General features: G+C 47.4%; 62 protein-coding genes and 2 pseudogenes. 16 read left to right on the forward strand and 48 right to left on the reverse strand.

Going from position 1 to position 90,385, the window contains the following annotated elements; translation table 11 throughout:
• Positions 1-386, reverse strand: a 386-nt coding sequence (locus PHW04_07140; GenBank protein ID MDD2715651.1) for a branched-chain amino acid dehydrogenase, incomplete at its 3' end; no start/stop codon positions are given.
• A gap of 148 nt (positions 387-534) precedes the next feature.
• Between PHW04_07140 and murF the strand changes: the two genes are divergently transcribed.
• From murF to murD, 3 genes are read left to right on the forward strand one after another with little or no spacing between them, the layout of a single operon-like run.
• On the forward strand, positions 535-1,860 hold the full coding sequence (murF, locus tag PHW04_07145; GenBank protein MDD2715652.1) for a UDP-N-acetylmuramoyl-tripeptide--D-alanyl-D-alanine ligase: 1,326 nt from the start codon (positions 535-537) through the stop codon (positions 1,858-1,860).
• On the forward strand, positions 1,845-2,915 hold the full coding sequence (gene mraY, locus PHW04_07150) for a phospho-N-acetylmuramoyl-pentapeptide-transferase (GenBank protein ID MDD2715653.1): 1,071 nt from the start codon (positions 1,845-1,847) through the stop codon (positions 2,913-2,915). The genes murF and mraY overlap by 16 nt, the downstream gene beginning before the upstream one ends.
• The gene (gene murD / locus PHW04_07155) at positions 2,912-4,255 is read left to right on the forward strand and encodes a UDP-N-acetylmuramoyl-L-alanine--D-glutamate ligase (protein ID MDD2715654.1); all 1,344 of its coding nucleotides are present in this window, start codon (positions 2,912-2,914) and stop codon (positions 4,253-4,255) included. The genes mraY and murD overlap by 4 nt, the downstream gene beginning before the upstream one ends.
• A gap of 203 nt (positions 4,256-4,458) precedes the next feature.
• Here murD and PHW04_07160 read toward each other — a convergent pair whose 3' ends face one another.
• From PHW04_07160 to radC, 13 genes are all read right to left on the reverse strand, one after another.
• The gene (locus tag PHW04_07160) at positions 4,459-5,943 is read right to left on the reverse strand and encodes a putative DNA binding domain-containing protein (protein ID MDD2715655.1); all 1,485 of its coding nucleotides are present in this window, start codon (positions 5,941-5,943) and stop codon (positions 4,459-4,461) included.
• Positions 5,944-6,033: 90 nt separating this feature from the next.
• Positions 6,034-7,083, reverse strand: a complete 1,050-nt coding sequence (locus tag PHW04_07165) for a PDDEXK nuclease domain-containing protein (GenBank protein MDD2715656.1) — start codon at positions 7,081-7,083, stop codon at positions 6,034-6,036.
• A 52-nt stretch (positions 7,084-7,135) separates the two neighbouring features.
• Positions 7,136-7,501 (reverse strand): putative DNA binding domain-containing protein, encoded by a 366-nt coding sequence (locus PHW04_07170; GenBank protein ID MDD2715657.1) that lies wholly within the window; start codon positions 7,499-7,501, stop codon positions 7,136-7,138.
• A gap of 308 nt (positions 7,502-7,809) precedes the next feature.
• On the reverse strand, positions 7,810-8,862 hold the full coding sequence (locus tag PHW04_07175; GenBank protein MDD2715658.1) for a macro domain-containing protein: 1,053 nt from the start codon (positions 8,860-8,862) through the stop codon (positions 7,810-7,812).
• On the reverse strand, positions 8,859-9,476 hold the full coding sequence (locus PHW04_07180) for a DarT ssDNA thymidine ADP-ribosyltransferase family protein (GenBank protein ID MDD2715659.1): 618 nt from the start codon (positions 9,474-9,476) through the stop codon (positions 8,859-8,861). Before PHW04_07180 ends, PHW04_07175 begins: the two co-directional genes overlap by 4 nt.
• Before the next feature lie 264 nt (positions 9,477-9,740).
• Positions 9,741-10,538, reverse strand: a complete 798-nt coding sequence (locus tag PHW04_07185) for a hypothetical protein (GenBank protein ID MDD2715660.1) — start codon at positions 10,536-10,538, stop codon at positions 9,741-9,743.
• A gap of 3 nt (positions 10,539-10,541) precedes the next feature.
• Positions 10,542-10,739 carry a hypothetical protein gene (locus tag PHW04_07190; GenBank protein ID MDD2715661.1) on the reverse strand — a complete coding sequence of 66 codons (198 nt, stop codon included), beginning with the start codon at positions 10,737-10,739 and terminating at the stop codon, positions 10,542-10,544.
• Positions 10,732-13,782: a type I restriction endonuclease gene (locus tag PHW04_07195; protein ID MDD2715662.1), complete on the reverse strand. Its 3,051-nt coding sequence runs from the start codon at positions 13,780-13,782 to the stop codon at positions 10,732-10,734. Before PHW04_07195 ends, PHW04_07190 begins: the two co-directional genes overlap by 8 nt.
• A gap of 8 nt (positions 13,783-13,790) precedes the next feature.
• Positions 13,791-14,489: a TIGR02646 family protein gene (locus PHW04_07200; protein MDD2715663.1), complete on the reverse strand. Its 699-nt coding sequence runs from the start codon at positions 14,487-14,489 to the stop codon at positions 13,791-13,793.
• Positions 14,455-15,732 carry an AAA family ATPase gene (locus PHW04_07205; protein MDD2715664.1) on the reverse strand — a complete coding sequence of 426 codons (1,278 nt, stop codon included), beginning with the start codon at positions 15,730-15,732 and terminating at the stop codon, positions 14,455-14,457. Before PHW04_07205 ends, PHW04_07200 begins: the two co-directional genes overlap by 35 nt.
• Positions 15,729-16,985 (reverse strand): restriction endonuclease subunit S, encoded by a 1,257-nt coding sequence (locus PHW04_07210; protein ID MDD2715665.1) that lies wholly within the window; start codon positions 16,983-16,985, stop codon positions 15,729-15,731. The genes PHW04_07205 and PHW04_07210 overlap by 4 nt, the downstream gene beginning before the upstream one ends.
• Positions 16,982-18,973: a class I SAM-dependent DNA methyltransferase gene (locus PHW04_07215; GenBank protein ID MDD2715666.1), complete on the reverse strand. Its 1,992-nt coding sequence runs from the start codon at positions 18,971-18,973 to the stop codon at positions 16,982-16,984. Before PHW04_07215 ends, PHW04_07210 begins: the two co-directional genes overlap by 4 nt.
• 364 nt (positions 18,974-19,337) lie before the next feature.
• On the reverse strand, positions 19,338-19,991 hold the full coding sequence (gene radC / locus PHW04_07220; GenBank protein MDD2715667.1) for a DNA repair protein RadC: 654 nt from the start codon (positions 19,989-19,991) through the stop codon (positions 19,338-19,340).
• Positions 19,992-20,245: 254 nt separating this feature from the next.
• On the opposite strand from radC, the gene PHW04_07225 reads away from it, so the two are divergent.
• Complete coding sequence (locus PHW04_07225; protein MDD2715668.1) at positions 20,246-21,004, forward strand: MerR family transcriptional regulator; 759 nt, start codon at positions 20,246-20,248, stop codon at positions 21,002-21,004.
• Between the two features lie 33 nt (positions 21,005-21,037).
• On the opposite strand, the gene PHW04_07230 is transcribed toward PHW04_07225, so the two are convergent.
• The 3 genes from PHW04_07230 to add all read right to left on the reverse strand — a co-directional run bounded on the left by PHW04_07230 (position 21,038) and on the right by add (position 24,891).
• Positions 21,038-22,360: a hypothetical protein gene (locus tag PHW04_07230; protein MDD2715669.1), complete on the reverse strand. Its 1,323-nt coding sequence runs from the start codon at positions 22,358-22,360 to the stop codon at positions 21,038-21,040.
• Between the two features lie 72 nt (positions 22,361-22,432).
• Positions 22,433-23,824, reverse strand: a complete 1,392-nt coding sequence (locus tag PHW04_07235; protein ID MDD2715670.1) for a M20/M25/M40 family metallo-hydrolase — start codon at positions 23,822-23,824, stop codon at positions 22,433-22,435.
• On the reverse strand, positions 23,824-24,891 hold the full coding sequence (add, locus tag PHW04_07240) for an adenosine deaminase (GenBank protein ID MDD2715671.1): 1,068 nt from the start codon (positions 24,889-24,891) through the stop codon (positions 23,824-23,826). Before add ends, PHW04_07235 begins: the two co-directional genes overlap by 1 nt.
• A gap of 261 nt (positions 24,892-25,152) precedes the next feature.
• On the opposite strand from add, the gene PHW04_07245 reads away from it, so the two are divergent.
• Together PHW04_07245 and PHW04_07250 are read left to right on the forward strand one after the other, a co-directional pair.
• Positions 25,153-26,526 (forward strand): hypothetical protein, encoded by a 1,374-nt coding sequence (locus tag PHW04_07245; GenBank protein ID MDD2715672.1) that lies wholly within the window; start codon positions 25,153-25,155, stop codon positions 26,524-26,526.
• A 93-nt stretch (positions 26,527-26,619) separates the two neighbouring features.
• Positions 26,620-27,561, forward strand: a complete 942-nt coding sequence (locus PHW04_07250) for a carbamoyltransferase N-terminal domain-containing protein (GenBank protein MDD2715673.1) — start codon at positions 26,620-26,622, stop codon at positions 27,559-27,561.
• 13 nt (positions 27,562-27,574) lie between these two features.
• Here PHW04_07250 and PHW04_07255 read toward each other — a convergent pair whose 3' ends face one another.
• From PHW04_07255 to PHW04_07295, 9 genes and pseudogenes are all read right to left on the reverse strand, one after another.
• Positions 27,575-27,967 (reverse strand): cold shock domain-containing protein, encoded by a 393-nt coding sequence (locus PHW04_07255; protein ID MDD2715674.1) that lies wholly within the window; start codon positions 27,965-27,967, stop codon positions 27,575-27,577.
• A 69-nt stretch (positions 27,968-28,036) separates the two neighbouring features.
• Positions 28,037-28,246 (reverse strand): annotated as a pseudogene (locus PHW04_07260) (cold shock domain-containing protein).
• Positions 28,247-28,774: 528 nt separating this feature from the next.
• Positions 28,775-28,984, reverse strand: a pseudogene (locus PHW04_07265) (hypothetical protein).
• A 100-nt stretch (positions 28,985-29,084) separates the two neighbouring features.
• Complete coding sequence (locus tag PHW04_07270) at positions 29,085-29,867, reverse strand: HutP family protein (GenBank protein MDD2715675.1); 783 nt, start codon at positions 29,865-29,867, stop codon at positions 29,085-29,087.
• Positions 29,849-30,961, reverse strand: coding sequence for a hypothetical protein (locus PHW04_07275; GenBank protein MDD2715676.1), 1,113 nt, complete (start codon positions 30,959-30,961; stop codon positions 29,849-29,851). Before PHW04_07275 ends, PHW04_07270 begins: the two co-directional genes overlap by 19 nt.
• 57 nt (positions 30,962-31,018) lie before the next feature.
• Entirely contained in the window at positions 31,019-33,358 is a 2,340-nt protein-coding gene (locus PHW04_07280) for a hypothetical protein (GenBank protein ID MDD2715677.1), read from the reverse strand.
• Between the two features lie 50 nt (positions 33,359-33,408).
• Positions 33,409-34,794: a sigma-54 dependent transcriptional regulator gene (locus PHW04_07285; GenBank protein MDD2715678.1), complete on the reverse strand. Its 1,386-nt coding sequence runs from the start codon at positions 34,792-34,794 to the stop codon at positions 33,409-33,411.
• On the reverse strand, positions 34,791-36,404 hold the full coding sequence (locus tag PHW04_07290) for a response regulator (protein ID MDD2715679.1): 1,614 nt from the start codon (positions 36,402-36,404) through the stop codon (positions 34,791-34,793). The genes PHW04_07285 and PHW04_07290 overlap by 4 nt, the downstream gene beginning before the upstream one ends.
• Positions 36,401-38,254 carry a glycogen-binding domain-containing protein gene (locus PHW04_07295; GenBank protein MDD2715680.1) on the reverse strand — a complete coding sequence of 618 codons (1,854 nt, stop codon included), beginning with the start codon at positions 38,252-38,254 and terminating at the stop codon, positions 36,401-36,403. The genes PHW04_07290 and PHW04_07295 overlap by 4 nt, the downstream gene beginning before the upstream one ends.
• A gap of 186 nt (positions 38,255-38,440) precedes the next feature.
• Here PHW04_07295 and PHW04_07300 point away from each other — a divergent pair, with 186 nt between their 5' ends.
• Positions 38,441-39,505 (forward strand): type IV pilus twitching motility protein PilT, encoded by a 1,065-nt coding sequence (locus tag PHW04_07300; protein MDD2715681.1) that lies wholly within the window; start codon positions 38,441-38,443, stop codon positions 39,503-39,505.
• An 88-nt stretch (positions 39,506-39,593) separates the two neighbouring features.
• On the opposite strand, the gene PHW04_07305 is transcribed toward PHW04_07300, so the two are convergent.
• The 3 genes from PHW04_07305 to PHW04_07315 all read right to left on the reverse strand — a co-directional run bounded on the left by PHW04_07305 (position 39,594) and on the right by PHW04_07315 (position 44,468).
• Entirely contained in the window at positions 39,594-42,314 is a 2,721-nt protein-coding gene (locus tag PHW04_07305; protein ID MDD2715682.1) for a S8 family serine peptidase, read from the reverse strand.
• A gap of 39 nt (positions 42,315-42,353) precedes the next feature.
• Positions 42,354-43,046, reverse strand: coding sequence for a hypothetical protein (locus PHW04_07310; GenBank protein ID MDD2715683.1), 693 nt, complete (start codon positions 43,044-43,046; stop codon positions 42,354-42,356).
• A 339-nt stretch (positions 43,047-43,385) separates the two neighbouring features.
• On the reverse strand, positions 43,386-44,468 hold the full coding sequence (locus PHW04_07315) for a type IV pilus twitching motility protein PilT (protein ID MDD2715684.1): 1,083 nt from the start codon (positions 44,466-44,468) through the stop codon (positions 43,386-43,388).
• Positions 44,469-44,561: 93 nt separating this feature from the next.
• Here PHW04_07315 and PHW04_07320 point away from each other — a divergent pair, with 93 nt between their 5' ends.
• Complete coding sequence (locus tag PHW04_07320; GenBank protein MDD2715685.1) at positions 44,562-44,834, forward strand: GIY-YIG nuclease family protein; 273 nt, start codon at positions 44,562-44,564, stop codon at positions 44,832-44,834.
• Here PHW04_07320 and PHW04_07325 read toward each other — a convergent pair.
• The 7 genes from PHW04_07325 to PHW04_07355 all read right to left on the reverse strand — a co-directional run bounded on the left by PHW04_07325 (position 44,800) and on the right by PHW04_07355 (position 50,593).
• Complete coding sequence (locus PHW04_07325) at positions 44,800-45,447, reverse strand: DUF502 domain-containing protein (protein ID MDD2715686.1); 648 nt, start codon at positions 45,445-45,447, stop codon at positions 44,800-44,802. The genes PHW04_07320 and PHW04_07325 overlap by 35 nt on opposite strands.
• 103 nt (positions 45,448-45,550) lie before the next feature.
• Positions 45,551-46,774 (reverse strand): VanW family protein, encoded by a 1,224-nt coding sequence (locus PHW04_07330; GenBank protein MDD2715687.1) that lies wholly within the window; start codon positions 46,772-46,774, stop codon positions 45,551-45,553.
• The gene (gene nadA / locus PHW04_07335; GenBank protein ID MDD2715688.1) at positions 46,771-47,670 is read right to left on the reverse strand and encodes a quinolinate synthase NadA; all 900 of its coding nucleotides are present in this window, start codon (positions 47,668-47,670) and stop codon (positions 46,771-46,773) included. Before nadA ends, PHW04_07330 begins: the two co-directional genes overlap by 4 nt.
• Complete coding sequence (locus tag PHW04_07340; protein ID MDD2715689.1) at positions 47,667-48,383, reverse strand: CPBP family glutamic-type intramembrane protease; 717 nt, start codon at positions 48,381-48,383, stop codon at positions 47,667-47,669. Before PHW04_07340 ends, nadA begins: the two co-directional genes overlap by 4 nt.
• Positions 48,340-48,774 (reverse strand): DUF523 domain-containing protein, encoded by a 435-nt coding sequence (locus PHW04_07345; protein ID MDD2715690.1) that lies wholly within the window; start codon positions 48,772-48,774, stop codon positions 48,340-48,342. Before PHW04_07345 ends, PHW04_07340 begins: the two co-directional genes overlap by 44 nt.
• Positions 48,771-49,376 (reverse strand): nitroreductase family protein, encoded by a 606-nt coding sequence (locus PHW04_07350; GenBank protein MDD2715691.1) that lies wholly within the window; start codon positions 49,374-49,376, stop codon positions 48,771-48,773. The genes PHW04_07345 and PHW04_07350 overlap by 4 nt, the downstream gene beginning before the upstream one ends.
• Positions 49,358-50,593 carry a pyridoxal phosphate-dependent aminotransferase gene (locus PHW04_07355; protein ID MDD2715692.1) on the reverse strand — a complete coding sequence of 412 codons (1,236 nt, stop codon included), beginning with the start codon at positions 50,591-50,593 and terminating at the stop codon, positions 49,358-49,360. Before PHW04_07355 ends, PHW04_07350 begins: the two co-directional genes overlap by 19 nt.
• 184 nt (positions 50,594-50,777) lie before the next feature.
• On the opposite strand from PHW04_07355, the gene PHW04_07360 reads away from it, so the two are divergent.
• Positions 50,778-50,945 carry a hypothetical protein gene (locus PHW04_07360; protein ID MDD2715693.1) on the forward strand — a complete coding sequence of 56 codons (168 nt, stop codon included), beginning with the start codon at positions 50,778-50,780 and terminating at the stop codon, positions 50,943-50,945.
• Here PHW04_07360 and murJ read toward each other — a convergent pair.
• Together murJ and PHW04_07370 are read right to left on the reverse strand one after the other, a co-directional pair.
• A complete protein-coding gene (murJ, locus tag PHW04_07365; protein MDD2715694.1) occupies positions 50,942-52,474 on the reverse strand; it encodes a murein biosynthesis integral membrane protein MurJ in 1,533 nt (510 codons plus the stop codon). The two genes, PHW04_07360 and murJ, sit on opposite strands and share 4 nt — an antisense overlap.
• Before the next feature lie 46 nt (positions 52,475-52,520).
• Positions 52,521-53,765, reverse strand: coding sequence for a HEAT repeat domain-containing protein (locus tag PHW04_07370; protein ID MDD2715695.1), 1,245 nt, complete (start codon positions 53,763-53,765; stop codon positions 52,521-52,523).
• A 177-nt stretch (positions 53,766-53,942) separates the two neighbouring features.
• On the opposite strand from PHW04_07370, the gene PHW04_07375 reads away from it, so the two are divergent.
• Positions 53,943-54,359: a hypothetical protein gene (locus PHW04_07375; protein ID MDD2715696.1), complete on the forward strand. Its 417-nt coding sequence runs from the start codon at positions 53,943-53,945 to the stop codon at positions 54,357-54,359.
• A 2-nt stretch (positions 54,360-54,361) separates the two neighbouring features.
• On the opposite strand, the gene PHW04_07380 is transcribed toward PHW04_07375, so the two are convergent.
• On the reverse strand, positions 54,362-55,039 hold the full coding sequence (locus tag PHW04_07380; GenBank protein MDD2715697.1) for a hypothetical protein: 678 nt from the start codon (positions 55,037-55,039) through the stop codon (positions 54,362-54,364).
• Complete coding sequence (locus PHW04_07385) at positions 55,036-56,295, reverse strand: radical SAM protein (GenBank protein ID MDD2715698.1); 1,260 nt, start codon at positions 56,293-56,295, stop codon at positions 55,036-55,038. Before PHW04_07385 ends, PHW04_07380 begins: the two co-directional genes overlap by 4 nt.
• A 192-nt stretch (positions 56,296-56,487) precedes the next feature.
• Between PHW04_07385 and PHW04_07390 the strand changes: the two genes are divergently transcribed.
• On the forward strand, positions 56,488-56,676 hold the full coding sequence (locus tag PHW04_07390; protein ID MDD2715699.1) for a hypothetical protein: 189 nt from the start codon (positions 56,488-56,490) through the stop codon (positions 56,674-56,676).
• A 136-nt stretch (positions 56,677-56,812) separates the two neighbouring features.
• A complete protein-coding gene (locus tag PHW04_07395; protein MDD2715700.1) occupies positions 56,813-57,400 on the forward strand; it encodes an outer membrane beta-barrel protein in 588 nt (195 codons plus the stop codon).
• A gap of 22 nt (positions 57,401-57,422) precedes the next feature.
• Here PHW04_07395 and PHW04_07400 read toward each other — a convergent pair whose 3' ends face one another.
• The 7 genes from PHW04_07400 to rseP all read right to left on the reverse strand — a co-directional run bounded on the left by PHW04_07400 (position 57,423) and on the right by rseP (position 70,201).
• On the reverse strand, positions 57,423-61,055 hold the full coding sequence (locus tag PHW04_07400; GenBank protein ID MDD2715701.1) for a HEAT repeat domain-containing protein: 3,633 nt from the start codon (positions 61,053-61,055) through the stop codon (positions 57,423-57,425).
• 98 nt (positions 61,056-61,153) lie between these two features.
• Positions 61,154-62,671: a hypothetical protein gene (locus PHW04_07405; GenBank protein MDD2715702.1), complete on the reverse strand. Its 1,518-nt coding sequence runs from the start codon at positions 62,669-62,671 to the stop codon at positions 61,154-61,156.
• A complete protein-coding gene (locus PHW04_07410; GenBank protein ID MDD2715703.1) occupies positions 62,668-63,819 on the reverse strand; it encodes an aminotransferase class I/II-fold pyridoxal phosphate-dependent enzyme in 1,152 nt (383 codons plus the stop codon). The genes PHW04_07405 and PHW04_07410 overlap by 4 nt, the downstream gene beginning before the upstream one ends.
• Positions 63,816-64,397, reverse strand: coding sequence for a ribosome biogenesis GTP-binding protein YihA/YsxC (gene yihA / locus PHW04_07415; GenBank protein MDD2715704.1), 582 nt, complete (start codon positions 64,395-64,397; stop codon positions 63,816-63,818). The genes PHW04_07410 and yihA overlap by 4 nt, the downstream gene beginning before the upstream one ends.
• Positions 64,394-66,769 (reverse strand): endopeptidase La, encoded by a 2,376-nt coding sequence (gene lon, locus PHW04_07420; protein ID MDD2715705.1) that lies wholly within the window; start codon positions 66,767-66,769, stop codon positions 64,394-64,396. Before lon ends, yihA begins: the two co-directional genes overlap by 4 nt.
• Positions 66,769-68,823, reverse strand: a complete 2,055-nt coding sequence (gene glyS / locus PHW04_07425) for a glycine--tRNA ligase subunit beta (GenBank protein MDD2715706.1) — start codon at positions 68,821-68,823, stop codon at positions 66,769-66,771. Before glyS ends, lon begins: the two co-directional genes overlap by 1 nt.
• A 73-nt stretch (positions 68,824-68,896) precedes the next feature.
• A complete protein-coding gene (gene rseP / locus PHW04_07430) occupies positions 68,897-70,201 on the reverse strand; it encodes an RIP metalloprotease RseP (protein MDD2715707.1) in 1,305 nt (434 codons plus the stop codon).
• Between the two features lie 259 nt (positions 70,202-70,460).
• On the opposite strand from rseP, the gene PHW04_07435 reads away from it, so the two are divergent.
• From PHW04_07435 to PHW04_07445, 3 genes are all read left to right on the forward strand, one after another.
• The gene (locus PHW04_07435) at positions 70,461-81,794 is read left to right on the forward strand and encodes a right-handed parallel beta-helix repeat-containing protein (protein MDD2715708.1); all 11,334 of its coding nucleotides are present in this window, start codon (positions 70,461-70,463) and stop codon (positions 81,792-81,794) included.
• Positions 81,795-81,801: 7 nt separating this feature from the next.
• Positions 81,802-83,481 (forward strand): SUMF1/EgtB/PvdO family nonheme iron enzyme, encoded by a 1,680-nt coding sequence (locus PHW04_07440; protein ID MDD2715709.1) that lies wholly within the window; start codon positions 81,802-81,804, stop codon positions 83,479-83,481.
• Between the two features lie 215 nt (positions 83,482-83,696).
• The gene (locus PHW04_07445) at positions 83,697-84,446 is read left to right on the forward strand and encodes a hypothetical protein (GenBank protein MDD2715710.1); all 750 of its coding nucleotides are present in this window, start codon (positions 83,697-83,699) and stop codon (positions 84,444-84,446) included.
• A gap of 76 nt (positions 84,447-84,522) precedes the next feature.
• Here PHW04_07445 and PHW04_07450 read toward each other — a convergent pair whose 3' ends face one another.
• Positions 84,523-87,498 (reverse strand): tubulin-like doman-containing protein, encoded by a 2,976-nt coding sequence (locus tag PHW04_07450; protein ID MDD2715711.1) that lies wholly within the window; start codon positions 87,496-87,498, stop codon positions 84,523-84,525.
• A gap of 406 nt (positions 87,499-87,904) precedes the next feature.
• On the opposite strand from PHW04_07450, the gene PHW04_07455 reads away from it, so the two are divergent.
• Positions 87,905-90,385 (forward strand): DPP IV N-terminal domain-containing protein (locus PHW04_07455; protein ID MDD2715712.1); only part of this gene is annotated, 2,481 nt, incomplete at its 3' end.

Consider the following 90,385-nt stretch of genomic DNA (forward strand, 5'->3'; position numbering starts at 1 on the left):
CCCTCTTCAACCGCGGTGCCGCGCCCGGTTGGAGTAAGCACTCCGCCCAGGCCTGCTCCGTAGGCTCTGATGCGCTCGGCCAGGGTCCCCTGCGGATTGAGCTCCACGACAATTTCCTTGGCATTGAACTGGCGGCCTGTCTCCGGGTTGGTGCCGATATGCGAGGTAAGCACTTTCTTCACTTTCTTGGCTACGATCCACTTGCCGACACCTCTATCAGGGAAAGCGGTATCATTGCAGATGATGGTGAAATTCTTCTTGTCTGTAGTAAGAACGAGGTCAATCAGTTTCTCGGGCGTTCCCACGGCCAGGAATCCGCCCACCATGATGGTAGCGCCGTCAGGCACGAGTTTCAGGAACTGCTCCCTGCCGATGATGCTTTTCATGCTGGCTCCTAATGTAGTGATGATGGATTCATTATATAGAAGCAGCCTCATAAATAGCAACTGAGGGCATCCGTAACACTCCGAAAAATCTCCTTGACTCGAATCTCAAAAATCGATAAAATCAACCAAATTTCTCAGGATGGTTTTTTTGATACTGAGTACCGAAGAAATTCTGAATGCTGTTCCGGAGTGTTCGCTGATCAGAGGAAACCGGCATGGCACTTTCACAGGCATCACCACAGACAGCAGAAACGTGCGTGAAGGTGATATTTTCGTCTGTCTCACCGGCGAAAACCATGACGGATTCTCATTTGCAGAAGCAGCCTGCCGCTCCGGTGCCAAAGCACTTGTAGTATCAGGAACAAAGCAGTCTTATCCGCCCTGCTGCAACAGCGTTCTCTCTACACCTGACACCAGGACCTTTCTTTTAAAAATAGCCTCATTCATCCTGGAGAGGCAAAAAATGCCTGTAATCATGGTCACTGGAAGTTTCGGCAAGACCACGATCAAGGAATTTTTATCCGCACTGCTTTCCAGAAAGTACCGGATTCTGAAATCAACCGGGAATTTCAACAACAATGTCGGTCTACCCTTGAGCGTCTTCAGCATCAGGGATGAACACCAGCTGGCTGTACTTGAGATCGGCATGAATCACGCCGGTGAAATAGCCCAGATCGTCCGGCAGGTCAGGCCGGATTATGCGATCATCGGAAACATCGGGCCAGTGCATCTGGAATTTTTCCAGAATCTCTCAGGCATTGCAAAAGCCAAGCTGGAGTTGCTCTCCAATGCGAATCTCAACACTCTGGCCCTGATCAATGCGAGATTCCCCCTGTTGAGAAAAAACTTCCCCGCTGATTATCCAGGCAGCGTAATTTTCTACCGCTATGCTCTCCGGAAGAAGCTGTTGATTCCTGACATCGAGGAAACCTACGAATTCCCTGAGAATCTCCGTGAAACAATCTCAAACTATGTGCCGGCCATACTGCTTGCCAGAAAACTGGATGTACCGGAACAAGTCTGCCAGGAACTGCTCCTCTCCCCGCCGGTTATCCCTGGACGCTTTGAAATCAAGGATTTCAAAGGAGTCACAGTAATCAATGATTGCTACAACGCCAACCCGGTCAGCATGGAAACAGCCCTGAAACGGGCTGTACTCCTGAACGGGAGAAAGATCTTCATCCTGGGCGACATGCTCGAACTGGGATCAAGGGGAGCCGCATACCACTCCCGCCTTGGTGAACTGATCAGAAAAAAATATTCTCCTGAATTCCTGTTCACACTGGGAGAAAATGCCCAGCTGATCTGCAGAGAAGCAGGCAGAGGGAAAAAGTTTCAGTCCCTTCATTTCAACAATCTGACTGAACTTGCCGATAATTTAAGAGAGATTCTCAGGCCGGGCGATGTCGTACTCCTGAAAGCATCAAGAAAACTAAAACTGGAAAGATTAATCGAACTGTGTTTTACTACCTGATCAAAAATTACTTTGGCGACACGACTTTCAGCTTTATTATCATCAGAAGCGTGTTCGCCCTGCTGACATCGTTCATCATTACCCTGGTCCTGACTCCTGCCCTGATCAACAAGATGAAAGCCCGCCAGCTCTCCCAGCCGATCCGCGACGATGGGCCGAAGTCTCATCTCATCAATAAAAAAGGTACTCCCAGCATGGGCGGGCTCGGCGTCAACATCGCAGTGATACTTTCATCGTTTTTCTGGGCCAACCTCAACAACATCACTCTCTCCCTGTTCATTCTGTATATACCAATGGCCCTGCTCGGCCTGGTCGACGACCTGGAAAAGTATTACAAGTATTCCTCGAAGGGGATCACAGCCCGTGCTAAATTTCTCTGCCAGATTGCAATCTCGCTTCTGTTCGTGAATTACATCATCCACTGCAATCTGATAAAACCGACTCTGTACATCCCTGGTTTCATCCACGAAATTGACCTGGGCTGGTTCTATTTTGTCTTTGTGGTGATCGTGATCACTGCAGCGTCCAATGCCGTGAATCTGACAGACGGGCTGGACGGACTGGCCATGGGATGTTCAGGGATCACAGTGCTCAGTTATGGAGTGCTGGCCTACCTGAGCGGAAACGCCATCTACTCTGCCTATCTCAAAATCCCGCATATTCTGAACGCTGGAGAACTGCTTGTAGTGGCGGCAGCCATCCTGGGTGCCAGTCTGGGTTTCCTCTGGTACAATTCCTATCCAGCCCAGATTTTCATGGGGGACACCGGGTCCCTGGCGCTCGGGAGCATCATCGGCGGACTGGCCGTTCTGGTCAAGGGTGAACTGCTGCTCATCATCATCGGAGGCATCTTCGTGATCGAAGCCCTCTCTGTGATCATCCAGGTCGGATCATTCAAACTGCGCGGAAAAAGGGTTTTCAAGATGGCTCCTCTGCATCATCACTTTGAACTGCTGGGCTGGGCTGAACCGAAAATAGTCTTAAGATTCTGGCTGGTCACCTTTATCCTGATTTTGTTCGGATTCAGCCTGATCGGACTGAATATCCTGAAATGATCAAGATACCTGACAAAAACACCAAGATCACGCTGCTGGGGCTCGGCCTGTCCAATTATGGAGCAGCCCAGTTTCTGCATTCCAGGGGATACAAAAACATCTTCATTTCAGAGCTGAAGCCTGCTCTGCAGAATCAGTTTTATCCGAAGATCAGCCCCCTGGGAATTGCAGCCGAATTCGGCGGTCACACTGAAAAAGTCTGGCAGGATACGGGTCTCGTGCTGATCTCGCCGGGATTCCCGCCACATTCTGTTGTAATGGCTGAACTGGCTGCGCGGAAAATCCCCATACTCAGCGATATCGAGTTCGTCTACCGCTTTTTCCCTGAGAAGAAATTCATCTCAGTCACAGGCAGCAACGGGAAGTCAACCACAACCGCCCTGATCCACCACATTCTCCGCCACGCCGGGCTGCAGGTTTCAGTAGGCGGAAACATCGGGATTCCGATCTGCGAAGTATTCCAGCAGGAATCTGATCGTGATTACTTTGTGATTGAGACTTCTTCGTATGAGCTGGAATATACGGAATTTTTCAAGCCGGCAGCGGCTGTGTTTCTGAATCTCAGTCCGAATCACCTGGAACATCACGGGACTCTTGATAAATATCTGGCTGCCAAGGCGAAAAGCTTCACGAATCAGGATCAGACGGATCTGCTGGTACACCCCGACGACAGTGAAATCCTGGCCCAGTATCTGTTGCAGCATCGCGGCCGCAGAATCTCGTTCGGCTTTAACAGTGGGAGAATCTCCTGGCAGAATCACAATTTCACAGCCGGAGGGAAAAAACTTTTCAGCTCACGCGGGATTCAGCTGCTCGGCAGGCATAATCTGCTGAATGTGATGGCAGCCCTGGGGGTTGCCCTGGACCTGGGAATCACGGCTGAAATCTGCCATGAAGCGGTGAAATCCTTCCAGCCGCTCGAACACAGGCTGGAAACAGTCAAGGTCATCAGGGGAATCACACTTGTGAATGACTCGAAATCCACCACCATTGATTCAATGGTCAAAGCTCTGGAGAGTTTTCCAGGCGGCAGGAACGTGATCCTGCTCGCAGGAGGCAGGGACAAACTGACTCCTCTTGAACCTCTGTCGGAGATTTCCGCCTCGAAACTGAAGAGCGCGATCCTGTTCGGCGAAGCAGGCGTCCGTTTTCATGATTTTTTCAATAAAATCTGTGATTCGCACCTGCTCAAAACCATGGACGAAGCCCTGGTGCTGGCCATGGAACTTGCTGAGCGGGGGGACTTCATCCTGCTCTCGCCAGGCTGCTCAAGCTTCGATCAGTTCCAGAACTTTGAAGCCCGCGGAGAGTATTTCAAGCAGCTCGTATCCAAACTGTGATTCTTTTCAAACTTAACAGCAATGCTCCCACTCCCGTCATTCCTGCGCAAGCAGTGAAGAGACTCTTACAATTACTTTTGTTAGAGTCTCTCATCCATCCGCTCTGATTTCAAAACATCACAAGCCTTGTGACAAATTGGTTATCATGCTCCTTTAACCAAGCTGACTTCATGCAATTTATTCTTAAATACTCTTAATTTTTTTCACCTCATCCGGATTTCAGTCAGGAATGCTTCGGCTTTAGCAGTTAACCGATACTTCTGCAACCTGCTTTGCGGTTTGTCCGGGATAGTGCGTTCCAGCCAGCCTTCTTTCAGCAGCAGATCCAGGTAATTCCGCTGGAAAGTTTCACGGTGCTTGATGCCGGTCACTTTCTGGATCTCACTGCTTTTCAAGGCTTTTCCCTGACAGGCAGTCAGGACTTTGACAATCCAGGGTTCGACTTGTCCGGCGACTTGTCCGGTGACTTGTCCGGTAGCTTCCCCGGTAGCCAGGGAAAGATTTTGATTTTGTGATTGCGCTGGCAGTGCAATGCAGGTCATGAACACATCGCCTTCGGTCAATACAGGGTCTTTGTGGGCATAGATCCTGGAATAATGATAAAGGTTGCGCACGCCCGAACCAAGTTCGTCGGCAAGCCCGATTTCCCGGAATACCTTAGCGATAACCGGATTTTTCGGATGCGGCACAAAGCTGTCGGGATTGATCGGGCCTGAATCATGCGCAATACTGGCATTTTCGAAAACAACCCGGCTTTTTTCGATAATCATCTTGGCGACAAAGGCATTGGCGTATTCGCGGTGGATCAGGCTGTTCACCACAGCTTCGCGGAAAATTTTATCTCTCAGGCTGATCCGGATCTGGCCTTCCAGGAAAAAAGGATCATTCAAATGTTTGGCTGTAAAGGCCATCAGCCGTTCATAGCTGTCTATGAGATTAGTGCGGATGTCATCGCGGTCGTCATAGCGGTCAAGGTTGATTCTGCGAAGAAGCGCATCGGTTCTGTGATGAGGGCACGCAGCGATAATGGTCTGGTCTTTGCCGAACAGAAGAACTGCGGCAAGAGTGAGTCCTTCCTGTCCTGTCTGGATGTCCTTCCTGTACAATCCTGCACTGCGCAAAAGTTCTTCGTCTCCCATCTGCGACCATGCATGAGGGGTTTCCTGTCTGTTTGCAGCCATCATCCGGACGCGGTGGATGATTTCCGGGCGGAGATCTGTCAGTTCCGCGAAAGGATAAACCGTGTTTTCAGTGTGGATTTTCTGCTTTCTCAGGTAAAGAGTAGCAACCCGTTCCGTGTATCTGGTAATGTCAAAGTCCGAGTCCCCGTTGCGGTCGTAAATACGACCTCCGAGGCTATGCACCTGCGGACTTTCCGGCACATGAACGACAATCACAATCTTACCTTCAATTTCAACGATCTCGGGGGTGAGATGCAGCGGAGGATTGAATTTCTGTGGATTGTTCAGGGCAGTGACAAGATCTGCCGCGATTTTCCTGCAGAGTTCGCTCGAAACACCAACGACAGTTCCGTTATCTTTCACGCCAAGCAGCAAATGCCCGCCATTCCGATTGGAAAATGCGCAGACAGTTTCATAAACATCTCTGCTGAGTGAGTTCCTGCATTCCTTGAACTCAACCTGCAAGCCTTCGCCCTGCTTGATAATTGAAGCGATTTTAGACTTCATTAAATTTGTTCCTTCGACGAATTTCTCCCTGTTTTGAGATTCTCCACAAGCCTTGTGGAAAATCAACGGAACACGATTCGAATAAACATATCACTCCGGTTGTCTGTTCTCTAATTGTGCTCTTGCAGCTGCAATGACCGCATGCAACTTCTTTTCCAGCTCTTTCTTTGGTGGAAGCTCTGTCAGGTACTCAGCGACCCTGATGCCTGCCCTGTTGAGTTGAAGAAGTTCAACCGTTTCCCTGGAACCTTCAGAACAGAGAATCAGGCCCAGCGGGGTATCCTCGCCCTCAGTCATTGAATGTTTTTCTAGCCAGCGGAGATAGAGCTCCATCTGCCCCTTATAGGCAGCCTTGAACTTACCCAGTTTCAGTTCAATTGCAACCAGTCGTTTAAGCTGCCTGTGGAAGAAGAGCAGATCCAGGCTGTGATCTTCGCCGTCGATTGTCATCCGCATCTGTCTGGACACAAACGCGAATCCTGACCCGAGTTCCAGAAGAAAATGCTCAAGTTCATGCAGAATGGCGGATTCCAGATCACTCTCGCTGAACGTGTCCTTCAGGTTCAGGAAATCAAGTACATAAGGGTCCCTGAAAACAAGATCAGGCGAAACTTTGCCTGTTTCCCGCAAGTCTGCCAGTTCCTTTTTAATCAATTCTTCAGGTTTTTTAGAGATTGCCGTGCGTTCAAAAAGCATTGAGTCAATTTTCTGCCGCAGAGTCCGCACGCTCCAACACTCGACGCGGCACATCTCTGCGTAGAACTCTCGTTTCAGATCATCTTCCATCGGAATCAAGAGCACGAAATGGCTCCAACTCAATTGTTTCGACAGTGTCGAAACAATTTGAAGATCAGCGAACTGTTCTGAAAACCGCAGCATTCGGGACAGATTGGGTTTGGAGAAACCGTCTCCATAATCAATTTGCAGCTTCGCGCTCAGTGTCATTATGATCTGTTCGCCGTAAGCAGCCCGCTTACTGCATAGAATTTCATCCCGGATCCTTTTTCCGATCTTCCAGTATAGCATGGTCAGGGTGAAATTGACGGCACTGGCGACAGTTCCGCGGGCGTTTTCGATCAGGCTCCTGATGTCATTCACCAGAGCTTGGGGCATTATTGCTTTGATGCTTTTGTTTTTCATCTTGACTCCCTATTTTCTCACACATATCTCTGCAAGAATATTAAATCCAGGCTTACTCGTGGCAAGGTTCTTGACTTTGTGACTGTAACTTTGTCAAATGTATAGCCCCGGTACTGTTCCCCAGTGCAATCTTCCCATCAATTTCAACGATCTCGGGGGTGAGATGCAACGGAGGATTGAATTTCTGAGGATTGTTCAGGGCAGTGACAAGATCAGCAGCGATTTTCCTGCTGTGTTCGCTCGAAACGCCGATAACAGTGCCGTTATCTTTCACGCCAAGCAGCAAATGCCCGCCATTCCGATTGGCAAATGCGCAGACAGTCTCATAAACATCCCTGCTGAGGGAGTTTTTGCATTCCTTGAACTCAACCTGCAAGCCCTCTCCCTGCTTAATGATGTTGACGATTTTTGACTTCATTGTAATTGTTCCTTCGCCGGATTTTCCCTTACCCTGTGGGTTTAATCTTCTGATCTTGGATTCCTGTTTCTTCTCCCATCCCGTGTCTCTAATTGCTATATCCTCTCAATCAATGCTCATCCGCTCTCTGATCATTACATCCCGCTACATACACATGCCATTGCAATGCAACCAAATAACATCATTCCGCTACACCCTGTTACATACGCATTCACATTTCTCCCAACTCACTTATCTGAGCTGCAATTATCAACATGTACCCCTTAGAACATACCTGCAGAAGAAAATCCGCGATTCTGTTCTGCTCATTACATTGCCTTCAGCATAAACTGCTCCGGCACAGACACAGTCATGAGTTCTGCTGTCAAGATGCCTTTGTCTGCTAATACATTGATTGCCGCTTCCACATCCTGCCTGGAAAATTTTCCGGCTTTTTCCGGGGACCATTTCTGCAGGGAATCAAAAATCTCTTTGGCTGATGCCGACTTGGATTTGTTGACCAGATAGCAAATGCTGGAATAGAGTTCCAGATCGTGCTCAGCAGTTAACGAGTCCACTAAATCTGCGGCCTTTACGATAAAAGGTTCAAAGAATTCCATTTTTCCATGCGTCTGGTTGCTGATCAGAGTGGCTTTAAGATTCTTGGCCGCTTCAGATGACTTGATTTTGTAATATTCCTGGTATTCCTTGATCTGCTTGGCAAGAATCTCAATGGAATGGGCATAAGGACCGTACAAATAACCGTCAAATTTGAAAAAGTCCTGCTTAGAAAAGTAATTCATGAAAAAAGCGGCTTTCTGAAGCCTGGTTTTATTGAACTTCTTGAGTCTTGACTTGATCAGGATCAGGAAATAATGGGAAATTGTCAGCTTCGGTGCTTCAGAAACAGTATCTTTTCCATTCATAAAGCTTTCCGTCAAAAAAGGTTCATAAACAACAAAATCCACTTCTTCCAAAAGCGGTTTGATATGTTTTGAGACTATCTTCAAAACATCATTCCAATTTAAGCCGCCATTGCCGCAACCGAGCGGCGGAATGGCGATGGACTTGATTCCCAGTTCCCGGATCAGCTTGATGAGTTCAGCCATACCTTTTTCAATATATTCGAGCCTGGAATCTTCTCTCCATTTATCTTTAGTGGGAAAATTGATGATCCATTGCCCGTTTTCTTTGAAATAATGCAATTTACCGATGGCAAGAGCTTTGCTTTTGCAGGCCTTCTGATAATCAGCATTGTTTTCAGGGAATTTACACTTGAATTTATAGGCAATTCCCTTGCCCATATAGCCTTCGCAATTGACAGTATTGACAAGAGCTTCAGCCTTTTCCAGGAGAATATCGCCTTGTTTATAAATAATCATTGTTCACCCGTCCTCACAAACATCTCCGATAACACATCGATTTTCGGTGAGTACAGATTCTTGGAGTTTAAATACTTGACAATTTTCTTCATGGTTTCAGGTGTTCTGACATAGATGCAAAAAAAATCGCGGATTGTTATTACGCCTGGCGATAAGCATTCAGCCATGCAGACTTGTTTGCAATGTTCAGCGCGATAATCCCGTGTTTCCATGGCGTCCCAATCAATCTGCTCCATACCTTCAGCATAATCCAGTATTTCAGGTTCATCAAAAAATTGCCCTGATAGCGGGTGTTTGACAAGGATTTTGAAACCATTCTTTTTTGCATGTCCTCTGCGGATAGTGATCAGAATGAATTCCGTATCAGGATGAGCTTTGATGACAGCACCCTGAAAAGGATTTTTTGCGAAAAAATGAAAGGGCAGGAAATCATCAAGTTTGTAAGCTGTCCTTTTCTGAATTATCTCCTGATCTGCAATATCACAATACTTCAAACCAAGCCTGATAACTTCAGATCGAGGCAACAAGCCATGTTCAGCAATTGCAGGCAGATTTTTCAATGCCGTGAGATGATAGAGCAGCTTCTGATTTCTGATTTTCGTTTTTTCTGTCATATCATGCCTCTTATTATCCTACTTAATAAAAACTAACTCTTTTCCTTCCAATACACTGGGCCACTGGTCTTTCGAATCATCCTCTCAGGATTTATGGTATAATTAAATTGTCGTGAGCTAAACTCGGCCCCGTGCCGTGAGAACTTTCGGGTTCCTATACTCACGACCTTTTCTTTTTCAGTTTGATCTGATTTCAAAGGAAACTCTTCAGATCATTATTCCCTGACATTACTCCCCTCCTTTTATCAACACTTTACATCCAAACTATCCCATGTATTTCGTTCTTAAAGCATTTTCAATGTCTTTCTCCTCAATATCATCAAGGAACTCTTCAAAGTGAGTAAAATCAACAACATCAATGATAAAATACTCTTTCGAAAAACATTCGTTATCTTTAAAAGCATAATTCACTTCGAATTGAAAGAATCGTTCGATTTTTTCAGGTTCATTATCTTCACTTGGAGCAAATTGAAACATCGAGTTAAAGTTTTTACAGACAATCAAAGGATACTGGAGAGTATGCAAAATTGGATAATGCTCTTTTTCTTTTTCAAAAATAGCTTTTCCTTGTCTTTGGATGCTCCTGAAAAAAATCAAAGAATTAATGCATTGAGTGATTGCAGTGAAAAAAGGTTCTCTTTCAGATCCATCTGGCTTTTCCCCTGAAAACAGTTTCCCTACAGAGCAATCTGAAAGATAATGATGTTTTGAATAGTAGGTATTTCTATCTGGGGCTTTTATTCCTGCTACATGCTCAACTAGCTTAATGGCATTAACATGGTCTTTTACATCAGTCCAGAACACGAGGTTTTTATCGATATACTTACATTCAATAATCAACCTTAAATTGACAATTCCCTTTACTTCTTTATACCTATTGAGCATTTTAAATGATTTTTCAGCGATTATATCAACTTCCCGTGGTTTTTCTGAATAGCAATCGAGATAGTAGGGGCTGACTAAGACTTTCCATTCTTTTTCTCTAAGAAATTTCATTACCTGAAAATGAAAAGAGTTCCCGCTTTTTTCTATAATTTCTTTCAGGTTTTCCTTGGTTTTCATGGGTTAAATAAACTTTTCAATTTTATCCAATGCTTCTTTTTCTGTTTCCGCTACAAGTACAATCGATACACGACAGTCCAAGTATTTTGAATCACTACGATCAGATTGAGCTTCATCACTTGTGTCAAAAGGCCCGCGAACCACAATATTCCCTAGTGGATTGATCGCCTGGAATCCATACCAATACTTTGCTTTACCCATTACTTCCTCGCTTTTCAAGATCCATATTTTTCAACGAAGCAGAATCTTTTCTGATCTTTTTATAAGCTTCATTTGCGAGCAGACTGGTTATTGTTTTCTGAAAAGTCATATCATTCATGAACCGTGCAAAGATCTCTTCGTTTTGGTCCATGCGCTCAACAAACAGGGCTTCAAGCAGCGTCTTGAAAACCAGCTCAAACTTATCGCTTGGATTAACTGCTGCTGCTTGCTTTAGTTTCTCGTCTGATACTGCGGTTTCAATGATTTGATCAAAAAACAACTGATCTGCCTGGTTGAAATCAGTGCCAAATCTTTCATTAATAATATCAACAAGTACTGCTAAAGCTACTGTTTCTTCATGGACTGAGCCGCTGCCTACTTCGGTGGGGCCGTAAAGAGGTTTGCCGGAACCTTCCTTCAAGCTGATTGAACCTTCGCTGATCTTCTGTAAACGGTAATATTCTAGTTTCACATCATCATCGAAATTATAATTCGGTCCTCTCCTACGTTTTGGGAGTTTCGTAGCGAGGTGGCGGAGGAAAACATAAAGCTTTTCAAGATCAGAATCCTGATAGGGTATTACTTGACTTAAAAAACTATACAGGTTTCGAAATGCCAGCAAATTGCCTCGCCAAAGTTCCGCTTCATCTTCATTCTTCTTCTGTAAGCAGGAAAATCTTGAGACTGCAGGATCAAGCGCGGCATTTAACAACTTGTGATCAGCGGGACTCTGTTTCTGCTTAGGCTTGAAGTAAATCTCGCAAAATCTCAGCACTTCTTCATTCAAAAAAATACCGGATGACTCAAGCTCGGTTTTGATTTTATACATTTGCGCTGGATCAACTTGTTCTCCCATCTCAGAGCCTTCATAATAAGCCTTGAAAGCTTCACGGATTTCATCCCTGTCATTCATAAAATCAAGCACAAAAACGTCTTCTTTTAGAGGATGGATTCTGTTCAGACGGGAAAGAGTTTGCACAGCTTGAATACCGGCAAGCCTTTTGTCAACGTACATCGTATGCAGCAGCGGCTGGTCAAACCCTGTTTGGTATTTTTCGGCTACTAGGAGCACCTGATACTCTGAAGATGCGAATTTATCAGGCAGTTCTTTTTCACCGAGTCCGTTATTCATACCGACTTCAGTATAAGTCACTTTGGAAATTTTATCGTCAATGACTGTGCCTGAAAACGCTACCAATGTCTTTATAGAGTAGCCTTTCTTCTTGATGTATTTATCAAAGCTCAATTTGTAGCGCACTGCTTCAAGACGTGATCCTGTCACTACCATTGCTTTGGCATGGCCACCGATTTTATGCCTTGTTGATGCTTGGAAGTGTTCAATCATCACTTCGGTTTTCTGGGAAATATTATGGGGGTGCAATTTAAAGAATCTGGCTAAAGCTTTCGCACCCTTTTTTCTCTCAACATTCGGGTCACCCTGGCATGATTTTAGTAGTTTGTAATATGTTTTGTACGTTGTGTAATACTTAAGAACATCAAGAATGAACTTTTCTTCGATTGCCTGCCGCATGGTGTAGCGATGAAAGGGTTCTCCGCCACGTCCGAAAACCGCAAGCGTCTTATGCTTTGGTGTCGCAGTAAAGGCAAAAAAGCTCAAGTTTGCCTGCCTTCCCCTCTTTGCCATGCTCCGGTAAAGTTCCTCCATATTCGAATTTCCTTCTTCAATTGCCTGCAATTTAGCCTTTTTTAACAGGTCCTCACCACCAAGCACTTCTTTCAGATCAGTAGCAGTTTCGCCTCCCTGCGAACTGTGAGCTTCATCGACGATCACTGCGCATCGTCTTGTCGGTAAAGTCCCGGAACTGGAAGTTCCACGCTTTTCAGCCAATTTGAGCAACTGCTTGGAAACGAAAGGAAATTTTTGTAAAGTGGTAATGATGATGGGTACTGCAGATTCAAGAGCTTCCGCAAGCTGTTGAGAGCTTTCTTCAATCCTCTGCACTACACCTCGCTTGTGTTCGAACTGGTAAATTGCATCCTGCAATTGCTGATCAAGCACTATCCTGTCCGTGACAACGATCACGGAATCAAAAACGCGTTTATCTCCCGCATCATGCAGTGAAGCGAGTCTGTGGGAAAGCCAGGCAATGGTATTGCTTTTTCCGCTGCCTGCGGAGTGCTCAATCAGATAATTATTTCCAACGCCTTCGCTGCGTGCTGTGTCAACAATGGTTCTTACTGCTTGAAGCTGGTGATAACGGGGAAAAATCATCGATTCTTTTTTTATCTTTTGCCCTTCGTCGGTGCGGATTTCTTCAACTTGAAGATGGAGAAACTTAGCCAGCATGTCGAGCAGACTGTCCCGTTGCAAAATTTCTTCCCACAAGTAAGCTGTCCGGTAATTACGGCCTTCAGGGTCACAAGGGTTTCCCGCTCCGCCGTCACAGCCTTTATTGAAAGGTAGGAAGCGGGTAGAAAGTCCTGTTAATCTTGTAGTCATGTAAACTTCTTCCGTATCCACAGCAAAGTGGACAAGAGTGCGGCGTTTAAAATCGAAAATTGCATCACGCGGATCACGGTCTTTTCTATATTGCTGAATGGCATTGTCCACAGTCTGTCCTGTGAGAGGATTTTTCAATTCAACTGTGATGATTGGAATACCATTCAGGCTAATCACGACATCAATTGAGTTTTCAGATCGAGTTGAATAATGCAATTGCCGAGTGATACCGAGAATATTGGCATCATAGCCTTTTTCAAGCTCAGGATTCATTTCATGTGCAGCCTTAAAAAAAGCTACACGAAGGGTCTTACCGTAACATTTGAACCCATGTCTTAAAGTGGAAAGCGAGCCGTAAGTATCCATCCATTTGCACAAATCTCCAATGATCTGTTCGCTTGTTTGGTCTCCATGGAGTGCTTCTAACTTAGTCCACTCTTTAGGTTGTGTTTTGCGAATAAAATCGATGATTACATCAGGAAAAAGCGCTACTTCTTTGTTGAATGTGTCGGGTAAAATCTTATCAAACTTGTTTGACAGCAAACAAAGTTCAATGACAAATTCGAATGAGGCTTCTTTCAACGTTTGATTCAATGAATACCTTTTTTACAGTATTTGCTCTTCTTTGCAAGTTTTTCCAGCTGTTTAGCATATTCAATTAAAGCCCATTTAATTGCTATGCAGAACTCCGTATAACTTCCATCAGGATTACGATCACAGATTGTTTTAATATAATGTTTAGTTTTAGATTTCGTTAGTTTAGTATTACCATTTATCCAATCATTAATAACCCCCATTCTATCTTCTGCTAAGCTCTCGTGATTCAGCAGAAGTACACCTATTGTGACAACAGCTTTTCTCCCTATTGGAATAACGTGACCTTCAATATCAAACCTAAAATATTTTTCACAGTTATTATCTAACGGCGATACAAAATCTGCTCCTCCATTTTTCCACCATTTACCCTTTGCTTGTGCACCATATCGATATTTAGACTTCATCCCTTTATCGGGAAAACATGCAACCATATTTCGATAATTTAAATCTGAGCCCTTCGCTTCTTTGCGGCAAATACACTCAGGCTTGATATGTTCTATATGAGAATTGCTTAAATCTATTTTTTTCATTGTATATGCACACAACCAGCCCTGTTCTTCCAACAATTTTTTATGGAGATCATTTTTTTCTGGATTTCGGAGACAACCATAATTTTCATTTAATGTGTTACGGACACTCTTGACCCAAGCGATGTAATTACCTGGTGGGCCTTTTTTTTGGATGTATTTCATCTGCGTATTTCTCCATACGAGTCATTCGCGTCTCGAAAATCGCCCATTCGGGTAAATCTAATCCCATTTGTTGATAGATTTTAATTTTTTTCCTAGCTTTACTAAATTCTACTTTATTAATTAATTTATCCACCATGTGAATGGCTTCAGAAGCAAGAAATGGTCTTTCCTCAGTATCAAAGATTTTGCGCAAAATCGAATTAGAATCTAAACCATACGATCTTCCAGGTAATTTTGAAGATGGCGGCATAAGAATAACTTGCTCAGGTTTTACTTCAGAAATAACTTGTGGGGAGTGCGTAGTAGCAATAAATTGAATTTTTGGAAAAGTTTCAGTCAGCTGGTGAACTACTGTTCGTTGCCATTTGGGATGTAAGTGTAAGTCTATTTCATCAATTAATACAATACCTTTTCCATTTTTTAAAGGGTCCCTCATTGTCGGATTAGCCTGAGATAATCTTTTAGCAATTTCAAGAACCAATGCTAGCATACCCCGCTCTCCATCAGAAAGTTGAAGTACATTAAGCGTAGTACCCAGTTTATTAATAAACAAGCTTGGTTTAGGTTGTGATACAGCATGTAAATTAGAAAAACCAGGCATGAATCTTTCAGCAGCAATGCATAAGGATTTAACGTGCCTTTTAGCAGTAGGATCTTCTTTCCCTAACTTTTCTTGTGTTATCATCCACTGAGCAAAATCCCCGAGTTGCAAAAAACGATCATTAAATGCTTGATCAAATGCTCTTCCAGGACCTTTTGTAGTTTGTCTCGTGGTTAGAAAAAGTCCATGCATTGGTAAAGACCGTTTGATAGAAAAAAATAGCCCAATAGGTTGTCGTGTTGAATTTTTCAAGCTCTCATATGTGTACGTTTTAGGTAAAGATGTTTCTTCAGTGCGATCGAATTCTCTCCCGCCGTGCACCTTTTTATTTCTTGATTTTTCCAAATCAATTCTATTTCTATATCTTACAAATTTTACATCTTCATTTTTAAAGTTAAAAACACATTTGATCATGGACATAGAAGTGTTATTAGTATAATCACTCGTTCTGAGCATTGATAATTGTTCTTTTGCAGCAGTAAGTTTGGGATACATTTTTAGCATGCAAAATCGGAGAGCGTCTAATACCGTCGTTTTCCCCACTCCGTTAATTCCGACGATTAAATTCATACCGGGTTCAAAGTTAAATTCTGCATGTTTAAAGGTCCTAAAATTTGTAATCTCCAAATGCTTGATCATCATAAGCTACTTACCTCCTTACTACCCTTAACGACGGCATTGATTAAGGAAAGCCTTCTTTCATTCAAAAGCATCGTGGTTTGTTTCGTTAATCTATAGATACTATCAAGTTTTAGTAATTCTTTTTTAATGTAATCAACAATCACTGATTGTTCTGATATTGGAGGAACGGTTATAGGTAGAGATGAATATTTATTTGGATTTAAATTTGCTTGGCCAATTGATGGTAAAGCCTCAGATCGGGACCAAGATAATGAGTATGTAGAATTAAGAAAATAATTAACAAATTCAGGATTTACACCTTTTTTGCATCTAAGTCTTACAAGATAAGAGGATAATGAAACAGGGAAATCACCGAAACCTCTAAAGATAGCAACCTTTCCAATTTGATCTAGACTATTCGTACGATTAAAAACCAAGTCCCCTGGATTTAGTAATAATGAAGAATCAACACTGTCAATGAAGCCAACATTTTTAAAATCCAGCTCCATATTCTGAATATCACCCATTCTTAAAACAGCTACTTTGCCAACATCTCCAATAAGATCGGAAATACCATAATCGATGCGATCAAGGATTCTTTTAAGTTTAGTAATTTTCCAGTGCTCAGGAATTTTCCCTATCCATTTCACTCCTGAATCTTTAAACTTTACTTCTCGGCTAATACCCCTCAAAACCGTTTGAGTAATAAGCGCACGACGTTTTTCTTCAAGTATGGCTAACAGTTTTTCTTTTGCAGTTATTAATTCATCGATTTTAGACGTTTCTTTATCAAGGTAATCCGCAATGGAATTTTGTATAGAATACTCTGGTTTAGGAACTTGTAATGCTTTTATTTCATCAGTACTTAATTCTAAAAAAGTTGATCCTCGTCCTAATGACTGAAGCTTTTCCTTGTTTGCGAGAAGAAAGTAGTAATAAAAACGAGGATCAATAGACTTATTTGGAGTTAAAATAAAACATCCTTGATTTGAACAAGCATCAATATCAAGAATCGCAAGTTGTCCAATAGGTGCACGCTTGGTAAGAACAAGTGAACTTTTAGGTAAAACATTTACTCCACAATTATTATAACCAGCAAGAGAAATTTTTCTCGAAGTGTTGGTAAGTAGATACCCTGTTTTAACATTGCTAATGTCTTCAGGTGTTACCCAAGGAATGTCACCATTCCAGTAGCTCTCATTGGCGCTAGCTGGTGTTGCTCCACTAGTAACAGATAAAACATATTTAAGAGGTAGATAAAAAAAGTCCCTCAAACAGCAACCTCTTTAAGCAATCGCATGATTTCCTCTTCAGCTTTTTTTAGATCACCATTGATATCTTTCAACTCTCTTGGAGGAGTAAATGTATAAAAATACCTGTTGAAGTTGATTTCATACCCGATTTTGTCTTTTTCACGATCCATCCATGCATCCGGAACATGAGGAAGTACTTCTCTTTTGAAGTATTCGTCGATATCTTCCTTGAGCTTGATGTTTTCAAAATCCCTGAGATCCGGGTCTGGCTCGTACTCACAATTTCCTTTTAACATCCGCACTTTCTGCGCTTCTGGGTCTTTCTGCGTAAATACAATGCGGAAGAGTTTGAGTTCTGCAGATTTCCATTTTGAGCGGCGCTCATGCAGCAAATCGAGTATCTTTTCATTCATCTCGTTCCATTCGAGTTGAGGCTTGCGTCCGAAAGTCTTGTCTATAGCCTGAATGTCGTCTAGCAGATGCGGACAGGCATCCAGAAAACGGGCTTTATCTTCAAGTGTCATTTGATATCTCAGCCGTAATGGACGCTCTATAGTCACACGTGTATATCCGAAATCCGCATTATCAAAAATCTTCGATTTTTCAGATTCGACGAATTTGCTGTAGCAATTTACAATTTCGTCTATCTGATTAGGTTCGTCATCAACGCCTTCCCCGATTTTTCTCCTCTTGTCACCCAGACTTCTCCGCATCGGTAAGAAAATCTCACGAGCATCAATAAGCTGAATCTTCCCTTTACGGCGCTTTTCCTTTCGATTTGTGACAATCCAGATATAAGTGCCGATTCCAGTGTTATAAAACATTTGCTCTGGCAAGGCTATTATAGAATCAAGCCAATCATTCTCGATTATCCATTTTCTGATGTCACTCTCTCCTGAACCGGCTCCACCGGTAAACAGCGGCGAGCCGCTGAACACTATGCCCAGACGCGAACCATGTTTATGCTGTTTGGGAAGTACTGGTTCAAACTTGTTGATCATATGTTGCAGGAACAGCAAAGATCCATCATTCACTCTCGGCAGACCAGCGCCAAATCTGCCGCCATATCCAAGTTTGTCGTGCTCATTCATTATCTCTTTTTGCTGTTTTTTCCAGTCAACCCCGAAAGGCGGGTTTGTCAGGAAATAATCAAATTTTTCATCGTAAAACTTATCTTCAGTTAAAGAATCTCCAAAACGAATGTTTTCGCCGCTGCCATTGTGGTCAACCTGCTTCAAGAGCATGTCGGAGGCTGCTGTAGCAAAGGCTCTCTTGTTGTAATCCTGGCCATAAACATAAAGGAGAGCTTCAGATTGGTGTTCGCGCATATAATTTTGAGCCTCTGCCAGCATACCACCTGTACCGCATGCCGGGTCCAGCAGCTTGCGCACTGTTCCAGGGGTTGAAAGCAGATCGTCATCTTCATAAAACAGGATGTTCACCATTAACCGGATAACTTCGCGTGGAGTAAAATGGTCTCCTGCAGTTTCATTGGCAAGTTCATTGAACCGGCGGATCAGGTTTTCAAAAATCGAGCCCATGTCCTCATTCAAGACCTTGTCTGGGTGAAGATCTACATCACAGAATTTGGAAATCACGAGGAAGAGTATATTGGACTCATGCATTCTTTCGATTTCTGCTTCAAACTCGAAAAATTCAAATATCTTACGCACATTGGCTGAAAAGCCTTTGATGTAACTGACCAAATGCTTGTCAATATGATCCGGGTCGCCTTTAAGTTTTGAAAATGTGAGTGAAGAACGGTTATGAAATCGCTGCCCAGCCGCTTTATTCAATATAACATCAAGGGCATCTTCGTTTAATTTGCCCCCTTGTCGGCGATTGTATTCAGCTAAAACTTTGTCTTTAGAATCTGCTAATACACAGTCAAAACGGCGTAGAACAGTCAATGGAAGCATAACTCTTTCATATTGAGGCGGTCGATACGGACCTCGCAATAAATCAGCTATCTGCCATATCAGATTCGCGTGTTCCTGGTGATTAGACATAAAATCTCCCGTTTTTACTCAGCTTCATCTCCAGCTAAAATTTCCAATCTTCAGCTTTCATGAAGCTTTCCGGATAGCTCGTCCATACTAAAATTTGAGGGTTGATGGGTATGTTTGGTAAAGAATCTTCGGAGTTTACTCAACTTATCAGACATTGCTCACCTTGAATTCATTTACTCGGATTAGGGTTGTAGCATGTGTTAATTAAAGACACGAAAAATCCGACATTTTTTTTCTGATTTGAACATAGTTCAGGGTCCAGCTTTTTTACCATTATACCTTTGAAATTATTAAAACTCCATTAACACCCTATCCATTGATTCTCATCTCGCCTGATCGAACAGCAGTGTGACCAGCTCAATTCTCATAACTTACCGTCAGCCAGAAAGCTGTAATGCCCTTTCTGATTGAAAATGATGTGATCCAGCAGCTTGATGCCAAGGATTTCACCGGCATCTTTCAGTTTGCGCGTCAGATCGATATCTTCCCTGCTTGGCGTCAAGCCGCCTGCAGGATGATTGTGTGCAACTATGATAGAGCTGGCTCTATCAACAATCGGATCAGCAAATACTTCGCGGGGATGAACCAGGGTTTTATTCACAATTCCGATGGTTACAACCCTGACAGCAATCACTTCATTGGCACCATTGACTGAAATGCAGAGAAAATGCTCCTGCTTGCGGTCAGCGAAATTCGCAATCAGTGGCATAACATCTGTCGGGAATTTGATTTGCAGACCTTCAGGCTTGATCCTGCGGCGGGAGAATTCCAAAGCAGCTATGATGATTGAAGCCTTGGCCTGGCCGATCCCTTCAATTTCTGTAAGATCTTTCAAGCGTAATTTGCCCTTTGTTGAGTCGAATTTCTTGAGTATCTCATCAGCCAGCTTGAAAACATCGTGCTTTTCAGTGCCGCTGCCCAGAAGTATGGCGAGTAATTCCTTATCAGACAAGTACTCAGCGCCTTTAAGTGCCAGTTTTTCACGGGGAAAAGTGGATTTATCGCTGCCTTTTTTCATCACCCACCATGTCGTTTGTTATGCTGATATTTTACCTCAAATGACTGCAAATAAATAGTTCTGAAAAAATCCGAAAATATTTCTTGACCCTGACGTAACGTCATAGCTTATGATTTAATCAGGATGTAAGAGTCGTAACAGTTAAATTGGTAAATTGAGTTTGGCAAATTAAATCACAGGAACGGATGGATTCCTGCTTACGCAGGAATGACGGGAAGAAATAACCTGACTGTTACAATCTCAAGGGAGGAGATATGGAAGGGTATACAGTGAACAGGCTGGCTGAGATGGCTGATGTGAGTGTGCGCACGCTTCATCACTATGACCAGATCGGACTGTTAAAACCGGATACGCGAACCGAGGCCGGTTACAGGCTGTATGGAATGGCTAAGCTCTTGCGGCTGCAGCAGATCCTGTTTTACAGGGAACTGGGATTCGAATTGAAGGAAATCCGGAAAATACTTGATCATCCTGAATTCGAACCAGTCGGAGCCCTGGAAAATCACAGGGAACTTCTGGGGAAAAAGATCGCCAGGCTGAAAAAGCTCCTCGCTACAGTCGACAGTACCATCAAAGACCTGAAAGGAGAACGGAAAATGCTTAAAGATGAAGAATTATACGAAGGGTTTTCAAAAGAACAGATTGAGCGCTACAAAAAGGAAGTGCGTGAAAAGTACGATCCTGTGCTGGTGCAGGAATCAAAGCGCAGGATCGGGAAAATGTCTAAAGAGCAGTGGAATGCAGTCAAAACTGAAGGAGGCGAGATCGCCAGACTGCTGGGAAAGCTGCTGGGGCGCAAGTCGTCAGACCCTGAAGTCCAGAAGCTGATAGCCCGCCATCACGCCTGGATCGAGAACTTCTATCCTGCGCCGGCTGAAGTCTATCGCGGGCTCGGGCAGCTGTACACAGACAATCCGGAATTCAGGGCTTTCTATGAAAAGTACGGTAAAAACCTGGCGGATTTCATGAAAGAAGCGATTGAATATTACTGTGGACATGATCTGAAGAAGTAAGAAGAAACAGAGCTACAAATTGTGCGGAACGATTTACTGTTTCCAGATCAGAACGCAGTCCTGCTCGTTTCTCATCTTCAGGCCGTTCTTTCTGCAGAATTCCTCTATCAGCCTGTCAAATTTGTAGATTCCTTTTTCCAGTTGAACCGGTGTGTTAAGCACATCATATGGCGCAAAGACATCAACATACGTGTTTCCCAGGTATGTCAAAAAAGTTTGGGTGGTGTCTGGAGAACAGCCCACAGTCAACCCTGAAAGAAGATTGACAGGAGCCTGATCTTCGTGGCTTCTACCGGAATGAAGGGGCGAGGAGAATTCTTCGTTTGTTTCTAGGTTTTTCAGTGCTATTTCCTGATCAGAAAAACTGATTACTTTGAACGTTTCGATTGTGTCCCCCGGAGCTGCCAGAATAAAGGCGGTATCAGTGTTAAACGCAACCATCAGCATGATTCGCGGTTTGCCGTCAATCTCAGTCAGACCTTGATAGGAAATTTCCACCGGAATTCTATTTACTTTTCTCATTTCTGTTTTAATACTTTTCAAACTACCATCAGGGAGGTAAATAACCTCCATTTCATGATCCAATACAAGTTCCGGGTCAGGTATATACTTACTGTTTTTCCAGATCAGGTTGCTGTTCTCCCTGTAAATCAGGACTTGATCATTCTTTATTCTGAATTCCAGGCCAAGGCCTTCGAGCATGGTATAAATGGCATCCAGCCTGGAGATTGAATAGCACATCACCTTTTTGTGCAGTTTTTCAAGGCAAGGAGACAGATACACAGGTACACCCAGTTGAAATTGGGAAGAGAAAAAATCGAACAGGTTGCCGTCATAGATCAGATTGATCTTGCCTCTATATGATTCCAGTATCTTATCCTTTTCAAACAGCCGGGACAGCATCTTTTGTTCGAGCACCGCTTCTTTGCCGTTTTTCATTGCAATACATGCCTTAACCCAGTCTACGTCTTTAAGTGTGAAACCCCTGAAAGTCTCCCCTTTTTTCAGAAGCAGATGTACTTCTCCGGCTGGTTGATTGACCGTGAATATCCCATAATATTCATCATCGATTACGCTTATACCTTCAAAGACAAGCATCTCTGCAGTATATTCGATTTTTACAGGAGCAGGACTGATCTTTTCCAGGATCAAACCAGCCATTGCATAAAAAATCAGCATGAGCAGCGAACAATCTGTGATGAGAAGAATCAGGAACAGTCTCTTTTCAGGTTTGCTCTTACCCTTTTTTTTGTGAAGATTATAGGTTTTTTTGCATAGAAACGGCAGGGCTACGATAAAAACGATTTGAATGATATTTTCAAGTAAGGTTTGCAGAAGCGTTTGCCTGAGATCCATGTCAATGGACTCCTTTAGATGCCTCAAGGATGGATACCTGCTTCCGCAGGTATGGCGGGGTCATGTCTGGAATCAGCGCTGAGCTCCAGCTTCGAGCTTTTGAATGATCCGCTTCACGGTTTCCTTGACCTCAGTCACACTCTCGGCAGAGACCCACTCGTCATCCGAATGGATGTTGGCCCCATAGGTTCCAAAAACCACGGCCTCCCATTTGAAATCAGCGGAAAAGGCGTTGGCGTCCGACGGACCCATGCGGTAGATCGCCACTGGAACGCGGCCGTTGATTTCCCTGATCGAACTGTTCACGAGCTGGGAAAACTCGCTGTTCACAGGCTGCTGCCAGCCGCGCAGGAACTGGGGATTCCGCTTCAGGTAATCCACGCGTAGAGCTGCAAACCGCTTGATTTTCTTGGTCAGGTCCTGCTCGACATCCGACTGGGTTTCCGATGCGATGCTGTTGCGGTCTACAATGAAAAAGTTTTCTACGGGAGGCGGAAAGGGGCTGCCCTCGGAGAGAGTGTACCCGAGTTTCTCGGACAGTATCCCGATCTCTGCCTGATGTTCGTCCGAAGTCAGGCAGAACCTGGCGGTTTCAGGTATAGATAAGTAATAATTCCCATCCGCAGCCTGGTTTGGTTCAACGCAGAAACTGGAAATATCCTCGTATTTGAATGCGAGCCTTAACATGTCGACCGCCAGATTTCTGGACAGTTTCTCTCCTGAACCGTGTCTCGGTTCGCCTCTCAGGGAGTAGTATTTCCCGCTGGTCTGGTTTCTCGATCCCAGGCATCTGCGCACCCTGTAATAACCGGAACCCAGAATCGGATCGTATTTTTCAGACATCTCGCCCTCGATCAGACAGGCAGCCTGCAGCATTTCCAGAAAATCTCCGCTGATCCGGATCTCCTGCCTGCCGGTACCGCCGAGCCAGATCGAGGGATAGGACTTGAAAATCGCTTTGTATTTCTCATCAAAACAGGGCTCTCCAACCAGCACTCCATTCACTATTCCCTGAAACCATTCGTCTGATTGCAGGGCATAGACTCCGGCAGAATCGGTTTCCTCCCTGCACGTCAAGGCAAGCAGCACTTCCCCTGTTTTCACCAGTTCCCTGGATTCGATCAGCCCTGAAAAAAAGGCTGCCAGGCAGCCTTTGGTGTCATTGGCGCCCCGTCCATAGATGCGGCCCTTTATCTCCTGAGCTTCGTAAGGTGGGAACTGCCATTTTGCCGGGTCCTGAACTGTTTCAGTGTCCAGATGTGCCGATATTACGAGCCTGTATTTCCGGCCAAGCGAAACTCTGGCGAGCAGATTGGAGGATTTGCCTGACACAGGCTGCAGCCTGGATTCGATTCCAGCTGCTTTCAGTTGGTCGAATAGATAGGCTGAGAGTTCCTCTTCATTGCCGGACAGGGACCTGATCGTCAGGATCTTTTTCAGCAGAGTGATTTCATTGTTTTCCATTAGATTTCGGTAACATTTTCCCCGAGTATCCTGTTGATCTCATCCGTCATCGAGCGGAAAAGTTTCTGCTTATCCTTGTATGGCAGGAAAGCGCTCTTGATGCCTGCTTTGATCAGACGGATCAACTCATACAGGTTGAACTTGAAATGCTGGTGAGCGAGCCAGAGTTCACGGCTCACTGTAGTATTGGAAACAAGCCGGTTGTCTGTGTTGACTGTGACCCTCAGGCCGTAGTCATAGTAAAACCTGAGCGGATGCTCGGCGAAATTCTTGACTGATGAGGTCTGGATGTTTGAAGTCAGGCAGATTTCCAGCGGCATGCGGTGGTCGTTCACATAATTCAGCAGGTCCCCGTTTTCCTTGAGCCTGGTCCCATGCCCGATCCTGTGAGCGCCGCAGTAATGGATGGCCTGGCTGATACTCTCGGGTCCATAGGCCTCTCCTGCGTGCACAGTGCAGTTGACATTGTTCTTGAGCACCAGGTCAAAGGCTTCCCTGTGATGTTTGGCAGGATAGTCGGCCTCTGCGCCGGCCAGGTCGAATCCTACGACGCCTTTGTTTTTATAGGCCAGCGCGAGTTCCGCAAGTCTCAGCGAATAATCCGGACTGATATGGCGGATGCCGCAGATAATCACTCCGGTCTTGATCTGGAATTTTTTTTCAGCCATCTGCAGGCCGTCAATCACTGACTCCACGACCTCGGTCAGCTTGAGGTTCCGCTCCAGATGCAGGATCGGCGCATAGCGCACTTCCAGGTAGCGGATGTTCTCTTTCGCTGCGTCCTCGGCCAGCTCATATGCGGTGCGGATCAGAGCATCCTTTTCCTGCATCACCATCAGCGTGATGTCAAAGGCTTTGAGATAATCCACCAGTGAAGTGCAGTCAGCTTCCTTGACGACAATCTTGCGGATGCCTTCTTCATCGAAAGTCGGCAGTTTGACATTATTTTCCTTGGCCAGTTCCAGAATCGTGGAAAGTCTGAGCGACCCGTCCAGATGGCAGTGGAGATCTACCTTGGGAAGTTTTTGAAGAAGTTCCAGCGATACTTTCTGTATCTGTTCAGCCATAAATGAAATTACTCCTTGAATCTTGAAGTGTTATGAGTCTCTTTTAATGTTAATCCCGGGCAGCTTAAAATGCAATCTGGATATTTCAGGTCAGGATGAGATAAAATATCCGGATACGGTGAATATTCATAAAAAAGTGATCCTGGTTGGAAAAAAATAGCTGAATCTGGTAATATTTATTCGTAAAAAAGGATTTTATGCCGAAAACAGGGCTTTTTTCAGATAACACACAGATCATATTCTCAGCGAGGTAATCGAGCCATGAAAAAACTCTTACTCACCTTTCTCTGCATTGCCGGGTCGATTTCGGCAGCCACTCTTTATGGAAAAATCTATGATGAGGCAGCGCTGACATCAGTCGCCAACGCAGAAATCACAGTGATGGCCAGAAAAACAACCAGCGACCTGAACGGGAATTACCAGTTTAAAAATGTCGACGGAATTGTGATAATTTCCGTAAAAGCTAAAAATTATTCGACATTCACCAACACCATCAGCATTGATAAGAATAAGACCCGCTATGACATACCTCTGAAATCGATGACCAGCAAAACTCCTGTCCAGGATGTCGAAAAAACCCTTCAGAAAATTGAAATCCCCCAGATAGAACCGAATCCTGCGGCCCAGGTCACCACAAAGTTCGACATTCCATCAGAAAAGCCGCTCAAAAAAAATCCTTCCCCTGCGGAAGGATCCATTCAGGAAAACCTGAAGCTTCCTGAGGAAACTGTCGCCGGATTTGCCGAAGAGTCCACCTTCAATGAAGCTAAAAAGGCACTGGATGACGGCGATTTTGTTCCGGCCATGCCTAAGTTCTATCAAGTGATGGTGCTGGGGAGGGACCTCACTAGGAAAATGAAATCCTGCTATTATATTGCGATCATCTACAAAGCCCAGTCCCAGTATTCAGTCAGCCTGGATTATCTTTACAAAACTCTGGCTTATGCCACTCATACCAGAGAAGACAAGACTTTCATCAATCAGTTGAAAAGTGAAATCGCCCAGGTCTATTCCTTATTAAACAACTACGCACTCGCCAAACCGATGGTGGATGAAGTTCTGAGGGATGAGTCAGTCAACTTCCCACTCACAAATTTCAACTGCTATTCCTTTTATACGGATTTTTATCAGAAAAAAGATAATTTCCAGCAACTGGAACTTTATCTGAAAAAAGCCATTCAGACAAATGTCAATTCCCAGCTCAAGAGCAAACCCTATCTTTCAGTGATCGACCTTTATATCCAGAGGGAAGAATATGCAGACGCAGAAAAGTACCTGAACCAGCTCAAAGGTTTCTTCCAGTCACAGGAAACTGAAAAACGCGAAGTACTGCTGCTCGCCCTTAAAGAATATCAGACAAGCCTGCAGAAAGGGGACATTCCTACTGTCACCAAATCTGTGATCCCCGGGCTTGCCAAGGCCCTGGACATTGATCCGAATTATTCCCAGGCTCTCTGCTATCTGGTAAACATTGAATTTCTCACCGGAAAACTCACCAACAATCTCCAGCTTGCCCTGTCCGCCAAGGATCATGTGCAGAAGCTGATCAGCCTTGATCCTGAGTTTAAGGATCAGACAGGCAAGAAACCGTCAGACATGCTGAAGGAGATTGAAACGTTTTTGAAGAATTTTTAGTCGATGTACCATATAGGCCTTAATTTCTCCCATAACTCATCCGCAGCTGCAGTTTGCGACGGAAAACTTGTTTTCGCTGTCGCTGGGGAACGCATGTCAAGGGTCAAGTACTTTTTTGATTCAGGCGATGCTCACAAATCACTGCATTATCTTTTATCCAAATCCGGAATCAGCCCCGCAGAAATTGCCGGGATGGCCGTAAACTACGGCGCTTATCTGCCATCAGTCGCCAGGAGAGACGGAGACGGTTTTCTGCTCGATTACAAGCTTGGCAGCCGTCAGATCCCCACCCGCCTCTTCAATCATCATCTCTCACATGCGGCAGCCGTTTACCACACCTCAGGCCTAGCCGACTGCCTGATCATGGTTTCAGACGCCAGGGGATCAGCAGAGCTTGGAGGATATCCTGTAACTGAAGCGGACTGGCTGCACGGCAGCCGGGGGCAGGAGGAAACCATCAGTTTTTATCATGGAAAAAAAGGAGTCAGTCTTTTGAACCGCATGGTGTTTCCCCATTCTCTAGGGGAATTCTATTCCCTGATTACGGCCTGGCTGGGATTCAACAGCCACAACCATCCGCATGACGTGGAATTCAACGAAGGCAAGACCATGGGACTGGCTCCATACGGAGCCGGATTTTACAAAGGCGAGACTTTCATCTTCCTGGAAAAGGAAGGGTTTTCCTTTAATCCTGAATACATCAGGGTCAAAGATGATTCACTGTTTCTCACAGACCTGTTCCTTTACACTTTCGGTTCTTACAGACAGCAGAATGAGCCGCTCAACTCTCAGCATCAACTGGCAGCCTTCATCGCCCAGAATGATCTGGAAAAAACCGTGCATTACCTGATCGAATCGCAGGCTTTTAAAAACCCGGCAGAGAATCTGCTTCTCTCAGGCGGCACTTTCCACAATTCGGTCTTGAACGGGAAACTGAAATCTTCGACCTTTTTCAAAAATGTATTCGCGATGCCTGCAGCCGACGATTCAGGCCTGGCGATCGGGAACGCGTTTCTTTCGTATCTGAGCCGGTAAAGCCTTTTTCAGGCTACGGTGTTTCTTCCAGTTCGATCTTTATCGCCTTGGGAACCAGATTGCCGTCTATATTCTCAACCTGGGTGATTTCGAAAGTGACGCGCAGATCCTTTTTGAGTTTGGTGCCAAGCGTCTCCTGGAAACTCGAATTCTGGAAAATCACCTGCTGCCCGTCGTCGGAATGGATCACTCCATTGCCTGTCTTCTGATCGAACCAGGCCACTACTCCGGCATTCTGAGCTGCTGTTCCGGAAATGAATACGATATTGTAAGCATTGTATTCACCGCTGTTCTGATCCTTGATCACTTCGAAACGCGCTTTTTCGCCGATCTGGGCCACTTTGATCAGCCTGCCCACAATGGCTGTAAAATGAAATGGATACTCGGATTCGTCCTCTGATTTCATGACTCCCCTGCCGTTATGCAGGTCAAAACTCTTCAGTACCCCGAAACTGAACTTGGACGGATCACGATTCAATACTTCTACAGAAACTGCAATCGGTCCGCGCCTGGACTTGGTAATTCCGAAGCGCACTGTTTCACCCTCGTACAGCGTCTGATATCCTTCGTTGACTATCGCTGAAAAATGCACGAAAATATCTTTCTTCCGGGATGCTGTCTTCAAGAAACCGATCCCCTTGGAATCATCAAACCACTTGACGATTCCTGTATACTGTTTTTCCATCTTGCTGCTGCGGATGATCTCCTCGATCGTTTCACCGTTGTGTTCCTTGATTTCCATGAGTTTCTTCAGGAGTTCCTTAACCTCATTCTGATTCGGGTTGATCTGAAGAGAGCGCTTGAGGTTGGTAATGGAGAGACTGATCAGGTTGAGCCGCTGATAAGACAGGGCCAGGTGCAGGAATGCGCTGTAGTCCATCGGATCGAGTGCAACCGATTTCTGGGAGAGCTTGACTGCGTCCTCGAAAAAATTCAGCTCATAATAAATGTTGGCCAGTTCCCTGTAATAATCATGGTTGTCATCCTTAAGGATCAAGGCCTGGTAATAAGCCATGATGGCTTCATCATATCGCTTGAGCTGGTAATAAAACATCCCCATCGAGCCGAAATAATATGATTCTCTGGGGTTTTCCTTCAGTTTCTCTTCCAGAAGGATCAGCCCCTGCTCCAGGATCTTGGTGGATTTGGCGAATTCCTCCCGCAGCTGGTAAATATTGGAAAGGTAGATATAGTTGTTGAAATTCTCAGGTTCGGCCTTGATCGCCTCCAGGTAGGATTTCACCGATTCTTCAAGATTGTTCAGGAGAAAATAGGTGAGCGCGATGGCGCTGAGATAGCGGCCATTCCCACGGTCGAGTTTGAGCGATTCAATCAGTTTCTCGAGTGCGGGCTTGTAGTCTCCCTCATTCAGAAGGTCCAGTGCCTGTGAATAATAAGCTTCGGCCTGGGCAAGTTTATTCATCTGACCTCACAAAAAATAGGCATCGGCAAATTTTTCCAGGTTAATCCGCTTAAATCTTTGTAAACAAATCTTCGCTTCGCTTCAGATTTGTTAACAGAGCCTAAATTATACAGTATCCCATCGCGATCGTCTTGGGGCCGTTCACAAGGGCATGGCCGCATCTGCCGAAAGCCGAGACCACGATCAATCCTTCCCCCCTGACGATGGCGACTTTGAAGCCTCCGCCAAGGCCGGGGTTGATCAGGTCAAGCTGTGCATACACATCACGGGCTGCTATGGAGACTGCGATTTTGTCCTTCAGGTCCTCGGAAATCACGCCTCTGGCGATGGCTGCCACGATCACGGATTCCCTGAACTTGATCGGAAGCTTCTCACCAGTCTCGCCAACCTGCGTAATGGCAGCCTGCAGCCCGGCGTTGGATCCCTCTTCCAGCCAGTGATTCTCTTTTTGTCTGTCGCTGGTCATGGAAAGATAGATTGCCAGACGCTCTGGGGAAAGCTCCGGTTCCTTGCGCTTTTCATCAGCCAGGTCCTTGACCAGGTCGGTTTCAGTGATGATTCCAACTACCTCGCCGTTCCTGGAAAAGACCGGCAGGCAGCTGATGCTATTGTCAAGCATGGTGCGTGCTGCTTCATTGACTGTGGTTTCTTCTGTGACACGGGGAAAATCTCCTGTCATGAACTTGGAAACTTTCTCCTTGCCTGAGGAATCCTTTAAGAAATCCCTCTCTGTCAACACGCCCACCACATCATTCCCATCGATTACCACCAACTGCTTTACCCGGTTAAGTAAAGCCATTTTTCTGGCGCTTTCAAAGCTATCGCTGGAGGCTACTTTGAAAAACTTCTTCTCCATGATATCTCTCACCTTGATCTTGGGCATTCCGAATCCTCCTTTTTTATGTCTTTAAATTTTGCAAAAACAATCCTGCCTGCCTGGGTCTGGATTATATTTGTGACAATTACTTCCAGCAGCCGGCCCAGATATTTCCGGCCATTTTCCACAACGATCATCGTGCCGTCCTCAAGGTATCCGACGGCCTGATGATGCTCTTTCCCGGGCTTCACTAATTCTATCACCACTTCTTCGCCCGGGACAAGTACCGGTTTTAGAGCCAGTGAAACCTCATTCAGGTTGATGCATTCAAGCAGCTGCAAACGGGCGATTTTGGACATGTTGAAATCATTGGTCAGTAAAGTTCTCTTGGTTTTTTTGACATAATTGATCAGTTTTTCATCGACATTCTCGCCTTCGATCGGTTCGCTGACAATTTCGAGTTTTCTGGGCAGTTCCCTTCGCATCTTCTCCAGATTTTCCAAGCCTCTCCTGCCTCTAAGCCTTTTACTCTGGTCTGAAGAATCTGCCAGCAGCTGCAGCTCGCGCAATACGCACTCATGGATCTGAATTACTTCCCTGATCATGCCGGTTTTCATCAGTTCAATGATCCGCCCGTCAATCAGGATATTTGTATCAGCGACGATTTTCTCCCCGATTGTTTCTTCAGCGCCCAGAAGCTTGGTCTCAGTCAGTCTTTTCAAGACCGTGACACCGATGAAAAAAGAAACCAGGTTAATGGCCAGAGGAGAGAATACTTTGATGATCAGAGCTACTTCCTGAGCTTCTTTTTCCAGTTCATCCAGGCTGTAGCTGTAGAAAAAATAATATGGAACCATGAAAAAAAGATTACCTGCGATCAATCCGAGGACTCCACCCAGGAAATCGCACCAGATTCTCTGAAAACTGACCTCTTTAGTCCATTGCTCATACCAGTCCAGAAAGTGGCGAATCACCACATTGCTGAACAGGTAAAACGCTCCGCCAAAGAGGAAATTCATCACCAGTTTCGGGGTCGCTCCGACCCAGTCACCCAGGAAATCCTGCCAGTAGGTGGGATAAATATTGACCAGGAAATTTCCGATGCTGATGCCCAGAATCGTAAAAAAAAGGTTGAAAAAACCGAGAATGATTTTCTTCATATTGTGAAAAATTAAACCCTAAAACATTATTTGTCAAACATTCAGGGATTTCCGCGCCTATTGCGAGGACTTGCGCACCACTTCCAGTTCGCAGAGATGGGAACCTACATCTTTCTGGAGTGTCAGAATGGCCTTCTGCAGCAAAGTTTCCAGAGAGATGAAATCATTGAGTATGTTCACGAAATCAAGATTTGCCTTGCTGAAATTCCTGACGATCTCGGTGGATTTATCGGCATTGTTCAGCATTTCGTATGAATTCATCAACTGATTGAGTGTTCCCAGATTTCTCTGCAGTTCCGCGAGAACTTCCTGATACTTCTGAAGCATGGGGAGAAAATCATTTTCATGCTCCTTTAAAATCTCCTCTGTCTGATTGACGAATGAAACTATCTCTTCCCTGGTCTTTTTTTCAGAAGATTCCCAGGGACTGTCGGATTCGCTGATGATGCTGATCACCATGGTGTCAATCAGGTCTTTCTGTTTTCTAAGCTTCCTGGTCATGGTTGTCAGTTCAGACTGGAATTCTTCTTTCCAGGACTTGAATTTCGCTTTTTCAGGAGGTTTCCGCTCTGTGCTCGCATTCTGATCATCCACCATCAATCCCTGTTTTTCGTCGAATGCGCCGGACTCATACGGATCAGCGCTCAGACCTGTCACCTTGTGCTTCTGCCTGTCGATCCTGGGTTCCTCTTTCCTGACAGTCTTCTGAGCAGTTTCTCCGGATTTCTCAACCATCTTTTTCGGAGGCATGGCCGGGGCTTCAGGTTCTGCGACTTTCTTCACAGGCGGCAGGAGGTCTTCCTCCTCATCCTGCTTCATCAGCGAAAGAATATCTTCCTCAGGCTCGCTTGCCTTCTTCTTTGGCGGAAGGATGTCTTCCGGTGCCTCGGCCTCCACTTCAGGCGGCTGGATATCTGCCGGTTCCCCGGCCGCGAGCTTAGGCGGCAGGATGTCTGCTTGTTCTGAAACCGCAGGTTCAGGCGGCAGAACTTCAGCTTCTGGTTTCAAAGCTTGTTCAGGCTGCAGGCTATCTGCCGGCTCCATTTCCGGCTCCTCAGGTTGAGCGAGATTCTCCTCCCCTGCCGGCCGGGTGGCTTCTGCATCTGGAAGTACCTGTGGCATGGATTCTTCAATCAGCTTGTCCAGCTCATCAGGCTCTTTTTCCGGAGCAGGGATTTTACTCCCGTCCATAGCTGTTTCCTTGGCCTTTTCAGCGGCTTTGGCTTTTTTCTCCTCTTCGGCCTTGGCGATCTTCTCATTGATCAGCCGGATTTCTTCTTCAGTGAAGGCGGCTTTGCTGCCGTCAAACTTGAGGTGCTGCATCTCTTCGATGTCCTTCAATGAAATATCTGTGTTTTCATCGAGGATCTCGGACATGGTTTTGCTGTCCGGCTGGCCTTCGGCGATTGATTTAAGTATTGCATGTACACCCAGGATCGTGGGGCAGAATTTGATGATCCTGGAATAGTATGCTTTGGCCAGCTCGTAATTTTCCTCAAGAAAATTCAGAGTGGCCAGTTTGGCCATGATCTCGATGTCATCGTCCTTGAGCTGTGAGGCAATTTTATAGTTGGTGCGGGCGTTCTTGAAATCTTTGGTCAGCATGCACATGTCGCCGAGCTTCATGTAAACTTCATTGTCATTGAAGATCAGCTGCAAAGCTTTTTTATAGAATGGTACCGCGTGATCAAAATTCCTGAGCCGGAAATAGATATTGCCGATCCGTTTGTTCACCTGGGACTTGTTGGCTGAATTCCTGAAGAACACTTCAGCTTCCGGTGCAACCAGAAATTTTTCCAGATTTTTGATGGCTAATGGATACTGCTCAGTGAATTCATACAATTCAGCCAGTTTTTCGTAAATTGCGATGTTGGATGGTTCAAGTTCCAGGGAATGTTCAAAAGCTTCAATGGACTTGTTCAGGTCGCGCTGCACAAGATAAAAATTAGCCAGCTTGTAATAACCGATGGATTTTTTTGCAGATTCCAGGATGTATGTCTCCCAGATCTTCACCACCTTTTCAAAAAGACCCTGTTCCTGATAAAGGTCCGCCAGTTTTTCGTATACCGGGAGCCCTCCGGTGTACTCAATGCCTTTTTTCAGAATCAGTTGGGCTTCGTAAACCTTCTTGGCCTTGAGATAGATCTCGGCCATCATCACATAAGGTGCGGCATACTTGTAATTGGCCTTGATGGCATCCTTGAGGTAATGATAGCACTGCTCATAGTCCTCGGAATGGTAAAAATTGTTCGCCAGCGTAAAATTTGAATCCGCCCCGTGAAAATCGATAGCGCTGCTGTCAGGGAGATTGGCCGGGACAGGTATGATTGAAGTCACCCGCTCCAGAAAATTGTATTTCATCCCCCGGAAACTGTCCAACACATTTAATAACGACATCTAATTCTCCTTGCACGATCAAAAGTCAGACTAATTATACCATGGGCTTCTCATGACTGTTCTTTTTCCGCTTCCCCTGCTGTTCCTTCCAGCTGATATTTTTTCAGTTTGTTGTAAAGGGTTTTCCTGGTGATGCCAAGGATTTCGCTGGCTTTAGCGCGGTTGCCGAGTGTGAACGACAGCACCCTCTCGATGTAGTTCTTTTCCACCTGCTCCAAGGTGAACGTGACATCAGTCACTGACTCGTGAGGCGCAGCTCCGACAGGATTCAGCTCCTTTTCAAAAAAATCCAGCTCCAGCAGCTCCCGGTTTTCCAGCAGGATTGCACGCTCGATCACATTTTTCAGTTCACGGACATTGCCTGGCCAGGAATAATTCAGGATCAGCCACCTGGCTTTGCTGCTCAATCCCTTGACATGGCGCTTAAATTCCAGGTTGTATTTATCGATGTAATACTGGGCGATCAAAAGCGGATCTTCGCCCCTCTCTTTCATCGGGGGAAGGAAGATTGGAATCACGGATAATCTGTAATAAAGGTCTTCTCTGAAACGGCCGGCTTTCACCTCTTCTTTCAGATCCTTGTTGGTAGCCACAATGATCCGCAGGGAAACGGAAATATCCTCGATCGCCCCGACTGGTCTGAATTTTTTTTCTTCCAGCACTTTGAGCAGCTTGATCTGGAAGGCCGGCTTGAGATCGCCGATTTCATCCAGGAACACCGTACCTCCATCTGCCATTTCCAGCAGTCCTTTCTTGTTGCTGCGGGCATCTGTAAACGCTCCCTTGACGTGTCCGAACAGTTCGGATTCGAACAGGAAGTCGGAAACCGTGCTGCAGTTGAGTTCCACGAAAGGCGCGTCTTTCTGAGGCGAGTTGAAGTGGATGGCTTTGGCTATCAATTCCTTGCCTGTACCTGAGCTTCCCTGGATCAGGACTGTGCTGTGCGGGGAATCACCAATGGTTTTGATCACATTGAAAACCCTTTTCATTGGTTCGCTTCTGCCGATGATGTTCTGGAACTGATATTCCTTGATGATCTGACTTTTCAGGAGGTCATTCTCGTATAGCAGGATCTTACGTTCCAGAGCCTTTTCCACCACAGAAATGATCCTGTCCTGGTGAAAGGGTTTCTTGATGTAGTCATAGGCACCGTTCTTGATCGCCCAGACCGCGTCATCCACATTGGTGTATCCGGTGATGATGATCACCTGTATCAGTGGGCTCGACTCCTGAACATAGCGCAGGATTTCCAGACCACTGGTTTTATCAAGCCTCACATCGGTGATGATCACGTCAATCTGAAAGTTGTCGATGAATTTATAAGCCTGGGCAGCATTTCCGGCTGTCAGACAGTCATAGCCCCTCTCCTCCAGCCAGTAGCGGATTATCTCGACCAGGTTGTCTTCATCATCTATCACCAGGATTCGACCTTTCATACAACCTCCTTCTGGAATTCAAGCCTGAACGAAGCCCCGCCATATTCTGATTTTTTTTGAGACAGGAAAAGTTTGCCTCCGTTCTTTTCGGCAAGCATGAAGCAGATCGGCAGGCCCAGCCCGGTTCCATTTCTTCCCTTTGTGGTGAAAAACGGCTGAAAAACCTTGTCATAATGTTCTTCCATAATCCCGGGTCCTGAATCTGAGATTTCAATCCAGATCAATGGCGGAGTGATTCCTGTGTTCAGATAAATAGATCCTTCCCCCTTCATAGCCTGGATTGAATTCAGCATCAGGTTAATGAAAATCTGGAGCAGATCGTTTCGGTCCATCCTGATGAAACATTCGCCGGCTGCCAGATTTTTGATCCTGGTGTTGCGGAATTCAGGGTGACCAGACAGCAGATTAACTGCTTCTTCAAACACACCTATCAGATTGATCCGGTCTGTAGCCGGATGGACTTCTGAAAAATGCAGAAGCCGTTCGGTCAATGTGGTAATTCTCTCTGTTTCAGTGATAATTTTCAGGCAGAATTCCCTGCGCTTGTCCCGGGGAATGTCGTCCATCAGGATCTGTGAAAATCCCGAGATGCTTGCCAGTGGATTGTTGATTTCGTGAGCCAGTGCCGCCGCCAGCTGGCCCATGGAAACCAGCTTCTCCTTGAGCACCATCTCTGTCTGCATTTTTTTCAGGCGCTGGTTGGCATCCTCAAGGTTATCCGCCTTCTGCTTCAGCTCCATGTATACACCGGCTTTCCAGATGGCAAGCGAGGCGCAATTGGCAAGTGCCTCCAGCATTTCGATCTTGGAATTAAAGTCTTCGCTTTTATCGATCTGGCAGCAGACTATTCCGAGCAGGTTTTCCGCCTTCAGCAGCGGATGCAGGTAAATTTTTTCACCTGGAGCAAAAAAAATATTAAGCTCCCGCAGAAGCGCCTGTCTCTGACCGTAATTTTCCAGCCGGATTTCACTGGGGAAAAACTCCTCGGTCTGCTTACTGGCTGAGAGCATGGCTTTCCTGATCAGATTCGGCTTTTCAAAATAATAAAGTGCCACAGACTTAACACTGCAGACCCGGAAAATCGATTCAGCTACCTGGGTCAGCACTTCTATCAGCTCATATTCTGAAAGCAGTGCCTGATTGATCTGATTGATGATGGAGATCTGGAAGAGTTTCTTCTCCAACAGCTTGATGATGTGCAGAAATATATCGTGCTCAGTCTGATAACCGCTGCTCCCGGATTGGTTTTGGAAGTCCAGGAGTCGTCGGATACTGTCTTTCAGGTCGTCCAGATCGAAAGGCTTGATCACATAATCATCGGCTCCGGCGTTCTCCCCCCAGAATCGGCGGGCGCGGTCATCGCAGGCAGTCAGGATGATCACAGGGATCCTGTAATAGTCAGGATCGGATTTAATTACGCGGCAGAGCTGCAGACCATCCAGGCCGGGAAGCATCAGGTCGAGCAGCACGAGGTCAGGGACCTTGGAGTAAAAAAGGTTCAATCCCTCCACGCCGTCCCTGGCCCAGAACACTTCGTACTCTCTGGCCAAAAAATCCCGGCAGACCTGGTATACTATTTCCTCGTCTTCTATCAGCAGGATTTTTTTCATCTGGGTAAAAGCTCCAGAGTGATTTTCCGCTCTTCTCCAGGTTTCAGCTGGAAAGCCTTTGATTCAAGAAATGAGCCGGCAGGGAGCAGAAACTCACTGGCCCGCACGGTCCAGCTGCCGTCATCGAAAGAATCCGCCCACCTCATCATCGGACTCTGGTTCTGGTACCCGATTCCTGAATAACGCAGATGGAGACGCCTGGTGACGGATGCTGCGTTCTTGACTCTGAAAGATTCCGTCAATTTACTGCTCTTCCGGTCCAGCTCGAATACTTTCTCCAGAATGAAATCTTCCAGGTTGCCGTGCAGTTTTTTATAAAAAACAAGGCTGTCTCCCTTGAATTCATAGAAATCGAAGGTGATTTTCTCGTTATCGATGGATACGTCGGCATGTTCTTCATCTTCCACATCCGACAAGGTACGGTCTTTCCCTTTGACATAAACCTCTATCAGTCTGCCTGTATGGGCGTCCAGGGCACAGAAAAAATCCCTGTTTTCCAGGAACAGAAAATTCTCACCCTTGATGTTCCTGTAACTGGAATAAGGCTTCTTCTTCATTAAAGTGAAATATTCCCTGTTCAAGCATTGCTGCACGTCCCAGAACAGGGATTCATCTTTGAGGAACCAGTTTTCCTCGATTTTTTCCAGGATTTCCATTTGCCTGCCTTCAAGTACTGAACCCGGGTAATTGCTCTTCAGGTAGAAAAGCCAGTAACCGAATTTATCGCGATAATATTTATCCAGGTAGGAAGTAGTGAAATGATGATTAAAAGGCCTGATCAGATCCGGATAATAATCCCGGGTCATTCTGCCGGTGATTGAGGGGTAGTACTCAGGCAGAGCCTTAAATCTGATGGATTTCTCATCTTTCAGGGTTTTCAGCTCTTCCAGCACTGATTCGATGATTGAGAGTGTGGTCTGGTTGTCGACTTCCCAGTAAAGTCCAAGGAAAGGATAGAAATGTCCGGCTTCAGTGGCTTCGCTCAGGTAATTCAGGCAGCGGGCCAGCACTTTTCCGCCCATGTAGTCGGCCAGGTTTTCCAGAACAGGGATTGCGGGGAAAAAAGTCAGGCGGTTGTCGTCGATTTTATAGGGATAGTATTCATTCGTCCTGCGCACCAGAATTCCCTGGTATCCAAGATCTCCAGCGGCATGAGCAACCTCGGAATCCACTCCCAGATATGGCACAGAGAGTACAGATGCACCCAGATGGAAAACATCGTTGAATGCCACTTTCCAGTTTGAAAGCTGCAGAGTCTTGAGCGCGTTATTCTGAAGCCACGGCAGATAGGTGCGGGTCAGGGATGAACCAAGGAGATAGATGTTCTCGCTCTTGTTCAGCCAATCCGTGAATTTGGAATTCTTAGCCAGATAGTCCAGATAAACTCCGTTGAATGTGATGTTGAGTGGGATCTTGAGGAGTTTGAGCTCTGTTAAGAGTTTTTCATAGAGCAGAAAGTCTTTGTAAAAGCTGGATGGCTGGAAGTTCACAACCAGCGCCACGGTCAGCTGATTCTCCTGATAATCCAGAATTTCGCCGAATTTCAGATTCAATACAGACTGCTTGTTTACCTGATTCGGGTTGTCAGGATCAGCTCTCTTGAACAGCCGGTTGATCATGAAGTAGTATTTGTATTCTCCCTGCGGGAGGTAGAGATCAAGCTTGAAAAATCCGTCCTCGCACTTTTTCAACGGAGCTCCCTGCCAGTTGTTGAAGCTCCCGTAAAGTTCCACTACTGTGGCTTCAGGAGCGTAATAGGAAAACTCCACCAATCCTTTGTAATCGAAGGTAACCGCGGCGTTCAGGGTAATCGCAGAACAGAGAATCAGCAGAATGGCTTTTATCAGCATCGCATGCTCCCTCCAGGTTGTATGGAAGCGCCAGTGCCCCCAAGAGCCTCTACTAAAGTGTCCAAAAGGCTCTGTGTATATTTTACACGGAACCAGCGCGGATTTGCAAGAACTCTTTAGCTTGCGACAAGCCAATGCATTTCACGGTTTAATCTGATAAAATATTAAAAAATCATCGGAGGAACGATGGGAATCAATATCAACGACCTTCTCACGATAGCGGTCCAGAAAAAGGCTTCAGACTGCCATATCAAGCCTGGCCTTCCTCCCAGATTCCGAATCCACGGTGAACTCACAAACATAGTTTCCAATGTGATCACACATGAAATCGCCCTCACCTTTCTGGACCAGGTCCTGACCAAGGATCGCAAGGAACAGTTCCAGAAGAACTGTGACATCGACGGTCTGCACGTGGTCCCAAACGTAGGCCGATTCCGCTATAACTTTTTCCGCCAGAAGGGTCTTTTCCACATGGTCTTCCGCCACATCCCGAACCTGATCCCGACAGTCGACGGACTGGGACTGCCGAAAATTCTCAAGGAATTCGCCATGGCCGAGCGCGGCATTATCCTGGTCACTGGAACCACAGGCTCGGGAAAATCGACATCACTCGCAGCCATGATCAACCATATCAACGAAAATGACTCTCTGAACATCATCACCATCGAGGACCCGGTGGAATTTTTCCACACAGACAAGAAATGCCTGATCTCTCAGAGAACGCTGGGTGAGGACGTCCCGAGCTTTTCCCACGCCCTTAAATATGTGCTGCGCCAGGACCCGGACGTGATCCTGGTCGGGGAAATGAGGGACCAGGAAACCATCTCCACTGCCATTACAGCCGCTGAAACCGGACATCTGGTATTTTCCACCCTGCACACGACAGATGCCCAGCAGACAGTGGAGCGTATCATCGACACGTATCCTTCCACACTCCATCATCAGATCAGAAAGCAGATCGCCCTTAACCTGCAGGGAGTGGTTTCCCAGCGCCTGCTGCCCAAAAAGGACGGCACCGGCCGTGTGGCGGCCCTGGAAATACTGGTGGCCACGCCTACAGTGCGCAAGATCATCGCAGAAGGCGAAGTCACGAAACTCTATAAAGTGATTTCAGAGGGTGAACTGGAAGGAATGCAGACTTTCAACCAGGCGCTGCTGAAATTCCTGCAGCAGGACCTGATCACTGAAGAGGAAGCATTCAGAGCAGCCACCAGGCCGGAAGAACTGAAGCTGGCGCTGCAGACGACTTAGCATTAAATCCGGCACTGGATCAGTACCGGTTCATCGGCGGGTTAACTAAGGCTCATCTTAGTCCTTTATAACTACTGGCTGATTACTCTCACCTCTGGTCTGCTAGCAGCCACTTGCCTTCCACTTCTGAAGTAAAGGGTTTGATCCTCCACATATCCTTTTGGGTAGTTTGATTCTGTAGCTCATCCGGCTTGATGATTACGGAAACTGTATGATGAATCTCCTTCCAGAAAAGCTTGTAAAGTTCGGCCGTTGCACGTACTGCCAATGGCAACAGTTTCTTTCCTAAATATAGGTTGTATTCATCATATGTGAAGTTGCCGGGAGCTGGCATATCACCCCATACATCTTTTGAAGAATCGTCATCTGTAATCTCAGTAACACTGTAAAATAATTTGAATAAATCAGTTTGCTTATTCCATGTTTCTTCGCTATAACACCAATTATATTGATTAGGAACTTTTCTGTACTGCGTAATATCTATATTGTTGTCGTGCAGTTCAGAGTATATTCGGTAGTTTTCAGGCTCTCCCACGAAATCTTCATACGGATCAGGACCTAGGCCAATCAGATAACTGTTGTGCCAATCATTAAGGACATGTGCAGGTAAAGTCATGTCTTGTAGGAGATGAGCAACACGACCAAGCAAATAATATGCTTGTTTAGGATCATCTTTATAAACCGCCAGCATTTTTTCCCATAATTCTTCAGCTCTGTCAATAGAGGATTTATAAGAAAAGACAAAATTTCCAGTTGGCCACACGCCATTAAGACCGACATCGAAGTTGCCACCATGTCTTGTTATCGGGTCCCAGAAATGGCAGCCAACTACTTTGAGAGTGCTTTCATTAAAATCCGGAATCGGCAGAGCATGTTTTGGGCCATAGGCAAATGGGCCACCTGGCCAGTAATACATATCTTCTTCCATTGAGCCTTCGATAACGTCGTTGTTGCCAGCCAGTGCTGTATTTTTTCCTTTATCAGTGTTTTTTATAAATTCAGGCCAGTCTACAAAAGAATATGGGGTGGGCGTCGGGGTAAAATCTGGAACATCTTGCCCAACTTCTCCGCCTGTGTATGTTGGTATCTTTATGTATTTAAATGTATTTTCGACAATAATTGGTGGACCTTGCTCTTGATACTCTTCAACTTCATAAGTTACAGTATAATTCACATCTGTTTCCTTCCCTATATACTTCCCAAATTCCTTCACCAGTCCCTTATCAGCATCTGGATTGTTCCATAGATTTTCGAAAGCTTGTCCAGACAAGTATTGATGCACTTGCTTTTCAGGGTACATGTGATGACATGCTTCAAACAAAGCATCTTCCTCATAGGTAAAACCAATCTTTGATTCCGTAGTATCCCATATTTCATCGGTAATGGGTGTAACCTGGGTTGGAACTCCTGGCAGATGCAGGATTTTTTGACCATCTCTCAAAATCTTCAAACCTGCCAGCACCTGTTCGTATTTCGAGCTGTTCTGCGTCAGTGAAATCGCTGCAGCCAGTCCGCTTACATGCGCTGCGGCTGCAGATGTGCCTGTGGTCGATCCATATTTACTCCCTGGAAGTAGAGTCGGTATGTCCACGCCTGGGGCCCAAAAATCCACTGCAGCGTTGATGTTTGAACTTGCCCAGATATTTCCGTCTGGTCCATTTGCTGCTACTGAGATCACGTAATTATATGAGGCAGGAAACAATGGTTCTTTATTTCCTTCATTACCTGCAGCAGCGATTATAGTACAACCTTTATCCAAAGCATAAAGAATCGCCTTTTTCATCATCTCAGAGTACCCGTGACCTGCAGCACTGATGTTGATAATGCTCGCGCCATGATCAATTGCATAATAAATTCCCATGCATAGGATCGAATAACAACCATAGCCTTGATTGTCCAGCACTTTGACAGGCAGGATCTTCATCCTTGGGAACATTCCATCTATTCCGTATTCATTCCATAAAGCTGCCATGATGCCAGCCATCTCGGTTCCGTGTCCGTTGTCATCTGCAGGATCGTCATCAAGATTCAGGAAGTCATATCCAGGCAGAATATTATTCCTATCAAGGTCTTCGTGATACCTGTCGATCCCAGTATCCAGTATTGCAACGATAACTTCCTTTGTAGAATTGATTTCACCGAGCCTTCTGATGTCTCCGAACTGCCGCATATTCCATTGAGTCTGCCGTAAATCCTGGCTTTCGCACATTTTCAAAACACGATCAGGTTCCACAGATGTCACCATGCCCTCTTGCGCCAGTTTTTTCTGCAATTCATCACGATCGGTACCAGTCGGTAATCTCACAGCTATGTATCTACCACTCAACAATTGTGGTTCGAGTTTATATTTATCAAGAAATTCTTTCTTTTCCCTTAAATCTTTTGGAGAGAAAAGCAGATTCAACCGTTCAGGTACTGTTTCACCAATCCCGGCATAGCTTGTTCTCGGAGGGTTAAGTTTGTCATCAGGGAGATTCAAAGTCACCTTTTTTGATCCACCTGATCTAGGTATTCTCCAGTCCTGTGGGTTGCTATGTACACTGATTTTACCAGTCAACAAATCCTGACTGTAAAATTTGAACTCCCATTTTTTACCTGCTGGTATCTCTCTTTTCATACCAGCATAAACTACATCTCCCCACTGTAGCCGCTCTGTTTTTATCAGGTCCAGCATAAATTTGCGGTTTTTATCTTTACCGCTGACTGTGAGTTGAATTTCGTCTTTTTGGGGTGCAAATGATAAAGCTATGGGTACTGGCAGAAACCGTTTCCATGGAATCAACATGTCGAAGACCATAGCAGTCAGCATTATGAAGAAAAAGGTTCTGCTTTGTGTTATTAATCCTCCTTAGAATATGTTCCCATGCCTGATATCGCACAGGGTGCTGAGCACTATGGCAAATGGCATTGATCCGATAAGAATGTATATAACACCTCGTATCACGGTCGATACACGAGCATTTTTGCAGCCAGCATATCTGGAAAAAAAGAGCGTCATTCCTATAGGCAAAAGATAAGCAAACATGCACCACATTCCCAGTGCACCCTGCTGCATATAAGCGAAAATCTGATCAGGGCCACCATGTTCAGGCCATATGCAGATGCCAGTATATGGTCCGGCATATGTGACCATACTGGCAAGAAATGCATAGAGGATCAGCCGCCTACGGCAATGCCAGGAGCTTGCTTTGATTCCATCCGGTTTTTCTTCTTCTGACAGATAGCGCGCCAGGCAGCAGAGCCCAAGGTATATCTCCCAGCAGAAAAAAAGCAATGTCAGCACTGCTTGCGGTGCCAGAGTGAGCAAATTCTCCTCATCGTTTACAGGGCTGAAAACTATCCGTTTGGAAAGATAAATCACTGTGAATATCAGATAATTCCAATCATGCAGGTTGGCGTAACGCCGAATATCCAATTTTAACAGATGGGACACGGTTTTAGCATGAGTCGGATTCAGCCGCAGCCAGGTAACAAACAGGAATGCGGCAGCGAAAATCAGTAGAGGGATTAAGTAGTAATAATTCCTCAAAAAGGTGATCATCATTCCTCCGGATTTATTTTTTTATTCTTATTTCCAAACGCTTTTCCGCTCCATAGCGGAAACTTAAAAACCACAGCTATGATTAGTTGATCATTTTGATTAGTATGCAGCGGTTAACAGCTTGCTCATAATATTTTATTTTAAATTCAACCTTTGTCAATACAAAACCCATGATTTCCAAGGGAAAAAAAAGGTGGAGTGAATATTCACAACGAGAAAAAATACAGTTTTTGGTTGCTGCATTTTTATCTGCACGTCTGGTTAAAGTCAAGAAGCTTTTAATAGAAAGCGACTATCTGATACTGGATTCAGTAAATGACAATCCTTTTACAAGTGGTTTTAATACTTCCCGCCCATGCCGGCAGTGGGATTCAACACAACCTGCTTGACCTTTGTCTTGTCCTGGATCTTGCTCTGGGCGATTTCAGGAGTGATCTCGCCGTGGCGCAGGAGGTCCAGCACAGACTCTTCCATAGTGACCATGCCGTCCTTCTTGCCTGTCTGGATGGAATTGAGGATCATATAGGTCTTGCCCTCGCGGATCAGATTCGCGATGGCTGAATTCATCACCATGATCTCGCGGGCAGCCACGCGGCCTCCGCCTTTGGCCTTGGGCAGGAGCTGCTGGCTGATCACAGCCTTGAGCGTAAGCGAGAGCTGGGTGCGGATCTGTTCCTGCTGGTAGGGCGGGAATACATCCACCACGCGGTCGATGGTCTGCGCCGCAGATTGCGTATGCAGTGTGGAAAACACCAGGTGTCCGGTTTCGGCCAGGGTAATGGTGGCTGCGATGGTTTCCAGATCTCTCATTTCTCCGCAGAGGATCACGTCCGGGTCCTGGCGCAGCACGTATTTGAGGGCATTGGCATAACTGTTGGTGTCACGGCCGAGCTGCCTCTGGTCAATGATGCATTGCTTGTGCTCGTGCACGAATTCGATCGGATCCTCGACAGTGACTATATGATAGTTATGGGTGGAATTGATCAGGTCGATCATCGAAGCCAGGGTAGTGGATTTGCCTGAGCCGGTGGGACCGGTGACCAGCACCAGGCCGTTCGGGTATTCCGTGAAAGTGGACACTACATCGGGCATTCCAAGCTCAGAGAGCGCAGGGATCACTTCCATGATCGTGCGGAAAGCGGCTCCGACATACCCCTTCTGCTTGTAAACATTGACACGGAAACGGCCGATGCCTTTGAGGGAAATGGAGAGGTCGAGTTCATTCTTTTCTTCGAACTGGGCTTTCTGCTCATCAGAGAGGATGCTGTAGACCAGTTTCTTGGTCATTTCCGGATTCAGTTTATCGTCCCCATACTGCTTGAGTCTGCCCTGAATCCTGAAAACCGGGGCTGCTCCCACTGAGAAAATTATGTCTGATACCTTCTCTTTGACCGCATCTCTCAGCATTTCAACGACATCCATAGTCCCCTCCTGCGTTATACATTCTGAACCTGATAATTTTCTGCATATTGACGATTTATTATAACAGAAGATGACGAACGGGTAAAAAATAAATTGAAAAAACACTTTTTCGTTTACGTCCTCCGCTGCAGCGGAGGTTCCCTTTACACAGGGTATACTATGGATCTAGAGGCCAGGGTTGCATTGCACAAATCCGGGAGAGGCGCGAAATACACTGCCTGTCACCTGCCTGTAGAACTTGTTTATCATGAAGTTCTGAAGACCCGCAGACTGGCCATGCAGCGGGAAATCGCCATCAAACGGCTTCCCAAGGCTGGCAAGGAATCATTGATCAAAGCTGCCTGGGCATTTTGTCCTGCATCGTGATCCCGCCGCTCAGCACCAGCTTCACATAATCCTCAAAAGTGATCTGGACTGGAATAGTCTGCTTTCTGGGAAATGTGTCATACCAGCCTGTGATCGGATTCGGAGTAGTGGCAATGAACACTGAAACCAGGTCATCTCCGCTCTTCTCCCTCATCTCGCAGTGGGCATCCGCCATTTCCAGGCCTATGACATAGTGTTCGCAGTCGTAATATCTCACCAACACGACATTGCGGACAATTTTGTTGCTCTTGGTAAAAAAAACTGAGAGTTCGTTGGTTGTAGAGATCAGAAAATTACCCATGGGAAGCCTGCGAAAAAATGTTTCCAGGTGCTCATACAATCCGATACCTGCTTTCTGAAAAAGGTATCCCACCAATATAATCAGGAACATGGTCAGGATGATTCCAAGTCCTGGAATCCGGTAATGAAACATTCTGGTGAGCAGATCCCCAAGCAGGCTCTCGTCGGCCCAATTGAAAAGATACAGGAATATGTAGATCGTCACTGCAAACGGAAGCAGAAACGCGAGGCCTGAAAAGAAATAGATTCTGAGTATGCGCCAGAATCGCTTGAAGCCGGGTTTCTGAAACAGAGACACTGTAATTCTGTTCATCGTATTAAATCAATCTGAAGAGATAGTTTCACCAACATACAAACATACTAACATACCAACTTCAAACAGTGAACAAGGGGTTATCCGGACATTGTTGTCCAAATTACTCAAACGTGCTGTATGTGCTGTCAGCCACATGCGATCTGGACACCAGCCTGTTTCCTTCATATTTAAGGAGCCAGACCTTCTCGGTGAGGCTTTTTCCGTGGCGGCTTTCCTTCTTTTCCAGTTCGTACCGGTAGTCTAAAGGCTTGTCGCTGTAAAGTGTCACTGTGCATTTATCTTCCGAAACCTGGGCCGAAATCAGAAAACTGCGGTCAGAATAGATATTCTTGAAGACCAGATCCTTATCCGGATATACTACTGCCGCGTCCTCGCCGGCCGGAACATAGTCGATGCCGGGTCCGCGCAGGGAGTGATTGTAGCGTTCGGTCACTTCAAGTCCGGCCAGTAAAACCGGACCGTAAAGGGTCGAGCTGACCTGGCAGATACCTCCACCGATCGAGTCAACGAGCTTCCCCCCGGAAATCCCGTGCGCTTCCATGTATCCCCTGGATCTGGTTCTGGCTCCAAGTACATAATTATAGGAAAATTCCTGACCAGGTTTGATCACCAGGTTGTCTATATCTGAGGCGGCCAGTTTTAAATTGTTCACCCTGTTCTCATCCGAGGGATCGAACCTGGATTCCTGAGAGGAGATTTTATTAGTGAATCCCCGGCTTCTGAGAATTCCTTCATAGGAATTGTCTGTTTCCAGCATTACTACTTCAAGTTTGATTCTCAGCTCCGGCTGTGTCAGAAATTTAGCGTCATTGAAAAAATTGTCGAATTGAGTTTCAGTGTCCCTGTAGTTTATCCTGCAGCCGGTCTCGCCCTTTACAATCTTGTCGATTCCTTTGAAACTGGTGACCTTGGAGTCTGAACCTTCGACGGCATAGAGCCTGTTGATCTCGTCCAGCCGCGCCATTACCAGTTGTTTGTCGATGTGATATTTTGGTGTTATCTGATATGATTTCCGCTTGTTGAAGAGAGTGAAATTCATCCTGTCCCAGGAGTTCTGCATTCTCCTGATCTTGTTGATTTCATCCATCAGTTCCCGCTTCTGCAGTGAAATGAAGTCTGTGAACGGAACGCTGAAAACATTTTCCTTGATCAGGAAGACAAGATTCTTGCTGCGCAGCCGCTGGTTAAGTTCGTCCTCGATGTCCGCGGCTGTCTGCTTGATGTTCGGAACAATCAGAAAGCTTTTATCATAGCACTCGACCCGCAGTTCAGCACGTAGAATTCCGGAGAATAAGAACAGGAAAAAAAGGGTGATGCTCTTCATCGGCTCAACTCCAGCATAAGTTTTAGCGCTTTCCCGGCGGATTCCATGATTTCAGGGGGGAGACTGATCTCTGTCAGCTCAAGTTCCAGACTCCTGATGACATCCGAAGGAAGCGTTTTTTTCATATTATAGCAGGTTTTAGCACTGCCTGCGGAATAAATGTTTTTCCCGGGATAAAGCTCCGCCAGATGCTCAATTACACCGATTTCAGTCGCCAGGATCAGCTCGGTCCGGTCGGTCTGTGCGGCAATCCGCATCATTCCGCTGGTGGATGCAACCAGGTCGGCAACCGAGAGGACGTCAGCCCCGCATTCAGGGTGAGCCAGAAAAAGAGCCTTGGGATGCAGGAGTTTCGATTCCATGGCTTCTTCTCTGGTGAACCTGCAATGCACATAGCATGATCCGGGATAGGTGATGATCATCTTCTTTGTATTTCCGGCGACCCAGCCGCCAAGATTTGCATCAGGCAGCATGATCACTTTGTCATTTGGAAGTTTCTCGACGATAGTCTTGGCGTTGGAGGAAGTGCAGCAGACATCCGCGACAGCCTTGACTTCAGCGTAAGTGTTCACATAGGCACAAACTGCAGCGTCAGGGTACTGTTTTTTCAAATCCCTGATTTTATCAAGGTCAGCCATCTCGGCCAGCGGGCAGCCGGCATCGATCCTGGGAATCACAACCTTGGCTCCAGGATTAAGTATCTTGGCAGTCTCAGCCATGAAGCGGACTCCGCAGAACACGATCAGCTTCTTTCTGGATTCAGCTGCAAGCTTCGACAATTCCAGAGAATCACCGATGAAATCTGCCAGCGCCTTGACTTCAGCTCTCTGATAATTATGCGCGAGGATCAGGGCGTCTTTCCGGGTTTTCAGTTCAGCGACTTTTTCCAGATTCATTTTAACCAGATCTTCCAGAGGTCTATATTATACAGTACCAGCAGATTGTAAATTGTATGGGTGTAAGAAGCGATGCCGAATCCGCGGAAATAATACAGCAGGCAGAGCAGCACCCCTGCCAGCAACCGGTAAATGAAACTCCCGAGAGCAAAGGGTTCCCCGTAACTGCCAAAGTAATGGAATCCGGCAAAGGCCGCTGACGAAGACATCAGGGACAGGACGAACACCAGCCATGGTTGTTTGATGACCTTGCAAAGGAGACAGAAAATTCCTGAAAAAAAGACCACTCTGAACAGGAACTCTTCGTATATTCCGGCTCCCAGGCAGGATGCGAACTGCACTCTCTGCGAAAGAGCAAGGTAATGATGCAGTTTCTCGATTGCTGGAGCGAGCAGCACCGCATAGACAAAGCTTTCCAGGATCATGAAGATAAAAAAGCCGGGCCTGATCTGCTGATCTTTCTCTTTTCTGTACACCAGCAGGAGGATCAGACAGAGCATGAATGCCACTGCCAGATGCCCTTTGATGCCGAAAAAAGCGAACATCTGCTTGATCACGAGATCAGCCAGGTTTCTGAAGCCCTCGATGTCGGAATTGTTCAGTTTGAGGGTTTCAAACTCATAGACAAGCAGGAGCGGCAGCGCCATCAGAAAGCTGTAGCTGAGCCTTTTAGATTCCTGCCAGTAAGTTTTCAGAATAGACAGTGATGCCATTTTTTTTTAATAATTCCGTGGTAATGCCCATACCTGGAACGAGCGTTTCCCTTCCGTTCCGCATGCTGTAAACCCATTCTACACCGCAGGATGGGCTTTTCTCTTTCATGATAGCGCATGTGGCTCCTGAAAGTCTTGCAATTTCAAGTGTTGCGGCAGCCCCTCTTTCGAAAAACGATGTGACATCGCAGCCGGACTCATCACGCAGGAGGTTTCCGCAGAAAACTGTTCTCAGCCTAGGGGTAGGCAGTCCGCCCAGCTGCTCGGGACACACCGGGATCAGCACTTTTTCACGGGCCAGTTCCACCACCCCAGGGTGTGGCTTTCCCATACCGTCAAATCGGCAGGGAATGCCTAAGAGACAAGCGGAAACCAGCACAGGACCGTTCATGAGACGATCTTCAGCAGCACATCGAGCGGCAACCGCTGGGGCGTGGAGGGGAATTCGGCTCCCAGACCGATCGGCACCAGAGCAGCGAGTTTCCAGGTTTTATCCACTGCCAGGATTTTTTTCACTTCAGGAGCAGCCAGCAGCGGGGCGCACATGTAACAGCTGGAATAGCCAAGCGAAAACGTGGTCAGCATCAGATTCTCAACTGCTGCACCGATAGTCTGATAATCCGCATAACTCTTGCATTCTTCAAGATTATCCGGATCCACCCTGGCTACAAGTTCCTCGGTGGCGGAATGATACGGCAGCTTGAAAACGTAGATTGTACAGGGGGCGTCCTTGAAGAAAGTCACATGCTCCAGGAATTTGTCTCTCTCGGCTTCATCCTCGATCATCAGGGCAGTTTTGCTTTCAATGGCCTCGGCAACAGTCCTGTTGATTGCCTGATTGATCACTGCGATAAAGCGAAAGATCTGGGCATTGTTCGCATTGGCGGAAAGAGCAGCCGTTTTCACAATCAGCCTGATGTCGTCTGTAGGAATCGGCACATGCTTGAATTGTCTGACGCTGCGCCTGTTCCGGATTACGTGCTCGAAGTCCATTCAGCCTCCCTGGGGGCACTTTTCACTCCCTTATACCTGGTCAGCGATTCGGCCAGTATTTCCATGGCACGGGTCAATTTATCGGAATTGAGTACGTAAGCTATGCGGATTTCATCCAGACCGAACTCCGGACTGGCGTAAAAACCCTGGGCCGGGGCAACCATCACGGATTCCCCCCCGGAATCGAAATCAGTCAGAAGCCAGAGGGCATAATGTTCGGCGTCATTCACGGGCAGCTTGGCGATCACGTAGAAAGCTCCCTGGGGTTTGCGGCAGACCACACCCGGTATCCGGCTCAAAGCGTCGTAAACTATATCGCGCCGCTTCTGATATTCTTCGTTTACTCTCCTGTAATAGCTCTCTCCCAAAGTATGCAGAGCGACTGCACCGACCTGCTCAAGAGTCGGCGGGCAAAGCCTGCCCTGGGCGAATTTCATCACACAGGCCATCAGCTCTTCATTTTTCGAGATAAAGACGCCGATGCGGGCGCCGCAGGCACTGAAGCGTTTGGAAATCGAATCGCACATGATCAGGTGCTGCTCCGCTTCCTTGAACTCCATTACGGAAATGTGCTTCAGTCCGTCGTAGATGAACTCACGGTATACTTCGTCGGCGATCACGAACAGCTTGTACTTCATGGCCAGGCCGATCACCATCGCAAGCTCATCCCTGGTATAGACCGTGCCGGTCGGATTGTTCGGATTGCAGATCAGGATGGCCTTGGTACGGGGCGTAATTTTCTCCGCAATCCTGTCGCTGGGCGGAAGATGAAATCCGTCCTCCGCGTAAGTCGTGATTGGGACTACTTTCAATCCGACCTGAGTGGCAAAGCTGTTATAATTCGTGTAAAAAGGCTCAGGAATGATCACTTCATCACCGAAATCTCCTACAGCCATGAAAGCGAAGAGGATCGCTTCAGATCCTCCGGTGCAGATGATTACATGTTCCTTGCTGATGTTGAAATTCTTGCGGTTGTAATAATTCACCAGAGTATTGATATACTCAGGCATCCCCTGAGAAGGTCCATAACCCAGCACAGGATCTTTGAATTTCCTGATAGCTTTCATCATCAGATCCGGGGTTTCAATGTCGGGCTGGCCTATGTTCAGGTGATAGATCTTCTTTCCTTTATCTTTGGCGGCTTGAGCATGCGGAACAAGCTTGCGGATCGGAGAAGCCTGGATCTCGCGCGCTCTTCTGGAAATTCTGAGTTTCATTTATCCCCCTTATAACCCCGATTTTACTGGTTGATTTTACTATCTTGAAGAAAAATAGTCAAGAAAGTGAGAGACTCTGTTGCCGGATTCAAAATGATACATCGATCATGGAATTTTTTTATTGAAAATTTCAGGTGAACTAAATTAATATTAGACAAATTCGAAGAACCCGCTGGAGGATGACTTGGCTGACAAGGAAACACTGGAAAAACTGAATTATTCGAGCTCGATCAACTCATTGACCCTGGCCGCACTGGTAAAAATACTGGTGAAAAAAGGACTCATCAAACAGGCCGAGCTGGCTGAAGCTTTTGAGGAAGTTAAAAAGAAGGCTGAAGACCAGAAATTTTAACTCTCTCTCAGGCTTCTGCGCAAGATTTCCGTCACTCCCAGGAAGTATCCGGCAGCGAGGTACAGTATAGCTGAGATTCCTATGATTGCAGTCAGTTTGAAATATACTCCTGCACCAGCAAAGATCGAATCCAGAGCATAAATCACCAGTACCAGCAAAAGATTCATGAGCGTTATTTTCCAGATCCCCAGATTCAATGCCTCAGTGAAGACTTTCCTGAGCGGGACATGCCTGGAAAGTCCATAGACCAATGCGAAACTCTGGAAAATCGCGGCCAGGGAATTGCCCATGGCAAGCCCGGCATGCAGAAACGGTTTGACCAGCAGGAGATTCAATCCGATGTTCATGATGATCGTGCAGATCGCGACTTTCAACGGAGTTTTCGGGTCGCGGAAGGCGTAGAAAACTGATTCCAGCAGGCGGTTGATGGAGAAGAAGAACAGCCCGACAGCGTAATATTTCAAGGCCCAGGCAGTGTTCAGGGTGTCCAGGTGGCTGAATTTGCCTCGTTCAAAAACGAACTGTACCATTGGCGCAGCCTGCAGATAAATCAGAATCGCGAGGGGCACCATCAGAAAGTAGTTGAGCAGCAGAGAACTCTGGATGTTCGCAGCGACTGCCTCGTCGCGCTTCCCGGCCGTAGCCTCAGAGAGCATCGGCAGGCTTACAGAGACAATCGCCACAGAAAACACACCCATCGGCAGCTGCAGCAGGTGATTCGCGAAATACAGGTAGGAGATGCTTCCTGACGGGAGGAAGGAGGCGATCATGCGGCTCACCATCAAGTTTATCTGAGAAGCTCCATAGATCAGGGCTGTGGGAAGGAACAGCTTCAGGATCCTGGCAAGCTCCGGGTGCCAGAGTACGGGTGTGAATCTGAATCCGATCCGCTTGAACCACCATTGCTGCAGGAAAAACTGCAGGGCTCCTCCAATCAGCGCTGTAAGCCCGAGTAAGGTCAGCTTCAGAACAGGATCGTTGATTTCAGGCAGAAAACAGAAGATGTAGACGATGAAGACAAGATTCAGAAGGCAGGGTGAAAAAGCCGAGACCGCGAACTTGCCTGTGGAATTCAGGAAAGCCATCGTCACAGCGGCGAGTCCGATGAAAATCAGATAAGGGAACATGATCTTGAGAAGCAGCACACTCATCCAGAATTTGAGCGGAGTTTTCGCGAAACCGGGCAGGAACAGGTAAGTGACCTGGGGTGTGAAGATCAGGACGATCAAGGTCATGATCAGAAACAAAAAGGAAAGCGACAGGATCACGGAACTCGCCAGTCGATGGGCTTCTTCGTCCCCCCTTTTCAGCCTGACCTCGGTGTAGATCGGTACTACAGCCCCATTCAGAGCACCTTCACCGAAGGTCATCCTGAAAAAATTGGGGATCTGAAAGGCTGCCAGGAAAGCCTCGAACATCTCGGAGGTTCCGAAGAACAGGGTGAAGAGTATGACACGTACAAAACCCAGCAGCCTGGAGATTATCGTGAAAAAGGAAAAAATGCCGATATTTCTGAGCTTCCTGGACATAATGGAATTTTAACGGCGCACCTCTTAATTTGCAAGAAGCAGAGATTTACCTTCGGGAGATGATCCCATTAATGACTTTTTGAATGCAGCCTGCCTCTTCCATTGTGGGGATTGTCAGGGCAATCTGACCTCCCCTGCTGTTGATCAGCAGAATCGCTGCCCCCACCTGCGGGCATCCTTCCTCCACTTCTGAAGTCGGTATCCCGACGTAGGACACCTTGGCTATCTGTATGCTTCCCGGCTGCTGAAAAAATTTCTCTTTATTGCTGCTGCCTACCCTGGCTAAAGCCTCAAACAGGATGCGCTGGTCAGTTACCAGGATCCATTGTCTGGCTGCGGTATCAGCAGAAGACTCTCCTCCATCCGGATCAAGGCAGCCGAAATAAAGAACGATCTCTTCAGGGAGCAGCTTTGATGATTGTTCAGGCGGAAGCTGACTTCGTTCGATCGCAGACGGAATATCTTGAGAGGGAGGCTGGTCTGCTGAGTCACTTTCAGCTACTTTCACTTTTCTGATTTCAGAAGATTTGAAAGCATGGTCCGCAGAAGCGCTTCTTTTAAGATCCACCAGTCGCGCCTCTGCATAAATCAACAAATCATTTACAGAAATATCATCAATCTGCTCCAGCGTGAAGATTACACTTTCCAGTTCATTGATAACGTCGCTGTGCGCCATTTCTTCCAGCACTGCAAAAGTTTTTCCCTCATCTTTAGAAAACAGGAAAAGTACCGCATTGGCTCGTACTCTTGCATCAGGATCAGAAAGAAGAGGCAGCACATAATCATAAGTCAGTGAAGAGGAAAGAGGTTTCAAGGCCTCGATGGCATTGGCGCGGACTCTGGAGTTTTCATGCTCCAGTCCTTTAGTGATTAACAAAAAATCAGTATCATCACCGAATTGTCCTAAAGCTTTCAGTAAGGCGGACAGGATCAAAGGATCAGGCTCCAGGGGAATCAATTCCCTGATCATTTGTTTTGAAATCTGCACCTTCCCTTCCTGAAACAGTTTCAAGATCCATAATTTTTCGCCTGCTGTTCCTTTTAAAAGAGTAGCTTCTGGTTCAGGTGTTGAACAAAAGGTATGTTGTTTCTGCGGTGCATTTTTCTGCTGCAAGGCATCGACAATCTTCCGGGCCTGTGCCCTGATCTGAGGGTGAACGTCATTCTGAGCAATCCACATCAGCAGTTCTGTTTTCTGGGGAAAATCTATTTTTAGCAAATTATTGATGACGCCCACCCGGACGTTAGGATCAGGATTTGAAAGTTCTTTCTTAAGTTGTTCCAGGTTCATAAAATCCCCTGCGTATCCGGATGGATTTTCAATTTTACAAATAGCCCTACTGATACATGTAACATAAATTAATGAGGTTTCAAACTCTGAGATCTGTTTAAGGGTTCTGTATAGTCAAAGTCTTACATTTTTACTTGAATTTCCTGATGCAGTTCAAACCTATTTAAGAAACATTAAATGGAAGTAGGTGAAAATATTTGTGAAAACAAGGAGGACGATCAGCAGATTGACGACTGCCAGCCATATTTTCACCTGGTTTTTGGCTGGAATATTCCAATTGTCGCCAAGGAATACAAATGCGGAGAGAAAAGTGACTGCCAGGATAAAATATTTCGTGGTACCGCATTCCGACAAGGTCTGAATTATGGAATTCTCGTGCTCGGCCGGAACCAGTCTGCTGATTGTGAACACTGGAAAGGCCAGGCAGTTGATGATCAGCAGGTAAAACAGCCAGAAGCAGAATCTGACCAGTTTCCTGAAGACGGGTTGAGTTTGCCTGATAATCTCAGAGACTCCTTTTATGTAACATTAATTCAGTATGTCAATCTTGCTGTAATCCAGGTTAGCGGATTGCATTCTTCCGGTCAAGGATGAGGTTAGACTACCACAGCTTCCAGCATTTCCATGATCTGTTCTCTGATCCAGATAAGCTCTTTCTGAAGGTACACCAGAAAATCATCGTCCGCGAGGAAAATGGAGCTTTCTGCGACCTTTGCGCAGAGTTCTTCCCCTGACTTGTAAATCTTGAGGGCTGAGTCCTCGTCCACACCAAGTTCTGCAGCTTTATCCATGAATTCTCCGGCAAAACCTTCGTCACTGTAATATGTCTCTACAACGGCCTTTTTCCTTTTTCCCAGTTCAGCTGGGGCTATCGATGAAGGAAGTTCGTGGCTGAGATCGCAGATTTCAGCAGATCCTGAAAACACGGACAGGGATTCCCCGCTGATCTTCAATTGGACTTCTGATTGCTCGGCATCAGTTTCAGCTTCAAAGCAGAGCAGATTGTCAGGGCATACGAGCTGACTGAATTCCTGATCAGCAATCTCTTTCTGGCGGATCAGAAAATAGATCCTGGATTCTATTCCGAATCCGGCAGGATAATAATTAAAGGAATCTCCAAAGTCGGTCCCATCTGCGCATGCAACACCGCTGAATCCGGCTTTCACGACATACGCCTTAAAAGATTTCAAGCTCCCCTTGTGATAAAGCAGCCCCTGCAAAGCCACCTGCTTATCCACATTTTCGAACACTTCACTGTTGAATTTGAACCTCATTTTTTCCCCTTCCCTCCTGCTATTTTCCCTGGCTTTAAATATATCAGAGAAATGAAATTATCCAGAAAATATTTAAGCCGCTCGCTGGAAATTCCCGGCAAATCCGGAATCTTTTCCCACCTGTAATAGGATTCGCTGAACTCCACCCTGATTTTCCTGTCCCTGCAATACCCGGCCAGGTATGTTCCAGGATACGGCTGGAACAGGGAGTAATGGGCACGGTCAGGGGCAGCCCTGCGATTCAGTTCCACCAGCTTCCAGAGGCTGTCTTCTGTTTCATCAGGGAGCCCCAGAATGCTGAAACCCACAGTCATGATCCCAGCTTTTTTCAGAATCTGAAAAGCGGAAATAATTTGCTCGTCAGTGAGATTCCGGTTCAGCAGGTTTTTCCTGGTTTCAAATGACCCGGCTTCGATTCCGAGATGCACGCGGATCAGCCCGGCCCGCTTCATTTTATCCACTATCCCTGTATTGATGGCTTCGACCCTGGAATTGCACCAGAAAGGCTTGCCCACTCGGCTGGGGTAAATTTCCAGAAATTCCTGAAGCCATCTCTCATCTGCCAGAAAATGATCGTCGTGAAAACCGATCAGGGGATACTTCAACCCTGCTTCCAGGATCTCTGCCACAACATTGCCCACAGAACGCCTGCGGTAGTAACCGTGATAGGCTCCGGCATACGCCGGAGCTGAGCAGTATGTGCAGTCGTAATGACAGCCCCGCGTAGAGAGCACTTCAAATCCGATTATATTGCGGGCTTTGTCAGGAGGTTCCAGATAGCGCATAGGGAAAGGGTTGGAGTCCAGATCCAGGCAGAGCGGTGCGAAATCCGGAACTGGTTTCCTGCCCCCGGTAATCACCCCTTTATAACCGGACAGATTGCCTGGAGTTTTCAGAAACTCCTGAAAGAATCCCTCACCTTCACCGCGCACCAGATATTCAAAAGGCAGATCCAGAAAATCCTCTGGAGCAAAGGTTGCGTGAACTCCGCCCAGCACAGTTTTCACTCCCCTCTTCCCCAAAAATCCCAGAGTCTCTCTGACCAGACCCAGTTGATTGGAAAAAGTCGTCAGCAGTGCGTAATCATAATCGCAGGAAAGCACAGGCTCAAGTTCGTTAAGATCCGAAAAGGCCCGGATCTCAGCCTGATGGCCTTCCCGAACAGCCATTGCCGCCAGAATCCCCAGTCCCTGATGGATGCTGCGGTAATAGTTCTTGGTAGGTGCTGCAAAAGGAGAAAGGAAGAGTAGTTTCATTGATAATATCCAGGTCAGTTCCAGATAACTCCTGCTGATACAGTAATTAAATTAAAGATAACCTATTCGCCGGTGGTTGGAAAGTCGGGCAGATTCTTTTATTTAATTCTTGACAGATGAATCCATTTTTGTCATATTAATATATGATTAAGTTGATCAATATAAGTTGATGATGTAGAGAGGAAGTTCCGGATGGCACGGATAAAAATCGAGAATCTGAAAACAGGCAAAACGATCAGCCGCAGCGAAATGAAGCAGATTTATGGCGGCTGCATTTACAACTGGCCCTGCCAATGGAAAGGTTTGGACCCTGACGGAAAAGGCTCTGACAGTATCATCGACGCTTTAACCAGGCTGGACCCGACAGTTCGGAAAAGCTGATTTTCCCGAATCAGGGTTTCCTCCGTCTTATTACATTCCTCTAACTGGATTTGGTAGTTTTCTGATCAGGACCTTCAATTAAATTATTTTCCTGATAAAACCGATTGGATTGAAAAGCATTCCAGAAGGAGATGACATGCGTATATTTTTAATCATGTTCATATTAGGTTTTTCCGCAACCCTGCGCGCCGAACTCGTGGATTACTTGATGACCGACATGAAAGGCAGGGAAGGTGTTTCTGTGCAGGGTTATCAATATTCACCAAGGGATTCCAGGGATAATCTGGGGAACAGGGTTGAAGATTGGATGCCTGCAGTCTATTTTTATCATTTCAACACTAGAAGCTCCAGCCTGGAATTCGGGGTGGGCCTCTGGGACGAGAGCACGAACAGCCTCAGGTCCCGCATCAGGCCGGTCACAGCAGGGATCAGTTTTTATGACAATCTGGAAAACAATTTTAAATTTTATTATGGCGGAGACCTGGGAGTATTCAGGCTGGAAACAGAAGTGAGGGATACAAAAGGGGTAGTACGGTCATTTTCGGAATCAGATGTGGGTGGGCAGCTTAAGCTGGGTCTTGCTTACCTTCTGAACCCTGACTTCTGGTTCAAGATGGAAGCCCGTTATACAGGCTGCACAATCCATTCCATCTTCCCCAACGCTCCGGAAGACAGCAACATCTCGGATTGCAACTGGGGTGGCAGCCTGATCGCCTTGTTCTAGTTCCTGAAAGCGGTACGGGCTTTCATTTCTTCTTTGGCTCATCGATTTCTATCTCAAAATCATCCAGGATAATCTCATTATCAGCCTTTTTGTCGATCTTTTGAGCGATAGTGGCCTTGGGGGCCGGTTTCTTTTCAGTAATAATAAACTGGTCTGCTCCATCCGTCTCTTCAGCCAGAGCCTTTGCCGCTATTTCCAGAAGTGATTCCTTCTTTTCGCTTTTCCTCTTTTTCTCCACTTCCTTCGGATCAATGATCAGACCGTCGAGTTGAATTCCACCGAAATCCACTGCTGAAGACTGCTCCATTCTGGATACATTTTCCAGCCTGAGTTTGTCCTGCCGGTCATTTTCCAGGGACAGTTCGTCAGCACTGAGCACCTTGAAGTTATCCCCGGTCTTCGCTGGAGAGTCTGATTTCTTCTCAGCCAGGGTTTTTTCGTCCACCATGAAGTCCAAAAGGGCGGCTTCTCCGAGCTGGTTATTCAGGCTCTGCTCCATTTCGCCCACTTTAGCCATCCTCAATTCCTCTTCCTGCTGCTTCATCTTGTCGAATGAAGCTGCGTCCATGTTCTTGAATTCCCTGGTTTCTGAACCTTTTCCGCTGCTCATTTTATCGGCGACCAGGAAATCGTTGATCTGCACATCCCCGAACTGTTGGGCGGCAGCGGCTTCCATCTCAGCCACCTGTGAAAGGCGCTTGGCTTCCAGCTCTTGTTCCGCCTCTCTGACCTTGGACGGATCGTCAAGGATTGTCTTGGCAGACTTCTTTTCCCGGTTCTGCTTGATGGTCTTGTCGTCAACCATGAACTGGTCCAGTTTGACATCTCCAAACTGCTGTTCCATGGCCTTTTCCATCTCAGCGGCCTTAGCCTTGAGGATATCGTCTACCTCAGTCTTTCTCTGCTGCAGTTCTACTCCACTGAGAATCTTCGGGGATTCTTTTTTTAGAGGAACTGCCTCCGGTTTTCTGATCTGAGACAGGTCCGGCTTGAACTGGTCAAGCTTGATATCACCAAATTCTTTATTTGATGCCTGCTCCATCTCTGCCAGCTGCTCTTTGATTTGTCTGTCTTCTTTGTCTTTTTTTTGGTTGAATTCGGCAGTTGTCATGACAGAGGGGCCTTGAGGAAATGGATTTTGAATTATTTCGTCATTTTTTTTTTCCGGTTTCTTTTCTTTTCCGGTTTCATCAGGGTTAAAATCCAGCACAAAGTTGTCCAGGGAGACTTCGATTTTTTTCTCTGGTTCAGGTTCTTTTTCCGTGAGATCGATCATCAGCCCATCCAGTGAGATTTCAGGAGAATCGGCTTTAACTGGTTCTGGAGGTTCCTGGATTGTCTTCTCCTCTTGCTTCGGTTTGGAAATTTCGGGGGCTTTCAATTTGATTCCGGATTTGCCTTCTGCTTCGCGCATCATATCCTGCAGGGAAATAGTCCGCTCCAGGCCGGGTATTCGTGGTGAATCCGGCAGAATTTTTTCTTCCCTGGAGGTTTCAGGAGGTTCTACAACTCCCTTGTTTTCATGTGAATGCGGTATGAGAATCTCTTTCAGGAAGTTCCTGTTCTCTTCGTTCTTGGCGGACTTCAATCCATCCTTAGGTTTTTCCTGAGGCGTGACTGCAGGTTTGGGCTGTGCAGCGGGGACAGGCTTCGCAGCGGGAGCAGGTTTTGCAGCGGGAGCAGGTTTTGCAGCGGCAGTTGCTTTTTCAGCCTTAGCCACGCCTTTCTTGACTTGTACCAATATATCATCCAGTGTCTCAGATGAATCAGGACCGCTTAGATCGACCCCTTTTAAGAGATCAGACTCCTCAGTGGCTGCTTCAGAATCATCTAATTTCAGGGGCTCTTCAGCAAAGGGAGCTGGTGAAAGTTCCGGTTTACTGGATATTGCGGCAGGCAATTCGGAGGGCTGCATCGTCGGTTCGACGTCAAGCGAAAAGGAAAGGATGTCAGGTTTTAATTCCACCTGAGATGATTCATCAATTGACTGCGTCTCATTCGAAGTGGTAGTGGCCTGAACATCGAAACTCAGATACGCTCCAGAATCCGTTTTTGATGTGTCAGGATTTTCCTCAACTGAAACTGCTTTTACTTCAACGGTTGTATCCAGTGAAACTGGTACTTCGGGAACGGTCTGCAGCGGAGTTTCATCCAGAGGGATCAGTGCCGGCGGTTCCGGAGTATCTATCATTGCCGGTTCTGCGGATGCTGGTGACTCTAATGAAGGAGCTTGTTCCATAGAAATTTCAGCAGCCTTGGGGGAGGCATCTGAGAAGGAAATCCGCTCCTCAATCTGAGGTTGCGGAATTTCCTCAGCTGATTGGGGAATTGCCATCTCCAGGATCTGCGGCGGGACTATCTCCTCTTTTTCCACTTTTTCAGAGCTTTCAGGACCGGGTTGGGTTAAAGGCGTTTCCACCGCAGGTGTCACCTCTTCAATCATTGATTCTTCAGGTTTGGCGGTTTTTTCCTTGCCGGATTTTCCAAATGAGTTGCTCAGGCGGGACCAGAGTCCCTTCTTCTCTGGAACTTTTTCCACAGTTTCAATAGCTGCTTCCACGGCTTCAGTAACGTCCGGTTCCGCTGAGACCGGCAATTCCTGCCTGGGGATTTGTCCGGATTTCTGGTCTGGTGCGGTTGCCGTATCTTTCCTGCTCAACTCTTCGATCTTCTGTTCAAGTTCGTTAAGTTTCTTCAGCAGCTGGTCCTGCTCTACATTGCTCACTGACGGGGCCTTGTGGGCTGTCACGAAAATTTTCGTGGCTTCCATCATTTCGTCTTTTTCAGCAGGCGTTTCTTCCAGCGGTTTTTTCTTCCCTCCACGGCACTCTCGCACAAGCCGGACCGCATCCGCACCATATTTCACCACCAGGTTCTTTAAAATTTCCCTGGCTTTCTTCTTGGTATCTTCGTCCGCAACTTCTGTGGCATCAACCAGTAAGGGAATGCTTTCCTGCCATTTGATCCGGGAAAGAGCGAACAGGGCCGAATCTTTCATCCAGACCTGGTCAGAGAAAACCATCTTGCGGAGAATACTGATAGTCCGCTTGACGCCGTATCTCTGCAAGGCCTTGGCGGCATTTGCCAGTACACGATTGTCCGGATCATGGAGCATGGGTATCACGAGATTAAGGCACTCTTCAGTACCGATGAATTCCAGACCCTCGATGGCATTGGCTCTCACCCTGCTGTCAGGATCATTGAGATATCTGGAAATACTTTCTATGTCATGTTCATCGCCTAGAAATCCCAGGGCTTTCACACCTGTAGCAATCACGAAGCGATCTTTCTCATTGTTCAGCAGTTCCCTGATCTCATCGACCACTTCGATTTCCTTATAATAATTCGCATACTGCAGCGCTTTGATCCGCCGCTGTGCATCATCGCTGCGCAACAGCTTGATGAAGATCTCATAGTCAAAGTTTGAAAGCTTGATCATGCTTTCTTCAGTCTCAGTGCCTTCAAGCCTTTCATGAATTATATTGAGAGCCTTTTTAGCCAGATATTTGACACGGACATTCTTCTCGCTGACAATCAGGTCTTTGAGGGTTTCGATGGCACCCTTGGCTTCCTTGGCGAATTCCATGATGGCTTCACGTTGCGTGTCTTCCGAACCGGTCTCCATCTGCAGAATCAGTTCTTCAATATCGGCCATGATTACCTCTCACAGGTTAGATACTGCTGGACTGTATTTTAAAATATTCTGTCACTATGAATTATAGCACAGACACGCACCCGGTCAAAAATCGAAGATCATTCTACAGATCCGGCGGAAACGAAAAACAGTCTGTAAGGTCTTGCGAACTTAACTTTCAAATCAGTGCCGAAGTCGAACAGACTGTTCAAAAACATCAAAGTTCCGGGCCTGATGTCCAGATCTTCCCTGAAGGAATTTTTCAAGTCCTTGCCAGAAACGATCAGCGGTCTGGAAATCTCAATCTCATACCTCCCGGCTGGAAAAATGCCGGCAGAAACCTTCTCCGACAAATCAATTTTGGGATCAGAGGGATAGTAACAAAGCCTGAATTCCACATTGAATTCAGAGCCAATCACATCTCCATAAAGGCAATAAGGATCATAAAAGGTGCGTCCCGGTTCTTTCCTGATCTCGGAGATCGTTGCCAGATTAAGAAAATTTCCACTTTCGTCCTGCCTGATCATGATGTTGTAATAATTCTCAGGAGTCATCGGAATGAAATCCCCGGTCGTACAGAATTTATTCAAAAAAATACTGCGGTCGAACAGCCACATGCCTCTGCACCGGCCGGGGTTATACTGCCAGTAATCCAGCGAGGCGTCGTCCCCCCGCGCCAGCTGATCGAAAAAAGCCGATTCGGCAAAAAAGAAATCCAGCGCAAAGACTCCGCTGCCCGGGTCAGCTCTGACCAGCCCGGGCTCCCTTCCATTAAAATCCGCATAGAGCCGCGGGAAAAAATATTCAGGCAGTTGCGACAGCATCAATTCACCGCTGTCTGTCAGCCTGTAAAATTCATAGTAAGCTCCTGTGTTTTCCTTCTGCTCCCAGATCAGTGAGAGGTACAGGTTTACCCCATCGCTGCAGGCAGCAAGTTCGCTGCCTGGAAACGGGCCGGTCTTCCTGATTTTTCTCCTGCAGCTCCAGCCCGGATCGTTCAGTCTGCCGTCGATCGTGATTGAACCTGGCGGGACATCCACTACCTGAAGCTGAATCGGTTCGGGAGGTGTGAAATCGGTTTTCTTACAGGAGACCTTGGATTCCACTGTCTGATAAAATTTAAAATAATCAGGATATGCCGACATCAGATTGCTCATCTTCTGGCTGACAGAATCCTGCAAGGGGTATAGACCGAAATTATTCCGTAAAGCCATTTCCAGTCCAACCTGCTGTTCCAGAAATTCCCGCACCCGGTCAAGAAAAACCTTTGGATTTCTGGCTTCCTCTTCAGTTTCCCGAATTCTGGACAGGGTACTGTTCAGTGTAACTTCCAGCGACGCATATTTTTCCAGACTGGTCTTCAACTCTGTGATCCGTTCCTGAAACTGGCGGAACATTTCAGAAACCGGCATTCTGCTGATTTCATTCAACGATCCGTGATTGTCCAGCTTGAGCGAACTGTCATCAAAAGATTTGAGAGTACCTCCCTCGAAGGTATCTCCAATCCGGAGTTTCACAAGTGTCTGGGATTTGATATCGTAAACGAGAGCTTTACTCTCTTCCGGACCGAGATAAATTACTGCAGCACGGGCTGCCAGAGCGGAAAAAAACAACATCAGTAAAAAAAGATTCTTCATTTTTTCAAGAAAACACGGATTTTTTTCAGTATATATTCAATATCATCTTTCGTCAACTGCGGGTAAAGCGGAAGGTAAACGCTTTTCAGCTTACCAGAGGCTCTATAGTCAGTCCCGCAGAAATCAAACCTGTTGTCGATTCCGCGGGACAATAAAAATCTGGCGAGCTTTTCTTCCATCATCAGCTGATAGAAAAGGTAATTCGGCCTGGAACCTCCCGTTTCAGGGGGTAATTCCATCCCGAGCTCAGACAGGCCCTTCTTCAGTTGTTCCGAGAGCATCCGCCGCTTCCGCGTGGCATCATCGCAACGGTCGAGCTGCTTTTTCAAGAGAAAAGTGTTGAAATGGCTCATGCGCATCATGTCCGGAGCACTGAACGACGACTCGTCTTCAAAAAAACAACGCTCCAGATAATTCCTGCAAAAAAGATTCAGCAGGGAGAAGATCGGGAATACAGTCAGAGCATATACAGAAGGCAGTGTGAAAAACCATTCCAGCATTCCGGGCCATAATTGTCCGCAGGATTCGTCGCGTTCAAGATTCTCATAGTCTTCGAGCAGAATCGGCCTTCCCTCACCCAGGACCAGCGCTCCGCCTCCGAAAGCCGGGAGATGCTTTCCGGTTCCAAACGAATAAAGGGAAAAATCCGCGTAAGTAGAAAGAGCCGCTCCGTCCAGAGTGCTGCCAAAGCTGTGCACATTGTCCAGGATCAAGGTAATCCCACGATCCCTGCAGATTGCTGAGATGCTCCGCAGATCCGGGCAGCGCGAGAAGAGATTCAGACAGATCAGAGCCCTGCAGCTTTGATCGATCTGAGCATCAAGGGCATCAGAATTCAACAGAAAATCTTTCCCGACCGGCACCCTTTTCACTCTAAAGCCCTGATTTTCAAGGATTTTCCTGTAAACATAAAAATCATACTCAGGAATCAGGAAGACACTTTCGGCCGGAAAATCCAGCTTTTTCAGGAGATACTGGAAAGCCCCCCGGGCTGAAGAAAAAAGCAGCACCCTCCCTGAAGCGTTCCGTCTGGCAAACTCTTCAGAAACCTGAATTCCCAGCCTGCATCTTTCCGAATCAGGGATAAGCAGCCATTGGGCCAGCCAAAGCAGTGAAAACTCAAACCTGTGCCTGGGAATGATCTTCATTGAGGCTTTTTCAATTCGTCCAGAATCGCGGCAGCCAGCTGATCCCGACCTGAGTGCTTCAGGACCGAGCAGAGGGAAAATTGTTCGTCAGGAAAAGCCTTGATTATCCTTGAAGTAACTTTCTGCAGCTCATTTTTAGGGATTTTATCGATCTTATTAAGTACCAGGAAAAGTTTCCGCCGGTAATACTTCAACCAGTCGTAGTACATGAGATCCGGCTCGTCAATCTCCCTTCTGGCATCGATGATCCAGACGATCAGCCGGAGTTCCTTCCGCTGTTCCAGGTAATTCTCAATCAGACTCTTCCATTGCTGGCGGAGAGCCTTGCTGACCTTGGCGAAGCCGTAACCGGGCAAATCGGCAAAAACGAGCTCCTGGATTTCAAAAAAATTAATGGCTTGAGTCCGGCCGGGAGTTTTACTGACTCTGGCAATTGTGCTTTTGCAGATCATGTTGATCAGGGAGGATTTGCCGACATTGGAACGCCCGGAAAACGCAAATTCAGGCTTCTGAAGATTCGGAAAATGAACAGGCTCCATGGCAGATCTCACAAACCGCATCCTGGAAAAATCGATCATAAAAACCTTTTTTTAACAGTCTTCGACGTCAAAGAACTTGTGTTAGAGTTTACCAGTGCCGACTCCAGCACCTGGTCGATGCTGTCCACAAAATGAATTCTGATCTTCTTCAGAATCAGTTCCGGAACCTCTTCCATGTCTTTCTCGTTTTCCCTGGGAATCATCACTTCAGTCAGTTTGGCCTGATAGGCTGCCAGCAGTTTTTCCTTCAGACCGCCGATCGGCAGCACTTTGCCTCTCAGAGTGATTTCACCGGTCATGCCGATGTAATGTCTGACCTTTGTCCTCTGGATGGCGGAGGCCAGGGCAGTAGCCATGGCAACGCCCGCTGACGGCCCGTCCTTGGGGATCGCTCCATCCGGCACATGGATATGAACATCATTCTTTTCGAAATAATCCCGCTTCAGTTTCCACCTCGGGCTGATGGATCTCACATAAGTCAGCGCAGCCTGGGCTGACTCTTTCATCACGTCACCGAGCTGCCCGGTGAGCTGAAGCCTGCCCTTGCCCGGCGTGATCAGCACTTCGATCGGCAGGATCACTCCGCCCACTTCGGTCCAGGCCAGTCCGTTAACGACTCCGATTTCATCTTTCTCGTAGCCCTTTTCGTCAAGATAGCGGGCCACGCCGAGGTATTTATGCAAATCCTTCTTATCAGCGCTCACCGGAAATTTTTTATATTCCTGGTTGACCATCATCTTGGCTATTTTGCGGCAGATGGATTGAATGCTGCGTTCCAGACTGCGTACCCCTGCTTCGCGAGTGTAATTCCTGATGATGGACAGAAGCGCGTCATCCTCGATCCTGCATTTCTTTGCGGAAAGTCCGTGCGCTTTCAGCTGTTTCCCCACCAGATATTTCCTGGCAATGCTCATCTTTTCAAGCTCGGTATAACCGGAAATCCTCAGCACTTCCATTCTATCATAGAGAGGTGCCGGAATAGAGGTGGTGACATTGGCGGTGGTAATGAACATCACGTCCGACAGATCGAAGGAGATGGACAGATAATTATCGGTGAACGAATTATTCTGCTCCGGATCAAGCACTTCGAGCAGGGCGGAAGACGGATCACCCCGGAAATCTGAAGACATTTTATCCACTTCATCCAGGAGAATCACAGGATTCTTGGTCTTAGCCTGCTTGAGAAGCTGGATGATCTTGCCTGGCTGGGCTCCGATATAGGTACGCCTGTGTCCCCTGATTTCAGCCTCATCTCTGATCCCGCCCAGGGAAAAGCGTACGAACTCACGGCCAAGTGCGCGGGCGATCGATTGGCCGAGGGAAGTCTTTCCGACACCAGGAGGACCTACGAAGCAGAGGATCGGTCCCTTCAGTTTCTTTGTGAGTTTGCGCACTGCAAGGTACTCCACGATCCGTTCTTTGATCTTTTCAAGTCCATAATGGTCATTTTCCAAAACTTTGATCGACTCCTGGAGGCTTTCAGTATCCTTTGATTTTTTACTCCAGGGCAGGGAAAGGATCCAATCCACGTAATTTCTGGATACAGTATGTTCTGCAGAGTCCGACTGCATCCTGGACATTTTCTTGAGTTCCTCTTCCACTCTTTCCCGGGCATAGTCGGGCAGTTTGCTGTCCTTGAGGCGCTTTTTGAACTCATCATGGTCTGACTCTCCATCGTCGGCATCGCCGAGCTCTTTGCGGATGGCCTTCAACTGCTCGCGCAGGTAATATTCCTTCTGCACTTTGTCGAGCTGCTGCCTGACCCTGCTCCTGATCCGCTTCTCCACGTTCAGGATCTCGATTTCGTTGCTGAGAATCATGGCAAGTTTTTGAAGCCTCTCTCTGGCGTCGAGGGCTTCCAGGATTTCCTGCTTGCGGGTGACATTCACGAGCAGATGGGCTGTGACAATATCGCAAAGCCTCCCGGGGTCCTCCGTGTTGTTGATCACCATCATGATTTCCAGCGGGACTCTTTTGTTGAGTCTGATGTATGACTCGAACTGATTGATCACATTGCGCATCAAGGCCGAGATCTCGACATTGCTCTCAGGGTTTGCTTCGATTTTTTTCACCCTGGCAGAGAACAATTCCGGAATCATGCTGAACTCCATCACCTTACCCCTGTACAGGCCTTCCACTAGGATCTTGTAAGTGCCGTCAGGGAGTTTCAGCATCTGGAGTATTTCCGCAACTGTTCCAACTTCATAGATATCTGTGACCTTGGGTTCTTCCACCCTCGGATTCTTCTGGGTAACAAGGAGAATGGTCCTTCCTTCAGACATGGATTTTTCGATGGACTTGATCGAACTCTCCCGTCCCACAAACAGCGGAACGATCATGTATGGAAAAACAACAACATCCCGCAGGGGTAAAAACGGGAGCATCTGCTCTTCCTTTTCCTGTTCTTCCATCAGTTTCTCCTTTCATTCTTGGAAGCGATTTTTTCCACAACTACCAGCTTGAGGAACAGACTCTGCAGCTTGTGCAGAATGGCAATCCGGTTCTGCTTCACTCTCAAGTCCTCACAGTTCACCATCACTTTTTCAAAAAAAACATTGATCAGTGAGGAAAACTTCAACAGCCCGTTAAATGCTTCCTGATAATTCTTCACGTTGATCATCCGGTTGATTTCCGGTGAACAGGAAATGAAAAAATTCCAGAGTTCCCGCTCGGCTGGTTCATTCATCAGGACTGGATCAGGTTCAGAAGCATTCTGCCCCTTGATGATATTGTTGATTCTGAGCGCCAGCAGGGAAAAATCACGGAACTCGGAAGTTTTACTTAATTCGCTGATCGCCCTAAGCCTTAAGTATGAATCATAAGGATTGGAAAAGCCGGTTTCGCAGACCGCTTCGATCAGATCGTAAGGGAATTCATCCTTCAGCATATGATAAAATCTCTCAGCCAAAAATTCGGTAAGTTGGCCTGAAGGATCCTTCAATCCACCTTTCTTGTCGGAAAATTGAGCTGCCAGAAGTTCAAAATCCTGTGAAATCAAAGTCTCCAGCGGGATCATCATTTTTTTCGCGTTCAAGATCTTCAGAAGTCCCAGCGCCATTCTTCTCAAAGCAAACGGGTCTTTGGAACCTGTGGGTATGATGCCGGCCGAGAAAAATGCAATCAGAGTGTCCAGCTTGTCGGAGAGCGCAAAAACTGCACCTGCAATGGTTTCCGGCAGTTCCTCCAGCTGACCCTGAGGGAAATAATGTTCAGAAACGGCACGGCAGAGATCAGCTGGATATCCTTTGGCGGACAGGTAAATGCCGCCCATTCTTCCCTGCAGTTCAGGAAATTCGAACACCATTTCCGTGAGCATATCCACCTTGAGCAGCGGCGCCATTTTCTCCCAGGGCAGCGGAGGTTCATATTCCGGGAAGGCCGCCTTCTGGATCAGACCGGCCAGCTTCCCGATCCGCTGTACCTTCTGTGTCAATGTGCCAAGTCCCTGATGAAAAACCATCTCGGACAATCCCGCTGTCATGGCTTCAAAATTTTCCGCCAGATCATTCCTGAAAAAGAAGGAAGCATCCGACAGACGGGCATTTAAAACCTTAAGGTTTCCATCTCTCACGAATTCTGTGGGCTCGTTGTTGGCCACGATCACGAATTCCGGCAGGACTGATCCATTCTTCACGCAGGGAAAATAGCGCTGCTGCTTGTTCATGACAGTGGTCAGAACTTCCCTGGGCAGGCTCAGGAATTTTTCGGGCATCAGCTCTGTGAAGACATAAGGTTTTTCAACCAGAAAAGTATTTTCCCACCCCAGCTTCTCGTTCCATTCACCGGAAAGCCTCTCCACATTTTCCCGGATCATTTCAAAGCGCTTCCGCTGATCATATTCCACTCCGTGCGAGGACAGTCCACTTAAAAGGTTTTCAGCTGAATCAAGGGAAAAAGCGCCTTCGGACAGAAATCTATGACCGAAAGACTGATTTCCCGCCTTGATTCCGAACAGCGTGAGGTCCAGGACTCTTTCCCCCAGCATTGCCACGACCCATCGTACCGGACGGATGAAACGGGATTTTTTATCCAGCCAGAACATTGATTTCGGCAGATAGATCCTGCAGAGGATTTTCGTAAAAAAAACAGGCAGAAGCTCAGTCAGCTCGGGCAGCTTCTCTTTCCTGTCCAGAAGCAGGTAGCCGTTTTCCTCAACAAGTTCAGATTCAGTTGCACCCTTGCTTCTGAGAAAACCTTCCAGAATTCGGGTGGGCTTCCCGTCCTCATAAGCCTGAGATGACTTAGGTCCTTTCACGCGCCGGGAAACTTCAGTGGCTGTCAGCTCCGGTCTTTCCAGATAAACAATGATCCGCCTGGGAGTAAGGTAAAATGAGGTCCGGCTGATGAGATGATTATTAACAAGTTCATCTGCCAGTATCACAGGCAGATCCAGTTCCAGTTTTCTTAAAAACCCGCAGGGCAGCTCCTCGCAGCCTATCTCCAGAATGCTGTTTTGTAAGTTCATCGGTTCTCACCTCAGAGCGATGGGGTCAGGTTGTGATTTGAGCAGAATTCGGGCACAACCAGACCCTGTTCATCTAGAACAGATTCAATTTCCTGATGAATTCCAGATTCTTGAAATCCCTGTATGATACGAGCACAAGCAGGAGAAGAAGTGCATAGAGCCCGACCAGATGGATCATTTCCTCCACCTTGATCGAAACCTTCCTGCGCATCAATACTTCGATCAGCAGGAACAGTATCCTGCCGCCATCCAGGGCGGGAAAGGGAAACAGATTGATCAAGCCGATGTTCAGACTGAGGAGCGCAATCACGGAAAGCAGTGCCCCGATTCCTCTGTCAGCACGGTGTTTCACAACGCCGGCGATCCCGATCGGCCCTGTCACATTTTTGAGGGCAATCTTGCCCGACACCAGCTTGGCAATACCTTTCATCATGAAAAAGGTATTCTGCACCGTGTTTTCCCAGGCATATCGCAATGCTGACAAGGGATTGGTACCCTTCACAAATTCCTGCACGAATCCGATCCCGATGATACCAGCTTCCAGCTCCTGGCTGAACTCCGGCTTGCATTTCACAGTAAGCGTTCCACTCTTGCGCTCTATGTTGATGCTCAGTTCCTTATCCACATTGTGATTGATGATTTCAACAGCCCGCTCCCAGTTACAGATGGTTTCACCATTGATGCTCAGTATTCGGTCGCCTTCAAGAATCCCTGCCAGAGCAGCGGGCTTTCCAGGCACCATCTCCCCGACAACCGGGATCACTCCCCTCACGATGCCGATAATGCCTTCCCCCGTTTTATTGAGTTCAGGTGTGACGACCGTGCGTTCCAGGATACCCTGCCTCAGGTATGAAATCGTCAACGGCATCCCTGGTTTCCTGGTGATGATGTCAGCCATGGAATCCCAGGTTTCAACAGTAATGCCATCGATTCCCGTGATCAGATCGCCTGTCTTGAATTTGGCAGCTTCGGCAGGTTTTCCCGGCAGCAGTGAGCCGATCGTGGGTTCTTTAGTATATTTAGGCTGTGGGATCCCAATAAAAATGAAGATTATGGCAAAAATCAGCAGTGCCAGCAGGAAGTTGAAAAATGACCCTGCAAAGAGGATCAGGAAGCGCTGAAGCACGTTCTTGTTAATGAATTTTTCCTGTTCAGGGATGTCGCTTTCCTCTTCAGCCAGCTTGGGGTCTGTGCCGGCGAGTTCGACGAAACCGCCGATCGGTATTGCGCGCAGATTGTATTCTGTACCGCCGCTTTTACGTCCCCAAAGCCTGGTCCCGAATCCAAGGGAAAATTCCTTGACCCTTACTCCGGTCCAGACTGCAGTTATATAATGACCGAATTCATGGGCCAGTATAATCACGAAAATCACAAAGATGAAAGCCAGCGCACCTTCCAGAAAATCTGGAGTTTTAGCGATCAGGGAAGAGCCGATTCCCGTTAAAAGAGTCAGATTGCCTCCAGCGACAAGGATTTTCAGGGAAAATAGTACCTGCAGGGGAATCGAATGTCAATGATTTTCTCGAAGTCAAGTCGTGACACGAGGATGATTCAGAAGCGTGATTCATCATTGAATCCGACAGAACTATTGTTTAATACAGGGATTGAACTATGATATACTATACTCAGGAGGAGTCTTGAAGGCTTTTTCCTTTGTTGAGATTCTGATCGCGATCATGCTTCTATCCCTGGCGATTCTTCCGATCTCGTTAACATTCACAACCGGTGTCAAGCAGTCTGCGGACACGGAAGACCAGATGAAAATGAGGATGATGGCCGAAGAGTTGATGCAGGAAATCACGAGCAAGGGCTTCGACGATCCTTACAATATCTTATCTACCAGTCTGGAAGAAGCTCCGTCGATCAACCTGGTCACAGACAGGACTATCCTGAACGATGTGGATGACTATAACTTTCTGGACGACAAAAAAAACATCTTCAATCAGGGCCTCTCAACCATGGAAATGGCACCACTAGGGATCAGGGGCAACAAACTGCTGCAGTATGCAGGCTTCAACCGCAAAGTGCGGATTTATGAAGCTGACGGGGTCACCCCTCTTTCAGTCACCTCCTATACTAACATGACAAACCTTGCCCTTAATTTCGATGCCAGAAAATTCATTCCATCCCGCTACACGAAAAAGATCTTCGTGATGGGTGACCACGAGATAGGAGTGATCGACCTTGAGGGCACCACTGAAACCGCCATCAAGGTCATGAATCTGGTTCATACCATCAGAGGCGGTATTTTCAACGACATTGCGCTCAACCCCACGGACAGGGAATTGTATGCAGCGACCCCTGATTCACTGGAAATTTACTATGTCCCTGAAGTGACCAACTTCAACGAAAAGCTGCAGTACTGCAAAATCGGCGAGTTCTCCTCCAACTTTTTTACAGGCAGCGTTGAGGTGGTGATTCCCGAAGCCGGCAACACAGGCTTCGCCTTCCAGGCTGCCTGGATCAGGGATAGAGGCAGCACCAATTTTGAGCGCAGCTTCCAGCCGGGTGTAATCAGTTCGGCATTCTATGCTCCTGACGAGAATCTCACATATTTCGGAACCGACCATGGTCTTTTCGACCAGTTCGGGAATCATTGCGCAGGCAGCGTCAAAATCAACTCCATTTTCAAGGATTATCTAAATCAGCGTCTGTATGTGTGTACGGAAGGTGAAGGTATTCTTCTCAGAAAAAACGGGCTCTGGAAAGCCCTCAACAGTTCAAACGGGTTGCCAAAGACCGGCAATTCAGTCAATTTAAGAGGGCTGGTGCAGGACCAGGCCAGCGGTTATCTCTATGCCGCCACTGACCAGGGAGCTTTCTTCAGCATCGATGGAGGCCTGAATTTCGAATCTGTCAAGCTGCCGGACGGTTCCCTCCTGTCCGGAGAATTGCACAACATAGCCATTTTCTATGCGGACAGGAAGAGATATCTGGTCCTGGACCAGCCGAATGCCATGCTGTTCAGAGAACTTTTACTCCCCGGAACCCTTGGGGATGCCAATCCCTTCGATTCGCAGACAGGGTCCGCCATGTGCGCATCAGTTGTGAATCGCTTCAGAAATTTTGATCAGACGCTTTACGCATGTACCAACAACGGGATGTTCTCAATCGTAAAAAAACCGTCAGCCTGGGATATCAAGCAATATACTACAGTCTCAGGAGAGCGCAGGACAGGCCTCTCCGCATCCGAGATCCGTGACTTCAGCATCGACGGAACCGGCCGCTGGTGGCTGGGAACAGCTCTCGGGATTTCTACCAGTGACGATGGGGGAAGCACTTTCAAATCTTACGCCCCCTTTTCACATTTCACCAGGCTGCTCCAGCGTGAAAATCACCCCAGGTGCCTGATTGCCATCGATGAAGCGGGCCGGGAAATGGAGATCGACACTTTCAGCAGGCTGAAACAGTTTCGTGTCAGCGGCGACTTCATCACTTATCCGGACTATGTCAAGGATCTCTGCGGCAATACTCTGGACTATTATCTGACCCACTATGGAGTGGCCGGGGATGCGATTACAGACGGACTTTCTGTTGTGCCTGCAGGCAACTGCTCCAGGATTTATTCGGATCCGCTGCGGAATTTTCTCTACACCCTGTCCATGGAAAATGGCCGGCTGCTCCTGTACAGGGTCAACGAATGCTTCTTCGACCATTTCGAAAACTATTCCGGATACCGGGAATACGCAATTCCAGACCAGACAGGGAGTGCAGGATCTTATGACATCAAGGCTGTCTCTTCGGCTCTGCCTGGGGGACCCAGTGTCTTGTCCGTGAAAAGCGATAATGCCTTCAAGGGAAAAGTCTGGATCTACCGGAGATTCCTTTTTAATGATGACTCCAGAACTCTTGAGGTCAGTCTGAATTTCGCAAACAGGCAGACTTTCAACGGAAGTCTGGTGAACCCGGAGCTGAGGATTTACACCCGTGATGTTTACCCGATCGTCGATTTTACCAGCAGCGGTCCTCCCCCGGATTTCAGCGCCCCTGTCACGGCTGATTCCATGTCCACGAATCTGGTCGTTCTTCCGAGAAGTTCACAGACCATCACGCTGGCCATTGGATTCGAGGACTATTCTGCCAGCGACGGCTTGAACTGTGAACTGGACAGCCTGAGGATTGATTTCGACCGGCCTTACTCCGGATTGTCCGACCCGGTCAAGATCATTCCCATTACCAAACCAATTGCCCTGTCTTTCGGCAATGAAAACAATGTTTTACACATTCTGTTCAATGACGGCACATATAAAATGGGAGTCTACAGAGAGGATCTGAATGGTTCGGCGATCGATCTTGTAAATCTGGGTGAAGCCTCCCTGGCAGGGGTCGTTGATAACCCTGTAGATCTGAAGCTTTCAGCCAACGGCAGACGCGTTTTCATCCTTGATAAGCGCAAAATCTTTGTCATCGAACTGATCCCGCTCCGCAAAAACATCAGAGTCACAGTGGAAAATCTGGCCAGTCAGAGCGATTTCCAGCTGAGCGCCATGGTCAGCTCCTGGAGCAGCAACAGTAAAAAAAAGAAACTGCTGCCTACTGGAAGAGAAGAACCGCTGCAGCTTTTTACGGATTCAGCTTCCAATTTTTTTTACCCTTACAACACTTATTTTTTTTATGATGAAATCAAGTTCAACGGCAGGATGCATCAGATCAGAGGGCCGGTGTACTTCAAGGGTCTGAGAGGGAAATCTCTTTCTTTTGGAGGGGAACTCAACTGCAACGCATCCTGCGACAGGCCGGCTTTTTTCACCTCATACAGCGATAAGTCCTGGGGATATGTGTTTGCCGAATCAGATCCTGACGATGTTTTACCCTGGGGCGGCCTGAAAATGGAGGGAAATTTTTCCCTGCACGGCGCAGTGATCAAAAAGGCAGCGGAAATTTCCTCTGTTTCGCAGGGCAGCATTGACCAGACAGTTTTTTTGAATAACCAGACCGGATTGGCGTTCAGGGGCTCAGGAGCACTCTCGGTCAGGAGCTCGGAATTCAACTCCAACCAAACAGGACTGATCATCGACTCAGGCAATGCCTCATTGGATTCCTCCCTTTTTACCTCCAACAGGACCGCCCTGAAGGCAAAAACCCCTGTTTCACTCCAGGGCATCACTGCGGTTTCCAATAACACCTTCGCTGAACTTAATGCATCCATCGGTTCGATCGAAAATTCGCTGCTCTGCGGCAGTGAATCCTGCTTCAAGGCCGACGGCGGTGAGGAGCTGAAATTGAAGGATAATTTCATCTCTACCTGCCAGACCGCAATCCAATGCATCAACGGCACTTTGAGCGGAAGTTTCAATGAATTTTACGGGAACGGCACAGCCGTCAGTTACCAGAGCCCGAAAAACAGCGGCAGCTCTGCCGTTCCAACCTTCATTTACAACTACTTCGAGAACAACCAGACCAATATTTTCCAGGGAAACAGCAGCGGACATCTGTATGCCCAGTATTGCGTGTTCAACCGCGACCTGAACCCGGAAAACGCGGGAATTACAGGCACCCCGGACATGCTGAGACAGGCTCTCAGGGACATCGTTCCTCTGGCAGTTTCAGGCTATCTGGATAGAAGTGCGGACTGGCAGGCTCAAACCAGGGAGAATCTGGTCCCGACTGTGATCCTGGATTACCTGCTCCAGGAGACTGGAGAGTTGAAAATCATGGGCAGGCAGCTGCTGGAATTCTATCCTGCAGTGGCACCAGGAGTATTCACTTCCAATGGGGATCTCAAGATTGAGGGGAGCTCTACGAAAGAAGTGATGATAACTTCCGGGCTTGATTCCAGCGAAGGCCTTCTTCTTCCGGAGATCAGCGGCAGGCCGGACAACAACGCTTTTTACGGTATCGTGGCCAATGGTTGGGATGACAGAGACCTGTGCATATGGTCGAAACTGAAGCACGGACTCATTGAATTCCGCGGAAATTTCGATGTCTCCCAGAAAAATTTCTATTACAACCAGCTGACAAGGGAAACCGGCGACGACCTCAAGGTCAAACTCAACTGCTCCGGAATTCCAGAACTTTCGCACAACTTCTGGGGTAAAAACGTGCCTGATTTCAATCAGGTGCTTCAACCGAAAGCGAGTGCTGCAGTTTACACTCCCTGGGCTTATGCCGGGAAAGTCCCCCAAACCGAAAAATGGCCTTTCCAGAATACAGGAGCCACGATCATTTCCACTTTGGAAATACTCTCAGGCATGATTTCGATCGACGCCAGCGGTCAGAATGTAATCAAATTCGCAGGCGACTTCTCCATTTCCGGAGAAGTGACGATCACAGGTAATCGCCCGGTGCTGATCACCAGTCATGACGATGAACCGGACAATACTCCATACAGCCCGGGCAGCGACCATACCCCTGACTTCATTTTCTGGGGGACTGCAGGCAGCAACAGAACCGGAAGCAACACTGCCGCGCCCTTTGCAGGCATCCGGAAACTGGACCTGCCTTCAGGAATCAATGCGGAAATCCGTTATGGCTGCCTGAACGGTACCAGTTTCAACCGCTCGATTTCCAATGCTTCCCTGTGTCTGTCCCACATGTTTCTCAACCTCAATGAAGCGCTCAACTTCAATTCCTCTTCAACCCTGCAGATTGACAAAACACTGATCAAGGCGAAGGGAGGTGGCAGCAGTCCGAACATCACGGTGGATTCCGGTTCTTTCGCCTCCAGGAACAGCTTCTTCACTTCAGCCAATGACAATGAATACGTGAGACTTGCCGAAACAGGCCTGACCCTGACTGATCAGCAGAAGACCATTCTTACTCTCGGCAGCAGCCCTGCCCGCAGCGACTGGTATGGAATTTCGCTGACCGAGTCGGACACTGTCTTCAACAATTCGGCAGTCGAATACGGCAACTGGGGATTTCTGAGCAGCCATTATCCCTCCCTGGAATTCAGGGACTGTTCCTTCTATCAAAACGGCTATGTGGCAGCAGTTCTGGAAAACAGCAGCGCTCCGTCGGTCATCTCAGGCCATCTGTTCGATTCCAATTTTCAGGGGCTGGAACTGAGGACAAACGATAGTAACAAGACTGTCCAGAACTGCACATTCCAGAAAACAGACTGGCGCAGCCTGCATTTCAAGGTCGGCTGCGAAAACGCAGTCATCGACTCCAATACCTTCACAGACACCTGCCTGCAGCAGGCATCTGATGCAGCGGGAATTCTGATCAGGGACGGCAGCAAATTCACAGTCAGCAACAACATCTTTACCGGAGACAGGGGCACAGCCTGCCTGCTCGGAGAAGGAGGCAGCCTGAACAGTGTGGAAGTGACCGGCTGCACCTTCAAGGACGGAAACCTGGGATTGTCGATTGCCGGCTCAGCCTCAGATGTGACAGTCGGGCATCAGGAAAGCACAGGGAATTACAGCAATTTTTTTTCAGGCAACAAGGAAGCGATGCGTATCTCCAACACCTTGACAACAGTCTGCTTCAACAGATTCAGTAAAAACCAGTCCGGCATTTACAATAGCGGCAGCCCGTTCATCCACGGCAACCTCCTGGAAGAAAACCAGACAGGTATAACCTGTTCTGCTGGCAAAGCCAGGATCATGCAGAACACATTCAGCAGAAACACGACGGGCCTGGATCTGGCCGGGAGATATCTTTATGACTATCTGGACGATACTGACGACAGCATCCGCATGGCGACCCTGATCAGAGGTAATAATTTCATCGCAGACGAAACTCCGGCAGCAGGCACTGCAGGGGGCAATGACCTTAATTTCAACTATTTCCGGGACACCACATTCCCCATCTCATTCGGAATCACCAGCACCCTGAAGAATCCTGGGGACAATTACCTGAACATGGTGCAGAGCTGCTATCTCTGGCTGCATCCCGTAGTGATCCCTGCTCACAGTTATGATACTGCCGGCGTGGACCTCTATCCTGAGAACATCATTCCCACAATGGAAATTGATGTGGAATTGTATGCCTCGCATTATTCTCCGGCCCAGTGTGCCACTTCGCTTGTCGTGATCAGCTACGATACTCAGGAGCATCAGCTCAGAAGCGCTTCCGGAGAGCTTGTCAAGCCGCTGGAATTTGAGCTTTCCACACTCAACGGCTCTCTTTACACCGGCAAATTTGAGGCTTATGATATCTCCCGCTATCCGAATCCGAAAAGCAGCCTGCCCTCCTTACCAGGTCTCAAACACGGCTTCTTCAAATTCATCTGGCTGCCGTTTGAACTGAAGCAGAACGTCGACGACCTGGACACCCCGCTGCCCGATAAACTGGACCTGTATGTGGACGTAAACAACGGCGACACTGACCATGGGAACGGATTCGGCATCAACAGCGAACGCGATGTCTACTATGATTTTGACGGCACTGTCGAAATCACGGGCGTAGTGCAGGGGGAACCCAAACCTAATCAACCCAGCGAATTCGGTCATACCACCTACATGGATGCCTGGCTGGAAAGCAACCATCTGCCGTTCACACCCAGGAGCAGCCTCAGCAATCTGGAGATCAAAACAATCGTCGAACGCCAGACTTCAGGCGAAAAAGAAAAGATAGTCTGGTCTCTAGGTGATGAAGGCGTTTATCCCAAAGGTTTCAACATCATGATCGCCAATCCGGATGGAACTGAAAAGTCCTGCCTGACGAGCGGACTCGGAGGTGGCAGGCCTGATATCTCAAGTGACGGGAAAAAGATCGTGTTCTGCTCGAGCGGAGAAATTTTCAGCATGGATTCGACAGGATTTAATCAGGTCCGGCTGACTGAAAATCTTGCCCTGGACAACAATCCCAGCTTTTCACCGGATGGGACAAAGATAGTTTTCGATTCGGACCGTGACGGCCATCTCCAGATCTATCTCATGAACAGCGACGGTTCTGATCAGGCAGACATTTCCGGCAATGCCAGCAATGACAGTGAACCATGCTTTTCACCTGTGGAAGACAGGATCGTGTTTGTTTCGGACCGCGAGGGAAGTCTGGAAATTTTTTCCATGAACCAGGACGGAACAGAGGCATTGAGGCTGACCTATGACAACAGTAAGAACCAGTTCCCGGTATTTTCTCAGGACGGTTCGAAAATCGCCTTTGATTCCGATAAAGCGCAGGACGGTCTTCGGCATATTTACATGATGGACCCGAACGGCAGCAACGAAATGCAGATCACTTCCAGCCTTTATCAGGACTGCAACCCGGGATTTTCGCCGGACGGGCTGAAAATCGGTTTTGAGTCAGTAAGGAGCGGCGGCCACGATCTCTACTTCACTTACCTGTCATCCCTGGAAGTCACGAAAATTGCTCCAAGTTCCCAGACCGGTTCAGACAATGATCTGATCTGGAAAAAAGTGTCGTTCAGGACCGGCACATTTGAAATCACGGCCCGCGGCAGGAACGATATTGGCGGCGATTCCCTGGACTCAGACAAAATCAGCGTTTATCAGGTGGAACCTCCGGCCCTCACCAAAATTAACCTCGACCTGGGTTACAGCGAAGGGGAAGACATGCTCATCACCTGCCAGCAGATCGCGTCTCCGAATAAAGGAGTGCTGGTAACCTTTGACAGGCACGGCCTGAACCCTTCCACCTTCGGCTACAATGTCGTTTACTCCCATTCCCCTAAACTTGACGATTTCAGCCATAAAGTCACTATCGAAATCGGCGCTAATCCCTCAAGCACCTGGATCAAGAATCTGCAGCCAGGTCTTTATTATCTTTATGCCCAGTGCTACAGGAGAGAACCGCAGAACGGCGTCTACCAGAGCCGGGGAAATTACTATGAATACACAGGCTGGTCCAACCTTGCGAAAGTCAGAGTAAGGGGCTGGTACCAGGCTTTTCTGCCGTCCACGCTGCCCAGCCTGGAATGGAACTCCTGCAGCATGGGGAAAGGCAGAGTTTCCCTGCTTTCCAGCAAAGCTCCGGACGGAAAATACTACGTGCTGACTACCAATGACTATGGTGACGGACCCTGGCAGATTCTGAAACCTGTAGACCTGAATCAGTATTCCTCAGTTGTCGTGAAAGACAACGCCAGATTCATGCTGGTCGGGAATGCAGGAGGCAGGGCAGCCTGCCAGGAATATACCAGTGGATTGATGGGATCAGCGAAGCTGGTTTCTGATACGCTGACTTACCTGGATGCCGCGCTCGACAATGCAGGCGAATACATCTCAGGCGGAGAAAGATCTCCCTCAGGCGGCATACTCGGTACCATGGAAATCTCAGACACCCTGGAAGGAAGGGCACAAAAGCTGGCAGTCTGGGATTCCAGACAGTGGCAGGCGATTTCCGGGAATGCAGACAGTGTTTATTTCAATTCAGCAGATCCAGGCACTGTAGGCAATAAAACCGCCTCCAAGATAAACTATTTGCTGGCGCCTTTTAACTCGATCAGCGCATCAGACAACAGCAATCAGTTATCCTGGCTGGCGGGGAAAAACGGAAAACTTCAGTATTCAGGTGACTTTGGCCGCAACTTTGCCACCACTGAAATCACTGTCTTACCTGAAGCAATAACTGGTGCCCACTTTCTGGAATTCTATCTGGGTTTCATCTGCGCAGACGCAGCCAGGACTTCCACCTCAGCCTGGCAGATCGCCAACACGGTCGACGGCGGAGTCAACTGGACCAGGCTTTCCACTCCCCTGAATTCCCAAAACCTGGACGACATTTCAATGGAGTATGATTCATCAAAAGCAGTCAGGATCATCAGGGGGATTTCCTCCGGTAAAAGCAATACAATCCTGCTTTACTGGAATCCCTTTTTCCAGAAACCCCAGGCCTTTTCAGCAAAACCGGAAAACCATGTCCTGGAGGAAGCTTCTGGAACATTCAGAGATCTCGCTTCTTATGCGGATCTGGACGGCCAGAACATCTGCTTCAATTGGGATAGTGTGCCCATGGCCACCAGTTACCGCCTGCTTCACGGTACCGGCATCCCAGGCACTGAAGTAAAGCCGCTGCCCGGTTTCAACCTTTATTACAATAATTACAGCAGCCTGAAGAATTACGGATTCACGGATGTGAATCAGAGCAGAAATTTCATTGTCAGTGCCGAGCATCAGGACCTGACTCCTGTTTTAAGCCCGCTCACGAACATCATCAAAGTGAAAATACCGGCTTTTGAAACTTTTAATTATAATCAGTTCACCAATGCCGCGGTGAATTACTGCATAGACTGGCCTGACCTTGAAGGTGCCACTAAGTATCATGTCTATTACACAAGGGACTACCTGCATTGGAATGGCCCCCAATTCTTCGATCCCACAATTTCCATTATCGAGGCTGCTGCGGATGTAAAACAAGTGGATAAATATACATATCCTGCAATAGATCTCCGCTATAGAGGCAACAACATCGCCAGTTTCAAAGTCAAAGCCTCCTTTCAGCCTGAGGGAGGGTCGCTCGAGATTCTCACCAGCACCCAGACCTCCACCAGATTCAATTTCAAACCTGTGAATACCAGTTATTATAATCATTTCACTTACCTGATCGAAGGTTTTGACTGCAACAGCAAGCTGCTGATCCGCAAGAAGTCCTGGCTTACCCACGTCGACACGGGCGAAGCCGGATTTCCGGATCTCTACCCAGAAATCAGGGATATCACCATGACTGGCGGACCTGCTACATATACATATACAGAGGAAACCGCGAGCCAGGTCACTGTCTCAGCAATTCCTTATGGCCTGTATACCTTCGAAGTACACGCTTCAGGTCCTTCCGGAATATCCAGGGACAGAAAAATCTTCCAGATCCTGGCCAACAATCCTCCCACAGCCACCATCGAACTGACAGAAGTTTCGGGTTTGACTGATGACGGGGGTTACAAAAGGGGAAAAATCACTCAGCGCGTCGCCAGCGGCGATCAGCTTAAAGGCGCAGCTGAAACTTACTCCAAATCAAATGACTCTGAATCCGGAATCCCTCAACCGATCTGGAAATACGAGTGGTACACCATGACAAATCCACCGAAGAACTTGAACAATCCGACAGGCACCTGCGAACTGCCTGACGATGCCGATGATTTCAGATACAGGCTAAAAATCTGGGACATGTGTGAAGACCGAGTTCCAGCTGGCCTGAATGATCAGACAAAGTATACAAGTTATCAGGACCTTGATTTCGAGATGATTCCTCCCACCCCGACCCTGGGGCCTCATTCGCCTATAAATGTCTATCACTATTCAGGCGATCATGCTGACGTGACTATCAAGGGCTCAGTTAAGCCCCTGCCTGGAACTGGCGACACCATCTTTCATTTTTCAGATGCAGACTGGTATACAATGTTTTTGTTTCCAAGGCTCCGTACGGTAAACCATTCATGGGACACTACGGTCTCGAATCCAGGCATAACTACCTATACCTGTGATCAGGTACTCACCTTCCCGTATCATTCCTATTCCGCTTTTCTCATAGGTCATTATGACAGGCACAAGCATCAAATATCTCTCTATGTCGAGCGGAACGGAAAATATTCGGACCCAAATCCGGATTCAGAGTTGGTGGAAATCAATCATAAGCCTGTGACAGGATCGTTTTCTGCCACCAACATCACAATTTACTGGCGCAGGGAGTCTCACGGGCATCGGCACAACTGGACTGAAACGATCCACCATCCTGCACAAACACACAACAATCCAGTTCCTCCTGGCGGGACACATACTCATCCTGCCTGGGATGAAAACATTCCACATTCCAGATGGGACTGGGATTATTACACTGATTATGCCACTACTAAATATCAAACCTACCTTCCCAACTGGAACGACGATGATCCCCCGACATACGGAGTCTATACGAAATCCGGTAATACCGGGAATATCTTTGCTTCAATCGGTACTGACTGCATCACTTTCTCCTGCAATGGATACACCTATTCGGCCACATTCAACTGCACTGCAATGGACCCCTATGGCTATGGCATCACAAATGCCACGGCAGTGCCTGTAAAGGTCAATGCCCAGGAGCTTACTGTTACGTATACTGATTATTATGTGAACGGTCCCTGAGGCAGAGATGGTCAATCAATCATTTATTTTGCTCATTCTGATCCCGCTTGTTCTCCATGCAGGAACTCTGTCGCTCGCTGACGGCACAAAATTCGAGTTCGTGGAGATCAAGTCCGGCCAGTTTGAAATGGGCAATTACCTCTCTTCCCGGGAAATATCTGCGAAGTACGGGGGAGCAGCACAGGCTTACAGACAGGAGCATCCCAGGCATCAGGTCTGGATCAATGGCTTTGAAATCGGGAAATACGAAGTGACCCAGCAGCAATGGCTTTCAGTGATGGGTTCATCGTTCAATCCCTGCAGGCACGCAGGGCTCAATCTGCCTGCGGAAAACATAAGTTATGCTTCAGTGGAAGCCTTTATCGATAAATTGAATTTTCTGACCTCATCCGGCAGATTAAGGCTCCCGACAGAAGCAGAGTGGGAATATGCCTGCCTGGGTGGACAGAGCGAGGACTTTCAATATCCCTGGAAAAAGGATGAAATCGATCCGGATTACTGCTGGTATTTCAAAAATTCCAGCGCTGAAACTCATGTGGTCGGCACCAGGAAGCCCAATGCTTACGGCCTCTATGACATGCTGGGCAATGTCTGGGAATGGTGCAGCGATTACTACGAACCCTTCTTTTATGATCTATGTGTGAATCTGAACCTGACCGACAACCCCATGAATTCAGTTGAGTGCGGAGCAAGAGTGCTGCGCGGCGGTTCGTTCCAGAACCGTGAGGATACCTGCAGGCCTTTTTACCGCAATCAGTTCAACGAGCATAACCGCCTGGATAATGCCGGGTTCAGGCTTGCCCGGGATCCTGAGGCGTCTGTGGAGGGCAGGGACTGGAATAAATCAGACCTGAGCGCACCACCGCGCTCAGGCCACTCCTGTGTCGTCTTTCAGGACAGGATCTGGTTGATCGCAGGCTGCGATGAAAATGCCAGCCCAAGAAACGATGTCTGGTCCTGCACTGATTCCGCCGGATGGGTGATGGCAACTGGCGAAGCTTTTTTCCAAGCCCGCTCTCTGCAGTCCTGCGTGACATTTGATAACAGGATCTGGGTGATCGGCGGAATGAGCGGGGGGACCGCATTTAACGACGTCTGGTATTCGTCGGACGGGGTCAGCTGGTTCCTGGCGACCGGTAATGCTCAATTCGGCAGCAGATGCTGCCATTCCAGCGTGGTCTTCCACGGCAGGATCTGGGTGATCGGCGGCTATGATCCGAAATCAGGCCAGTATCAGCAGGATTCCTGGTATTCGGGAGACGGAGTGAACTGGACAAGAGCCACATCCAGCGCAGGATTCGGCCAGAGATCCTCTCATCAGAGCGTGGTCTATGCCGACCGGATCTGGGTGATCGGCGGTGAAGTCGGTAATCTGCAGATCAGTGATGTCTGGTCTTCTCCAGACGGAGCAAACTGGAATCGAGCTACATTGTCCGGATTCAGTCCCCGCAGCTTTCACACAGCTGTCGCCACTGACGAAATGATTCTGGTTATCGGCGGCTGGAACGGGACCTGCCTTTCAGACATCTGGTTTTCCAGCGACGGCAGCAGCTGGAATAAGAGCACTTCGGCCGGTGGGCATGGAACATATTGCCGCAGAGCAGGGGTGGTTTACAAGGATAAAATCTGGCTGATCGGCGGAACTGATGGAATTCACTGCAGCGGTGATCTGTGGCATTCGCCTTAGGCGATAATGATCCATAATTAACAACCGATGTGTGATTGCAAAAAGTTGATAAGTTAGTATGCTGGTATGTCTGTAGGTTGGAAAGTACTCTTCCCTTTCCCGACATACCAACATACTATCCTGCCAACATACTAACCTGCCAACATACTAACCTACCAACATACTTACCTCTTGCAGCCCTGTAATATACTTATGTTTTGTGTTAAATTGAATTCATGGACGATCTCCTCAAAACACTTGCCGACTCGGGTGTGAAGACTGAAAAAAAGGACGATTTCACTTTTTTCACCTGCGCCGACGGCAATCTAGCCATTTACTGCCCAAAACCAAGAAAATGCTTCTATTTTAAAATCCCGGACAGCTTCGCGGACCCCATGGATCTTCTTCAAAACATCAATTTTCAGGGCATGAACAAGGTGCTTTACCTGGACAGCAGAAAAGCCCAGGAATATTCAAGATTCGTCTTCAAATCTGCGCTCCTCAAGCGGAAGAATCTGAATCAGCCAAAGGACTTCAATCCCAGGGATGAATTGAAGAAGATCATCGCCGCTTTTCTGGAGGATATGGTGCTGACTGTCAGCGAGTGGGAAAACCTGATCAATTTCGTGCAGAGCTTCCAGATCGAACAACCCGGCGAATTTTTATTATCCGGGCTGTTCGAGGGTTTCATCAGCCTGGCTGAAGCCAGATTCTCCATGTTCAGAACTGAATCCGTGAAAAAAAGATATCAACTGGTTTCAGAGATCACAGGAAAACCTTTCTGCATCATGTGTGGAAATGGCGCAGGCAGTATCTTCATCCATCTGCCGGGTACACCACCGGCAGCAGATCTCAAACCTGTTTCAGCTCAAAAGGACTGGTATGTGCTGCGGCCTGTAATCCATTACAACGACATCAGCCGCCTGTTCGGATTCATAAAAGAAGCCCTTGGAAGAGCTTCTCATGGGAAATTTTGGCCGAAATAATTGCATATGCACACGTTAGGCGTACATTGTGCGCATGAGAATGCCTACCAAGTACGGATCGATGTGAAATCGACCCCTACACTTCTAATCCGCCTTCCACTTGCTGTTCCGCACTGTTCCGCCCAGCCTGCTCCAGATAAAATTTCACCCAGCCTGCCAGAGCCTTGCTGATGATCTCATAAGCACGCTTGATTTCCTGATTGTCGACCTTGCAGAGCGCGGCTGACAGCTTGGTCAGATAATCCCTCAGCAGGCCGGCCGCGGCTTCGGCTTTCATGGTCTTGTATTGCTCGCATTTTTTAAGTTTTTCTTCAAGCAGCAGGCGTTTATCGTTCTTCTCGCAAAGTTCACGCACTGAATGTTCAATGCTCTCTCCGAGGTTGACTCCCTTGGCTCCGGCGGAAAAAAGGTCGTCTGACATTTCCTCGAAAATATAATAAACTGATTCTTCCGAACTCTTAGGCTGCCTTTTCCTGACAATGCCGAAATTCAAACCCATGAAGAAATAAAGGGTGGAGTTTTTAACATTCAGGGCATAGCTGTCGCGGACCAGCAGATGGGTCTGCCAGTCAATGCCGAATTCTTCCCCTAAAGCATGCAGATACCGGTCAGAAGTCTTGTAGGCATCGGCCCAGAGTTCGACTCCATTGATGGCTGTGACCGGCAGGGCTTCCTCTGTCTGGATCATGATCATCCGCTGGGGAAATCCCAGGCTCGCTACGTTCACCTTGGAAGTCTTTGCCACTACAGCTTCTGAAATAATGTCAGGTGCGAAGATGGTCTTGTCCTCATCAGGCACTCCGAAAGTCAGAGTGAAAACCTGCTGGTATTTGCCGCGCTTGTCGCTGGTGGCTGTAGTAGTTCTGGAAGCAGTGAACAATGTTTTCAGGCTCTCCACATAGAAATTGCGGATCTTGGATTTTTCTTTGCCGTACTTGTTTTCCGCCTTATCCACCAGGAACTGCTCAATCGTCTGTTCAGGAATCACTTTGAACTTGGCAGCTGAAAAGTCCTTTAACTGGCGTTCGAAATCAAACGGGGAGGTGGAATAAACACGCCATCGCTCAGCCATTTCCACCTTGGTTAAAAAATCCGACTCGAACTTATCCCAGAGTTCGCAGACAGCTTTTTCTTCCAGCGCTGCATCACCGAACAGGACCTTGTCATAAAACCAGCTTCTCAGATCAATGTCCGCTTCGTCCACCACTATCCTGTCCACGAAATAATTCAGGCGTTTCCGCTCGTAAATTGAGGAAAGTTTGATTTTTTCCTGCTCAGGCAGAGTCTTCTGCCGCATTTCCTCCAGCATGGAGTAAAACATTTTCAGCACCTGGTAGAAGTGCTTGTCCAGATCCACTGAGATCTGCTTCAGACTGACAACGGCTCGCTCCAGGCGGTTGTGGTCAAAGACCAGCTTATTGGCTTTGAGCTGCAGGTTCTTCACGTTTTCCCAATGGGTATTCAGATCGCTCTTCATAAAGCTTCCAAAAAAAGCCTTGGAGATCTCTTCGATCTTGCGCAGCGATGCAGCCACAGCATTATCCATGCGTTTGATGGATTCTTCCATTTCCGCCAGTCCCTGTTCCCAGCTGGAAACTATATCTGCGATTTCAGCGTTGAAAGTTTCCACGAATTTCAGTGTGAATGCAACACCCAGGTTGTAATCTCCGAGCTGTTCCTTGATCTCTTTGTTCACGGCTTCGAAGAACCCGTCGCTGTATTTTTTCATGTTGACAGCGATCTTGTCGTCCAGCCGTTTCAGCTGAATGTCAGTCACCTGGTTGGACTTGATCCAGCTGCGGATGACCTGGGCAGATTCACTGTTCGAGCCGAGTTCAGGCAGCTTGCCGACTGGTACGATGGACTGGAACTCGCGGTCAGTCAGAATTTTAGCAAACAGCAGTTCATTGACATCCCTGGACAGCTCAGGGTAATTCTTGCTGAGAAAAGTGCCGTATCTGTAACTCATGGTCTTGTTGGTTTTGTCCCAGCGCTCTGTGATGTTGCCGAGCAGGGATGATGCGAAGCGGAGTCCGAAAACCTCGGCTATCTCCTGCCCCGGGAAAAGCAGCGAACCGAATCCGTAAGTGGAAAAACTGGTGTATTTATTCTCGTTCTTCTCTACAGCGTCATAGACAATGTTGTCCTTGACCGAGTCCTTTTTCTGGCCGGCATTGGTGATCACTCCGGATAAAATCCCGTGGGCAATGGTGCGCTCGACTGCAACATGGTCGCCCATATCAGTGCCGTTGATGATGTAGGCGAAGTCGTAAACACGCTTGGACTTGCTGCCCTTCACGGCAAAGGTGTCAGTATAGCGGGTGGAGAAGTCGATATGGTTGGGAGCCATCAGATAATCCAGTTCCATCAAGGCTGAGGCGCAGTTCCGCTGGATGTTCTCCCTGAAACCCGGCAGATGGAAGGCTTCGCTCGTCAAAAACATGCCTGTGACAGCCAGGCGCTTGCTGGCAGTGTCCATGGCCACCTCGCGCAGCACATAGGCGAGGTCCAGAAACATGCCGGAGCCCGTGCCTCCGCAAAGGGAGTTCACAATGTAGACATCAGCATTTCCAGTGTCCGCCATCCGCACTTTCCCGCTGTTCACCACCAGGCTGCGGCTGCAGATTCTGGTAAATTTGGTACGCAGTATCTCAAGTACTTCGTCGATCGAGGAGAAGAAGGCCAGGCGGCCAAGATAGCGCTTCTGTTTAGCTCCACGGCCTGAAAGTTCCACATTTTTAGTCTGCGCTATGGGGAACCAGTTCTTTACATAAGGTTTTCTGTCCAGGAAAGCCTTGATGTCTCCGACCTGGGCATGCACGAGCAGGGTTTCATCCTTGTTCAATGCGCGCAGAGCCTCATCCTCGTCCTTGTAAGTATCTACATCAGCGTCAGAGTCGATGGAAAGGAAATCGATCATCCCGGGGATCCTGCCTTCGAAAAAAGGATGCTCCACAAACAGGCGCTTGATTTCAGAAAGCACCATTTTGCCGGCTCCACCCAGGCCCACGAAAAGAGTAGGGGTCAATTCCAGGAATTCGTTCTGCGACATCATGCCTCCTGCGTAATCATTATTTTCTTGATAAATACTTAACTCGACTTTGGCAAATTTTCCATATCACATCGCTGAAACCCTTGTGGGGTGGCCAGGCGTAACTTATTTCTCGATCTGAGCCTTGCGAAGGAGAGAAAAAGTTATGCCAAGACAGGACCCGCCACAAATCAAGGTTTTTAACAAATATCTGGCTGCACACCATAAAATTTGCCAAACTCAAGTACTTAAGTAAATCCCTTCGTAATGCCATGGATACCCTCTTTGTAAAGACGCGCCATGGCGCGTCTTTACCCAATACATCATATGATAACATTATTAAAAACAGGTTTTTTTGTCAAATTTACTGTTGAATTGGAGCTCTGTTCCTCTTGATAATAAAGACCAAAATATGTAAAATTCATCCATGGCTCTTGTAAAGAGACGCCTTTTTATTATTTTCCTGACGATACTCTGCATTTCGTCATCCCTTTTTTTCATGACTGCCTGCGGTGGCGGCGGTGGTGGCGGCGGCGGCGCTGCCGACGGTACCACTCCTGTCACGCCCGTAAATGTCCCGCTGTTTCGTTCAGTCCAGTCAGTGAACGAGACAGGCGGTTCCCTGACCCTTCCGGACAATTCATCGCTTCAGATTCAGGGAGGACTGTTCAAAGGATCTGCCAGTATTTCTACAGAAAAATATTCAGCCCCTCAGACTCGATCAGACGATTATACAACTGTTTCCGGCTCATGCTATGTTCTGACTATACCTTCCGGCACTGTCACAGATCAGCCGGGAAAATTTTTCATTCTGAAACCCGCAGCTGCCCTGGCGCCGCAAAAGAGTTCGGGATTAACCGATACAGTCAACAGATATATCATCGGAGATTCAAAATATTTCGGAATCTGCGGCGACTTCAGAGTGGATTCCGACAGCCTCCAGCGTTCCGGCGACATCAGGATTGAAATGCTGGCAGAGACGAGTCCGGCCTCTATAAACCTTACTCAGGGATTGAATTATATTTCAGGCCGGAACGGCCCGTTTCTGCCTGCAGTTGAATATGTAAGCATCAAAACTCCCCTAATCCTGCTCTGCGGCTGGCCGGAAGTTTCAAAAGACCCTGGCACGCTTTATTTTCAGCAATTCCAGTCTTTCATCAATTCATTTTATGCAGACTCTAATCTTACCGCAGCCTATGAACTTTTCTCGTTCAGCTACGACTCTGCCAGAACATTAGCTGAAATTGCAGGAGATTTTTCGCTCTCCGGACTCTCCCTGCGCACAGAAATCGAACGGGTCTTTCCTCTGGGCCGCAAGGTCGTATTGCTAGGATATTCCTGCGGAGGCCTGATCGGACATCATTACATCCAGAAATGCGGTGGAGATCTGCGGGTTTGCGGATTCATCGGCATGGGCGTACCGTTTCATGGCCTGCCTGTAAAGCAATGGACTGGAACTGGCCATCTGACGGATGTCCTGTCAGCCTCCTGCACGATCGGGATCAGCGCGTCCTGCGGATATGACTTTTTCGACGATACCTTCAATCAGGACCCGCTGGTTCAGAAGCTGCTGACCACATCCAGTCCGGACAGCCTGAGAAACTGCGACCTTTATGATCTGAATCGGAATCTCAAATCATTGGATCTTTATCATTGTCTGGCAGGAACATCCGTACAATCATCCTATGCGGACGCGACCGGCGACGGGCTGGTACCTCTTGAATCCGCTCTTCTGAAATCATTCAATTCCGGCAGCTACGGAGACAATCTGCAGGATTTCCAGGTTTTTCCCGGGATTTCCAATTCAGCTCTGATTACAGACACCTCTGTGATCTCCCGGGCCAGGGTCATGCTTGCCGGAATGATTCAAGCCCCGGCCTCACCTAACTTTCTGATCTCCTTCGTCTCAGACAGGACCGGAGTCAATGACATCTATCTCATGAAAATGGACGGCAGCGGACTTACGAATCTCACGGGAGACGACTGGTATGACACTGCTCCTGATTTCAATACCGATGCCTCCAAGATCGCCTTTCATTCCCACAGCGAGATCTATACCATGGATATTAATGGATTTTCCAGCTCCAATAAGGTAAATCTGACCAACAACACTACAGCAGACTGGGATCCCGTCTGGACTCCTGACGGTTCTAAAATCATCTTCGCCTCCACCCGTACCGGACACTGGGAGATATTCAGGATGCCCTCTACAGGCGGAACAGTTACCCAGCTCACGAATACAGGCAACTGGGTTGAGAATCGCTGCCCTGCCGTTTCTCCGGACGGGAATAAGATAATTTTCAGCTCCAACCAGAATGGCGGTAATTATGATATCTATAGAATGACAATGTCAGGAGGATTGGTAACCCGCCTCACTTCTGACACAGCTTTTGATTCATACCCCGAATATTCGGCAGGTGGCGGCTTTATCGTATTCTCGAGCGGCAGGGGGAGCAGCGATGCCATCAATGTCTGGAAGATGAATGCCGACGGCACCAACCCGGTCAGGCTCACCAATGCTGCGAACTATGTCTGCCAGGATCCTACTGTTTCTCCGGACAATACAAAGGTAGTCTTTGATTCCAATCAGTATGGCAACTTCGACCTGTTCAGCATGAATTGCTCCGACGGCAGCGAACTGACCAGGATCACCAGCGGCCCAGGGGACAATTTTCACCCTTCAGTCGGCTGGTCCGGGTCTCCATTGTATCTATTGACAGTGAACATCACACCCCAGGGCGCTATCGATGCCAAGGCCGGCTGGAGCATTGACGAAGGCACAACCTGGAATCAAAGCGGAGACAGTCTCTGTCTGCCTGGGAATTCGAATTATAAGATCACTTTCCAGGATCTGGAAGGTTTCCTGACTCCAGCAGAAATAAACGGCAACATCGGGACCGCAGTCAAG

The organism is Candidatus Wallbacteria bacterium (assembly GCA_028687545.1).
In the GTDB taxonomy this organism is placed as follows: domain Bacteria; phylum Muiribacteriota; class JAQTZZ01; order JAQTZZ01; family JAQTZZ01; genus JAQTZZ01.

Excerpts from the sequence above, each read along its gene's own strand:
- PHW04_07205 (MDD2715664.1), bottom strand. The coding sequence starts at position 15,732 with ATGATGATCAAGCATTTGGAGATTACAAATTTTAGGACCTTTAAACAT.
- PHW04_07280 (MDD2715677.1), bottom strand. The coding sequence starts at position 33,358 with ATGTCGTTATTAAATGTGTTGGACAGTTTCCGGGGGATGAAATACAAT.
- PHW04_07400 (MDD2715701.1), bottom strand. The coding sequence starts at position 61,055 with ATGGCCGATATTGAAGAACTGATTCTGCAGATGGAGACCGGTTCGGAA.
- yihA (MDD2715704.1), bottom strand. The coding sequence starts at position 64,397 with ATGATCGATTTTTCCAGGATGCGGTTTGTGAGATCTGCCATGGAGCCT.
- PHW04_07200 (MDD2715663.1), bottom strand. The coding sequence starts at position 14,489 with ATGAAATACATCCAAAAAAAAGGCCCACCAGGTAATTACATCGCTTGG.
- PHW04_07350 (MDD2715691.1), bottom strand. The coding sequence starts at position 49,376 with ATGGACTTCGAGCACGTAATCCGGAACAGGCGCAGCGTCAGACAATTC.
- glyS (MDD2715706.1), bottom strand. The coding sequence starts at position 68,823 with ATGAACTTACAAAACAGCATTCTGGAGATAGGCTGCGAGGAGCTGCCC.
- PHW04_07345 (MDD2715690.1), bottom strand. The coding sequence starts at position 48,774 with ATGAACGGTCCTGTGCTGGTTTCCGCTTGTCTCTTAGGCATTCCCTGC.
- PHW04_07325 (MDD2715686.1), bottom strand. The coding sequence starts at position 45,447 with ATGAACAGAATTACAGTGTCTCTGTTTCAGAAACCCGGCTTCAAGCGA.
- PHW04_07390 (MDD2715699.1), top strand. The coding sequence starts at position 56,488 with ATGGCACGGATAAAAATCGAGAATCTGAAAACAGGCAAAACGATCAGC.
- PHW04_07450 (MDD2715711.1), bottom strand. The coding sequence starts at position 87,498 with ATGTCGCAGAACGAATTCCTGGAATTGACCCCTACTCTTTTCGTGGGC.
- PHW04_07225 (MDD2715668.1), top strand. The coding sequence starts at position 20,246 with ATGGAAGGGTATACAGTGAACAGGCTGGCTGAGATGGCTGATGTGAGT.
- PHW04_07180 (MDD2715659.1), bottom strand. The coding sequence starts at position 9,476 with ATGACAGAAAAAACGAAAATCAGAAATCAGAAGCTGCTCTATCATCTC.
- PHW04_07410 (MDD2715703.1), bottom strand. The coding sequence starts at position 63,819 with ATGAAGATCATTCCCAGGCACAGGTTTGAGTTTTCACTGCTTTGGCTG.
- PHW04_07375 (MDD2715696.1), top strand. The coding sequence starts at position 53,943 with ATGGAAGTAGGTGAAAATATTTGTGAAAACAAGGAGGACGATCAGCAG.
- add (MDD2715671.1), bottom strand. The coding sequence starts at position 24,891 with ATGGCTGAACAGATACAGAAAGTATCGCTGGAACTTCTTCAAAAACTT.
- PHW04_07385 (MDD2715698.1), bottom strand. The coding sequence starts at position 56,295 with ATGAAACTACTCTTCCTTTCTCCTTTTGCAGCACCTACCAAGAACTAT.
- PHW04_07230 (MDD2715669.1), bottom strand. The coding sequence starts at position 22,360 with ATGGATCTCAGGCAAACGCTTCTGCAAACCTTACTTGAAAATATCATT.
- PHW04_07340 (MDD2715689.1), bottom strand. The coding sequence starts at position 48,383 with ATGGCATCACTGTCTATTCTGAAAACTTACTGGCAGGAATCTAAAAGG.
- PHW04_07330 (MDD2715687.1), bottom strand. The coding sequence starts at position 46,774 with ATGAAGAGCATCACCCTTTTTTTCCTGTTCTTATTCTCCGGAATTCTA.
- PHW04_07190 (MDD2715661.1), bottom strand. The coding sequence starts at position 10,739 with ATGGGTAAAGCAAAGTATTGGTATGGATTCCAGGCGATCAATCCACTA.
- PHW04_07215 (MDD2715666.1), bottom strand. The coding sequence starts at position 18,973 with ATGTCTAATCACCAGGAACACGCGAATCTGATATGGCAGATAGCTGAT.
- PHW04_07270 (MDD2715675.1), bottom strand. The coding sequence starts at position 29,867 with ATGCCCAAGATCAAGGTGAGAGATATCATGGAGAAGAAGTTTTTCAAA.
- PHW04_07235 (MDD2715670.1), bottom strand. The coding sequence starts at position 23,824 with ATGGAAAACAATGAAATCACTCTGCTGAAAAAGATCCTGACGATCAGG.
- PHW04_07250 (MDD2715673.1), top strand. The coding sequence starts at position 26,620 with ATGTCAAGGGTCAAGTACTTTTTTGATTCAGGCGATGCTCACAAATCA.
- PHW04_07165 (MDD2715656.1), bottom strand. The coding sequence starts at position 7,083 with ATGAAAAACAAAAGCATCAAAGCAATAATGCCCCAAGCTCTGGTGAAT.
- PHW04_07355 (MDD2715692.1), bottom strand. The coding sequence starts at position 50,593 with ATGAAACTCAGAATTTCCAGAAGAGCGCGCGAGATCCAGGCTTCTCCG.
- PHW04_07160 (MDD2715655.1), bottom strand. The coding sequence starts at position 5,943 with ATGAAGTCTAAAATCGCTTCAATTATCAAGCAGGGCGAAGGCTTGCAG.
- PHW04_07170 (MDD2715657.1), bottom strand. The coding sequence starts at position 7,501 with ATGAAGTCAAAAATCGTCAACATCATTAAGCAGGGAGAGGGCTTGCAG.
- PHW04_07315 (MDD2715684.1), bottom strand. The coding sequence starts at position 44,468 with ATGGATGTCGTTGAAATGCTGAGAGATGCGGTCAAAGAGAAGGTATCA.
- PHW04_07295 (MDD2715680.1), bottom strand. The coding sequence starts at position 38,254 with ATGCTGATAAAAGCCATTCTGCTGATTCTCTGTTCTGCGATTACCCTG.
- PHW04_07285 (MDD2715678.1), bottom strand. The coding sequence starts at position 34,794 with ATGAAAGGTCGAATCCTGGTGATAGATGATGAAGACAACCTGGTCGAG.
- PHW04_07310 (MDD2715683.1), bottom strand. The coding sequence starts at position 43,046 with ATGATCACCTTTTTGAGGAATTATTACTACTTAATCCCTCTACTGATT.
- PHW04_07380 (MDD2715697.1), bottom strand. The coding sequence starts at position 55,039 with ATGAGGTTCAAATTCAACAGTGAAGTGTTCGAAAATGTGGATAAGCAG.
- PHW04_07405 (MDD2715702.1), bottom strand. The coding sequence starts at position 62,671 with ATGAAGAATCTTTTTTTACTGATGTTGTTTTTTTCCGCTCTGGCAGCC.
- PHW04_07395 (MDD2715700.1), top strand. The coding sequence starts at position 56,813 with ATGCGTATATTTTTAATCATGTTCATATTAGGTTTTTCCGCAACCCTG.
- PHW04_07370 (MDD2715695.1), bottom strand. The coding sequence starts at position 53,765 with ATGAACCTGGAACAACTTAAGAAAGAACTTTCAAATCCTGATCCTAAC.
- murJ (MDD2715694.1), bottom strand. The coding sequence starts at position 52,474 with ATGTCCAGGAAGCTCAGAAATATCGGCATTTTTTCCTTTTTCACGATA.
- PHW04_07255 (MDD2715674.1), bottom strand. The coding sequence starts at position 27,967 with ATGAAATCAGAGGACGAATCCGAGTATCCATTTCATTTTACAGCCATT.
- PHW04_07245 (MDD2715672.1), top strand. The coding sequence starts at position 25,153 with ATGAAAAAACTCTTACTCACCTTTCTCTGCATTGCCGGGTCGATTTCG.
- radC (MDD2715667.1), bottom strand. The coding sequence starts at position 19,991 with ATGAAAAAAGGCAGCGATAAATCCACTTTTCCCCGTGAAAAACTGGCA.
- PHW04_07300 (MDD2715681.1), top strand. The coding sequence starts at position 38,441 with ATGGGAATCAATATCAACGACCTTCTCACGATAGCGGTCCAGAAAAAG.
- PHW04_07290 (MDD2715679.1), bottom strand. The coding sequence starts at position 36,404 with ATGAAAAAAATCCTGCTGATAGAAGACGAGGAAATAGTATACCAGGTC.
- PHW04_07305 (MDD2715682.1), bottom strand. The coding sequence starts at position 42,314 with ATGCTGACTGCTATGGTCTTCGACATGTTGATTCCATGGAAACGGTTT.
- PHW04_07175 (MDD2715658.1), bottom strand. The coding sequence starts at position 8,862 with ATGATTATTTATAAACAAGGCGATATTCTCCTGGAAAAGGCTGAAGCT.
- murD (MDD2715654.1), top strand. The coding sequence starts at position 2,912 with ATGATCAAGATACCTGACAAAAACACCAAGATCACGCTGCTGGGGCTC.
- nadA (MDD2715688.1), bottom strand. The coding sequence starts at position 47,670 with ATGAATCTGGAAAAAGTCGCTGAACTGAAAACCCGGAAAGACGCCCTG.
- PHW04_07440 (MDD2715709.1), top strand. The coding sequence starts at position 81,802 with ATGGTCAATCAATCATTTATTTTGCTCATTCTGATCCCGCTTGTTCTC.
- lon (MDD2715705.1), bottom strand. The coding sequence starts at position 66,769 with ATGGAAGAACAGGAAAAGGAAGAGCAGATGCTCCCGTTTTTACCCCTG.
- PHW04_07185 (MDD2715660.1), bottom strand. The coding sequence starts at position 10,538 with ATGAAAACCAAGGAAAACCTGAAAGAAATTATAGAAAAAAGCGGGAAC.
- PHW04_07445 (MDD2715710.1), top strand. The coding sequence starts at position 83,697 with ATGGACGATCTCCTCAAAACACTTGCCGACTCGGGTGTGAAGACTGAA.
- PHW04_07275 (MDD2715676.1), bottom strand. The coding sequence starts at position 30,961 with ATGAAGAAAATCATTCTCGGTTTTTTCAACCTTTTTTTTACGATTCTG.